Source organism: Candidatus Methanomassiliicoccus intestinalis Issoire-Mx1 (genome assembly GCF_000404225.1).
Taxonomy (GTDB): Archaea; Thermoplasmatota; Thermoplasmata; order Methanomassiliicoccales; family Methanomassiliicoccaceae; genus Methanomassiliicoccus_A; species Methanomassiliicoccus_A intestinalis.
This window is the reverse complement of sequence record NC_021353.1, coordinates 287,533-402,875: the sequence shown is the minus strand read 5'-3', so window position 1 is coordinate 402,875 and position 115,343 is coordinate 287,533. Positions and strand designations below refer to the sequence as shown.

Here is a 115,343-nt window from a genome sequence, read left to right as displayed (position 1 = left end):
AAGGATGTGATTGATTCATCTCCGTTCCTTATGCTGATTTCGTAGATTGGTCTGTCTCCGACTGCTTTGGACTGAGCACTGCTGAGTTTGGAAGCATCGACCTTTTCAATGACAAAAGATACTGATTCTCCCAGATCATTAAGAATGCTGGAAATTGCAGCCGAATCGAGAGTGAATGTTCCCTGTGGTAAGAGAATATTCACTTTGCTGATGCCTGTTGAAGACATCTCATCGAGAGCTGTCTGCAGGGCAGATGTGCTGATACTGACAATCTCGGTACCGGTAAGGCCGGAAGCATCAATCAGAACGAAGGAATTTGCTCCGGATTTATCAGCATCCTGAACTGCCTGTATAATTTCGCTGTTGTCGACGTTGACTACTGTCTCCCCGCCGTTCTGCTCGTATGATCCGATGACAAAGTTAGCGCAGAGAGTTATGTCAGACATAACAGGTGCGTTAAAGTTGTATGGAAGACCGTTGAGAGTCCAGCAGGTGAAGGTATAGCCGTCTTTAACTGGATCGGCAGGTTTAGCGACAGGTGTGCCTTTCACAACTGTAACCTGAGAAGTGTTACCGCCGACATCAAATGTCACGGTACAGGTCTCTCCGGCTGCCACCCATTTAGCGTAAAGGGTGAAGCTGGAGTATACAGGGTTGCAGAAGTTGTAAGGAGATGTAAAAGCTGCATCGCAGTACCAGCCGCCGAAGACGAAACCGTCTTTAACAGGGTTGCTTGGTTCAGTTACTAAGCCGCCGTAGTTGACTGTCTGGGAAGGAACTGCAGATCCGCCGTTAGACTCAAACGTTATTGTATAAGTCTGAGGGACTGGACATGCTACCCATGCTGCCACTAAGGTTATATCTGAGGTTATTGGTGTACCGAACTCGTAAGCCTGGCCGTTGAGTGTCCATCCAGCAAAGTAGTATCCTTCTCTTGATGGTGAAACGTTAGGCTGATCGATGCCGGCTCCGCCTGTGACAAAGTTCCCAGTGGTAAGCAGGCTCCATGAACCTCCGTTAAGATCGAAATCTACGGTGTATTTCTCTATGTTGTCATCTGCATCAGTGTTGTAGATGTCTGTCAGCCTTTCATCGGTTATGCCGGTGATGTTGTCTGGCAGATTCTCTAGGTTCAGCTTGTTGTATTCGAAAACGATCTTAGGTGTTCCGTTGTCCCAGCCTGTTACTGTCAGGATGTTTCCCATCAGATAATTCAGCGGTTCAACGTATGTTTTGTTGAAAGTATTGTAAGAGATTTTAAGATCTGCAGCATAGCCTGCCATGATGAATTCGATTGCTCTTCCGTTTGCGTCATCGGCGCTGTCCCAGTTGGTAATCGTGTTGTCGTTTATGTGTACACGCTCGAACTGTCCGGTGATGAAGATTGCATCTCCTTCAATGTTGGAGATTGTGTTGCTGTAAATCAGAACGAGTGATTTGTCTGTAACTTCACCGTTTGTTGCAATGATTATTCCAGATCCGATGTATGGGCTGATGAATTTAGATGATAAAACATCATCATTTGATGATGGAGCTGGAATGTCTACTGCATTTCTGACGTTGTTGATTACGTTCTGATCAATGCAGATCGTGCTGTCCGTGTTGCCGAAGATGGCAATGGCAGCGACAAGCGGCATGTCTTCGCTGACAGGCTCAGTTATGTTGTTGAATGTGTTGAACCTGACTGTGACGTCGCCTGTCCACTGGTCTGCTACATCAGCTGAACTGATGAGAAGGCCTCTGTTTTCAAAGTGTAAGCATTCTACTCTTACGTTTGCTCCTCCATCTGGTACTTCTATTCTCAGACCGAGGATTGTAGCGTTGTTGCCGTTGACGACAACATTCCTGATATCGTCAGGGACGATTATCTCTGAAAGATCGTAGACTTTGCTTGGGTCGAGGTTAAATGTGATTGTGTCACCTGTTATTACCCCGTCAGGCAGTTCTACGAGAGGTTTTACATTTGGTACTCCTGGTATAGGAGTTGTGCTGGTTACGGTTCCGTTGTTGGTGAAAGTTCCGTCTTTGATCTCAACGGTTCCGCGGTTGATCATTGTTCCGGTAGTAGATACTACCATATTTCCTGCTTCTTTACCGAAGTCTACACCAGGGTAGTTAGGCACATTGGTAGCACTCTTTACAACCTGGAAATCTCCATTGTTGACGAAAGTGCCGTCAACGGTCATATCACCGTACATGTAGAGGGTTTTGCCTTCAGGAACTGTTAAAGTGGCGTTTGGACCGACAGTTAAGGTAGCATCAGGTGTGACTGTGTATCCCTCGTCAGCATTGATGGAAAAGCTTCCGTCAACTAATCCGATGTCTACAGCTGTAGCTTTGGGATCAGCGGGATCAAAATCGTTGCTTGGTCCGAAGCTCATTGTTGCTGACTGACCGTTTAATTTAATCTGGCTGTCATCATTGAAAGATGCGAATGTTGTTTTAGTGCCGTTGAAATCATAGTTGATTTTTCCCTCTGATCTCACCTGCACACTGCCAGATATCTGGTTGAGAGCGTCTGTGTTTAAAGTTCCGTCTAAGATGAGGGAAGCGTTGTCGTTGATGTTGAGTACGCCGCGTGCATCTGCGGAAGATTCGAGTGTGATACTGCCGCCAGAAGGTACTATCAACTTGCCGCTCTCAATGTTCCACTCTTTGCCGGGTGCAACAGTATAATCTTTATCAGAAGAAGATATGGATCCACCTTCTGCAAGAATTGTTCTGTCGCCGACATTGATGTTTACGTTGGCATTGTTTATTCCTGTTCCTAAGTATACTGACTCAACATCGCCGCCGGTGATATTGAGGCTTGCGGATCCTGATATTATACCAGTTGTGTCGTAAGAATCCTGAGATGTTCCCACGTAAGCATTTGCAACTGTTCCGCCTGTGATGTTTATCGTTGCACTGTCTGCAACTGCTCCTCTGTTAACTGAGAAGACATAATCTTTTACTTCTCCGCCCTTGATGTTTATGACGGAGTTGTCTGTTGTACCGTTGGAACCGCTGCCGATTACTTCTGTAGCAGTTCCGTCATTGAAGTTTATTTCCGCATCATTGATTAATGCGTATCCCTGGCCTCCGCCCATTATGTAATCGGCGGTGCCGTTATTCATGTTGATTGTTGTTTTGCCTGTAATGCTTGGGTACGGATTATCTGCTGTACCGGCACTCTGTGTAGGGGAAATGTAGCAGGCTCCTCCGCCCATGATAAACTGAGTGTGGCCGCCTTCCATAGTTACGTCTGCATTCCCTACTGTGGAATACAGCAGACCTCCGCCGTAAATGGCGTTGGTAACGTATCCTCCGTTCATTACGAGCGAAGTTGTTGTGACGTCAGCGGAAGTTGCCGCACTTTCTCCGAATCCTCCGGCATAAACAGCGTTGATGTAACCGCTGTCAATTGTTACACTGGAAGAAGCGACTGCTGCGTTCTTGCTGCCGCCGAAAATGTTTACAAACTTATTGGGCTGACTGCCGTATTCTGCCGGGTTCAAAGTCTGAGTTGTCCCGTCAGAGAATGTGATCAGCAGAACTGAACCTTCAGGATCAGCAGTTGCTGATGCAACTGTTATGGCATCTCCGTCAGCATAAAATCTGATGGTTGTGGTTTGCGTTCCGGCATCGTCTATCCACTCAACGTGGTCTACCGGACCAACTCCAAGCACAACGCCTGAATTATACAATTCAGAATCCCCGGCGCTGTTGTCATCAGCAATGATTGATGCCGCAGGCACCAGAATCATCGCCAAGGCTAGAGCTAGCGCTATCGCTAATGTATTCTTAGTTTTCATCTATACACCTTGCCTGGATAGTTGTGTACTATCCGATTTTCAGGTTTAGGCGCCTAAAGGCGCACACGGATAAAATCAGAAAGGAGCAGCTGTAATCCTCCTAAGCTTACAGTTATCACTAAACTCCAATCGTCTTTTCATCCGTCAAATAAGCTCTTTTGGACTCAGTTGTATATAAAACATGTTTATATTCCGAGCTGTAAAAAAATATTCAATCTCTAGACTAGAATAGATTTATCAATATTGAGCTGAAATTGATATATCTGCAGTATTTAAACCAACCATAATTCAAAAAGATTCCAGAGCAGCGTGATTTTCAGACATTTTGACTGAAAGGGTCAATCAGGGTATGCTGAAGTTTTAATCTGAGGCATATAACCGCTTCTAGAGAAAAAAATGAGATTACCTACAGCCTAAATGCGTAGGTACGCATAATATATAGATACCGAGACTATGCGAGATGTCGTAAAGGTGGTTAACATTAAAAGTGACGTTCAGAACCGCAGAATTGATGGCAGTTACCTTCTGACACGAGTGGGTGTTACCAATGTCAGAAAGCCCATTAAAGTATCCAGAACAGGAAAGGTTACAACTTTATTCTGTAATATCGATGTATTTGTAGATCTACCTCCTACTCAAAAAGGATCACATCTTTCCCGCAATCTGGAAGCCATTAACGAAGTTATCAATTCTACTCTTGAGACCCCTGCTCAAGGAATCGAAGTAGTAGCTGCTGAAATCTGTCACAAATTAAGGCAGAAACATGAGTATGCTACGTACGCTGAAGTTAACATGTCGGCGGAATACTTTACAGAACGTCCCGGACCCAGCGGAAAGAAGACGCTTGAGACTTTTAAGATACTTGCCAAGTCTGTGAGTGAGGGTTCAGAACCACTGAAGAAAACCATCGGCGTTGAAGTTGTCGGTATGACCGCCTGCCCCTGCGCCATGGAGACTGTGAGGGAGCTTCACAAAGGCTCCATCGTATTTGCTGATGATCTGCCAGTCATCACCCATAACCAGAGAAACGTTGCCACTTTGATTGTGGAGACTCCTGAAGAATGCGATGTTGAAGCTGATGAAATGATAGACCTTCTGGAGAGCTCATTCTCCTCCTCTACCCACGAGCTTCTCAAAAGAGACGATGAAGCCGCCGTAGTACTCCGAGCTCACCAGAACCCCAAGTTCGTAGAAGATGTGGTACGCACAATTCTCATGAAGGTTGTTGAAAAGTACACAGATCTTCCCGATTCTGTAAAACTGACAGTGAGAAGCGAGAGCGAAGAATCAATTCACAAACACAACGCCTTCGCCGAGCGCACTGCCACTCTCGGAGATTTAAGACAAAAATAAGCAGCTCAGCTGCCTTATTTTTTCTTATGTTCATAACTCTGCTAAGACTTCCTCGATATCTCTGCGGATCAGCGGCTGCATGCTGTCTTTGTACGCTGACAGATCTGCATTCTGCAGGGCATGAATGATTTTAGTTTTCAATTCGGGTTTATACTTAGCTAATTCCCTGACAGTCTTGATGCAGCATCTTGCAGTGATTGGTTTTGCATCAGTGATGTGCTGCAGATAGTTATCAATGACAGTATCAATCTTCTTGGCGCAGTCCCATTTGGCATTAGAGGCAATCAGCGTCAGACCTCTGCTGCGCAGATAAGAATTTTCACTGTCAAGCATGGAAATGAATTCATCCAGATGCGCATAGACTTTGTCAGACTCGAAACTAATTTTCTGAAGTTCTTTCAGCGCTTCATATGCTTCATTACGGTCTTTTGAATACAGCAGCTTGATTTGTTTCTCTATGCCGGACATCTAATCTTAGAAACATTGAAAGATCATATAGTGTGAGGTTTGATTCGCACCAAAAAATTGAATTTTCTGCAGATATCAGTAGCAGCACAATGTTTTAGGCTGAAATGCTGTTTCAGACTTGAATGATAGACATCCCTGACAAAAACGAGCGTAAGCTGGCGTTGGTAGTAGTCGATGTACAAAAAAAGTTCTCAGTCGATGTGCCGTTTGAAAGGCAGATTGAGAATATCAACAGAGCAGCAAGGATGTTTAGAGAAGCAGACAGACCTGTAATCTTTGTTAAATACCTGGGCAACAGCCACGGCCATCCAGACATGGGGCCGGAAGGAGATGAGTACTTCGAGGGAATTGTGACAGACTCTTCAGACATCACAGTTTACAAGCGGCACATGAACAGCTTCCGCGAGACTGAACTGGCAGATGTGATTAAGAAAAGCGGCTGCGATAACATATTGATTGCAGGCATGATCACACAGTACTGCGTGATGTCCACATACTTTGCAGCTTTCGACAACGGCCTGATTCCTTTCCTGATGGAAGATGCTATCATATCCAATGATGAGAAAATGAATACTGCGGCAGAACAGCTTTGTAAAACTTACAATTTTGAAGAAGTAAAAGAGAACCTGGAGAAAGTGAAGATCTGAGTCTGCAGAAATTCAGCATTCTTCAGATACTATTCTTAATGTTCATCAGTTGAAGTTTCCATCTTCAAACATATAATGTATTCACAACTGCCTACAAAATAATCAATCTTATCAAAATACATGTTTGGTAAAAGTTGCTAATTTCTAAACCAACGGCTTATAAAAAGAGAGAAAATAAATAAAAGGGACTCATTGGTCCCTTTTGCGGTAAGTCTGAGCCAGACTCGGTAGGAGAAGCCTGGTAACCGATCCTGCCGTGTCTGGAGATTTGTCGCAGGAGGTGATTCGAATGAGTCGCTTTCGCGTCTCGATCTGGACGGTTGTGACCGTAGATGATATCAAGGTCGCAATCCTTGACTGGATGTAAATTCAGCCAACGATTGGTTCACGTTACGAACCCGTCCTCGCAAGAGGGCAGTAACTCCTACATCGTTCCTTAGTGCATTCTTACTTTTTATAACTTCTGTGAAATGTTTGGTGAATACGACAGGATACTGACAATAGTTCTTTGAAGTGTTACTTACCAATAACTTACTAATTTCTAGATTATTGGTAAGATTATAATAGCTGAAACACATTTTACATGCATGAGGATGCCCTGCATTCCCCCAGATGTCAAAGACGCTCTTTCATCCAAGAACGGCAAACTTTCCCTGCTGTCTGATGAAGTCATCAGATATGCACAGAAGTTCAATGAAGAGTACCTTCACTGGGATGACATCAGATACCGGGACACGGGCAGGATAGATCCGCAATTGATCTGGGCAGCGATGAAACTGTCAAGAGAGAACACCGTCCGGAAAATTGATCTTGCAGGTTTAAGCATAAAATACAATCTTCCAGAAAGATTTCTCTGCGAGCTTCAAAAGATTGATGTCAGATCATCTTCAAATTTTGCACCGTTAGATCTGGTGGATGAAAAAAGACGTGCGGTTTATTCTGTCAGTTCAGTCATGGAAGAATCCATTGCATCCAGTCAGATTGAAGGTGCTGCTACAACAACAAAAGTCGCTAAAACGATGCTACTTGAAAACAAGCATCCGAAAAATAAGTCAGAGCAGATGATTTTGAACAACTACAATGCAATGAAATTCATCAAGACTCAGACTGACGAGCCTCTTTCATCAGAATTGATTAAGAGCATTCATAGAATCATAACTGCAGAAACCCTTGAAAATGAGTATATCGGGAAATTCAGAAACGATGACAGCATCATAGTGGCGGATGCTCTGACTGGAGAGACTTTTTACGAACCGGTCGAACACAGCAGAATATCGCCTATGATCAAAGCCCTCTGTAAATTTGTAAATGAAGACGAGCCGTTCATCCACCCAATTGTCAAAGGAATCATCATTCATTTTGCCCTTGCATACATACACCCTTTCCAAGACGGAAACGGGCGTGTTTCGCGTGCTCTATTCTATTGGTATACGATGAAAAAGGGATACAGGATTATGGAGTATCTTTCGCTGTCTAAATCAATAAAGGATCACCGCGGAAAGTACGACAGGGCATACCTGCTTTCAGAAACAGACGGCAATGACATCACATATTTCATCAGCTACAATCTGAACATGCTTAGTGAAGCGTTAGAGACGTTCATCGGCTATCTCAATAGAAAGCTGGAAGAGCAGACGGCAGCAGTTGATGGGATTGCCGGGCTGGACCTGAATATACGTCAGAAAGCGATTGTGTCGGACATGATGCGCTCCAACGAGCTGATATCAGTTTATTCGTTATCCAGCAGGTATCAGGTGTCGATGAACACTGCAAGGAACGACATCAGCAAGCTGGTGTCCCTGGGAATTCTTAAGAAAGACTGCTGTGACGTGCACCGCGTGCTGTACCGCTATGCGGGTAAAGATCTAAAATGAAGGCTCGCTGAAAAATCATCTTCAAACAAAAACAATCAAAACTATGAAATCTTCAGCTTAACATACGTCAGTAAATGATTCCAGAGACTGAGATAAAGGCCGTTGTCACCGACATAGACGGAACCATTACCGACAAAGACCAAGCTGATTGATGTTGATGTCATCATGGCGCTGAGAAAAGTGCAGGCTAAGGGAATTCATGTCTGCATAGCCTCTGGAAATGTGGTCCCGGTAGCTTATGCCGTTTCAAACTACATCGGTCTCAGAGGGCCGGTAATTGCAGAAAACGGCGGAGTTGTCAGTTACAAAAAGAAGAATTATCAGCTTTTCAGTTCAGAGCAGCCGAAAAAGGCCTTGGCATGCCTGGAATCGCAGATGTCTGTGACCAGATTATTTTCAGATCAGTGGAGATTGAGCGCAGTCTCATTAGATAACTGCATGAATATTGAAAAAGTAAAGGCGGCGCTGAAAGATTTTGATATCAAAATAGAAGAAACAGGCTTTGCCATTCATCTTCTAAACAAAGGACAGAATAAAGCAGTCGGAGTAAGAAAAGCTGCTGAACTGTTAAACATAAAAATGAGCGAGATTGCAGCATTCGGCGATTCGGACAATGACAAAGAAATGCTGAAAGAATGCGGTTACGGGATAGCCGTTGCCAACGGTTCCGATGAAGCCTGCAACTCTGCAGACTATGTCTGCAGAGAAAGGTACGGGACTGGAGTTATAGAAGGTTTGAGCAGACTTGGTCTGCTGTAAGCTTACTTTCTCTGTAAAAGTTCCAGAGCATCGTTCTCTTCAAGACCGATGGATTTAAGCAAGAACCTGAGGGATTTTTTCATAATCATTTCCTCAGTGGCGTCATCCATTGTGTCTTCCAATACAATCGGAGCTCTCTTGAACATCTCGACTGCATATTCTGAATAATAATAAGGAGCGTTGTCTGGATCAATCTCTGCGGCCTTGGAATAAGCTGCCTCTGCCTCATCGAACATACCGGCGTCGATGCAGAAGGAACCCATGCTGCTCTGGTACACTGGATTCTTCGGATCCAGCTCTGCAGCTTTGTTGTAGGCTTCCAGAATGTCCTCAAGCTTAGCTTTAGGGACCAGGATGGCTGCCTCCGCTTTTCCGAACCATGCTTCAGCATTAGAGGGTTCTGTTTTAGCAGCTTTGTCAAATTTAGACATAGCTTTTGCGAACTCCTCTTTCTCCATCAGCTGATTAGCCTGCTTTATGAGTTTATCAACTTCTTCCGCCATAAGTTATCACGTTAAAGTGCCAATAAATTGACTTGGAAATAAACTTTATGTATAAAAGGAAGAAAAAATGCCGCTGCGGACAGCAACATTTATTTATATGAACATATAAAGAGATTTCATTCTGATTTTTCGGCCTCTTCGTTTTTGAGTTCTTCCAGAATCTGAGTCAGGCCTCTTTTTGCCATTGACCAGGAGGGAACTCCGCCAACGACAACGGCGACATGCATCGCTTCAATGATTTCCTCGCTGGTTGCACCATAGTTGGCAGCAACGCGTGCCTGAGGATAAATGCAGTCCTCACACATGCGGACCGCCACACAGGCTAAAGCAATCAGCCTCTTTGTCTTGCGGTCCAGAGCCCCGTCTTCCATCAGAACTTTATCCATTTCCTTGATAGTCACTGCTAAATCGGGATGATACTGCCTGATATGGTCTAAAGCACAGGGCACATACCCACCCATGCAGTTTTTCATATCTTCGACTGCCTTATCAGCACGTTCTCTGCTTTCGCAGCTTCCATCATTTGTTTTGGGAATGCTGCATTTTCCGTCTGGACTGCTGCATCCTTTTGAATTCTGACCACATGGCATGATTATCGAATGTAGTTTAGTCATAAAGGTGGTTAATACTATGTCGCCAAATTATTGCAGAAAACAAAAGGCGCATCCAACTGCAATCTATGCTATACTGTAACCCTATGTATACCGTATAGCAGCTCATTAGCATTGATTTATTATTGCATTGGTCAGTTGGTTATGACAAGAAAATGTCAGAGAAAAAGCCCGGTTAAGTCGAATGTACCAACAGACATGCTGCCAGAAATAGATGAATTCGTAAGAAGATACCATCTCAGCGGCAGAGGAGACGCACTTTTCCTTTGTTTCAGAATTGTAAGACAGATAATGAGAATTTTGTACATAATGGAAAAGCTGATTCCCCTGATGACAAGAATGATAGAATGTCTAGAAAAGAACCAAAATGAAAAATAATCAGTAAACACAAATAAGAAAAACAAAACACCTTCCGATGTAAACACGATGGCATCTAAATGATGCGCGCAGTACAGATTTTATACAATTAAGACCGCGAAACTGCAGATTTGATGCTACATGTTTACTTTAAGACCCGACAAGGCATAGTACAAATATATTAGGAATCATGTGTTCTCGAAAAAGGCAGCACGTCCAGTGCGAAGTTTCATGAGGTATCATTAATGGCAATAGATCCCAAGACCGTGGAGAGGGTGGCTAAAGTAGCCAGGATAAATCTCACAGAAGAAGAGCTGAAGAGATACTCAGAGGATCTGGAAGAGATTCTGGAGGCGTTTTCAATTCTTGACGAGGCTCCAGAATGTGACAGTTTTGACTTTAATCCTGTCAATGTAGAGAATATCCTCAGAGACGATGAACCTCGCCTGGATATTGATCCTGCAATCCTCAGAGACTTGATGCACACTGTAGATGACAGAGTCAGGGGGCCGAGAGTAATATGAGCCTGGAAAAGTTCATAGAAGCCGCTGACAAACACGAAGTGTTCGCCGACCGTTTGGATAAAGTAGAGTTAGACGGCTGCAAGTTTCATTTTTCAGCTAAAGACAACTTATGCTCTACAGAATTTCAGGCCAGGGCAGGCAGCAGAATTCTTGAGGGGTACAGACCTCCCTTTGATGCCACGCCTGTCAGGAAAATGAGGGAAGCTGGAGGCCTGCTGATCGGCAAAACCAACATGGATGAGTTCGGTTTTGGAACTTTCAGCGTCAATTCTGCATATGGCATTCCCAAGAATCCTTTTGATCCTCAGAGAAGCTGCGGCGGATCTTCAGGAGGAGCTGCGGCTGCGGCCTGCATCATTCCCGGCCATGTAGCATTAGGAGTCAGCACTGGAGGTTCAATCTCCTGTCCCGCCTCATTCTGCGGCGTTGTGGGCTTCACACCTACATACGGTAGAGTTTCAAGATATGGTCTCATCGACTACGGCAACTCCTTGGATAAAGTAGGCATTCTTTCTCGAACAGCTAAAGATGTCAGAAGGTTTCTGCCTGTAATCTCAGGAAAGGATGAGAGGGACCCGACCTCATGCACGCAGCCTTCGTTGGATATGAACGGAAAGGTTGCAGAGGTGGCAGTACCTTCAGAGCTGACGCAGAACATCAGCGCAGAGGTTATGTCCTGCTTTGAGAATGCATTGAAGCAGCTGGAAGATATGGGAATAAAAGTCCGCAGAATCAGCATGCCTTCTCTGAAGTACGCGATCCCTGCATATTACATCCTGGCAACATCCGAAGCATCCACAAATCTAGCAAGATACTGTGGAATGAGATTCGGTGTAATGAATGAAGATTTTGACAAAAGTTTCAACGAGTTCTTTTCCAAACCAAGATCCGAGGAGTTCGGTGATGAGGCCAAGAGAAGGGTGCTTCTGGGAACATTCTCAAGAATGGTTGGATTTAGAAACAAATATTACATGAAGGCTCTGCAGGTCAGGCAGCTGATTATACGAGAATATAACAAAGTGTTCGAGGAATGCGATGCGGTTGTCAGCCCTACGATGCCTTTCATCCCCAAGCGTTTTGACGAGATTGCCTCCATGGCGCCTCTTGAAATATATCAGGCTGACTTCCTGACAGTGCCGCCGAACCTCACGGGAATGCCGCATGTGTCAGTTCCCTGCGGATATCATGACAGTCTACCAGTAGGACTGCAGGCTGTGGCTGCGCAGTGGAATGAAGGAAGCTTAGTTGAATTTGCAGAAAACTGGGAGTCAAATTTTGAATATAAGTTCCCGGAGGCGGTACAATGAAGATCGGACTGGAAGTTCATGTGCAGCTGCCTACCAAAAGCAAGTTGTTCTGCTCTTGTCCTACGGGAAGCGAGAACGGCCCCAACGGTTCAATATGTCCGGTGTGCCTGGGATTCCCCGGCTCCAAGCCTTCTCTCAACCGCAAAGCCTTGGAAATGGGGATATTGATCGCTAAATTCATGGGATGCACCATAACAGACAGGATCTGGTTCTCCAGAAAGACGTATTTCTATCCGGATCTGCCGAAAAACTTCCAGACTACTCAGTATGAATCTCCAGTAGGAACAGACGGCGTGTTTGTTGTAGGCGGCAAGGAAATTCACATCAACAGAGTACATATCGAAGAGGACCCGGGAAGGATAAAACGTGTCGGTAAATCCGGCTCTGAGCTGGCTCTCATCGACTACGATCGTTCCGGCATACCCCTGGTGGAGATTGTGACTGCGCCGGATATGAGCTCACCTGCTGAGGCAAGAGAGTTCCTTACTACTTTGATGAATGAATTGAGACAGCTGATAGGAGTCTCGGGACAGGAACAGACGATGAGAGTCGATGCCAACATTTCTGTTGGTGTTGAAAGAGTGGAAATTAAAAACATCACCGGCGTGAAGAATGTGGAACGCGGCCTCAAGTTCGAGGTCATACGCCAGACCAAGATGCTTGCTGCCAAGAAGAAGATCGTGCGCGAGACCAGACATTTCGATGAAGAACGCGGTGTTACTACTCCTGGCAGAGAGAAAGAATTTGAAGAGGACTACGGCTACATCGGCGAGCCTGATCTTGGAACTTACACGATCACGGAAATGGCCGCTGCGCTGAAGGTGCCTGAGACACCGCTGATCAGAGCCAAGCGCTTTGAGAAAGAATACGGCATGCAGTTCTCTACTGCCAAGCAGTTAGTGGCTACCTCCTGGGATCTAGCAGATATTTTTGAAGAATTAGCTGCTAAGATAGGCGCAGAAAAGGCTGCGAGCTGGTGCTTAGGCGCTCTGTCGTCAAGATGGAAAGGCCTGCAGGAAAAGATGTCTGATGAACTGCATGAAACACTGCTGCAGATTGTCATTGAAGCCGCTGAAGGGAAGATCACTGACAGTGATGCCAAGCTGCGCATTGAAGCTCTATCAAAAGGCAAAGAGATCTCATCTACAGATGATGTGGATGTTGACGTTGACAGCCTGATAACGCAGATTGCCGATGAACATCCTGAAGTAGTTGAAGATTACAGAACCAATCCGAAAGCAGCAAACTTCATCATCGGCAGAGTGATGAAAGAGACCAAGGGAAAATTCTCATCGCAGGAGATTGCTGAAAAAGCCAAGAAGGAGCTGGAAAGCAGACTCTGATAAAACTGCACTTCCTTCTCTGAAGGGAGTGTTGATTTCTTTTTACATATTAATTTGTGATTTTATGAAATTTGTGTTGCCCCTGTTGGCCGTGAAAGATATCGAAGTCTCTAAAAAGTTCTATAAAGAAATATTTGATCAGCGCGTAGTCTGTGATTACGGCAAGAATGTAACATTCAGCGGAGGATTTGCCATACAAGAAGACTTTGCCTGGCTAATTGATATTTCTTCTGAAGAGGTATCTGAAAAATCAAACAACATGGAACTTTATTTTGAAACTGATGATCTTGATTCATTCATTAATAAATTAGAAGAATATCCAATAGAATATGTTCACCGGATGAAGACTCACGACTGGAAACAGAGAGTTGTACGCATCTATGATCCTGATCATCATATCATCGAAATAGGAGAGCCGATGGACGCCGTTGTCAAAAGATGTCTGATGGAGGGTTATTCTCCTGAAGAAACTGCAGAGATCACACAGCAGACTATGAAGTTCGTTGAAAGGTGCATTAAGCAGTTGAATGAAAAGGCATGAATCTATAAGCTGGTAGCTGCCGGATTATAAAAGCAACAAAGGTGCATTCAAATCAGAATTGACTAGTGTTTCCATGTTGGAGTGAAGAAGATTTTTTTTTCAGCTGCAGCAGTATGCCCCGCAATCGCGAGTTAATGCGTGTTTTCAAAGATGTTGATCTTGTAGAACAACTCGGATCTGGCATGAGCCGTATTCTTCACACATATGACCAAAGCATCTTTGACATTTCAGACAATTTTATCAGAGCGATCTTTCCATTTACAGAAAGTCTGGATCATGATGGCACTATAAATGGCATCATAAATGGCATCATAAATGAAATTGAAAAAAAGATCAGATAGTAAGATAAACTTAGTAAGTATTAGTTATCAAGAAGACTATGAAAGAAATACCATTTGATAATTTTATAAATAACATAAGCGAAGCAGAAACACCTTTTGCCGTAAAGATCGATAATATGCTTCTGCAAGGAAACTGCCTGCGTGAAATAAAAGAAGGGGCAAGCGGTTATTCAGTTACTTACAAATCAAGCTCTACAAAGAAAACAGTTGCAGCATTTGTCTGCAGAAAGACTGGATTAAAGATAAGGATTACACCGCCTAAGCCTTTTTCTTGTGATGATCTATGTGCTGATTTACCAGACAATATGAAAAAAGACATGAAACGGGGCAATGATTGCAAAAGATTGTCAGATGCAAGCGTCTGCAATCAGAGGTGCTTGATGGGTTATACATTTACAATTGATGATAAACTGTATCAAAAATGCAGATCCATGGCATTCTTGTTTTCTGTTACAGAAGAGAATATGCCGTACATTACAAAATTTATTCAAAAAGGATTAGGGATTGAGACATCTGTATAAACGGCTTCAATACGAGAAGCTAGTTCATAAAGTGAATTGTGATTATAATACTTATTTTTCATTAATTCCGGCATATCTTTCCTTCCAGATCTTGAAAAATACATCCCGTATATTGAAATTTAAAAAAAATAAGTGCTGCATAGGCTCTAAACCTATGCAGTATGAAGTTTTATTCCTCGAAGTCTGAATCGTCGAAGTCTTCGCCGGCGAGAGACAGAAGCTGCAGTTCTGAGAGCTTTTCTTCTTCTACGCTTGCGGGAGCTCCATCAACAAGAGACTGGAACTTCTTGTTCTTCGGGAATGCAATGACATCTCTGATGGACTCGCATCCGAGCAGCAGAGAAATCAAACGGTCAACTCCGAGAGCAATTCCTCCGTGCGGAGGAGCACCGAAACTGAGAGCCTCGATGAAGAACCCGAACTCGTCCTGAATCTTCTCTTCAGACATGCCGATCATTTCCAGAATTCTGTGCTGGACTTCAGGATCATGACATCTCATCGAACCGGAGCCTATTTCAGATCCATCGAGGACTAAATCATAACTAAGACCCCTGATGTCTGTAATCTCGCCGGAAAGATCCATGTTTTCAGGACATACGAACATGTGGTGGAATGCCTCGATCTGGCCGGTAGCGGAATCTTTCTGGAACAGAGGACAGTCGACAAGCCACACAAACTGATGAGGCTTTCCTTCCAGAAGGCCTAAATCAGCAGCAAGCTTGCGGCGCAGCTCCCCGCCGGCTTTCAAAGCGGCGATCTCAGATCCTGCCAAGTAAAGCAGAAGATCTCCGTCTTTGGCATCCATCTCGGCAACCAAGGCGTCTTTGACGTCATCAGAGAAGTACTTGACAATGTTGCTCTGCAGACCCTCTGGAGTCATTCTCATCCAGGTGAGGCCGCCCATTCCCTGAGACTTGGCCCATTCAATCAGACGGTCGACTTCGTTGCGTCCGACACCGCCCTCCTCAGAGCCGCCTTTTGTATACTCGGCTTTAACGTTGACGCATTCGACCTTTCCATTTTTGGAAAGGATCCTCTTGAAAATTTCATAGTTGGCGTTCCTGACAATTTCAGTAACATCATGGAGTTCCAGACCGTAGCGGATATCAGGAGCATCGGTACCGTACTTGTGCATGGCATCATAGAAGCTCACGCGCGGGAAGGGAGTTTTCAGCTCTTCACCGTAAACATTCTTCCACATCTCGGAAAGCATGAACTCGATTGTCTCCTGAATATCAGACATATCAACAAAGGACATTTCCATATCGATCTGTGTGAACTCAGGCTGCCTGTCTGAACGGGAATCTTCATCCCTGAAGCAGCGGGCCAGCTGGAAATAGCGATCCATGCCGCCGACCATCAGCATCTGCTTGTACATCTGAGGCGACTGCGGAAGGGCATAGAAATCTCCAGGGGAGGTACGAGAAGGCACTATGAAGTCCCTAGCACCTTCTGGAGTGCTGCGTACCAGCATAGGTGTTTCAATTTCAGTAAAACCACGAGAGTTCAATGCTGTTCTTAATGAAGTGACCACACTGTGGCGGAAACGCAGATTCTCAGCCATCACATGCCTTCTGAGATCCAGATAACGATACTTAAGCCTCAGATCTTCTGAGGGAAGCATTGAACCTTTTTGCTCAGCAACTTCAAACGGCAGAGGCTTTGAGGAATTCAGCAGTTCAGCAGTCTTAATCAGAACCTCTACTTCTCCAGTATTGTTCCTACAGTCTTCAGTTCCCGGAACACGGTTTCTAACCGTCCCTACGACTTTAATTACAGACTCTCTGCTGAAAGTCTTGAGGATGTCTCCCAGCTCAGCATAGCCATCTGCTGTTATGGATTCAGGATCGTAAACTGCTTGAGTAATGCCATATGTATCAGCAACGTCGAAGAATAAAACGCCGCCATGATCTCTTGAGAAACGGATCCAGCCCGCAATAGTAACATCTTTTCCGATGTCGCTCGACCTGAGTTCTCCGCAAGTGTGTGTTCTCATCATGATTTTTTCCTCATGGAAATGATGCCCTGTCTATAGTGATTGGTTTCATAAATCATTCGGTCGTCATTCCTCTTCCGTAGGAACAGACTCGATATGCGGAACCCTAGGAATGAATTGATTGGGATCTTTGATAAGATTCAAAATCACGTATGTATTGGTTTTCTTAACACCGTGTATTGCAACTATCCTTTTCACCATGTCTGAAAATTCATCTCTATCTTTGCAGGCAACCCAGATGATAGAATCACATTCTCCTGTGACATCGAAGATCGCCAGTACATTATCCATTGCCTTGATTTTTCCCTGAACATCAAGAACATCGCCTTCGACATAAACATGGACAAGCGCCATGAATTCGTAGCCGAGCTTGAGATAATCAATAGTGGCGCGGTATCCGCAGATTATTCCCGCATCCTCCATGGTCTTTATTCTTTGAATCAGAGTAGTAGGGTGTACCCCGAGACGCTTAGCAATTTGACGGTAAGAACCCTGGCTGGAGATGCAGAGTTCTTCTATTATTCTAGAATCCAATTCATCTAGCATTTTCATCGTCCTTCCTGAATTGACTAGACAATTGTCTATCGGCTATATGAGTTTGCTTAGATCAGGAAGTATATATCTTAGCTAGAAATTAAGACAAATAATGAAAACTGAACTTTATCATCGTGAACCGTACGCCGTGGAATTTTCTGCTAAAGTTACAGAATCCAGAGAGGATGAGATCGTCCTTGACCAGACGCTGTTTTACCCAGGCGGAGGTGGCCAGGAGCATGATAAGGGTTCAATAAACGACCTCAAAGTGAAAGAAGTTGTAAAGGAAAATGGCAAGATAATACACAAAGTGCCAGGACATATGCTCAGAGAGGGGGATGAGGTTAAAGGGAAGATCGCCTGGAAAAGACGCTACGAGCTGATGAAAGGGCATACAGGAGAACATATGTTGTTTTCCTCGCTCAAGCGCCTGAATGAGGAACTGGAGCTTGTCAAAATCTCAATTTCCGAAGATAAAAAATATCTGATTGTCAGAGGCGATGTCGACTGGGATATGGCTCTGAAAGCACAGGAACAGGTCCTCGGATGGATTGAAGATGATCTGGAGATTACAGAGCAGATCGTATCAAAAGAAGACCCTCAGCTGGATGAGATCAGGATAAAGAGAGAAAGAATCACAGATGATGAGGTCAGAGTTGTCAGGATAGGAAATGTGGATGCCTCCGCATGTTCAGGAATCCATGTAAAATCCACTTCCGAAGTGGATTTTCTCATAATTTCAAAGATAAATTCTGCAAAACCAGAAGGAGACTGGGAAATTGAATTTATGATAGGAAATGCAGCTAAGCAGGAAGCAGCTGAAAGATCTGCCCAGTTCATGAAACTTGTAACACTGACAGGAGCACAGAAAGGAAATGTTATCAGCAGTGTGGAGAACTTGAAAATCTCTAAAGAACAGGCAGATGCAGCATTAAAGAGATATATGGACAGCTCCCTTAAGTCAATCCAGCCGATAGACATCGGCGGAATTCCTGTATATGCAGGAGCCTTTCCAGAGATGGATAAGAAAATATGTACTGATTATGTCAACTTGGCCGTCAAAGAAAAATGCATCTGCATAATCGGTTCCGGCATTGAACGATATTCGCTGACAATAGCCTGTGGATCTGACATAGACATCGACTGCGTCAAAATTCTCAATGAAGTGCTGGCTGAAGACGGAGGCAGAGGAGGAGGAAAACCAAACTTTGCATCAGGCGGAGCTTCTGGCGGATGCGGGGCTGACATAGCAGTTGAGAAAGCAACAAAAATCATACAAATGTCGTTGACTTAAAATCATAATTAGATGTTTGTCCAATAATATATGGAAAATTAGCTATTTGATCAGATTCCACCGAAAATAATATAAATAAGATAGTCATACGATGGATTATGCCTAAAGACGAGAGTGAGGCAAGAGAGACCGTCTTAAAGGAAGTCGAAGAAAAAGGCGTCAAATTCATCGAGATGCAATTCTCCGACATCCTTGGAACGGTGAAGTCTGTCGCTATTCCATCTTCAAAATTGGAAAGGGCATTAGCTGAAGGGATTTTCATCGATGGATCCTCAATCCTAGGTTACGCTACGATTGATGAATCTGATATGAGGGCCCAGCCGATACCGTCTTCTTTCCAAATTTATCCTTGGACTCATGGCACCAATATGAAAACAGCACGTCTGCTGTGTCAGATTTATGACCACTGCGGAAACAGGTTCAAAGGCGACCCGAGATGGGTACTCGAAAAAATGGTCGAAAAAGCCAACGCCAAAGGCCTGGAATATTTTGTAGGGCCAGAGTTTGAGTTCTTCTTATTCAACCTGGATGCAAATGGAGAGCCTATCACCAAACCATCTGATGCCGCGGGATACTTCGATCTGTTGGAACTAGACAGAGGTGAAGAAGTCCGTAAAGAAATCACACTGAAACTTGATGAGATAGGCTTCGATACTGAAGCATCTCACCATGAAGTTGCTCCTGGACAGCATGAGATCGGCATGAGATATAACAAAGCTCTGACGGTCGCCGACAGGATTATGACTTTTAAACTAGCAGTGAAAACCATCGCAAAACAGCACGGTTTCTACGCTAGTTTTATGCCTAAGCCCATGTTCGGGTGTAACGGATCTGGAATGCACGTGCATCAAAGCCTTGCGTCCGAGGATAAAAACTTGTTCGACGATCCGAGCGACAAGTTTGGTCTGAGCAAAGAAGCATACTACTATCTCGGTGGTCTTCTGGCTCACGCTCCGGAGATGAGTGCTATCCTAAACTCACAAGTCAACTCCTATAAACGCTTAGTACCGGGATACGAAGCCCCCTGCTACATATCCTGGGCAAACATGAATCGCAGCGCTCTCATCAGAGTTCCTGCGGGCAGAGGAATGAAGACGCGCGTTGAAATACGCAATCCAGATCCAGCCGGGAACCCATACCTGCAATTCGCAGTAATGCTCGCCGCCGGACTAGATGGCATTGAGAATAAGATTGAACCGCCTGGACCGATGGAGAGAGATATTTTTCATATGTCCCCGGAGGAACGTATACAGAACGGAATCACTTCACTGCCGGCAAATCTTGGAGATGCTCTTGAGATCATGTCTAAGAGTGACTTGATGAAAGAGACCCTGGGAAGCCACATATTCTGCCACTATCTCAAGATCAAAAATGATGATTGGGACAGTTACAGGACGTATGTTACTGACTGGGAGATTATGAACTCACTGAAAAGACTTTGATGTGCTTCAATCCGTTCGTAAGCTAATCCAAACTTCTTCTAAAACACTTTCAATAACCCTACCATCTCTAAAATGGCGGGGTTTTGCCTCTTTCATACCCCAGTTAAGTATTAAATGCAAAGCTGTATGCATCAGATTCGCAACTGTTTTGAGATAATTGTCTACAATTTTACCTCAGAGTTAAAAACACTGCATTTTTTCTCGCAAGATTTAACTATTTAAGCAACATCACAAAAAGCATTATGATGAGAGGAGTAAACCCCCGCCAGATCGAACGCGCCATGAGACAAGCGGGAATTAAAACCAAAGACATCACTGATGTGGATGAAGTCATAATCCGTACCAAGACGGAAGAGTATGTAATAACAAATGCATCCGTCACAATGATGGATGTAAAGGGACAAAAAACATATCAGGTGATGGGCGATACAGAGATCAGGGCGAGAGGAGCGTCTCAGTCGGCTGCACCTGCTGAAGAGGTAATTCCCGAAGAAGATATTCAGCTCATCATGGATCAGACTGGTGCTTCCCGAGAAGCAGCCGTTCAAGCATTAAAAGACTGTGACGGACAGCCTGCTGAAGCCATTATCAAGCTTATGTCATGAGGTGTGATCATGTGTTTAGCTGTACCAGGACAGATAGTTTCCATTGAGGGTCCTCAAGCAGATGTTGACTTTGGAGGAGTGCTCAAAAAAGTCAATGTCTCTTTAATTGAAGGGCACGTTGGAGACTGGGTAGTCGTGCATGCCGGATTTGCCATCGAAACGATGGACGAAGAGGAAGCACAGGAAACTCTTCAAACTTGGAAAGAACTTCTAGAGATGGAAGAAGAACTTGAAAAGTCCAATTAAATTAGAACCTCAAGGGAAGCTTAATAGAATAAGCTTCCTTTTTGATTTGACAATTCTTATTTTTACGTGTAATTGGTTAGTTGATGACGGAATTACATCTTACTGAATTCATAGATAAACATTAAATTTGTTTAAAATGACAAAATTTGGCCATTTTAAACCCACATAGTTAGTTTAGTCAAGTTTTGTTGTAATTTTACTACCAATATTTGAATCAAATAACTCATATGAACATATGGTCTAAGAGAATTAAGATTCATATTAGGCTAGAAATGTCATCAGCATAGCAAATTTATCTTTTTGTATGAGAATAAACCAGCAGTTAAATTGCAAAATAAACCGATAAACGACAATATACATGTACCTGTAGGAAAAGTTTATAAGGTACCTGTTTAATAAGGTACCTGTAAGAATATAGGAGTTCGTTTGAACTTACAAACAGAAGTTGGATTGAAGGTAATCAATCTCATAAAAACACTAGTTGCAATGAGGCAAAACAATATGGACAAGATTGTGCAAATTAAACAAAATTTTAGAAGATAATAAAAATATGAAACTATGGAGGCTACAAAATGGAAAATATATATTTAGAAGTTTATGAAAAATTAACTCGTCTGCAATGGAGTTTACATAAGCAGCAGATATTCGCTCATGCTGAGTATGGTCCGTTTGCTGATACAAGCCGGGGGCAAGGACGTGTGCTTGCTATACTTAAGATGAAGCCAGAAATCAGCACTAAAGATTTAGCATACCTGCTAGGAATACGACAACAGTCACTAAATGAACTGTTAAACAAACTAGAGAAAAAAGAGTATATCAAACGCATACCATGCGAAGATGACAAACGGGTTCTTCTTGTACGTCTTACCGAGAAAGGTGAAAATGCCCAACAAACAGATGTTGACTACAGCGATATGTTCAGCTGCCTGAGTGAAGAAGAACTAAGGACTTTTGAAAATTATCTTGACCGAATCATTGAATCAATTGAATCAAAAATTGGCGATGATGATCATGATGAGATGAAAATGTGGATGGAAAACGCACGCGAGAGGATAGGACCTGAAGATTTTGATAGGCTTATAAGAATGCGCCATGGAGGTTCTGGACCATTCGGTTTTAGAGGATCATTCTATGAAGACAGAAGACATAATTTTTATGAAAGAGAGTATCATGATTTAGATTAAGAACTGATGAATCTTCAAGATTAATAAACACTTTTAAAAATCAGGCCGCGTTTGATTTAGACGCGACCAGATCTATCAAAATATCGATCAATCATACGAACTTTTAGCAAAAATCACGATACATGAAGATGCAGTTATCCCAATTTTACGGACTTCAAAAATGCTGACGGATTCATGATCCATTAACTATTTGTATTGGATATACCATTCAATATTATAGAAGAATGCCTAGACACTTCCAAACTAGTATCTCCCATATTGCATCCTTCTAGAGATCGTTCAACTCCATCCCCCTGATGTCTGTTTCGATCTGACAATCATGGAGACGTCTGAATAACAGCGTCTCCATTCTTATCCATATTTTACACAGCCTTTTTTTCTAAAAATTATAACTACATCATCTAAGAAAGCATTCATAAATATTAAATAAGCAAAGTTCCTTGAGTTAGATCAAACTCTAAGTTTGAGGAATTAAACATGAGTAAAAAACTGTTAATAATATCATCAAGCCCCCGCAAGGGAGGGAACTCCGATGTGCTTTGTGACCGTTTTGCTCAAGGAGCAAAGGAAGCTGGTAACGAAGTAGAGAAAGTATTTCTTAAAGATTACAAGATTAACTACTGCACGGGCTGTGGAACCTGCTTTAAAGGCAAACCATGCCCGCAGAAGGATGATGCAGATAAGATCGTACAAAAAATGATAGATGCTGACATAATTGTAATGGCGACTCCTGTTTACTTTTACACGATGTGCGGCCAGATGAAAACATTCATAGATAGATGCTGCGCAAGATACATGGAAATTGAAAATAAGAAATTTTACTTCATCATGACAGCTGCTGATCCTAACATGTCAGCTCTGAAAAGAACTCTGGAAAGTTTACGCGGTTTCACTTCCTGCCTATCAGACATAGAAGAAAAAGGAGTCATTTACGGTACAAGCCTCACCGATGTGGGGGATGTTCTGAAAGACAATGCGGTGCTGGAACAAGCATACAGCATGGGAAACAAAATCTGAGGCATGATTATGAAGAGTCTTGTAGCTTATTTTTCAAGGGCAGACAAGAACTATGTCAATGGAAACATAGTTGATTTACCCGTAGGAAATACTGAAATAATTGCAAATAAAATTAAAGATCTTACCAACAGCGATATTTTTACAATTAAGACGATGAAGCCATATCCAGCAGACTACCGCAAAACTGTCGATATCGCCAGAGAAGAACTGAATAATGATTTGAAACCAGAATTAGCAGGAAATCTGGACAGCATTGATAAGTATGATGTTATTTACATAGGCTATCCCAACTGGTGCGGAACAATGCCGATGGCAGTTTTCCACTTTTTAGAATCTCATGATTTTTCTGGCAAAATCCTAGTTCCTTTCTGCACTCATGAAGGTAGCGGCTTTGGTGGCAGCATCTATGATATCCAGAGATTGTGCCCAAAAGCAAAGGTACTGGAAGGTATCGCAATCCGTGGGAGCGAAGTAAGTTCTCCTGCAGCAGAGAACAATTTAAAAGAATACTTAGAGACTGTTTCATTAATTAACTGAGAGTAATAAAATGTCAGATAAAAAGTTAGGATTTGGATTGATGAGGCTGCCCCTCACTAATCCTGAAGACGAGAAAAGTGTTGACATGCCTGTATTGAAAAGTATGGTGGACACATTTATGGAAAGAGGGTTCACATACTTTGACACAGCATACATATACAATAATTTTGAAAGCGAAGTAGCAGCCAGAGAAGCGTTGGTCAAAAGATATGACCGCAATAGTTTCACATTAGCAACAAAATTGCCCATGATGTTCCTGAATAAAAAAGATGAACAGGAGCGTATTTTCAATGAACAATTAGAAAAATGCGGTGTAGAGTACTTTGATTACTATCTGCTGCATAATCTCAATATCCTCTACTACGAAACTGCAGAGAGGCTGGAGAGCTTTGAATTTCTCAAACAGAAGAAAAAAGAAGGGAAGATCAAAAAAATTGGTTTCTCATATCATGATAACGCAGAGCTTTTAGACCAGATTCTTACAGAACATCCCGAGACAGAATTCGTTCAGCTGCAGTTGAACTATATGGACTGGGACGATAAAAATATTCAATCAAGAAAATGTTACGAAGTAGCAAGAAAACACGGCAAACCGATCATAGTCATGGAACCGGTTAAAGGTGGCACTCTGGCAAATGTTAACGAGGAAGTTCAAAAATTGTTCAGAAATTACCATCCAGATATGTCTGCCGCGTCCTGGGCAATTCGTTATGCTGCATCCCTGGAAGGCGTTGAAACTGTCCTCAGTGGAATGTCTAATTACGAACAGCTTCTTGATAATACAGGATATATGCAGAATTTCCAACCATTAAATGATGATGAGCATAAAATTATCAATGAAGCGGCAGCCATTATTAGAAAGGATATTACCATACCATGTACAGACTGCCATTACTGCATGGAAAAATGTCCACAGAAGATTCCCATCTCCACTTATTTTTCACTATATAATGAAAAAGAGAAGGAGAGCGCTAGATCATATTATGTTCAGCAGGCGTATTATGACAACTGCACAAAGAACAACAGCAAAGCTTCCGACTGCATTGAATGCGGGCAATGTGAAGACAACTGTCCGCAGCATATAGAGATTGTAAAATATCTAAAAGAAGTTGCCAGAAGCTTTGAAAGCAACTAAGGGATTAAAATGGACAGACTACTGTATCTGGAATGTTACTCAGGGATCAGCGGGGACATGGTCGTAGCTGCACTGCTGGATTTAGGAGCAGACAAAGAAGTGCTGATGAAAGCTCTCCACAGTCTATCCATTCAGGGGTTTAGTGTGAATATTTCCACAGTAAAGAAATCAGGATTGAATGTCTGTGATTTTAATGTGTCTTTAACAGATAATGCAGAGAATCATGATCATGACATGGAATATCTGTATGGCACATATGAAGAAGAACCGCATCATCCACACAAGCACCGCAATCTAGCTGAAATTCTGCAGATAATTAAAACGGCAGAAATGACCACGGAAGCTAAAAAGATAGCATGCAAGACTTTTGAGATACTGGCTGAATCAGAAGCTCAGGCTCATGGTCTGCCGGTGGAAGAAGTGCATTTTCATGAAGTGGGCGCTGTTGATTCCATTGTAGACATTATTTCAGCTGCAGTATGTCTTGATAATCTCGATCTTCCTCAAGTTGTTATTTCTGACTTGTATGAAGGCAGAGGTTTTGTAAGATGCCAGCATGGTGTTATACCTGTACCCGTTCCTGCTGTTGCAAACATCGCCGCCAGTAACAATTTATCACTGCACATAATGAAAGCTGAAGGAGAGTACGTCACTCCCACAGGTGCGGCTCTTGCAGCTGCATTCAAGACCAGGGACAAGCTACCAGATGATTTTTCAATTGAGAAGGTAGGCATGGGCGCTGGTAAAAGGAAGACGAGTCTTCCCGGCATCCTGAGAGCAATGATCGTGACCGCAGAAAGCAACGATGACATGATCTGCAAGCTAGAATGCAATATCGATGACTGTAGCGGAGAAACATTGGGTTATACAATGGAAAGACTTTTTGCAGCCGGAGCCAAAGATGTTCACTATCTGCCAGTATACATGAAAAAGAATCGTCCGGCTTATCAGTTGGTAGTAATATGTTCAAAAAGTGACGTTTCTGAGATAGAAGAAGTAATTTTCAGGGAAACAACGACAATCGGCATCAGACAGACTGAAATGAAAATGACAGTTATGCACAGCCAGTTGGTGCAGATAGATACACCATTTGGAGATGTAAATGTAAAAATGTGCGACTATTATGGAATGTACCGCAGGTTCTACCCAGAATACAGCGATGTAGTAGAAATCTGCAGGAAACATAACCAATCATATGATAAAACATACCGCATGATTCAAAAATTGTGCGAAGACACCTTTAAACCATTTCCATGCTGATACAGATGGCAAACGCATGGTTATCAGATCAAAGAAAATATTATGAAAAGATTCACCATCTGGATAAGATACAGGATTACAGAAAGGAAAGGAAGTCTCAATGAAGATCGCTGAAGTAAGTAAAAAGTATGGAGTCTCACAGGACACTCTACGTTACTATGAACGCGTGGGTGTAATCCCGCCGGTCAACCGTGCCAAAGGCGGTTCAAGAGACTATACTGATGAAGACTGCAACTGGGTAGAACTTGCTACCTGTATGAGAGGTGCAGGACTGCCTGTTGAGGTCATTGTCGAATACATAAGACTCTTCAAGCAGGGAGATGAAACAATTCCTGACAGACTGAAACTTTTAACAGAACAACGGGATAAACTTCTGGAGCAAAAGCAGGCTGTGGATGAGATGCTGGAAAGACTTAATTTTAAGATCAGCCGGTATGAACGCGCAGTAAAAACCGGTGTGCTGTCTTGGGAACCAGATGAAGAGCTTCAAGAATAAATGAATAGCAGCAGATTAACAAATATGATGAATAGTACAGAAAAAGGAAGCGCCCAGAATGAGATAGAGAGGCTGCGTATCGTTTTATTATTCACTTCGGCTGATATGTAATTTATTATGAAACCAATAGTAAAAAACATTAAAGTAACCATCAAAGAAAAAAAGAGCAAAGAGGAGAATGCCTCTGGTGTCAATATATGGTTAAGCTCCATAGATGGACTGCTATTTTGAGCGCTTGTCTAAAAACACATCCTGAATCTTTCACAATTATCACAAATAGAGCCCGATATTTTTGCAGTCTCGGATTATATCTTTCAAAGGCAATCATTATATTTTACATATGGCATATGAGAGCGGCTTGCCAATGAAGTGGCGTACCACCGCATCGAATAATTAAGGTGTGAAGGGGGAGTATGTTTGCTGTTGGAACGGATGTTTAAGCTGAAAGAAAACAATACCAGTGTCCGTACAGAAATAATTGCAGGATTCACCACCTTCTTCGCGATGTCTTATATTATTTTTGTCAACCCAGACATGCTGAAGATCACTGGCATGGATTTTGCTTCAGTAATGATCGCTACTTGTGTGGCTTCAGCCATAGGAAGTTTTTTGACGGCATTCATCGCCAACATTCCTTTTGCCCAGGCACCGGGAATGGGATTGAATGCCTTGTTCACATTCACACTTTGTCAGGGAATGGGCTATACTTGGAATCAAGCACTGGCAATAGTGTTCATCTCAGGTGTGATCTTTTTAATAATAACCATCAGCCCTCTAAGAAGCAGAATTATCGAAGCCATACCAAAATCGCTTAAAAGTGCTATCGCTGCCGGAATTGGGTTATTCATTGCATTTATTGGCATGCTGAACTCCGGGCTGGTAGTCGTTAACGGAGCAAGCAACGTTACAGATCTTGGAAGTTTTTCCAATGGAAGTGTACTGCTGGTAGTAATCGGCCTGATTATAACCGGAGTTCTGATGGCCTGGAAAGTAAAAGGATCGATTTTTATAGGCATTATTGCCACAACGATCATTGGAATACCGCTGGGTGTTACGGATATACCTACAACCATTACATACAGCAATTTCAGCCTGGCACCTACATTTTTGCAGCTTGATTTTAACTTATTAAGCGCAGGCATACTGCCATTGCTGACAGCAATAATTACACTCACAATGGTTGACATGTTTGATACTGTGGGAACACTGGTGGGAACTGCTAACGCATCCGGCATGGCAGATGAAAATGGAAATTTCAAAAGAGGAGATAAAGCGCTTGTGGCCGATGCCTTGGCAACATGCGCAGGTGCATTGGTTGGTACGTCTACAGTATCGACATACATGGAATCCTCAACTGGAATCAAAGAAGGAGGTCGTACGGGTCTCACCTCTGTTGTAGTAGGTCTGCTGTTTTTAGCAGCGATTCTGCTTGGTCCAATCGCTCTGATGATTCCCAGTGCGGCAACTGCTCCGGCACTGATCATTGTCGGTGTTTCGATGATGAGCGCCATAAAGAACATAGATTGGCATGATTTTGAGATCGCTTTGCCGTGTTTCCTGACAATAGCGGTTATGCCATTCGCATATTCGATTTCTGATGGTATTGGTTTCGGCTTTATCGCTTACACGATAATCAAAGTCTGCCGTGGAAAAGCCAAAGAAGTCCCACTTCTGATGTATGCAATTTCAATCCTATTCATACTAATGTATGCCATATCCGCATATTCCAGCTATTAATGAATGGAAGAGAAATAACGAGCATACCGCCATGCTAAAAATCAGAGAGGAGAATGCATGGCAGTAATATATTAATACGAAGCTGACTTGAATCGCTTAATACATTAAGGAGTAATTACTCTTCGAATGGATTATAGCAAGAGATGATGCAATGGAGATGAAAACTGAATCAAAAGGACACATTGCAGCACTCATCACTGTTATAATCTGGGGAATAACGTATGTTTCCACAAAAAGTCTCTTGGAGTATTTCACCCCGATTGAGATTCTTTTTATTCGTTTTGTCATCGGATATGCCGCTCTATGGCTGATCTGCCCTCATTTGATGCATGTAAATGATAAAAAGCATCACTGGTACTTTGCAGCTGCAGGTTTGTGTGGAGTGACTCTATACTACCTCTTTGAGAATATCGCACTCACATACACATTAGCATCGAACGTGGGTATCATCCTGTCAGTAGCTCCATTCTTTACCGCCATATTTGGCTACTTGTTTCTAAAAGACGAACGTCCAGGAGCGATATTCTTTGTAGGTTTTGTAATTGCCATGATTGGAATACTGATGATCGGCTATAACAGCGAAGCCAATCTCAAGCTGAATCCACTTGGTGATATTCTAGCGATTATTGCTTCAATTATCTGGGCTGCATATTCCACATTAAGCAAAAAGATCGGCAGTTTCGGATACAATACGGTTCAGGCAACAAAAATCATTTTTACATACGGTTTGGTCTTTATGCTGCCTGCAGTCTGTATGATGGATTTCCATCCAGAGGTGTCAGCATTCCTAAATGTCGGCAACATGGCCAACATTCTGTTCTTAGGACTTGGAGCTTCAGCTCTATGTTTTGTAACCTGGAATTTCGCACTGAAAGTCCTTGGGTCTGTGAAAACCAGTGTATATATTTACATGGTTCCGGTGATTACCACCGTATCTTCAGCAATCATCCTTGGAGAGCAGATAACGGGCATGATTGTGTGTGGAATTGTGCTCACATTAGCCGGCTTATTTATGTCTGAAAAGAAAAAGAATAAAATTCAGACAGAATCAGATGTTGAACAAAATGCATTGTGAATAAGCATATCACTAAGATTAGTCAACGCAGATGCGCTAAAAGATCATTGCTTGATGAGCAGACTTGGCAGTATTTAATTGAGACTGAATGGTGATATTAGTTAAGACAAAACAAACGTTAAAAATTTGAAGCAAAGATGGAATACACAAATATTGTTTAATATTATGTTTCAGATTAAACAATCTCTTGCATATTTTAATTAGCAAAGATGTGCATGTATCTTGGAAAAGGACTGTTAAAGTAATGATAGGACATTTAGGTTTTTCTTATGTAGGCTTTATTTTTCTGTTATGCTTACTGATACCTAACTTGATTTGGGCAAGTAAACAAACTGCATATGACCACGAGCACTATAATGAGCATAAAGTTTTTTTGATTTTTGAACGAGTGGGGCAGATATTGGTTTTTTGTACGGCTTTGATATTTAAAGATCTTAATTTACAAAACTGGTCAATGTGGTCATGGTGGTTAATATTCGCAATTATTTCGATGATAATGTATGAATGTTGGTGGTTGTGCTATTTCAAAAGTGCAAGAAATCTAGCTGACTTATATAGTAGCTTTTTAGGCATTCCCGTAGCAGGTGCAACACTGCCTGTCATTGCATTTTTAATGTTAGGCATATATGGAAAAGTTATTTGGCTGGTGATTGCAAGTGTGATATTTGGTATTGGCCATATAGGACTACATTTAGAACATAGAAACGAAATAAAAATAGTTGATGGCTGATTTACAGCCAAGTTTTGTTTACTTTTTCTCTAGGATTCCCTTAAAGAATGGCGAGTATAACGGACCAACAGGATTGTTAGCAGTCATGCGGTCTTTTACCATCAGTGTAGTTGTATAAGCTTTAGAGTACTTGTTAAACAACATATCATGACCGACACAGAGACCAACAACGATATTGAGATCTGTTTCTGCCTCATTGAGCAATTCTGCCTGGTATACGGGATTGCAGACGGTTTCCAATGGGCTGGATAAACAATTCTTATCTGGAATTCCTAGATCTCCCTTTGTAATTGAAAATGCACGGCAGATAATTGAATGAACCTCAAAATCATTAGCTTCGAGAACTCTGATTAAACGGATTGCTTCATCACGAGTGGCCAAACAAAATGCTACGCCTAATTTGTTCCAGCCCATTGATCGGGCAAAAGCCATAATCTCAGAAATTCTTGGCCTGATTGGAGTCGGAACCCCATCGATCATCTTGATGGTGCCTCTTTCAGTTTCAGCACCGGCCTGCATAATCTTGTTTATGTCCTCATCCTGGTAACGATTTTTAATTTCTTCCAAGGTATGCTCGGAAACATTAGTTGGACAGCGAGGAAACTTGCCTGGGGATCTAAGTTTGCAGCCCACATCTCCACACTGGTCACATTTTGGAAAAATAGTCTTGTCTACCATAATTGCAAATGCACATGTAACAAGATAAATACTCTCCCTAATGATCTAGATTTATATATTGATCAGAGCGGCATACAGGCTATCTGCTTTTTGAAAGTCTGGAACTACTTAGACCTCATCGATAAGTATGTAATTTACAGCATCTGGATGCAGCCGGTTTTTGATCAAATCGTATAATTGCAGATAGTTCTTTGATATCATGATGATCTGGATCTTCCAGAATTGTACATTGCGCATATCCAACAATTGAAAGAGTTGCTATTGACTATAATTTATACGTGTTGATTAAGTAGCCGTTCTTCGATAGTGGGTCGTAACCATCAACAAAAAAAAAGGAATAGCACTGCTCAATGAGGTATTATCGAACAAACAATATCAGGCGATACAATGTCTACGCATAATGAAGGGGTTAGACTCAGAGAAGTATTTCGGAAATACTATGATGGTAGAGAAATAGATGAGTCTGACTTAGAAACACTTAACAAGCTTGTGGCTGGCTCATATATAGATTATAGTATGGATAATGGGGTTCCAATAGCTAAAGCTAGTCAGATTGGGAGAGCAATAAAAAAACCTAAAGCTATTGCTCTAAAATACTGATCAATAAACTTAGACAATATTGTATTTTCATCTAAGTTTAAATGTGTAAAATTATTTTAAAAAAGATAATATCTAAAAATAAAAAGAGGTTTGGTTGAAAAGGTTTTAGAGTTCGGCTAGTTTGACGAGCTCATCCCATTTCTTGTCAACATTTTCCTGGATCTCATCAGCAATGTTTTCCCATTTTGAGCTTTGAAGGTGTTTGAACCTTCCCTGAGATTTTATCCAGTCGTCGATCGGGAGTTTATCTTTCTTACCCTCGGCAATGCGTTTGCTTTCGCCTGTGAGATTCCATTTTCCATGGTCATACTCATAGAGAGGCCAGACGCAGGTTTCTACAGCGAGTCTTGCAATAGCAATTGTCTGAGAGGAATCGTGTCTCCATCCTCTTGGGCAGGGAGAGATTACATTCAAGAATGCAGGGCCTCCGGCTTCGAATCCTTTGCTTGCTTTCTCGTGAAGATCCTTCCAGTTATGTGGAGAGGCCTGAGCAGCATAAGGGAGCTCATGGGCAGCTACAATTTTAGTGATGTCCTTGGGGAACTCTTTCTTTCCAGGAATTAGAGATCCTGCAGGGCTGGTAGTTGTTGAAGCACCTTTTCCAGTAGCACCGCTTCTTTGAATTCCAGTGTTCATGTAAGCCTCGTTATTCATGCATACAAACAAGAACTGATGTCCGCGCTCGATAGCTCCAGACAAAGCCTGGAATCCAATATCATATGTACCACCGTCTCCTGCAAAAGCAGCAAACCTCATCTCATCCTGAATCTTGCCTTTTCTCTTGAGAACTTTGTATGCAGATTCTACACCAGCAATAGTGGCTGCTGCATTTTCAAAGGCGCTGTGTATCCAAGGAACGTTCCATGCAGAATAGGGGAATCCTGAAGTTGAAACTTCAAAGCATCCTGTTGCGTTGGATACCACTACCGGCAGATCTGTAGCCATAAGGACCTGTCTTACAATTGTCGGTTCTCCACAGCCTGCGCAGAGCCTGTGTCCTTCTGTGAGTTTGTCTGGTTTTTCCTGAAGCTCTTCTAAGGTGATCATTTCTTCACCCCCAGATAGTTAACTTTGTGTGCACTTCCATCAATCATTGCGCGGTAGACTTTCTTCAGGTCTTCCACGTTGACATCTCTTCCTCCAAGACCGTAGATGAAGTTCACGATCTTGGGTGATTTTGCGTCAGCGGCACACATTTCTGCAGAGCATACATCAGCAAACAGCGGACCAGCCGCTCCAATGCTTAATGCACGATCCATAACTGCAACGCATTTCTTGCCTTTGACAGCTTTTGAAATTTCCTCGTAAGGGAACGGACGGAATACTCTTACTTTGATACATCCGACTTTCAGGCCTTCTGCTCTGAAGTCGTCTACCACCTGTTTCATTGTACCGGCTGTAGATCCCATGGCAATGGCAACGAAGTCTGCATCTTCTGTCTTGTATTCTTCAATGAATCCATATTTACGGCCTGTGAGTTTCTCGAATTCAGCGGCAACTTCCATGATGACCGTTTTAGCTTCCAGCATAGCCATTGCCTGATCGTATTTATGCTCGAAGTAAACTTCAGGCATATCGAAAGGACCGTATGTGTGAGGGTTTTTATAATCTAGAAGGGGCAGAAGTGCATTATATTCTCCAACGAATTTTTTGACATCCTCAGTCTCAATCGGCTGAAGTGATTCAATAGCATGGGTGACGATGAAACCATCAAGACAATTCATCACTGGAAGTCTTACTCTCAGATCCTCTGCTATGCGGAAAGACATTACTGAATTATCATAAGCTTCCTGCACATTTTCTCCGAAGATCTGAATCCATCCGCTGTCTCTTGCACCCATTGCATCCGAGTGGTCACAATGAATATTGATTGGTCCAGACAGCGCCCTGTTGGCTACAGTCATTACGATTGGAAGTCTCATGGAAGAAGCGATGTAGAGTGTTTCCCACATGAATGCAAGACCGGCAGAAGCTGTTGCTGTAACAGAACGGGCACCTGCAGCCGCTGCACCTATGCACATACTCATTGAACTGTGTTCAGATTCGCTGCAAACATACTCAGTGTCTACTTCTCCATCGGCAACATAATCCGAGAAGGCTTCCACAATGATAGTTTGAGGCGTGATTGGATATGAAGCGCAGAAATCAGGATTTACCTGTTTCCAAGACAGTGCGACTGCTTGATCACCATTAATTGCTAATCGTTTCATTGACGTCCCTCCGGGACCATTGTGATTGCCTTCTTAGGACAGTCTTGCGCACAGATTCCGCAGCCTTTGCAGTGTGTGAGCTTAAATCCTAAAACTTCACCATTTTCAACGACTATGGAGTTGTCAGGGCAAAATACCCAGCAGGTCATACAATTCACGCACTGTTCCTTGTCCAATACTGGACGGTGAGAACGCCATGACCCAGTCTCATATGACTTTGCGGTGCCTGCAGAGATGATTGCAGAAGTGGCCGTTGTTTTGTATTCTGCCATTTACTGTACCTCCTCATATGCACGCTTCACACTGAGCACATTTTTCTCAACAACTGGTGCTGGAAGCTTTCCTCCAAGTTTAATCTGCATTTCAGCAATGATGCTATCTAATCCAACGATTCCTGAAATTTTAACTAAAGCACCCAGCATTGCGGTGTTAGCCAGTGGCTTACCGATAGTCTCAAGAGCGATCTTAGACGCATCAACAACGTGAACATCCATGTCTGTGTCAAGCGTTTTCTTTAATTCGCTTACAGAAGCTGTGTTATTCACAATTAAAGAACCAGTTTCCTTCAGTCCTTCCAGCACGTTGATGTTTCCAATCAAAGTTGGATCCAAAACAGCAACATAGTCTGGGAAATAGACTTGGCTGTGCACTTTTATAGGCTCATCGGATACTCTAGCAAATGCACGGATGGGCGCCCCCATTCTTTCCGGACCAAATTCCGGGAAGGCCTTCATGAACTTACCTTCATAAAGGGCTGCACCCGCTAGAATTTCATTAGCAGTGACGATACCTTGTCCGCCTCTGCCATGCCATCTAACTTCTAATGTACTCAAGACAGTCCCTCGCGTGTTTGACGGTATGATTGAGAATATATAACTCTATCTTAGGTAATAGCAGAATATCGATTGGTATTTTACGATTTTCCCCTCATTTTCTATGAAAAATAATAAAAAAATACGTTTTTCGAAAAAAAGATTGAAAAATAAGGTTAGTTTATTTTAGAATTTATACGATCTGCTAAGCAGGGATACGTCTCCATTCTTCTACCCTCTGGATCGTAAAGATGACCGTCTTTGAGTGAGATTTCTCCATTGACAAGCATTTTGATCGTCTCCATAAGCAGGGGAGCCTCCCTTCGGGATTCTTCCGCACGGACATTCTGTATCTTTTCATCCCTGCTGCCATCTCCCGCTACAGGGGCAACCGGAAAGCTGTCATAGGCAATGGTATCCCCACGGTCAAGTTCCGGGCTGCAGATATGAACCATCGAGCCATAGCTCTCATCGCTGTTGTCGATTACCTGACCCACTATCTCCATCCATGTTCCTTTGTAAGTATCAGGCAAGGCGGGATGCAGGTTGATCAGAGGGTACTTAATGCAGGTAGCGTCATCAAATATCAGCATATATCCAGCTAGAACACCGAAATCCATGTGATAGCAATCGATTTTCTCCCTCAGTTTTTCCCCGTACTTATTTCTCCACTCAGACAGATTGCTCTTTTTTAAGGCAGGTTCAAAATTATCTGAAGGAAGGATTATCACAGGGATGCCGCGTTTTTCAGCTGAGTTTACAATCTCTGCTCTGTATACATTGTCTTTAATGTCCCGATTGATGAATACAAAGGCTAGCTCTGCATTTATGTCTCCAGAGTCCATACGCTCAATCATCGTATTATACAGATTCAAAGAACCGGGACCGCGAGCGGTTGTAAACCATCCGATTTTTTTCATAGATTTCGCACTGGAATAACATTTGTCTATATGTAGTTTTGAGCTTTTGCAGGAAGCAATATTTAAATTCACATCATGAAGACAAGCATAGATAAATGATGCATTATGACGATGTTCCAAGAAGCAAAAAGATATTTCCTAATACTTACAAATGGATGAAGAATCATGGAATCACTCCTAGAAGTTCTAAATAAAGTTCATACCCCAGCAGCAGTGGTTATTAGGCATGGAGCACGATATCCAGGAGTTGATTTAGAGAATGAGATGTCAATAGGTTTGACTGAAACGGGCATGGTTGATTCAAGAATGGTGGGTGAAAACCTCAAAAGATTTTCATCCGTCCGACTGTTTCATAGTCCAGCACTCAGATGTAGACAGACTGCAGAATGCATTGCAGAAGGGCTTAAATCAAACAATATAAACGTAGCAAGCATAGAGCAGAGATCAAGCCTTTGCGCTCCATATGTAAAAGACCAGCGGGTCATGGAAGAAGTCTCCAAGCTCGGACATGACTTCATCAGTGAATGGTTTAACTCCAATCTAAATTCAGAATGGATATACAATGTAAAAGATTCAGTGAAGATGATAGCCGGTCCTGTATTGAAAAGTCTGAGCGAAATTGAAGAAGGATCATTGGATATTCATATCTCACATGACTGGGACATAAGTCTTATGTGGAAAGAACTGGCCGGAGTGGATTACAGGAATGTGGGGTGGCCGGGCTATCTGAGCGGCATTGTATTTACAATCGAAAATGACTGCATAAACTGCATTCCTGTAACAGCACCAGTCTTTCAGTAAAACACTTTCACATTGATTCTTCATTATCCACGGTGGAAGGCTCTGGAGATCTGAACCAGTTCATTATACCGCTTACACCTGCTGCGATTACAGCTGCAAACGCCATTGTCAGAATAAACGACAATACTGTAGTTATCAGTTTCATTAACATAGAAACGGGGTGTGTAACTTTTGGAACTAGTAATTTCTCCGCTCGAAATTTGGACAATAATTAGTTTAGATAAGAACTAAACTCAATTTAATCAGTACATATATTCGTACGTACAAATCCTAACATGGAAAAGTATTTTTTAATGAGACTGTTTGAACCTTCACATGGACGCCATAAGAGCCGCCGCCGAGAAGGCTAGAAAGTCATCGTACAGCCTGTCATCAATTCCGCTTGATGTCAGAAATGCTGCGCTTGAGTCAATAGCTCTGGCATTGGAATCAAATTCTGAAAAGATTACAGAAGCCAATGCTAAAGACATGAAAGCTGCAGAGGAGATGAAACTGCCTCAGGCACTCATAAAGCGTCTGAAATATTCACAGGACAAGATCTCTGAGTCTGTAACATCGATACGATCAATCATGCAGCAGGAAGATGTGATCGGCAAGGTGCTGTCAAAAACAGAGCTGGATGAAGGCCTGATTCTTGACAAGGTCTCCTGTCCGATAGGCGTCATCGGCGTAGTCTTCGAATCCCGTCCAGATGCTCTGGTGCAGATTTCATGCCTGTGTCTGAAATCAGGAAATGCGGTTCTGCTGAAAGGCGGCTCTGAAGCTAAGAATACAAACCTCATTCTGGCAGAGCTGATTCAGAAAGCAATCATTTCTGTAGACGAAAGATTCGACGGCACCGTGCAGCTCCTCTCCACCAGGGAAGAGTTCCAGAGCCTACTGAAGCATGACGACTTGATCGATTTGATCATTCCCCGGGGATCGAACCAGCTGGTAAGGTCAATCATGGAGTCTACCAGGATACCGGTCATGGGGCATGCAGCAGGAATCTGCCACACTTATGTAGATAAGGATGCAGACCTGAAGATGGCTGCAAAGGTCTGCTTCGATGCAAAGGTACAGTACCCGGCGGTCTGCAATGCCACCGAGACGCTTCTGATTCATTCCGACATAGCAGAAAAATTCCTGCCAGTCATAGCAGAAGAATATGGGAAGGCAGGCGTGGAGATGCGCGGAGACGAAAGGGTCAGAAAGATAGTCGAGATGAGCGCTGCCTCTGAAAACGACTGGTCCGAAGAATACAACGATCTTGTAATCTCAATAAAGATCGTTGACTCTCTGAGAGAAGCCATAGATCACATCAACAGATACTCCTCACATCACACTGATGCCATAATAACATCCAGCGAAGCAGCGGCAGAGGAATTCATGGACGATGTTGATTCATCATCAACCATGTGGAATACATCCACAAGGTTTGCAGACGGATACCGCTACGGCCTGGGGGCAGAAGTAGGAATATCAACAAACAAAACACATGCTCGGGGGCCTGTAGGGTTAGAAGGATTGACAATCTACAAGTACAAACTCCGTGGTAAAGGGCAGACTGTAGCAGAGTACTCAGGAAAAGACGGCAGGAAGTACACTCACAGGAAATTACTATGAGAAATCTGGACGTTAAGAGGGTAGTTGTCAAGATAGGCACCAACACGCTGTGCAGAGAAGACGGCGGCATTAATTCTGCATATCTGGAAGATGTGGCCAGGCAGGTTGTGGAGCTGCAGTCTAAAGGCATTCAGTGCATAGTGGTCAGCTCCGGCGCCATCGGGGCCGGCTCGGCTGAACTGGGACTTGATGGCATCCAGAAAGATGTGGCAATGAAGCAGGCCTGCGCTGCTGTCGGACAGAGCCTGCTGATGAGAGCCTGGAGAGAAGCGTTCAGCATATACGGGAAAAAGGTCGGGCAAATCCTCGTGACATACGGAGCATTTTCTGACCGCACCAGGCATCTGAATCTCAAGAAGGCGATTGATGAATTGTTCAGACTCAATGCTGTCCCGATTGTGAACGAGAATGACGTTATCGCCACAGATGAAATTGAAGAGATCTTCGGCGACAACGACAAGCTTTCTGCATTAGTAGCGGGAAGCACCGACTCCGATTTACTACTCCTGCTGACAGATGTAGACGGCCTCTATGACAGGAATCCAGACGCCGATCCGCATGCCCTGCTGATACCAGTGGTAGATGAGATTACAGAAGACATTTTAAGAATCGCCGGATCAAAGAAGAATGAACGTTCCACAGGCGGAATGCGCACAAAGATCAACGCAGCGATGATCGCCATGGAATGCGGCTTCACTATGATCATTGCCAACGGAAAAGAGGAGAATGTCATCCTGAGAGTTGTTTCATCTGAAGAGATCGGAACAATGTTCACGCCTAGCTCCCACTACTCAAACAGAGAGCGCTGGCTGGCTTATGCGTTCCCTCACGGAACCATTTACATCGATAAGGGGGCAGAGGAAGCGATCAGGAACGGAAATTCCCTTCTGCCCTGCGGCATAACATCTGTCGAAGGAGCGTTCAAAAGGGGAGACATCGTCAGGATAGGGGACTTTGCAAAGGGAGTGGCGAACTTCAGCTCAGAAGAGTTGGAAGTCCAGCTGGCGCTGTGCAGAGCCGAGAGGGAAAAAGGCGAGCACTACAAGAATGAAAGTGCATTTGTGAGCAGCAGCAACATAATCCTTACAAAAAATTCTCCTGAACTGAAAGGAAATTGAGCATTCTTTTAGTATCACAGCTTGAAAAGAGCTAAGTCTTGAGCGAGCTGAAGAAAAGCATAGGGCTCTTCGGGGCAACAGCATACGGCATCGGCACGATAGTAGGCGCCGGGGTCTATGCACTCATCGGAGCAGCGGCGGGAGAAGCGGGCAATGCTGTCTGGCTGACGTTCATAATCGCTTCTGCCATAGCAATGTTTACAGCGTTAAGCTATGCAAGGCTGTCGTCTCACTATCCTCACAGCGGTGCTGAGTATGTCTATGTAGAATCAGCATTCGGTAAAGGAATTCTACCATTCATCACCGGCTGGCTGGTAATATTTTCCAGCGTGGTTTCAATTTCTGCCATCGCCCTCGGCTTCGGCGGATATCTGTCTGTTCTCATTCCGGTTCCGAAAGAAATTTCAGCAATTGCTCTGATTATTATTGTTTCATTAATAAATATAAAAGGAATAAGAGAGTCTATCGTAGCGGCTTCGATCATGACCGTTGTAGAGCTTATTGGGATAGCCGCAGTGGTAATCCTTGGAGCTCCAGACATCGGCAGCGTGGATTATTTTCAGTCTCCGCACGGCATTGCAGGAGTATTGAGTGCAGTCGGCATTGTCTTCTTTTCCATGATCGGTTTCGAGGGAATAGTCAGAATAAGCGAGGAAACAAAGAATGCTGAGAAGAATATTCCCAGAGCCCTTGTTTTGGCCTTGGTAATCTCAACAATAGTGTATGTAGCCGTATCAATAACGGCGGTAAGCCTCATTCCTTATTCAGACTTAGCCGGATCTTCTGCGCCCCTGTCTGATGCAGCTTACGCAGCAGGAGGAAGCGGTGCGGCCCTGCTCATGACTATAATCGCTCTAATCTCAACCTCCAATACTGTGCTGATAGTTCTCATCGCCACTTCGAGAATGATCTACGGCATGGCGGAGGAAGGAGCCATTCCCAGAATTTTCAGAAAAGTCAATCATAAGAGAAAGACTCCTACTGCCGCGATAGCAGCAGCAATGATTGTCGCTGCAGCTTTCTGCTTCATCGGCGGAATTGAAGCTGCAGCCTACTTAACAAACTTTACACTTTTCCTGGTGTTCCTGGCGGTAAACCTTTCTGTTCTTGGTTTAGCAAGAAAAGGAGTGAAGATCGGCAGATGGGCGGTGCCTGTGTCAGCAGTAGGCGCGGTATCATCGGCGGTGATGCTGTTTACATTCTCCTTGGAAATTGCAGTCATCTCGGCAGTAATCATTGCAATAGGGGTGGCAGCCTACCTGATCCTGACAAGAACTGAAAAGGATTAACACCGTGATGATGGAACGTAAGTAGCATGCTAGACTACAACCTGTTGGTTTCGTTCAGACCTGGAAAGGAAAAAGAAGCTGAAGATGAAATTGTCAAAAGGTCAATGGATGCCGGAGAAACCATCGAAGACTGGAATGTCTCAATGGATCCCAATCTTTATTTGGTGAGAATCAGCGGAGATCCTAAAAAAGCGGTGCAGAAGATTGCCAGGCTGGCAATGCATTTTCCAGATGTTTTTGCTTACACCCTGCAGTGGATTCCTGTGGATGAATGGATACCGTCAGACATAGATGCGGTGAACTCAGCAGTTGAGAGATACGCAGAACAGGCAGAAGATGATACCAGCATAGATATCAAGATGCTTCACACCTGCAGTTCTGATTCAGGCAGAGTTTCCGAGATGTTTGAAAGTATGTCACGGGAAGGCGGCAATGTAAAAATTGTAGTGAGGGCCATGGGAGATACGGCTTCAATTTCCATGCTCAAAAACGATGAGATGATGGATATAAATGAGATCAGAGAAAGAACCGGCATGAGAGCTGTATGACATCAATGCTGAAAAATATATTAGGGGATAAGCAATAGAGCAATGGCTAGAGTAAGAGAGCTTACCCTTGATATCATGGTGTAGACATGAGTGAAATCAGAATCAGAAAACGTCATAGGCTTAGGGAAAAGGAAGTAAGAGTCTTAGAAGATGAGATAAAACAACGTTTAGGCATTGAACAGCTCTTCGGTCAGAATGTTGCCGTAGACCGTGCAGAAGGGCCTGAATTTGATGTGATCTATGTCAACAATGAGATTCTTGGCCTTGTGTATGAAGATAAAGCCTTTCTGAGCGTTCGTGGCCTGTTGAAATATCCAGCTTCAAAATACGGGATAACCGTGGACATGGGTGCGGTGCCGTTTGTTACAAAAGGAGCCGACATCATGGGGCCTGGAATAACAGACGCTGATCCTGAAATAGTTCCTGGTGACCTTGTTTGGATTAAGGATGTTAAGAACGGAGTGCCGCTGGCAGTGGGGCAAGCCCTGATCAGCGGAGAACAGATGAGCAGCAAATCCCCTGGAAAAGCGATAAAAAATATCCATCATGTCACAGACAAACTATGGAAAGCTGGAGAAGACTGATACTTTTTCCGAATGAGATATATATAGATGATGGCATTGCGAGTTTAGAGGGATGCAAGTTGGCTTTTCCGAGATTTGGTAAAGGAGACAAAAAAGGAAACGGCGAAGGTGAGATCGAGTATCTAGACCTTGGAAGTATGTACTTTGAAGGTGAAGCAAATACAGGAAATTTCATTAAATTAGCTGAAATTTACAGATATGAAGATCTTAACAAAATCATACAAGGTGCGTATGATGGAAATATTATTCTGATTGATTATTCTCCAATTGCAAATGATCATGAGTCGCTAAGAAGGATTACCAGCGAATTGAAAGCGGTGGCCAGAGATATTAACGGAGATGTTGCGGCCATAGATAACAACGTACTGATCCTTGCTCCAAATGGAATAAAGATCGACCGCAGCAAGATCAAAGGGGGATTTAGCTGATCGCTTTAGCGCCGGACAGGCGCTTAGTCTCCAACATTTAATATACAAATTTTACATCTTTATAACGTGTCATCTAAAGTCATTCATGACAGTGTGCACGGCAGTGTAAAGGTAGAGGGTATTTTTTTAGAACTTCTTCAGCGACCAGAGATGCAGCGTCTTCAATCCATTCATCAATTGGGCTTAGCGTATTATGTTTTTCCAGGAGCTAACCACACCAGGCTAGAGCATTCTCTTGGCACATACCATATGGCTAAAAATATGGCTGCAGCTCTCGAACTCACCAAAGAAGATACTAATACTGTCTGTGCAGCCGCAATGCTTCACGACTTAGGACATGCACCATATTCTCATACATTGGAAGAAGTGATCGAAAATATCACTGGAATGGACCATATGAATACGACATGCGATATCATCATGGGAAAGATTCCATTCGTGCCGGAAAGATATACAAAGATAATGGGCGAAATTGCTCCAATTGCTGAGGTATTGGAAAATGAAGGAATATCTGCAGAGGAAGTCTGTAGTCTCATTTCTACATCAAGCAAAGAGTCGCCTAACGGCCAGACACATTTTGATTTAGAAAATGGTCAGGGAAGCTTTGGAGAAAAGAGGTATCTCGAGAATATAATCTCTGGACCGCTGGACGTAGATCAGATGGACTATCTTCAGAGAGATGCTTATTACACAGGAGTAGCACATGGAACTATCGATGTGGATAGACTGATGCAAACTGTAGCAATAGCTCATGGCGGTCTAGCGATACATAAAAGCGGCCTGGTAGCAGTAGAAGGTCTGATGGTGGCTCGTTCTTTAATGTACACCTCAGTTTATTTTCATAAAACTGTGAGAATTGCCGAAATGATGCTTTGCAAAGCAATAGATGCCGTTCCACCATCGATTCTAAATGATGCACATCTGAATACAGACTCGGCGCTTAGTTTAGCACTTGAAAACACTAACGAAGATTCACAGAGGATTATGACTCTGCTTAATTACCGCAGATTATACAAAAAAGCTCTAAGCGAGACAGCATCATCGCTTGATGATGAGCAGAGAAAAAGGCTCATTGAAGTTGCAGACTACAAGAAAAGAAAGCAGAAAGAGATTGAAATTGCCGACAGAGCTGGAGTTTCTCATTCGGATGTTACGTTAGATATTCCGAGCAAGTCAATCCTTTTGGAGGAGCTCACGATCGGCAAGACTGACGTGCCAGTTCTTGATAACGGGCGTGTGAGAACCTTATCAAAATACAGCCCGCTGGCAAGAGCAATTCAGGCAAGAAGTGTCCATGACTGGGCATTCCTGGTTTCCTCCCCGCAGCGCTACGTGGAAGATGTTAGGAAAGCTGCAGCCAAGGTTCTGTTTGATTAACCCTTCATGACGCCTAATGGCACTAGTTTGGCTACCTTCTTGGAGAGTCCGGCTCCGGCAACTACGTCGATGACGTTTTCAATGCTTTTGTAAGCATCTGGAGCTTCCTCGAGGATTCCATCCTTGGTAGCTGATTTCAGGAAAATCCCTCTTCCTTCCATGTTTGTTTTTATGCCCTGCACAGTAAATTTACGTATTGCTTCGGAACGGGACATTATTCTGCCGGCACCGTGGCATGTAGAGCCAAAAGTCTCAGCCATTCCGCATTCTGTACCGACCAGAACATAACTTCCATGACCCATGTCTCCAGGGATAAGCACAGGCTGACCGACTGAAGAATAGCACGACGGAATTTCTGGATGCTCCTTCGGAAAAGCTCTTGTTGCACCTTTGCGGTGTACGTATACCTTTCTGCGCTGTCCATCCACATTGTGCTCTTCTAATTTAGCAATGTTATGAGCCACATCGTATACCTGATGCATACCCATGTTTTCAGCATCACGTTTGAAGCACTCTTCGAATGATTCTCTGATCCAGTGAAGGATCATCTGTCTGTTTGCCCAGGCATAGTTAGCCCCGCAGGCCATGGCTTTGAAATAGTTTTCTCCGTCTTTGCTGTTTACAGGAGCGCATGCGAGTTGCCTGTCCGGCAGCTGCAGTCCAACTTGTTTCACATTTCTTTCCATTACCTGCAGATAATCCGTTGCGATCTGATGACCGCAGCCTCTGGAGCCGCAGTGAACAGTTACAGTTATCTGGCCTTTTCTGAGCCCGAAGGCTTTAGCAGCATCCTCATCAAAAATGTCCTCGACATAATCGACTTCGAGGAAGTGATTTCCAGAGCCCAGTGAACCAAGCTGGGGAATCCCTCTTTTTCTTGATTTGTCGCTTACCTTGGAAGGGTCAGCATTCTTCATTCTGCCTTCTTCTTCGGTAACAAGCAGATCTTCATCCCAGCCATAACCATTTCTAACTGCCCATTCTCCACCTTCTAGCAATACCTCATCAATCTGGCTTTTGGTGAGATTGATGAGACCTTCAGAACCTACTCCGGAAGGAACGTTTTTGAAAAGCGTAGAGATTAACTCTTTGATATGTGGCTGGACATCCGCAATCTCCAGATCTGTGCGTACCAGCCTGACTCCACAATTTATATCGAACCCAATTCCACCTGGAGAGATTACACCCTCGTCAGCATCCATAGCCGCAACTCCTCCGATGGGAAAACCATATCCCCAGTGAATATCTGGCATTGCCAAAGAGTTGCCTACAATACCCGGCAGACATGAAACATTTGCGGCCTGCTCTGGTGCATCGTCTTCTCTCAGTGCCTGGAGCATTTCACCTCCAGAATATATGACTGCATCAGTATTCATTCCGGATTTATAATCGCGCGGAATCTTCCAGCGGAAATCATCTATTTTCTCAAGTGGACCTTCGTAGCTCATTCGGGATAGCAAATAACAACGTGCTATAACCTCTTGCCGGTTGGTATATATCCAACATGTTGCAGAAACTATCCGGGATTCTGCAGATGTCCGATAAAACAATCAATGAAGAGATTTTCGTAAGACCCTATCGTCTTGGGGATGAGGAGAAAATAGTCCCTTTTTTAGAAATGTACATGGGATGGAGAGCTCCGAGGGGAGTTGTACCAACTGAGCATTGGAAATGGAAATATCTGGATAATCCGGTAAGTAAAGCTGCTGTCTGCATAGCAGAATGCAACAATAACTTGATCTCAGCTGCTGCCTCGATACCGTCTGAAATTATTCTGCGGGGAAAGCCTACCCTCTCGGCTCAGGGAACCGACCTCTGCACCAGCCCTGAATTCAGAGGAAAGGGATTAATAAGCAGAGTGTCAGACTGCAGAGACAGCATAAAAGAAGATCTGGGCGTGAAATTGGATTATGGGTTTCCCAATAAAGCATCATCCTATGTAAGCTTAGAAAAAAGAGGGTTTGAAATCGTACCTTTGAAATTCATTCAATTTAGATGTGTGATAGACTTAGACGAATTTTTCCAGGGCAGCGTGGGCAAGGCTAAACGGATAGCTTACTCAGCAATCAAATCAATGAGAAAGGTTTCGTCATCACCAGACATAGAAATTGAAGAGATAACGGAATTTGGAAAGGAATTTCAAGAATTTTTTGAAAAATGTTCCAAGAATTTTGATCTTATTGCGGCTAGACGCCCCGGTAACCTCAATTGGAGATATCTTGATCCAAGAGCTGGGCAGTTCAAAGCATTCTGCGCAAGAAGAAACAAAGAGCTTGTCGGGTATATTATAATTGGAAGAAGGGGAAATGATGCCTCCATAGCCGACCTGCTCATATCTCCTAAGGATACTAAAGCTCTGGATTCTTTGATTGTAAAAGCAATACAATATGCTACAGAAACAGAAGCATGCAGCTTGTTATGTCTTTTACCGAATGAACACCCGTATGGCAGGAGAATGTCTGCAGCAGGATTCCTTGTGGAAGAAAGATACACTGGAGACATAAAAATGAGCATGATCTGGAAAGGACCAGATCTGGATGATAATATTAAAAAAATGCTAAAAAACGAGTACATTAAGTGTCATATAACTCTGGGAGATACAGACTGGATATAATTAAAAATGATGTACCTGCCACTGTTTGAAAATCAGATAAATGAAAAGAAATGCAAAACACAGTACTTAAGAAACTGTAATTAAGGGGCCCGGTCCGAGATTTGAACTCGAGTCTAGGGATCCACAGTCCCACAGGATGCCAGGCTACCCCAACCGGGCCATATATACAGCGTTTCAGTGACTAGCTTAAAAAGTTTAGGTGGTCAATACAAAGATACAACAATTGATGCGTTAAGTGGGGGCACTGGGATTTGAACCCAGATCAGCGGGTTTCCACCACATGGGGAGCGACCCCATGCGAATTAACGAGTCAGCGCTCCAGTTAGTCATCACCGGTCAGCAAACCCGTTCGCAGTCATTCTCGATAACTGGAGCCCGCGAGGATGCCGTGTTACCCCATACCCCCAGGGTTCAGCATTATGCTTTACGCATCCTTTGTTGCCTCTTTCGGCGCCTCATTTTCTTTTTGCGCCATTTCCATCTCTGTTTACCCCGCTTTTTCCAAGCGCGTGAACTTCGTTTCATCGTGAATCTCCTAATTTATTTCCACCGTGAACCGGTAGTTAGATATGAAGCTTTTGTTTGAATGGCGAGCTCGGGGGGATTCGAACCCCCGACCACTGACTTAGAAGGCCAGTGCTATATCCAGGCTAAGCCACGAGCCCACGGATTCAACATACCACATGATTAGAAATCATGCGATACTACTGCCTTCAACGCTTTGTTACTTATATTTCTTTCTATCGGTCAGCCTTAACCAGATCGGACTTTTTCTACACCCGCGCCCTCTAATTTTATAGATTCGTTGATTATACTTCCTGAAGAAACATAAGCTGTATCGCAAAGAGGGATGGTTTCTTCATCATCGTCATCCTCAAGAATGACATGCGGTCGACCATGATCATCAATTATCCTTGATGAAATGTTATAGATTTCACGCAGATTTGATTCAGTAATGACTTCGTGCGGCTTTCCCACGGAATGTATTTTTCCTTTCGACATTAAGATCATGTTATCTGAGTATTTTGCAGCAATGTTGAGATCGTGGCTGATCATGATTATGATCATGTTCTTCAACCTGGACAGTTCTTTCAGCATACGAGTGACTTCTATCTGGTGTTTGATGTCAAGATTTGAAGTTGGTTCATCTAAAAGAAGAATTTTCGGTTCCTGCACAAGGCCTCTGGCAAGCATTACCTTTTGATGCTGTCCTGCAGAGAGTTCATTAAAGGGACGCATCGCGAGATGCTCTATTCCCAACAATACTAACACTTCCTCTACTTTTTTTAAGTCGCTGTTAAGAGATTTCCATGTGCCGTGCGGATGCCTTCCCATTAAAACCGTGTCCGTAACAGAAAGAGGAAAGGTATCGTTAGCAGAATATGGAACATATCCCACCAATTTTGCTAGATCCTTGATTGATATGTTTTCTATGTTTTTATCATCAATTAAGACAGTTCCCGAAGTTGGAGAGAGAATTTTATTCAAACAGTGAATAAACGTAGATTTTCCAACACCATTGGGACCGATTATGGAAACTAACTGCGGGTCATTTATCTCAAGAGATATGTCTTTTAAAACGTCTACACTGGAGTACCCAAAGCTTATCTCATCAACAAATATTTTCACAATATCACCTCACCATGCATTTTTTCTAGTTTTTATTAAAATAAATATGAATAATGGACAACCAACTAATGCACTGATTACACCAACTGGCAATCCCATTTCACCTGCAACTTTAGCAAATGTATTTGCAATGAGCAGAAACAAAGCACCAAACACTGCCGATGCTGGAATCAGATATTTTGTATTTGAACCGACAAAAATTCTGGCTATGTGCGGTCCGATTAAGCCAATAAATCCAATTGTCCCAGTAAAGCTGACAATTGCTGCAGTCATGAGAGAGATTATAGTCATGCTCAGGATCATATGTTTCTGGGAGTTTACACCGAGACTCTGCGAAGTTCGTTCACCAGACGTCATAATGTTAAGTTTACGATGACCGATCCACAGAACCAATATGGCAGCTATGGTAACTCCTGACATTACCGGCAGATCATTCCAGTTGATGAATGCCAGAGTCCCGACCCTCCACGCATAGGCCTCTGACAGATTCTCAGGATCTGCGGTAACCATGAGTAGAGAAGTAATTGCAGAAAAAACATACATTACAGCTATTCCAGATAGGATCATCTTTGTAGGTGTTATGTTCTTTTTTCGGGAAATTGCAACTACTACAAACACTGGAATTAATGAAAAGACAAATGCATTGAGTACAAGTGATGTGTCATAAGAAAGATTTGGGAATATAAAGAGACCATATACAATGCCCAATGATGCGCCGAGAGACGCGCCTGAAGACACACCCATTGTGTAGGGATCAGCAAGAGGATTGCGCAGCATTGTCTGCATGACGCAACCACCGACGGCCAGGCCTGCTCCGGCAATAACTGCAGCTAATGCACTGGGAACACGTGACCATACGATGTCATCTACACGAGGATCGCTGATACTATTTTGTAGATGATCCAGAATAATATTTAGTGCTTCAGAGAAAGTTGTGTGATAAATTCCTACAGATAAAGTAAATATGAACGCTATAAGACACGACAGTACACAGATTATTATAAACAGCAGTTTTAGAGAGTTTGATTTTCGATAGATTTCAATAAGGTGCCCTTGAAGAACGGAGATTAAAACACCTCCTTATCAGATTTCTGTCTCATCACCATGTACAAGAATACAGGAGCTCCTATGAATGACATTACAACTCCCACTGGGATCTCAGTATATGACAGAAGAGAACGAGAAAGTGCATCCGCGAATACAAGTGTAAATGCACCTACCGCCATAGAAAGAGGTACAACGAATTTGTTGTCTCCGCCTATAAGGAACCTTGCCAGATGCGGCGAAATCAAGCCGATGAAACCAATGATTCCAGTATAGCTTATGATCGCTGCAGTAAGAACTGAGAGAAGAATAAGACATATGACTCTAAATTTGCCGACATCAAGCCCCAGACTTTTAGCGCTGTTGTCACCCAGTGCCATGATGTTAAGCTTATTGGAAACAAGCTGTACCAAAATTGAAGCGATTAATACTGTTAAAAACATGACAGGAATATCGCTCCATGTCGACCCAGACACTGAACCGATCTGCCATAAAAATGCTGAATGGAGCGTATCAGAGTCTGTGCTGATCATCAGCAGAGTCACTACTGCATTGAAAAAATAAGAGATTGCCGTACCTACGAGGATCATAGTAGAGGGTGAGCTGTTAACGTATTTTGTTATCAGAATTACAACAATCGCAGGAATCAGCGCACATACAAAGGAGCTCGAGATTATGCCGTATTCCCCGGCTATTGAAGAAAATGAGAAACCAACAATTAAAGCAGATACGGCTCCAAGACAAGCACCTGAGGAGATTCCTGTAGTATATGGATCAGCAAGAGGGTTGCCCATCATACTCTGCATTACAGTTCCGCCCAGAGCAAGCCCTGCACCTGCAATAATGGACATAACCACACACGGCAAAATTCCGTCAAAGATGTAGAAATCGTTCCACCATTCTGGAGATCTTAATGGATATTCTGCACCCAGCAGGTGATCGAGTATGATTTGATATGCGTCAAAGAATGAGGTATGCGTACCAACGGCACATGAGAGTATTGCGACAGTTACTGTCAACAATACGAAAACTATGATCAGCAACGCTCTCTTGGCTGCAACAGCGTGATACTCTTTCAGAATGCTATTTTCCATCATGATTGGATTAATTATCCAACATTCTGCGTCTATTTATAAGTTGTCTTATTAAGCCTATTTTAAAAAGTAATTGGTTAAATAATATGATTTGCATACAATATAGGATAATATATCCAAGTGATACTATGAATAAGAAGATGATAGCTGCAGTGGCTGTTATCCTTGTCGTGATAATAGTTGGTGCCGCATATGCGGTAATCGGCTTAAACAGCGGTGACGATAAGAAAAACAGCGTTGATTATGATGTTGCTTTATCAATAATGGGCAATGCCAATGAAGACAATTATCTGGACTCTGAAGATACAGAGATCATTCAAGGCATAATTGACGGAAAATACAGTCAAGATGCATATAAATTCGCAGATGCGAATGATGATGGCGCGGTAGATGAAAAAGACTTGGAAATTGTTAACAAATTGATCAATGGTAAAGAAACAGAAGCAATTGTAGTTGATCAAGAAAACAACAAAGTAAAGGTTCAAGTTCCCTTGAAAAATATCATATCCATTAATTCAGAAATGCTGCCGATTCTTATATACATAAACGGAGAAAAGAAAGTGGCGGGGTACATATCTTCTGAATATGAAGTTGCCCAGAGTATAATGGATAACGGTTTTTCAAAGAAACTTGACGGCAGCAGAGCCATAACTGCAGCTTCATACTCAAGTATTGTTGAAATAGATTCGAAACTAAGTTCAGAAGGTGGAATAGGTGCGATTCTATGTCTAAATGATTCTGCATTGGGCAATTATGCAGATCAGCTGCACACAGCGCAGATACCAATAATAAAAATCAAATGTTCTAACCCTATCGAATCAATAGACGCTGCCTTGACGCTAGGTTATCTGCTGGGAGGAGAATGCAAAGACAAAGCGTATGATTATGTGGAAGACTCATACAAAGTTCTCAACAAAATAAACGATGCACTTGAATCTGTAAGCAAAAAAACAACATGCATTGCAATGTCCATGGGGACTCATGTAGCAGAGATCAATTCCGGATATTCTGTGACAACGAAGCTTGCGGGCGGAGATGTTATTTGCGGACTTGAAGGAGATGGATCCCAAAAGCTTCAGGAAGCGGAATCAATAACCAAATGGGACGGCGTTGAGCATATTGTCGAATTCCGGTCAATGGATTTCATCAAAGAAGATGAAGTGGCCATGTGGGACAAATATGCAGAACATGTGGAAAAATCATCTTCGTACCAGGATGTGGTTTATATCAATGCTTCCCTGCCGATAATTGTAAAGGTAGCATATGTGGCAGAGATATTCTATCCTGAATTATTCAAAGATTTAGGCAATGACACGTTCAGATACTTTATCGATACGTATTCTTCATATCTGAACGATATGTCTGATGACAACAGGCTGGATCCTGAGGAGATTACAACCATTGTAACGTATGAATCATACAAAGCTCAGGGCGGAAGTAAGTAAATATTTTAAAGCGGGGGGGGGTTCAAATCCCCTCCTGTCCACCAATTTCTAAAACACAGATTCTTAATGCACAGTTGAAAAATAAAAACGAATATGCAGGGTATCGACGCAGAAAAAGCAGTTACATATCATAAAAACTGCCAAAACATCCGCATCATTCAAGTATTGGTTGAACCCTAAAACGCCTGGTGACGGGATGAGGCTCATCATATACACAGGCAAAGGTGGAGTCGGAAAGACTTCTGTAGCGGCTGCAACTGCTCTTAAATGTGCTAGAAAGGGTTACAGGACATTGATAATGTCCACAGATGCTGCACATTCAGTATCGGATTCCATGGAAACCGAGCTCTGCGGACAGCCTACACGAGTTGAAGAAAACTTGGATGCAATCGAAATAGACATGTTATATGAATTAGAAACTCGCTGGAGTGAGATTCAAAAATATATTTCGGACTTCCTCGTATCACAAGGCCTTGATGGCATCACTTCAAAGGAGATGTCGGTGATCCCGGGAATGGAACTAATGTCGGCATTGTTCTATTTAGATGATTTTCATAAAAAAGGAACATACGATGTAATCGTAATGGATACCGCCCCTACTGGAGAGACCATTAAACTACTGTCATTTCCTGAATCATCAGAATGGTATTCGGATAAGCTCTACCGTATAATTCACAACCTCATCAAAGTAGCAAGAATGACCATCGGAAAGGTAATGTCAACCCCGCTGCCGTCAGAAGAACTGCTCAAAGACCTGGAGATGCTGATTGGAAGAATGAAAAATGTACAGAAGATTCTGGAAGATCCTGAAATAACATCGATACGCCTCGTGGTAAACCCTGAGAAGATGGTCATTAATGAGACAAAACGTGCTTACACATATCTCTGTCTTTATGGTCTCACTGTAGAGTGCTTAGTCATCAACAGGCTGCTCCCAGACGGTAATGATGACTACTTTGCACAGAAAAGAATTGAACAGGAAAAGTACATGAAAATAATTCAGGAATCTTTTGATCCCTTAAAAATGCTGAAGGCCCAGCAGCTGCCTGTAGAACTCGTGGGAATGAAGTCGCTGGAATATCTTGGGGATATGCTATTCCAAGATGAAGATCCGACAAGCAGATTTACAACCGAAAGACCAATTGAGATATACAGCGAGAATGGAAAGGACATAATCGCACTGAGGCTGCCATTCATGCCAAAAGAAAAAGTGCAACTCTATAAATCCTCGGACAGCCTTGTAGTAGAAGCAGGCCAGTACCGTAGATCGATGTCTCTACCATTTACATTCATACAGAAAGAGCCAGAAAAAGCAGAATTTACGGACGGCATGTTAAGAATAATGTTCCCGGGAGATGATGTAAGTGGAGAACGAAAACCAGCAGAGTGATGAGACATACACACCACATGATTCGGACCTGAAAAAAGACATTGAAAGGGTAGTCAATGTCTTATTCCCTCCGGAAGCCAGACATCATGTTATGAGGGCTACCACAGAAATGATTCTTGCAGTAGACTCGGTAATACCCAAAGGTCTTGTTCCTCAGGAAGTTAAAAATCAATACGAAGTGGTTAGGAAAGAAACAGTTACATTGGTAAAAACCATAGCTCATGCGGCCACCAATCCATCGCAGGCAGGCGATGAGCCAAAAACAGAAGAAAAAGAAGAGAAGGGTTTGAAAAAAATTGAATTTTCCTAATCAATTGGATCTTTTACAAACAAATCTCTGCATTCGGCACACAACAGGGGACCTCGACCGGAAACCGCCCCTGTCTGCCTCAGATCATACGAATAATTTTCGCAGTTTTCACAATAACCAGCTAATGAGACTGGATCTCTTTCAAAACGAGCATCGGAACAAATGCCGCTCCGTTCAGCAGCATTTTCAATTAGAATAGGCGCCAGTTTTGCCAGATCACCTTCTGAAACTATACCAATCAATTCACCATTTGCAATAACTGGCATACATCGGATTTTCATGCTGGACATTTTCTTGCCCGTGGATGAAAGCAGCTCTTCTGGAGCAGCGGTTATCACAGGAGAAGTCATGATATCGCATACCAGAGTTGATTCGGGATCTCTGCGTTCAGCAGCAATTTTTTCAACAAAATCAGTTTCAGTAAGTATGCCTACAGGATTATTTTTATCAATAATGACGATTCCGCGGCTGTTTGCAGAGTTCATCAATGTTGCAGCTTCCCTCACGGTAGAATCTCTTACACAAGTGACGGGCTCTACCATGATGTCAGAAACACGGATGTTGGATTCGAATACCATGAAGTCAATTTTGCATTCAAGAGGTACAAATATCTTGACCGGTGGGCCCGGCGGCCATCGGCAGATTGTTATCAGAAATATGCATATTGTATCGTCATGGACGAAGACGAAGGAATATTCGCAGTCCAACTAGCCAGAAGCGCGGTGGATGCTGAAATCAGCAATGGTAAAGTAAACGTGGAAAATACTTCTCCCCTGTTTAATGAAAAAAGAGGAGTGTTTGTAACCCTGAAGACTTATCCAGACGGAGAACTGAGGGGATGCATAGGATTCTCGGAGCCTGTGTACCCGCTGGCAGACGCAATAATAATGGCTGCTGAGAGTGCATGCCATGACCCTAGATTCAATGATCTCACTGATGAGGAAACTATTACGGTGGAAGTATCTATATTGACAATTCCAGAACTTCTGTCAGTCGCACCGGAGGACAGACCGGGTGCGGTAGAAATAGGAAAGGACGGCTTGATTGTAGAACAGGGATATTACAAAGGCCTTCTACTTCCGCAGGTGGCAACAGAATGGGGCTGGGATTCTGAAGAATTTCTATCACATGCCTGCGCTAAAGCCGGCCTCAGATCAAAGGCATGGAAAAGCCTTGAAACAAGAGTATTCAAATTTCAAGCAGAGATTTTCTCTGAAACATCACCAAGCGGAGACATCAGGAGGTATGAGGGGCAATGAGTGAACTGGTAATTGAAGGCCGGGCATATGTCAAAGGCAGCATAGCCAATTGGTGCATAGGCATAGACAACGGCAAGATCTCTGAAATAGGAAAAAACCTCAAAGGAGATGACCGCATCAATTTCAAAGACAGTATAATCTTCCCTGGCTCGATTGATCCTCATGTACATTTCAGAGACCCTGGACTGACCGATAAGGAAGATTTTTCAACAGGCTCTCTGGCGGCGGCATTTGCAGGTGTCACTTGTGTTTTGGATATGCCGAATACAGTTCCTCCCGCTGTATCTAAGAATTCACTTCTGGAAAAGAAGGAGCAGATCTCAAAGAAATCATGGGTAGACTATGGTCTTTTTGCAGGCTGCGTTCCTGGATCTGACCTTAAGAGTATGGCTCACTATGCCGTCGGCTTCAAGTTGTTTATGGGATCGTCAACAGGAAAGCTGCTGGTTACAGAAGAATCAGACATTCAGAAGATTCTGGCAGATGCAAAAGAATGCAACAAAGTACTCAGTGTACATGCAGAAGATGAAAATCTGATTAAAAAAGACCCGGAAAAAAACATTTCAGATCATGCAAAAAACAGACCTCCTGAAGCTGAAGCGACGGCAATAAACAGGCTTAAAGAATCAGACTGCAAAGTCAATATTTGTCATGTGTCCTCTTCGGCAGGCCTCGATGCACTGCAAGCCACAAATTTCACTTCTGAAGTTACAGCACATCATTTATTTTTCGATAAGGACAGCATTGAAAATAGTACATACGCCAAAGTCAATCCGCCTTTGAGAAGCAGAAATGACCGTTTTGCACTCATGAAAGCTCTGATAGATGGAAGAATAAGCATGATTGGATCAGATCATGCACCTCATACCATCGAGGATAAGGAACAGGAATTCAGCTATGCACCTTCAGGAATGCCTGGCGTAGAAACATCAGTTCCTGTTCTTCTTGCAATGGTGAAAAAGGGGCAGTTTCCATTAGAGAGATTTGTTAACGCAGTCTCAGAAAAACCAGCAGAAATATTCAACCTAAATAAAGGCTCGATAGAGCTGGGAAAAGACGCAGACTTCATGATTGTCAATCCAGGGCGCGTGGAAGCCATAAAGGTTAAGAACCTGCATAGCAAGTGCGGCTGGAGCTTGTTTGAAGGATTTGATGCTCTATTTCCACAGGCCGTGATGCTTGGAGGAGATCTGCTCATCGAAGAGGGGAGCATCGTCGGAGACAGAGCTGGGAAGGATGTAATTGTCTATTCAAAATCTTGATGTAGATTTATCTGAGCTTGAAGGCAAGATGTTTACCTGTTATGAGGAGTGCGGACTGTGCTGCCTGTGCCAAGCAGAAGTGTTGCCTGAAGAAGTTCCGTTCTTCAAAAAGAACTATCCAAAAAACATAGTTCAGAAGACAGAACCTCATAGATATACAGCTCTGGCCCTTAAGAATAAGGAAGGGCCATGCATATTTCTAGCTCCAAATAGAAGATGCACCATATACAACAATAGACCACATTACTGCAGACAGTTTCCGTTCCACTTGTACTCAGGAGACAGGATACAGGTAGAGTTGGATCTGTCATGCCGTGGAGTCTGGGGAAAGACCGGGGAAGATGCTCTGGTGGTAGGAGCAAATATGGTCTCAGATCACATAGATGAGCTCAGAGAATACCTGGCTCAATCAAAAGAGGTCTATCAGGAATTTGAGGTTAACTGCAAAGACGCAGGTACATACAGGAGCCCGGATTATCTACGTAAAAAAGTCAAAGAAAAGATCCCTCAGATGATAAGTCTGCAGTATCTTGCCAAGATTCTAGACATGTCCTGCGAAGATGAGGAAATGGAACTCCCAGACGACGTTGAAGGCAGAGAATATTCAAAGAAAGATCTGGAAATTTCAACGATGGAAACTGGAATGGAATCACTCATTGCCGAAGACATCTATTCAGCTCCCATATACTGCGACCCTCTCAACAGATGGAACGTATTCATGGCAGAGGATAATGAAATTGAATGGGCGATTATGGGCGACGATGGTGTTTTGACCCCGGCAGGAAAGATTGATCCTCAGAAAGTAGAGCTTCTGTCACCCGAAGGTGACGGCGTACAGATATTCCTTGATTACCTAAACACGCTCAATAACAGAGACAGCTCAATGGGCTATACCTATTATTTAGTAGACGACTATGGCTATGAGGATTATCTCGCAAATGCTTACTATGGCATGATAGCCACTTCAGCACTAGATGTTCTGTGGAGAGCATCTCTGATAGCTCATATCAATGGATGGAAACTTGATGCCAGAGGCATGAGAGAGGGCATAATTGCTTATGATATGGATCGTTTGGATGCACCTACGATCGGCGCATTTCTGTAAGACGGTCGTAGTTAGCTTCAAATAGTCCCTGGATTTATGGGGTTTCCTGGTGGATGTAATGCAGAAACCTCTCACCGTTCTGAATCAGACGATTAATCGTCCCGTAATCGTTGAGCTAAAAGCAGGCAGAGAATACAGGGGAATCCTTGATGGATATGACCCACACATGAATTTAGTGCTTAAAAACGCTGAAGAACTTGTGAATAACGAAGTGGTGAGGAAGCTCGATTTGACAATCGTGCGCGGGGACAATGTGATCTATATTTCACCGTAATCAGATTTACTAAGGAGATGAAGATATGGGAAAAGGTACTCCCTCTATGGGTAAAAGATCAAGCGGCAAGTCTCACATACCTTGTCGCCGTTGCGGAAGGAGCGCATACAACATCGTAAAAGGCACATGCGCCTCCTGCGGATATGGCAAGACTACCAGGATTAGATCCTATTCCTGGGCTAAACAGCACTAATGGAGGATTACATGGTCGACATGCCCGGACATTATTGCGGGGTTGTCGCCATGGCACTGACCTCAGATGCTGTTCCGTCTCTAAAACGAGCGCTAAGGGTTATCCAGCATCGTGGTCAAGAAGGAGCAGGCATAGCTGTATACAAAGATAATAAAATCCAATCATTAGCTAACGTAGGATTGGTACATGAAGTTTTAAGCGGGCAACGTTACAACGAAATTGAAGGGAATTATGGGATCGGACATGTCCGATACTCAACTACCGGTCGTTCAGTAGCCCAAAATAGTCAGCCAATTGTAGTCACTTCTGCCATAGGCGATGTAGCTGTAGGACATAATGGGGATCTTGTAAATTCTGAATCAACAAGAGAAAGACTCCAGAATATTGGATGGGCATTCCTAACAACTACAGATTCTGAGATAATCATCAGACTGCTTGTAAACGAATTAAAGGAAGGCGTAGATCCAGTAAAAGCTATCAGAAATGTGATGCATCAATTGAATGGCGCCTACTCTCTTGTAATAATGATCAAGAATAGAATTTTTGGAGTGCGTGACCCTCTGGGTTTCCACCCGTTAAGCATAGGAAAGCTAGATAAAGGATATGGACTTGCGTCTGAATCCGCTGTTTATGACATATTACAAGGTCAATTCGTAAGGGATGTGGAACCAGGGGAGATTGTTGAGATCTTTCCCGAAGGATATACATCATATCCAACTAACTCAAAAGTGAACAGTGCTCACTGCATGTTTGAGTGGATTTATTTTGCACGCCCAGATTCTGTTCTTGACGGCAGAGAAGTCTATGATGTAAGAAAGAAACTGGGAATGATACTGGCAAGAGAACATCCAGTAAAAGCAGATGTTGTCATCCCGGTTCCAGATTCGGGGAGAGCTCATGCTATAGGATATGCTGCTGAGTCGGGTATTCCATATGAAGAAGGATTCATGAAAAACCGTTACGTAGAACGTACATTCATTCTTCCGGAACAATCACTGAGAGAAGAAGGAGTGGGACTTAAACTGAATCCTATCAAATCAACAGTTGCCGGCAAGAGCATTGTTGTTGTGGATGACTCGATAGTAAGAGGAACGACCCTGAGAAAGATTATAAACCTCTTACGAAAAGCAGGTGCTAAAGAAGTCCATGTACGCATTGGGTGCCCTCCAGTCATAGCTCCATGCTATTATGGTGTGGATATGCGCACAAGAGATCAATTCATAGCTACAAACAGAAGCATTGATGAGATTGCAGAGTATCTTACTGCAGACAGTGTAAAATATACCACTATCCGCGATGTTGAAGAAGCAATTGGCATGCCAGCAAGCAAATTATGCGTAGCATGTCTGAACGGTGAGTATCCTACAAACGTTCCAGGAGAAAAATGCAGAAAACAGCCTACCCTGGATTCATTTGAAGAGGATAGTCAACAGTAAGCTTTAATAAGTAAGATAACTTTGGCGGTCATACTCGGGCAGGTAGATCAGTTGGAAGATCGCTACCTTGGCATGGTAGAGGCCGGGGGTTCAAATCCCCCCCTGTCCACTTTTATTCTATTTGTCGCTTGATTATAATTTCACACTTTATAAAATAAAGTGCTGGCTTGAGAATTTTAAACAAAAAATAAGCGTTCTTTATGATTTGAATTCAAGGGAGGCTTATAATTGAGCCTTCCGAGCCTTTTAAGCCCCATTTTTAAGGCTAATAAATCACTCGATATTGCAGAATTTTACAAATCGCTTGATGAGTTGGAGTTTGCTTTAGCTGCAATAGAAAATGATCAAAAAGAAAGGCAAATGATTGCTTTAAATTGGACACGGAGGCGATCGCAATGACCGATGACCCCTTCATTGGTTCATACCAATAGAATCATATACACAGTTATTAAAATATCATCTGAGGGATTCAGCTTATAAGTTTGTAATTGATCTAAAATGTAAGAGCGCATAGGAGTTTAGATCTCTTTGCAACCATCATATTAATTAAATAATGATTACGTGTGGTTTACCATAGGTTCTATCTATAATTGCTTCAACATCATAAACCTCCTTAATCTGTGAAGCTGTCAAGACTTCATCAGGAGTTCCGAATGCAATCGGTAAACCATCATTCATCAAAATGATTTTGTCACAATAATTCATAGCTAAGTCAAGATCGTGGATTATGGCACAGACGCCCAGCATTCGTTCTCTAGAGAGCGTTTTAATTAAATTCATAACTTCAATTTGATATTTTATGTCTAGATTGGACGTTGGTTCATCCAATAACAGAATCTTAGCCTCCTGGGCAATAGCTCTGGCAATTAATACTCTCTGCGTCTGACCACTTGATAGCTCATCAAAAAAACTAGCCGCCAAATCCTTAATATTCAGGCTCTCGAGAACATTCCATACAATGTCCTCATCAGTATGTGCTGGCTTCCAGGCAATATGCGGACTGCGACCCATCATAACTACTTCAAATACAGTTGGAGAAGCCATATCATTTCTTACATTTTGAGGGACATATCCGATATACTTGGCGATTTCAGAAATTTTCATTTGAGAGACTTTGTTTCCTTCGATGAGAATTTCACCCTGGGATGGAGTTAGAAGTCTGTTTATACACTTTAACATAGTAGTTTTACCAGAACCATTTGGCCCCAGTATTCCCAATACTTCTCCATAGTTCATACAAAAATTCATTCCGTTCAAAACTGGAATCTGGTTATATGAAAATTTAATCCCATTTACATCTAAATCCATTTTCTTACCAACTTGTACGTATAATTAGTTAATCTGCATAGATTATTTGGATAATACATCCATAAGATTTAAAATATTAGGATGATTACTCCAATTGAACACATATGAATAATAAAATTATTGCAGCGTTGGTAGCGCTGATTATTATTGTCGCTGGAGTTGGTGCATATTGCATCATATCAGGAAACGATGAGAGTGAAGACAAACATCTGTTGGCAGATGATTATGCTCTGCAGATATATGGCAATGCAAACGGAGACTGGGCAGTAGATGAAAAAGATATTGAATATCTGAAAAAGATCATCTCTGGAGATGAGGAGAAAACTGAGTTTGCAGATGCAAATAACGATGGCACTATTGATCAAAAAGATATTGATAAAGTGCAGGGAATAATAAATCGGACTACAGACTCTATGTACATGCTGGACGGAAGCGGAAAGAAAATAAAAACAACATTGGATCCCCAGAGAATTGCAGCTGATTATCTTCCAAATGCAGAATTATTAAACATATTAGAGATATCTGACCGGGTTGTTGCGGTTGATAAGGCACCATATGATCTTCGTGAATTTTATTATATGAATCATCCAGACAAGGATAGTATTGTTTGTTTTGGTGCAAATAATGGAGCTAATTTGAATGTAGAGGTAGTAGCAGACGCAAAGGCCGATGTTTGGCTTACGTTTACTACTGCAAATTATGATGATAAAGTAAATGCAATACCAAATGGCAATGTTGTATATCTAGGATTAAATAAAGCAGATATTACAGATCCTTATCGATCTACATCAATTCAGGGATTTTTAAAAGCTGGTTATATCTTCGATAAAGTAGAAAGAGCAGAAGATTACGTAGAGTGGCTGCTGGATATATATGAAAATATCAATGGTGTGACTGAAAATATATCCGATGATCAAAAGCCCTATGCATATTTTCTATGGTATGGTCATTATGTCACTGGTGCGACTAATGATATCAGAGGATTTGCCAAATCAGATCCACTATCTCAAGCATGTATGCTTGCCGGTGGAAGGTGCATAACAGAACTTAATGAGAATATATGGCTGCATTCAAGCGATTATATGCAGATAGACCCAGAGTGGGTTGCTGACCATGCAGATCTGATAGATTATGTATTTGCACATTCTGTAAAAATCTCAGGAAATGGTTCGATGAATGCAGAGGTACCAAACAATGGTTATCTGTGTGATGATCCGAGTGAATTTGAAGATGCCCAGAAACATATGGCTACAGTAGATATATTTTCAGGAATTGATCCCAACAATATGTACTGCATAAGCGGAGACTTTAGAAACAATGGTACTGGAAGTATGCTCCTTGCGGTATATCTTGCTAAATTATTCCATCCTGATCTGTTTCCAGATCTGGATCCGGTAGCCATACATCAAACATACATCTCAGAATGGTTAGGGTTCCAAAATTACGACCTAAGCAAACAAGGTGTATTTTTCTTAATGGAATGAAATAGCGGGAGAAATCCCGCTTTATTATTTTATAATGTGATACCATGTCTTTCTCAAAACATCAGGAATGTGATCCTCAGAAAGAAAAATTAAAAAGGATGATCACTAAGAGAATACTATTCATATCAATATCCATCATAACCGCAATAATACTTATAGGATATTCAATAACTGTTGGTGCATCTCAGCTTACTGCAATCGAAGCATACAAAGTACTAATTAATAAAATAATCCCAGGTTTATTTGAAATACCAGATAATGCAGAATTGATTGTTATGAATATCAGAGCACCGCGGGTTCTGATGGCAGTCTTTGCTGGTATGATATTAGCTATTGGGGGATGCTTAGTACAGACATTACTTACAAACCCGCTGGCTACTCCATACACATTAGGTGTTTCATCAGGTGCAGGATTCGGAGCAGCAATCTCGATAATTTATGGCGTAAGCATTGTATCTACTACACTTGGAACAATAACAAATGCATTTTTATTCTCATTGATTCCAGTGGCGGTTATTTTGATTGGATCCAGACATAGTAAAATGACGCCTCTGACGATAGTATTGTGCGGAGTTGCAATATCATATATATTCAGCGCATGTAATACAATTCTTCAGTATTTTGCAGATGCGAATGCAGTTAAAGAAGTGGTATTTTGGTCAATCGGTGATTTGAGTCACGCACAGATGTGGCAGATTCCATACGTAGCGGCGATGGCGATATTTTTCTTTGTCGTAGCAATGGTTCTTTCAAAGGATATAAATCTGATACGAATGGGTGATGATTCTGCAAAGTCATTAGGTGTCAATGTAAACGGGGTAAGGCTTGTTGCAATTGTTCTTTCATGCCTGGCTACCGCAACTGTTGTCAGTTTTATTGGAGCGATTGGTTTTGTATGTTTATTGGCACCACATATAGCTAGGATATTCGTTGGTGGAGATCTTAGATATCTTATTCCAGCATCAGCAGCATTTGGAGCGTGTTTATTGCTGATAGCAGACATTCTTGCCAAATCACTAATTTCACCAGTACTGCTACCTGTTGGTGCAATAACTGCTCTGCTTGGGGGGCCTGTATTAGTTTACTTACTGCTAAGACCAAAAGGTGCAAATACAGTATAACTTGATCTTAGCATGAATACGTAAGGATCCATAATAGTAATACAAATAAACTGCCAGAGAAGTAAACAGATCATACACAATGTTTAAAAAACATCTAAATTAGATGTACTATCATTACGATATAGTAGGAAGGTGCGGCAATGAAAAACAACGTGAAAAGAACAATAATCAACGCAAAGAAACCCACTGGCTTCTGGGGATCGCGAGTATTATTGTCGATGAATATTCATCATGATACACTTACAGACTGGGGATTGGGACATGTGGATATTGAGCCTAATTATTGCATATTAGATATAGGGTGCGGAGGAGGAAACGCCTTATCAAAAATGTCAAAGATGGCCTCTGAAGGAAAACTCTGCGGAATTGATTATTCTGAGGTCAGCGTAAAGGAATCAAAAAAGAAGAATAAAGATGATATTAAAAGTGGAAAAATCGAGATAACTCAAGGCAGCGTTTCCAGCCTTCCGTATGATGAAAACTCCTTTGATTTGGTTACTGGAATTGAGACATATTATTTTTGGCCGAACCCTATTGAAGACTTAAAAGAAGTGAAAAGAACCCTCAAACCCAACGGGCTGATTCTTCTGATATTCGAAGCAAGAAGTGATGAAAACCCGGAAATCTGGAAAGATTATCGGGACATTGTTGATATGCACATACCCAGCGAAGCTGGAATTAAGGAAGAATTAGAGAAAGCCGGTTTCTCAGACATCATTACTGATACAAAGGGAGACTGGCTTTGTGCAGTTGGTAAAAAGATTGTGTAAAATTACCGCTGTACAAAAACAAACTATTTTAAAACAAATTTACTTGTTGTAATATAATAAATAGTTATGACTATTGAATTTATTACATATGAATATATTTGATTTTGCAAAAACAATTAAAAATAGATGAGTTAGCAGTTTACAAGACTAACTTGTATTCATCAGTAGACACTTCACAGAGTATGCCTGCAAGGAGCATTTTGGATATTGCTTCCTCAAGTTCTATGTCTTCTTTAATCTGCAGTGCTTTCCCGATATCTGCCTTAATCAAAACACCTTTCTTTTCCTGAACCTTCATAAGAGCGTTTTTTATTGATACTTCATCCTCAGGTTTCTGTTTCGGTTTTTTGACCCTGATGCGTTTACGCGGCTTCTCAGGAGGGTTTTCGATATCGTACTTCATCTGCTCACTGATCTGGCGTACAGCCTCGGCTAATTCTTTTGGTGATTCTGTAGAAAAATATACTTTCGCCCGTTTTACCTCGATCCTTGTACCACAACGAGGACAGGTTACGTGGGCGGATTTTAGATCTGCTCCTTGTACTGTAGAGCACTTGGAGCAGACGATTACGCCTAACATCAGTATTCAACAAACACTAAGGCAGCTAAGCAGGCACCATAGTGATCCATGGGAACTGACAATTCTTCTAAACGGTATTCGATCTTTTCCATCTCAATTCCACGAAGTTTTGCCATTTCATCCATTTTCCATTCCATGATCTCTTGAAGTGCTTTTTTGCTGCCATGGATGTGCCCTTCAGCTACATAACCGCCTTTACCATCTTTGCGGAGACCGTAAGCAATACCGGCAGAGATCATTTCACCCTCTCCACCGCGCATCTGCGCAAGAACACAGTGGGTAATAGTTCCCATCGGCAATTCTCTGATACTTACCTGTTCTGCTCCAATTGGTAATATGGAAGATACTGAAACTATGTTGAGTTCTCCAATTCCGGCTTCTAATAACGCCTTATCAAACGCATTAAGGTCTGAAACTTTACTTACTGCGCAGCCAGATGAAACGAAGAACTTCTTCGGAACAAGATGCATGCGCGATGTAACCAGAACAAGTAATTTAAGCATTTGCATCAGCCGCCCCGCAGTTGGTCCAGAGAGACGGCTGTTTGATGCAGATTGCTTAACCATAGATGACAGAGTCTTCGAATGAAGATTTTTGTTGAGGGTTTGTGCTCTCCTGCGCTTTTTTAAGTTGTTTTTCCATCTCTTCAGCTTCACGATACAATGGATCTGGATCAATCTTCAGTTCAGGAAGCATTTTTGCAACTACCTCCAAAAGTTTTGCTGATCCGCGGGCATCTGGATACTCAGCACGCGCTGCACCTAGAAGACACATTACATCTATGCCTCTTCTCTCTCCCTCATAGAGCAGTACACCAGAAATTCCACTGATTATGCCCTCTTTCATCTCCTCTACGCCGTATTTAGAAAGCATATCTCTTGCGGCCTGTGTGCTTCCTACCCCCATAGGACTCAGGTCAGAAGAGCCGGGTTTAGCAACTCCTTCCAGAGTTACAACAGTCTTTATCCCTTTTTCATCACAATAGTCCAAGAGAGATTCGGCAAGAGGCTTGATTGTCTCCGGCTTAGGCATAAATTCCGCCACTACGGTTACAATTTGTTTACACAGTTCAGTATTAGTGCATTTCCTGTCGCCGGCATAAATCCTTACTGGAGGAGACGGAACACCTTCATTTATCAATGTGTACGGGGGAAAATCAGAAGAAAGAATTCCAGCAATTCTGCTTAAACCAGATGTCCTGACTACATAATTAGCTGCGATTGAGCTGACCAATCCGACTGACGGGAAACCGACGATCATCATTCCACTTTCAAAGATATTATCGTGGTACTCATGGATCTTAAGTTCTGAAACCATATCTACTCCTCAGAACATTTTGGGAGCAAATGCTATACTTACTTTTCGAAATTAAGGGAAAAAGAGATATCTGCAATAAGGTGTAAGTGCAGGCATGAGTGACGAAATAAAACTATTACACACTTCTGCAGGCATTCCAGTAATTACTGAATCCATTTCACAATCTCATTCAGCCTCAGCCGCTATATATTTAGGAACAGGTTCTAGAGACGAATCTGACAAAAAAGCAGGCATAGCTCATCTTCTGGAACACATGATGTTTAAAGGAACGCCTAAAAGGAGTTCCAAAGATATTGCTGAAGAGATTGAAGCTGCCGGAGGAGAACATAACGGATACACCACATATGAAGTGACCGGTTATCACATATCCTCACTTGATGAAACATTTCACAGCAGCGCAGATATCCTTTCAGATATGGTTAAAAATCCTCTGCTGAAGCAGAGCGACCTGGATACTGAAAGGAATGTAGTGATACAAGAAATCAGAATGATGGAAAATGACCCGGATGATTATATTCATACTCTGTTCTCACAGACCATCTGGGGCGATCATCCCCTCGGACGATCCGAAGCAGGTTTTGTAGAGACTGTTAAAGCGCTTAATGCTGAAGATCTCAGGGAGTTCTTTGAATCAAATTACAGACCGCCAAGAATGGCAGTGGTCGCAACAGGCAACATAGATGAGGATAAGATTGTCGCGTGGGCCTCAGAAAACTTTGATGATCTTGCAAAAGCCAAAGAGAGGGAAAGAACCGCACCGAAGCCAAATGCCAAATTTATGGTATACCCAAAGAAAGATCCGCAGGCTTACATCTGCATGGGATTCCCTGCGCTAAAGTCTGCCGATCCTGAAAGACATGCGCAGAGACTTATGTCTGCAGTATTCGGAGCCGGAATGTCATCACGCCTGTTTCAGGAAATAAGAGAAAAAACAGGTATGGTCTATGAGATATACTCAAGCGGAACGGCATATACAGACTGCGGAACCCTGGACGTATTGTTTAACACGGATGTAAAAAAAGAAGAAGAGATAATAAGACTTGTAGCGGCAGAAATGAAAAAACTGAAAGAAGAAGGTCTCAGACCAGGAGAACTGGACAGAGCTAAACATATGATGAAGGGTGCATATGTGCGGAGATTCGAATCGAGTGAAGCGCGCATGATAAGACTTGGAGAATCATATATGGCTACAGGAAAAGTTACGAGCATCGAAGATCTTCTTAAAAAGATGGATGCGGTAACAGAAGAAGATGTGTTAAAGATCGCTGGCAGGCTGCTTGACAGAAGCAGACTGAATATAGCGGTCCATGCACCAGAAAAAGAAAGTAAAAAAGCTGTCAAGAATCTAGAAGACCTTGACTTCTGATTTACTCTTTAATTAATCTCAAAACTGTGTTTACAGCTTCCGGCAGAGCAGCTTCCACTTCTGGAGTCATCTTGTCGTTTACTGTAAACACATCATTAACTTCCACTGCTACGAATTTTATATCTTTTGGAAATGTGTCTGGAGCCAGTTTCAGACCAAGCTCGATAGTGGAAGGAATATTTGCTTCGTGAGCGTTGATTCCATGAACACTGTTGCTAAAGGCATCTCGATCCAGGACCATGACCATCCCTGGTTTTTCACCATAGTTCATGATTGCATCAATTATGATGACTCTGTCATAGCCGATCATAACTTCGATAAGATCCAGACCGCTTGTGCAGGCTTCCTGGAGAGTTACACCTTCCAGATTCATCTTTTCCAGTTCCTCAAGAGTTCTGAGACCGATCGCATCATCAGTCATGATGGGACTTCCTATTCCAAGAACGAGAGTATTCATCAGATGGTTTAACACCGGAAGCTACTAAAAATTTTTCACTCATTACCCTTTCTATGGCAGCCTCGAGAATATCTCCATCGATATCTATCGAAATCAATGGTACAGCTCTTACACCCAGACAAATGGAAGTCATTCTAGCTGTCAAAGAAGAAAAAAGCCAGAACAAAGCTGCGTCTAAGCTGGGCATTACTACTCCCGTTCTAAACCGATACATATCTCAGATCGAGAAGAAGACCGGTATAAGTCTGGTACAGACTAGAGAAACCGGCACTGAACTGACTGAAGAAGGTCAGCGCATAGTTGAAGAATATTACAGACTAAAAAACAAGCTTGAAAAAAATGACTTTCTCAATATCAGCGGGACGCCTGTTTCTCAAGAACTTTTGATGAGTGCTTTGAGTGCGGTTGACCCTGAAGGAAGATGCAATCTTATGATATCAGATGATAAGAAAAACTTGTCAGATCTCAAAGCAGGCATTGCAGATATGATTGTTCTTGATGATCCCCTTTATCTTTTTGAGGCTGAAGAATTTGAATGGGAAACTATTGGAGAAGACAGACTGCTGCATGAGGATCATGGGGAAAGATATGCATATTTTAGATACGGTGCCCAGAGAATAGGATTCAGATACCTGGAATTAGAGAATATTCCCTACAAAATCGAGAGGACTTTTTCATCCATGCCTGCACTGGTTGATTCGGGTCTGAGCTTTTTCATAAACGAATCCCTTGCTTTAAGAAGAGGCGTGTCAGTAAAAAGCATCACATCTCCAGAACAGCTCACCCATGAGATTACAGCAGTATACTCTGGAAACAATCCATTTATAGAGAAGATAATTAAAGAACTCAAAAGGCTGCGAAATATGTAACCTATATAGGTTATACTAACCAGATTTTTTGTTTACGTTTAAATATCATGGTTAACTTCTCGGATCCAAAAGGTGTATCTATGGTTACCATCGATCAAGCCAATCAGGATTTTGCCCAAAAGGTACAATCCATGGATGGGGGAGAAACCCTCATGCTCTGCTTCCAATGCGGAACATGCACGGCAAGCTGCCCCTCTGGAAGGTTAACTGCATACAAGACAAGAAAACTCATCCGCAAAGCACAGCTCGGTTTGGAAGATGAAGTTTTGAGCTCACCCGACCTCTGGATGTGCACAACATGCTACTCATGCATGGAGCGCTGCCCCCGCGGTGTTGAGATTGTTGACATAATCACACTTCTCAGAAACTTAGCTGTAGAGAAAGGTGTAATGTCTGCTCCACACAAGAAAGTAGGAGAAATGCTCGTAAAATTCGGTGCCACCGTTCCTCTGAATTCAGAATATGAAGATAAGAGAGAGGCTCTCGGTTTAGCTCGTAAACCAGCAAACACACTTGGCGATGAAAAAGCTCTTGCTGACGTCAAGAAGATCCTGAAAGCTACCGGATTCGAAGACCTTGTCGGAGGTAATTAAAATGGCTAAATACGCTTTATTCTTAGGATGCGTTGCTCCTGCTAGGTACCCCGGTGTTGAACTGGCTACCCGTGAAGTCTGCAAAGCTCTCGGAATTGAACTTGTTGAACTAGAAGGCGCTAACTGCTGCCCTGCACCTGGTGTGATAAAATCATTCGACCAGAACACATGGCTTGCCGTAGCCGCTCGTAACCTCGCTCTCGCTGAAAAGCAGGGTGTAGACATCATCACAATCTGCAATGGTTGCTATGGATCACTCTTTGATGCAGCTCATATCCTCAACAATGACCCAGAAAAGCTTGCAGCAGTAAACAAGATCCTTAGTGAAGTAGGACTCCAGTACAACGGAAAGACCAAAGTACACCACTTCGCAGAAGTATTCTACAAAGATCTTGGAATTGACGCCATCAAAGCAAAGTTCACCAACCCATTGGATGTCAACGTTGCAGTCCACTACGGATGTCACTTCCTAAAGCCAAGCAACCTCAAGAATCTTGATGACCCCGAGCGTCCAAAGATCCTCGATGAGCTTGTAGAGGCTACCGGTGCAAAATCAATTGACTACAAAGACAAACAGATGTGCTGCGGAGCCGGCGGCGGTGTAAGATCTGGTAACCCAGAACTCTCTTCAAAGTTCACAGAAGAGAAAATGAAGAACATGAAAGCTGTAGGCGCTGAATACATCATTGATGTCTGTCCATTCTGTCACCTTCAATTTGACAGGACACAGAAAGACGTCAAAGACTACGGCCTTCAGGTTGTCCACCTTGCTCAGCTTTATGGTCTTGCCCTCGGCATACCAAAAGAAAAGCTCGGAATGTAAGTCTAAGACTGAACAAAACTTCTTCGACCGCTTCGGCGGTCTTTCACTTATTTTTAGATTAAAGAATGAAATTTCTATTGAAATGTATATTCAACAAAAAATCACAGATATTGCGATAATAAAAATGAATGCTGCATCTGTGCATAGGCGAATTTTTATACAAAATATAGTAGAGAAGTAGAATATAAAAAGAATTAGTTGGATATATATGAGTTGAAATGGACGTATTGAAAACAATATGTAAGTGCTTTGTAAAGTTGCAAAACAGGATAAATGTCGTCATGTGTATACGAACATTCAATATTACATGAATCACAGCTTGAATTAAATCAAATTATATTTGATCATATTGTGAGGTAGACATGGTGTGTTTTGAAAAAGATACTTTATATTGTATGGGCTAAACACCATCCCGCATCACTCATTATGTATACGATATTTTTCATCTATTTTTTGATATATCCACAATAATGCAAAAATCCCTAAAATACACATTGTAGTAGTAACTGAAAGTACAGTATCATTTATTTTATCTGGAGCAAATAGATATATACATATTGGTATAAAATACAATAGTCCATACCCGCCCCACATAATTCCATTGGCCCTATTGTATGCTTTAACATCTGTAATATCTGATTCAGATATTTCTGTTCCGGCATAGAAATACATTGGGGTCTTTCTCTTGCACGCATATACACCAATCGAAACGAACACTAAGCCTACCATAAAGAATACTATAGAAACAGTAATGAATATTGTTTCTGTATCTATCTCCATATTAAACACCATATTTAACTGAGAGATATATAGATTTCATTATCAATTTGACAGGGCACAGAAAGACGTCAAAGACTACGGCCTTCAGGTTGTCCACCTTGCTCAGCTTTATGGTCTTGCCCTCGGCATACCAAAAGAAAAGCTCGGAATGTAAGTCTAAGACTGAACAAAACTTCTTCGACCGCTTCGGCGGTCTGATCTTAATTTTTTAATGAATCACCATGTTTTTTATACACAATGTTTTTGTTAAATGAACATGCATATTGAATAATTCATGACAGTAAAAATTTCATTTTTTTAATGACATCGAGCGATTATCAAAAATGTGTTTTTATAGACTACGATGACCATAATTGAACACTAACTTTTATTCCAAGAGATTTTGTTTTGTTTTTTAAAGATGTTGTGAGATTCAGTAAATGTCTTTGACATATGCCTGACCATCTACCATGACTTATATGTCGTACAATCAATATACAATTCAACAATAAATAAGAGTATAATTATGATACAAACGAATTTGGAGATGAGTGCGTGTATATCAAAAGCAGAGTGAAAAATGCTGTAGTTATGGCCATCATTCTAGCGATAATGCCAATAGCAGCAGCAATAGGCATCTCATCAGGAAGAGTTGGTGAAGAATATGTGATCGTAGTTATAGTCTGTGCAACATTTCAAGCTATGGGAATACTGTATTATATTGGGTTTTATGAAATTATGACTGGGTTCACTACAATGTCCAAAGAGGAGATTAAACAGTATAATACTGAGAATATAACATCATTCTTAGGCATTGCACTAACAATTTCAACACAGGTTTCATTTTATCTTGGTATGATTATATCGATCAAGTATGGGACAGGTAGTGGTGTAATCACGATGATAACAATACTTACCATCACTGTAACAATAAGCTTTATGTATACCGCAATTGGAAAGAAATTCCGGCATCAGATAGATGGATGAACCCATGGAAATAAACAATGAAATGGTGCACATCAGCAAACAAAGAAGAAAAATTGCAATAATGTGCACAACCTGGACAATAATCCCGCTGGTGAGTGTGTTAATCATATTCACGAACTATGCCAACGAGATGTCAGTTGCTATCATATTTACTCTATGCGGGATTATAAATTTCACAGGTATTGTTGCACACATCAGAGCTATACAACAAAGCGATAGTCAAAAAATAATCGCGATAGGTAATTGGTTAGTATATGGATCATACATAATATATATTGTAGCTATGACATATTTGCTTATAATTAGTTAAGCAGTAGATTTTATACAGATATTCTTTTTACAGCTGATAGCAGAGCAAGGATACATCGTGTTGGAAGATTTTAAAAAAAGCAAACACACACTATATAAGCTGAAAATAGATTTCCCTACGTCTTCAAACTACGATGCTGCTGAACAACATAGTATCGTGTGTTTCAGATTATTTACAATATCTACAGGTCATATGCATTTTAAAGAGGTGATATGGTGGAAAAAGAAGGAAGGTGGGCAACGGTAGCTGCATTCATTGTCGCTATCGTAATATTTTTAGCCAGCGTCTTCGTTTGTATTTCGAATGATACGAGTGAAGCCAAGGAATTGCCGGTCGCTCCAGAAAAACAAGAGCTGATTGATTTATCAGAACACTACATGGAGGAATTGAGAGCAGGCAACATTGATGCTGTTTATGAAGACACGTTGGATGAATTTAAAGCAGAGATAACATTCGACGAGTTTACGCAACTTGTAGCTGGAATTTTTCAAAAAGTTGGACATTACATTCAAACAAATGATTCAATAGTTGAAATAGGGTCGGAATATGATACAGTAGTACTTGATGAAGAATACTCAAGGTTTTTAACAAAAACAATATTTGTGTATGATGATGCATCCAAAATTGCAGGATTTGCAGTACAATCCAATGGATACAACGCAGAGTCATCAGATAAGTGGCATGAAGTTGCACTCAGCGCAGGACAATCAAAATATCCACTTGAAGCAGCATTAACATTGCCAGATAATGTTGAAAAAGCTCCGGTAGTAATTCTTGTAGCTGGATCGGGACCTACTGATCTGAATGGAACGATTGGTGCGGCAGAAAACGCCCCGCTTAAGGACATTGCTCATGGTTTAGCAGATCAGGGAATTGCTTCACTCAGGTTCGATAAGCACGCATACGATTATGGAGCAGTTGGATTCCCCGAGAACTTCACAGTCTATGATGAATATCTGTATGATGTGAATGCAATTATAGATCAAGTATCTCAACGCAATGACATTGATGCAAACAGAATCTATGTGCTGGGACACAGCCAAGGCGGAATGCTGGTCCCGATGATTGCCAATGAAAACCCTGAAGTGAAAGGTATAATTTCAATGGCTGGCACTCTTCGTAACTTTGAAGATATATCATATGATCAAAGCGTATTGATAATTAAACAATCTGGACTCAGTGAAGCCGAAGAAGAGCTTACAATTGCTATACTCACTCAGCAGTTAGAAGAAATAAAGAATATTCAAGAAGGCGACACTGGAGCATATTGGGGAATGCCTGCATCATATTTGTACAGCATGAATTCGGTAGATAGAGTTGCAATGGCCAAGGCTCTTGAGATTCCAATGCTGATCCTTCAGGGAGCAGATGATTTCCAAGTGTATGCTGATGTAGATTATGTTCTCTGGCAGGAAACATTAGCTGACAAAGATAACGTAACATATCATCTCTACGATGGTCTGAACCATTTATTCATGGAGTCTGACTCTCAGAAAGATGTCATTGATACAACTGTATATGATGCTCCAGCAAATGTTGATCAGAGAGTAATCGATGATATTGCCAGCTGGATAAACAGTTTAAACTGATGACTTCTAAGTCATCTTTTTATTTTTATATCTGGTAAAATAAAATATGAACAGATGATCGTATCAAAAATTGGGTTTTCAATATCAATGAAATTTCAAAATGGACTCTAAAGGAAATAAAATAACCTAGTCCATAATGATACTGCTTGCAATAAAAAGTGCATATCAGCAAACAAAAAAAGAAAATCTATGATGTGTCACCGTCTAGGTAAGTTCTTCGTAACGAGTGCGCTACTACATAGTCTAAGATATCATAAATAAAAGAAATATCGAAATCAATGAGTCATAATTACTACAAAGAATATGCCCATAAATTAATACAAAACTAGTTAGTGCCGAGGGTGGGCTTTGAACCCACGACCTATGGATTATGAGTCCATCGCTCTACCAGGCTGAGCCACCTCGGCACGGTTTAGTGTTATGTTTAGTTTTCTTCTGCTGGAGTTTCTTCTGCAGATTCTTCAACAATTTCTTCAGATTCAGACTCTTCGGAAACCGCTTCTTCAGCTGGTGCTTCTTCAGATGCTTCATCTTCAGATTCTGGTTCTTCAGGTTCGGCTACAGCAGTTTCCTGCCCTATTCTTTCCTGAATACTTAACTCATTCTCATCAGGAGTTCCGGCTTTGATGACCTCGGATTTTCTGATTTCAATCCTTTTGATGGGAATGATTACTTTAACTGCATTGGAAAGATCTCTTGACAGATCTCCAGAGATTATAGACTTTACGAGATCGGAGATAGACATATCTGCAGCCATGGTTGTGAGTGTTTCTGTAAGAATGTTTCTTACAGCAGTCTCCTGAGCTGCCTGAATACGCTGCTCTGTGATGCTCATGGGTTTGATACGAACGACAAAGTTGTCCTTTGTACGAACATCAACAACATGATCAGTCTTTGTTCTCTTTCTTCTTGTTAATCTGCGAACGTAATCACTGGTGAGTTCATGTCCAATGAATGCAGTGTGTGCTTCAAATCCATTGACATCCTCTACACTGAAACGCATTTTGATGTGCATTTTAGAGAAATCACCGGTTAATTCGTGTACTGTAACTTCAATATTTCTTCCAATAAGCGAGGCTGGATCAGCGCTAGGTGTCTCTCCGAGTTCAACCTGATTGAACATACGAGGAGCGTAGAGTTTGTACCACTCTTTTGCCTTCCACTTGTCCTTCACCTTACGCGCTGCGGCCTTGCCTTTTTTAACTGCCATTGTTTTGCCTCCACATTGGCGGCAGACCCCGCAGCAATTTAAAGGAACTACTGCACTTCTGCCAGATTAAATGAGATAAATTAGGCATGTACCGCTTATACTTAAATCTTGTTGTAACATAGATATGATAGTGTGTTAACTCTATCATGAATATGATAAAAATCAACAATGATAAAGAGAGGATGGTATGTAGTAAAATCAAAAAAATATTGCATATTGCAATATCGTCATCATCCAATTAATGAAGGTATAATATGAAGATTATGCCAGAAAAAATAATTGCTAACATACATATTCTCACTGCAAGAACACTATTTTTTATTCCATACCTTTCAATCGTCCAGGATGTAGAAAAAGGAAATAAAAATCCCGCAATTCCCGCAATGGTAAGCAATAGTCCAAGTGATGTTGCTAAACTAACCCCAAATATGGGAAAGGACATAGGCACTATAGAGAGTATCATGCCCACGTATAAAAACTTAGAATGTTTTGCTTCCCTATCAAAGTAGATCTTGGCATTATGTTCACATGCCTTGCTACAGAATCGTTTATCAGAGATATTATGACAGTATTCACAATACACTTTGATCGCCCCAAAATATGATCATTTTAAGATATAAATATTACTCCTAGATAATATCTTAAGATGTGTAGCATAATTCATACAGTCAAATTTTACAATTCGCAATATGTCATAAAGGTATGTGTGTTTGCTCCATATATCATAGAGAGCTATAAACTGTAATCTTTCCCAAAAATATACTGATGAAAAAAAGGTAAAAGGAAGGGGTTTGATTTCAAGAATTTGAACTTGTTTAGAGTTCGTAGTTCTTGGGGTTGAATGCAGGCACATCTTTGTACTCTTTGAGAGCCCAGTCGACGAATTTGCCTTCCTCGTCTGGCAGAGAGTTCAGATCGGTGATGATCTTGTTGAGTGTGTCTTTTTCCTGCTTGTTGAGTTTCAGTTTTCCCTTGTTGTTAGAATCTCTGATTAACTCAGCAGCTTTGAGACCAGCAGCTTTTGCCCTCAGGTAATAGCTGTCGCCTGCTTCGATGATAGCCTGTCCGATCTTGTATGCGTTGTCGTATGCAAGGATGAATGGTTCTGCACCTCTGAACCTGTCAGAAGCTGTGTATATGTCCCTGAGGACTTTGTCCTGCTTCATCTGTTTTGAAGCGTTCATTAATGCAGCTTCATATCCGATTACACCGAGCCAGCACTGAACGGATGATCCACCAAATTCTGGGTGGTATTCGACAGACTCGTTGGACCACATGTCGCAGGTAGCTGCGATTAAGTTACCCATAAGATCAGCGTGAGCATCCTGAGCGCCTTTTCCTTCCTGACAAATTGGGTTACCAGAGATTGCTTTGAGGATAGGTCCTTCGTAACCGCAGTCTTTGTCTGGTCCGGTTGCACCGCATTCGAAAGCCACTAAAGATCTTGCAGAAGCAATAGCACGTGTAACTGCAGAGAAGGTCTTTGGAACATCTTTGTCCAAGTAACCGCCGGCCATGAACATAGCAGTGTTAGCACCAGCGCAGTTTGTATCTCCACCAGCTACAACTTTCTTTCTCTTTGCAAGGTCAACAATCTGTGTCCAGAGCCATTCCATATCAATTGATCCGAGGTAACCGATACCGAAAAGCCATCCTCTGATATCCTGACGGACAACAGCGAAGTCTGAGATTTCTTTTCCACCGACTGATTCAATGGAGATTACATCTGCTCCAGCTTCAGCAGCTACTTCGAATGATTCGATCATTTTTTCTGGATAGTTGTGGGTCTTGTCCTGTCCGAATCTCATTCCCTCTTCATGTAAACGTGAGTCAGCGCATGTGTGCCTTACAGCGCAAGCAATTCCGTACTTGTCGTGGTAGTTTTCAATGACCGCCTTCTGACCAGCGACTACGGGCTTTGCGAATTTCTCAGGCTCGTTGCTCATCTGGAAAATCCATTCGTTTTCTAACTGAACAGATGGGAAACCAAGTGTAACTGCTCTGTTCATGACGTCTGTTGCGATGTAGTCAACATACTCTTTTGTAAGGGACTCTACGCTCTTTTCGCTTCCTGGTCTTGGTGCAAAGTTGATTTCAGGAATAACTAAGCCCTGACCTACTTTAATTCCTAATCCGTATGAAATTGGCTTCTTTGCTTCTCCGAAGACCATTTCGTCTGCAGAGGCATATGCCATTTTAGTATATTTTGTAGTAGCCATCTTAAATCACCTCATTTATGCTTTTCCATTAATTATATCGTCCCAGTTGGCTCTGATCTTCTTCCAGTCCCATCCATCGAGTGCCTTGTTTGCAAGACCTGGGCCTTCTGCAGCTTTTGCACTGTAGATACCCATATCGTAGGATTCTACGTACTCTCTGTTAACTGCACCACCGGCGCATATGAATGGAAGTTCTACTCCAACCTCTTTAAGTCTGCTGGAGATCCTAGAGAATGCAGACATGGTTGTGGTCATGAGTGCAGTTCCAGTAAGTACATCTGGTTTCTGTTTCTGCACTTCAGCGACTACTGTGTCAACGAGGATATCTTTTCCAAGATCTACTACATTAAATCCATTTGATTTCAGAAGAACTGCTGCGATATTCTTTCCAATATCGTGTGGGTCTCCCTCAGCTGCGTGCATCATTACTACGCCTTTGTATTTTCTCTCTCCGCTCAAGGCTGCCTCTGCAACTCTTGTTCCACGGGTCATTGCATCGGATGCAACCATCACATGTGGCAGATAGTAAATACCGCGTCCATATAATTCAGCTACAATATCCATTCCAGCAAGGAGACCTTTTTCAATGATGTCCTCTGCACTTAATGTTTCAAGAGCTTCGCTAACATGCTTCTCGATGTCCTTTGACTTTAAATTCATGACATCTTGTGCGATCTGCCTTAAGAATTGATTCTCAGGTAGATACTGTTTTGCGATGTCTTCCGGCTTCTCACTTGATTCGACAACGATATCGTATCTAATCAAGATTTTATCTGCATTTACTGCATCAAAATCTAAACTCATTTACTCACTCCTCGATGCGAGTTTATCAAAGTTCCCTGCTTAAACCCGCACATAATTAACAGTCATATCAATGCATCCAATATACTTTACGGTGCGTTTTTTAGAAAAATATTTAAACACTGGCATCAAAGCGGTTGGTACATCCATCCAGTAAAATAAAATTTAAACATATATAAAATAAACATAATTGATTTATAATACAACATTAGAAAAAACAGATAATAATACAATAGATGAGCCGATAATTTCATATACAGTAATTAATAAAAAATAAAGAAGAGTGTTAGGTAAATGCAGTGAATTGTTTCCTCTGTAGACTTGTACAATCTACAGAAAAGATAGTGGGAAAATCAAATCCCTGATGAGGCCGAGAGATTGTAAGAAAATTCTTAGAATCAATTACATCATGTGTTTTATAGCTATCAGAAGTTGTGATTTTAGAATCTTGGAGTTTGTAAGTATAATGATACATGTTGTAATACATGTTCAAAAAATCCCCGTCACCAATATCTGTAGCTAGATGAAATAGTCTTGAGGTATGTACTAAAAAGTTATTGTTTACAACATCGATTGTGACTTTAGAGCCGCCTTCGGTTGTAGGAATGTATGCCTGTGTCCATACGTGGTTTATCCAAGTACCTTTAGATGTATTATACAAGGCACCCATCTCCAGCCATGCTGGAACTCCAGCTGCTCTGGCTAACGAACAAAACAATACAGATTGGTCGTCACAATCTCCGCGCTTGCTGTGAAGGAGCTGCAAGGCGGTCTGCGGGATCCCTCCATATTCCTTGTATGAAATATTGTCGTCAATCCATAGATAAATGAGTTTAAGTATGGAATACACGTTTGTTTCACTTCCCACAATCTCATCAGCTAATTCTCTTATCTCCCCTCCAGTGTAAATCACATATCCATTATTCCAGCCAGTTATCGTTGGTATCCATTCACTTCCATCTCCACTTTCAGAAATGAGGTATGATTTCATACTGCTGAGTGAACCATTGAGATTCTGCTGAATGTAATCGACATTCAGAGAGTTCGATTCGTCTATATCCCAGACATGTGAATAACAATCTACATCATAGGAAATGTTTGAAGTAAATGTCTCCTTGGCACTGACATTGGCACCGTTCCAACGAATCCAATCTATGCCATAATCTGAAAATTCTTCGTAACTGTTTAGACTAGACTGGCTGTTTATTTTCTGCAGAGTGATTCCATCTACAACATAATCTGTAGCTTTTGGAATTGTGACTGAGTATGTCATTTTTTCATTATGCAGAGTAACCGAGACGTTTCTATCCATCTCGTAATGAGAATCTTCAGGATACCTTGCAGATCCTTCAAAAACATAATCTAGAAAACTATGACCAACGGGAGTGAAAAGCAAGGATGCCACGATAATAATCGCGGCAATCCCCGCAACTGCTTTTCCTGCACCCATGCAGATTCAAAGTTGAGGTAAAGGAGTATTAATGTTTCTGCTGCTGGCGTTCTCTCCGTTCTTTTCTTGCAGTCTGCTTGGCAAGATGCCTTAGAGCTTCTTTAACATAGGCTGGCAGGATCTTATCAAACAGATACCAGTAATAGACGAATATGAATACTATTGAAAGCCCGTAAAGAGCATAGCCTAGTACATCAAAGCCGCCTGTAGTCAGTTTGTATCCAAGAAGGAATACGGCTAAGTGTATAACCACTGCTTGAGCAAAGTATGACCACATGCGTCCGCGGGCTGCACCGATACCTACAGTAACTGATGTAGAGATCGTTAGAAGTGCTGTCTGAATGGAAATCATGATCATTATAGCAAGAGAAGCTATCTCTATGCCTGTTTCAGACATCCCGGATATTGCGGCATTCATGGTACCAAATGCAAGTGCAGCTGCCATACCTGCCCCTAATCCAAAGGCATAGAACGGCGTATCAGCTTTAAGCTGGAAGCGGCGCAGGTTTAGAATAATTAATTTCACTAATTCTTCTAAGACAAATGCCAAGAAGAAATACCCAGGGATGATGATCGACACTGCGTACAGCACCACACCTATGAATATACCTACAGCAAACATTCCAAAAAATGTCGGGTCGCTAAAATATGGTTTCTCTACCTTAGGATATGTGTAATTACGCAGAGAAATAAACATTAGCGCCACAGGAGGTGCAAAACCTATCAAGGCCGCGAGCATTGATATGAAATTCATCTAAGGCTCGCCACGATGTTTCGATATATAGTTTTTTGTAGACCATATCTATTGCATAACCAACTATCTGCAATTTTGCATTATGCCTGATGTGTAACCTGATTTATTAATATCCGTATTTAAAGCCAAGATAAACATACCAGATATCCACAGCTGATAAGACTGTCAGACCTATTATTGAACATATCAGTGTTGCTTTTTCTCCAGTTTTTACCTTTTCATCTTCCTCTAATAGCCTGACAAGCCTGCATATTCCAAAAAGAAATAGCCATAAGACTAAGCCGATTGCAGAGATAGTTAGAATGGAATATTTACCAGCATAGTCTGTGATGTTTCCATTAAAGTCTGTATGAATTGGTACATGATCAGGCAGGAAGGGAATGGAAGGTATAGCGACAATCCACGGCAAAATGACTATTATTCCCATTAAAACGTAGTATCCTCTATACATTCCATTCTTCTTATTCTGAGTCATTTGAATCGACATGCCGTACTTCCAATCAGAAGGGTGAATTGCTTCAGGATACCAATTTGTCATAGTAGTGGGCTACAACACAGGCATCGGCACACTTCATGCAGTGTGTGCAACGTTTTTCATTAACGTTCACGACACCTTTTGTTAAGTTAATGGCGTGTGATTTGCAATTTCTTACACAGATGCCGCAGTCTGTGCACATCTGAGCCCTCAATATTGCTTTTGCACCGTCCTCAAAGAGTCTTTCAGCGTCCTCCTGCGTCTGTGCAGTGGAAACTATCTGCCCCCCGCCGAATACTTTGAGTGTTCCCCCATTCTTGGTTTTTACAAGTGCGATATCAAACTCAGGAGAATATTTGACTGAGCCGATAGTCTTCAGCATTTCTGCAGTCATCTGAAAACCATGTTCACCTGGAACAGAAAGGATTCCCTCAGCCGAGTAACCGCCCACTAGGCACGGTGAGACTCCTTTGACCCATTTGAGGTCCAGATTGTCTGAGCGTGTCTTAGGAATGTTTACATTCAGCTCCTCTGCAACCTTGATCATTTTTTTAGGAAGCGCCTTCCATCTCCAGAATCCATATTTTATGAAGTCTTCGCCGTCTTTGCCGGCCCAGCTGACTAAATATGAATTCCACTGATCGTGCAGTTCAGGATGAATGATGCCCGTATTCTTCCACTCAGATTCTAAGCAGGAAGGACAGAGATAGCATCCTATTCTTTCAAAGTCCTCATCATAAAGCGGGTTGTATTCAAGATTCTTCCACCAGATGTATCCCCAGACATCAATAGCTCTCCAATGCCGTATGGGATTGAGAATTGTCTGATTAGGAACAAATGGATTTCTTGAAACGAATGCCAGATTTGAACGTGCAAATGACTCAAAGCTCCTGTTTCCTTCCACTGTGATCGTTCCTCTGGGAAAATTCCTTTCAATCAACGAAGTCAGCGGAGCCAGTTTACAGACTTTACAGCACCACCTGAAGTCTTTAGCAGGAGGCCCGAAGTTATCAATCTGCTCTTTAAAGGCATCTCTCGCATCAGCAATGAGCAGCCTCTCTTCATGGTTTCTGGCAAACCTGTCTACAAAACTCACAGTCTCAGGAAATTCTAAACCGGTGTTCACAAACATCAAAGAAAATTTCTTTCCGGTTTTGGACAGCAGGCCGTACGCAGCCAGCGAGTCTTTTCCTCCCGAGAATGATAAAGTCACAGGAAGCTCACTGTTGTTGATAAAAGACTTCAGATCTGAGACGCCGTTGGACTCCAGCGAACTGAAGTACGATTTGTTTACATTAATAAATCCAGTCCAGGAAGACTTGCGGCTGGAAACTTCCAGTTCTCCTTTTCCTACATCCCTTATGCCGATAGCCTTGTCGGAAGTCCACACTTCGCCACTATCAGCTTTGGCGACAGCGCTGCAGATCATGCTTCCGGAGAGAACGATCAAAGGATCTCCGGCTTTGAAGTTGCCTTTGATTTCTTTGATGAAGCTTCCTGGAATGGTCTTTCCTTTCAAATGGCCGCTGTCTTTAGCGAGTATGACTACTCCTTTCGAAGCCTCCTTGGAGATCATTCTTGCTCCGTCAAGTTTCAGATCAAGAGTGAAATTTCTTCTTCTGAGGTCATAACGCAGAGTGGCAACTACCCTTCCCTGCACGACTACTTCATCGGTACGGTCTTCGCCGGCAGTCTTGTTGAGAAAAATCGTCTTTCCCTTGAGGAATTTATCAGTGCCGAAATACCTGCGGAAAAGAGAAGCGATTAAATCATTCGTTTTTCCCATTGACGGCCTGAGATCGCCGGGATTTGAAACTGAGAATTCTCTGCCTGCAGAAGAGCACACGCTGCATTCTCTTCCTAAAACCAGAGTACCGCATTGGTCGCACCATCTGAATGCAGTCTTACCATGCTCGAATTGAGGCATGCGTATTGATTAATGTATCCTACTTCAAAGTTGCTATGCGATCAATAACGTTTATACACTCATTAGAAGATGAGTGAAAAGATGTACAGACCGGCACCGATGAATATTCCACCGGATTATGGTAAAATCAAATTCAGCAAGGAGGAAATGAGGCATATCTTGTTTTCCGTTGTAGTGCTGACTATTGCTTTTACGCTAGCATTTTCAGGAATAATATTAGGAGAACGGCATATAATCGGAATCAGTACTGCAGAGTACCTAGGATTCTACCTGCTCGTCTCGTTTGTTGCAGTATTGAGCGGATTCCTCTTACATGAGCTGGCACATAAATTTGTGGCACAGAAAAACGGAGCCTGGGCAGAGTTCAGGTCATTTCCAATGGGCCTGGCTGTAGCACTCTTTTTCTCAGTATTGGGAGTTCTGTTTGCAGCTCCGGGTGCTGTGTATATCCAGGGAATGATCAGTAAGAAACAGAACGGACACATCAGCATCGCCGGCCCGGTGACAAACTTAGTCTTAGGTACAGGCTTCATTCTGATTGCCCGGGTGTTCGGCGTAAATGACCTGGTCGGCTACGGTTTATACCTGGTAGGCTCCATCAATCTGCTGCTTGCAGTCTTCAACTTACTGCCGGTACCGCCGCTCGACGGTTACAAGGTATTAAGATGGAACCTCCCGGCATATATTGTAGTAATGGCAGCCGCCATTGTCATGGCAGCTGGTGTTTACACCGGATGGTGGTTTTAAAGATCTTCACATGGGTAACGAAGGTGCTTGATAATGCATCCTTCTTCCCATTCCTGCTGTTTTCCAGGATTCATGATGTTGTTGGGATCCAATGCCCTTTTTATTGTCTTCATGACTCCCAAGGCAGAAGCCCTTTCTTTTTGGAAGTAAGGAGCTTTAGAGATACCGACGCCGTGTTCTCCTGTTACGGTTCCGCCTAATTTTACACAGGTATCAAAGATTTCACGCACGGCATTCTCTCCATTCTTCCAGGCCTCTTTTGACTCTGGATTCAAAAGCATCTTTGTGTGGAGGTTTCCGTCTGCAGCATGACCGTATGTTCCTACGATCACATGATTGCGCTCTGCGATCTCTGCAAATGCCATAACAGCGTCTGGAATTTTAGAGATAGGCACAGCCATATCATCTGCCAGTGAAACTGATACCAATCCCTGGCCGTATCTGGAAAGGGCAGACATTACACTCTTTCTTGAGTTTGTCCACTGAGCCATCTGCTTTGGGTCATCAGACTGATCAAGTCCTACTGCACCCAGATCATTTGCCACCTGGGCAACTTCCACGAGCTCTTTTGCTACAACATCTGGATCTCCGTCTACTTCAATCATACAGAGGGCTGGAACATCTGGCAGTCCAGCATTGATCGCTTTGTTGACTGCACGGATACATGTGGAATCCATCAACTCCATTGCAGAAGGCAGGAGAGGTTTAGCGATAAGATTTGATACACACTGTCCGGCTTTCTGTAAAGAATCAAAACCGGCAAGCACCATTGCCATTTTCTTTGGCTTGGGTACTACTTTCAAGGTTACCTCAGTGATCACTCCCAGAGTTCCTTCACTTCCAACAAAGAATTTTTCCAGCTGATATCCTGAAGCATCCTTCAGAGTCCTTGTTCCTACCCGGATAATCTCTCCGCTTGGAAGTACCACTTCGAGTCCCAACACATAATCGCGAGTTCCGCCGTATTTTACAGCACGCATTCCAGAAGCATTTGTAGCAACCATTCCTCCGATTGTACAGGCTTCAGCGCTTCCCGGAGTCGGCGGGAATGTAAACTTGTAAGGTGCCAGTGCTTTCTGGAGATTGTCATAAACTACGCCGGCCTCACATACGCAGTATAGATCAGGAACTCTGACTTCTTTGATCTTATTCATGCGGGTAAGGTCCATGACAATGCCGCCTTTCAGGGGCACGGCTCCGCCACACAAACCGGTTCCAGCTCCACGGGGGACTACTGGTACCTTATACTTGTTGGCCATTTTTAGTATGGCTGATACTTCTTCTGTCGAGGATGGACGCACCACAACAGATGGTGTCACGTGATGAATAGAAGCGTCAAAGCCGTAGGTGTACAAATCTGCGATATTTGTAGAGAAATTACCTTCTCCTACGATTGTTTGAATTTCAGAAACTACAGTTTGATCCATATGGTCTCACTGATTGCGCATTGCGTATGAATATTAAAAAAACTATCCCAAAAATAAGGGTTGAAAAAGGAGGGAGCTTTCTAAAAATACGAAAGCCGTTAAATTTAGGGCATAAAACTGCCTTTATTCAACATCAATAATTACACCGTTTGCCTTTAAAACTTCAACAGCACGCTCTAAGTATTCTTCTTTCATGAAGATGTGATCTGTTGAGAAAGCAGACAGCGCGAATATGCTGATGTCTTGATCGGCAAGAAGTTTAGTGATATACGCCAGGAAACCGATCAGATCAAAAGGAAGTTTTGTGTCAAAGGATATGATCTTAAGCTGTTTTTCCTGCGAAACCCAGTCCAGGTCAAGATCTGACTCTGCTACAACACTTATCTCCATTCCATCTGTAATCACGGCAAAGATCTTGTCATCCTGTTTAGGAAACTCTTTTACTTTAGAAATTGCATAACTTTTATGACGAACGGATGCCCGGATCTGTGTGTCCTTATTAATTTCCTCAAAACGCATGATTATACCACATATCTGATTGATGAGTGGGTATTAAGCGTTGGTGTTAGAATTAGACGAATCGATCATCGGTCATCTTTTTCTTCATGAATTCTAAGGCTACCAATACCAGCCCTCCAAGTATGAAGAATAGTATGTGGAATGTACTGAGAGACATAGCTGGCTGCGGAACTTCCAGTGTTGTAGCTCCCATGATGATTGAATAAATAGAACCGATCATCAAACCTAAAATCAGATAGATGGTCTGAGAACGATAAGCATCCAGACAGTGCTTCACAATTTTGATTACTGAGAATATACCAACTATCAGACCTAAGGCAAATATACACAGCATGAGAAGATATGAAGAATCTAAATGGATCACTTCTTTTACAGCATTCAGCAGAGGCAGATAGAGCCCCATTGCCAGAAGAAGCGTGGATCCGGATATTCCTGGCAGCACCATTGCAGATATTGTTATAATTGCAGCAACGAAAACATACAATGCCAATTCAATTGAAGGCTGTGTGAGATTTATGCTACTGCCTTCACCAGATACTGGATTATAGTATGTAATCAGGCATACGATGACTATCCCGATAATTGTGAAGATGAGATTCGCATATTTTCCCTTAAGACATTCTTTTTCAGCCATGATTATGACGGGGATCGCAAAGATAATTAGTCCTAAAAACAAAGAACTGATCTGATAGATATTCGACTGAAAAATACTAGACAAAATCAGAACACAGACTATGAAGCCTATTATCCATCCTGCTCCGAGTTTCAGCAGGAATTTAGCAGCATTAATGCGCTGTTCTTTATTTCCAGAGAGAATATTATTGAATGCACCTATAAATTTGTCATAGAAACCGAGCAGAAATGCTATGGTTCCTCCAGAAACTCCCGGCACGCTGTCTGCGATTGCCATGCAGAATCCCCTGACAAAATTGATAATCATTGAGATCTCCGTAATCCTTTGTACGGGTTTTATCAGAGATGTATTTATAGTTACTTATAAGCAGGCAGATATGTACCAGGACTTCAGATGAGCAAAACGATATAACAGCGATGCAATTAAGCGCAAGAGATGCAGAACATTTTGATTGTTGTAGATATGCAGAATGATTTTATTGACGGTCCTCTCGGCAGTAAAGAAGCTGCAGCCATTGTCCCCAATGTAGTAAAGAAGATTGAAGAGTTTGAAGGCCGAGTCATATTTACAAGAGATACTCACTATGAAAACTATCTTGAGACGCAGGAAGGAAAAAATCTTCCAATCGTGCATTGCATAAAAGGAACAGAAGGGTGGATGTTGCACCCGCAGATTGAGAGGCTGAGAAAAGACGAACCTATTGACAAATCTGCCTTTGGATCAATCGAGCTTGGACAGATCCTCAAATCACTTGATGAAGAGAATAAAGTTAACAGGGTTGTTCTAATCGGTGTCTGCACAGATATTTGTGTAATTTCAAATGCGATGATTATAAAATCATTTCTCCCTGACACAGAAGTAGCTGTGGATGCTTCCTGCTGTGCAGGCTCGAACAAAGAGAATAATATAATCGCCCTCAGAGCTATGGAACTATGCCAGATTAAAATTGAGCATAAATCTTGATATCAACGTTTAAACATAGTTCTTGAGGATCGTTTCCATCTTCTCAAAGTATTTCTCATTCGAATTCTCTTTGTTCCTCGCCTCACTTTTCTAACAGCTTTCCGCCTGAATCTAAATATTTCAGCTTGGAGGTCTTCAAGTTTCATGCTTTGATTGCTTCTCATGATGACTTGTTAGATCGTTTACTATTTGTTTATTTCATTCAAAAAAATTAAAGACAGACAGAAATATAATTTTTAAAATTAACATACGTGTTTATATTAAATTACTTATGAACAATTATTGCTAAGATCAACATCGATAATCTGAACTGCACATTCTTATGCAATGCAGTGATAGAGCGCATGATTGTTGATGACCATGAAAGTAGTTCAGTAAGTAAAAAAAATAGTAATGCGCTTGATCTAAAAATGGAGAAGTTGATTAATTTAAGAATGCAAAGTATAATAAAAAATATATGATAAAATGACTGCGAACGGACATGTAAGGAATCTAACAGAAGGGCGTCCGCTCAAATTAATTTTGATATTTGCACTTCCGATGATAATCGGAGGAGTTGTTCAACAGCTGTACAGTGTTGTTGATACCCTCATTGTAGGAAACACGCTTGGATCTCACGCTCTAGCTGCTGTGGGAGCAACGGGCTCTACGATCTTTTTCATGATTTCATTCATGTTAGGGTTGACAAATGCATTCTCTATTGTGACTGCTCATCATTTTGGGGCAGACAATCATGCAATGGTCAAAAAAACCGTGGTGAATGCCATATTCCTGTCCGCAATATGCGCTGTTATCCTCTCACTAGTTGGAATATATGGTGCAAGACCGCTGATGGAACTGCTTCAGACACCACCTGATATCATAAATGAATCTGTAATATACATTCAGATCTGCATTGGATTCAGCGTTGCACAGCTAGCATATGACGTTGCAGCGGCAATACTGCGTGCAATAGGGGACAGCAAGACTCCCTTGTATTTTCTGATGATATCTGCGGTTTCCAATATCATCCTGGACTTGGTGTTCATACTGGGAATGGACATGGGCGTTGCTGGTGCAGCGATAGCGACTGTGATCTCCCAGGCAATTTCTGCAGTTTTATGCATTGCATATATCATAAAAAAGTATCCCATATTTCACATATCCCGGCACGAATTCAGACCAGACTTCAGACAGCTTAAGCTTGTAACCAAAATGGGAATCACCATGGGTTTGCAGAGCTGTTTCATAGCGGTAGGAGAAATGGCAGCTACAGGAGTGATTAATGGTTTCGGCACAACTGTGGTTGCAGCATATACAACGGGAGTGAGAGTGGAAGAATTTGCCACATTAGCATTCATAAATCTGTCTCAGGCATTCTCAATATATGCTGGACAAAACATAGGAGCTCACAAGACGGAACGCATACAAGAAGGATTTAAGAAAATAGCCATGCTGGTAATATTCCTGAGCTTCGTATCAACGGCATTAATCTTCATTTTCGGAGATGATGTCGCACGCTGGTTCATATCGGATGCAGATTCACAAATTGAGAGTGTAGTCAGCATAGCATATCAGTATCTATGTACCTCAGCCTGCTTCTACTCATTCTTAGGAATGATCCTGCTGTACAATAATACCTTGAGGGGCATGGGAGAACTTGGAATCCCATTGATGTCCGGGATAATAGAACTTCTATCAAAAGTAGGTCTTTCAATAATCCTGGCAAGCATCTTTGGTTACTCTGGCATCTGGTATGCAGCCCCGATCGGATGGATGCTGGGAATGCTGCCATCAATGATCCGATATCATCAGGGCAACTGGAAAAAACGACCTGATAAGATTGCAGACGCATATCCAGAATGATGAATTCTGGACATAAATCTGTATAAACTATGAACTTATAGCATGTTGATGTTCTTAGAAGATTGCAAGATTGGGCAGAAATATGAAGTTCCCAGCATATTAATTACAAAAGAGGATATTATTGATTTTGCTAAAAGGTATGACAATATTCCACTTCATACAGATGAGGAATATGCTCAAACCACTAGATTCAAGAAGATAATTGCATCTGGAATGATGAGCCTATTAGTCATCTGGGGAAAATTTCAGGAGCAGGATATCCTCGGAGATTGTCTTATCGCCGGAAAATGTTTCAGCACCGAATGGTTTGTACCAGTCTTTGCAGGGGACATTCTCAGAGGAGAAGTGGAAATTATAGAAACATACCCCCGGAATAGATATAACGGCATTTTAAAAACTAAAATGACTGTTTATAATCATAAAAATGAGATTGTATTGATAAATTTCACAGAAGCTGTGGTAAAGAGAAAAAATACAGGTGATACATGTCCAGATTCTACAAAATAAAACTCCGATGAATCGAAGTATTTGTAGATAAAACATAAAGTTATGAGATTAATAGAGTTGTTTGACATACTGATTGTACTGAAATTGTATGAACACCTGTTATATCAGAGTACAGCAAGCATAGATGTTTAAAGAGGAAAATATTAGGAAATTCTAGAAAAAGTTGTTTAAGAGCCCTACCAACACCCTCACCATTCTGACCAGGACATATGCATCAACATTATATCTGGAGAATAGATACCACTGCGTGTCTAGTGTCCCGAGGGAGTATGGAAGTCGTTCACAGGCTCTCTCATGAACCAGTTCCAGAATGGATCATGCAGACACTTTAAAAGATGCTGGGACACAGTCATCGCCCTGACATTCATGTTGCAGTGGTGGAGTGTCTTTAGTTCCACATAGTATTGAAGGAGTGTTGACCTGAAAAGAAGCTCCTTGCAGTCATACCAATGCCTCGGAGTAGGAAAAGGAGGAGAATAGCATGCCAGATATTGAAGAGCTCATGAAACGAGCGGAAGCCGCTAGAGATGCGGCCTCTCAGCAGCTCAAAGAGTCCATGGAAAAAAGCCAGAAGATTGCTGAAGATATAGAATCAGACGCCGAAAAAGCAGCTGAACAACAAGAGGTGGAAGAACAGTCATCCGCCAATATTGACGCTGCCAACCAGCAACGCCAGGTGGAGATATTGGGTCAGTTATTCAGCCCAGAAACAATGGCGCAGATGGCAGCCAACCAGGAGCTGATACAAGCAGAGGTGGCCCGTCAGGTATCTAACTACGCTGCATTGGGCGTGGAAGGTATGATGGATCAACTCTTTGGTGAGGACATGGGAATCATCTCTGCAGCCCTGGAAACTCTGGCAATGGAAGAAGAAGACGATGAGGATGAGATGCAGGAGCTCGACCAGGCACGGGAAGAAGAGCTATATCAGGTTCTGGAGAACAAGCTGGCCTGGCTGGACACCTTGCCTGAATCCGAACCAATCCATTATACAAAGGAAGATCCCCGATGGGGCCGCTTCGGTATCCTGCTCTCTGGCATTATCTCTACAGTTAATGACCATGAACTCTCAGGTATGGATGTGGAAGAGCATATTCCAGTCCTAGAACAAAAAATCGTCTCTCTGGTACGCCGATCTTGGGGCATCAACGGACGAAGCGAACTGCTAGACACCATCCATTATCTGAGCCAAGAGGGGTATATTCTGCGATACCAAGCATACTGCGAGGCAGAAACACCCGAGGAACTTGCGGAAGAGGGCATGGATGAAGAAGAGCTTGCATCGATCTCCCGTGGTTGGCGTTTCGTCCAGCATTTCAAAGACCGTTACGGCCCAAACTTCCTCATTGGCTGGGATGTGGGAAGAGCGGCTATGCTGGCCCGCTGGGGCTACTATCTGGGATGGATCACCGAAGGTGAGGCTGTGGGTATCCTATGGGAACTGTCCCAAAAAGCAGCTAAAGGACTTCATAGCTGGAGGGAGTTTGCCCAGTCATACTTATTCGGCGGCATGATGTGGAAGCTGTTGTGCGGAGATGGTGCATCGGCGGAAAGCTACCTTGGCTACCTGGCAGACGCTGCAACTGATCTTCTGACAGGAAACTCAGATATGGATGAAGGACAATGGCGGGATTGCCCATGGCCAGAAACTCATAAAACCGAGTTTAATGTCTGATCCGTTCAACGGATAAGACACACTCGATAAATCCTTCAATACACATTCATTTGTGTCAATTGGTACAATAGCTTGGCTTGAGCTGTCTGTAATCACACAAATCCAAATTTGTCCAGTGGGATTTATCAGCTCCTCATGAACAAAAAGCAGTCCAGATAGGAAAATGCATCGAAGAGAGCTTTATCTTTGATGCTATTTAATTTTTACAGACTTGGAATCAGATGAACAAATTGTATTCTATGTATTAGTTTATTGAACCGGTTAAACGTATCACAAAAAAATAAAAAAAGTGGTTTGAGAAGTTCTCTCTTAGAAACTTCTCTTTTTGAACAGGAAGTAAGCTATTAAAGTAGTAACCAGCCCCCATGCAACAAATACACCGGATGTCCTAGCTAAATCCACAGTAGCAGCAGGAATTCCTGCAAAGGTGAATCCAAACACATCGTATATTGCACCGGATGCTACATCGGGTAACCACCAGTTCTCAACATCATATGCACCAAGCAGAGTTGATACTATTGAAAAAATCAGCAGTGACATGACGAATGTTATGATTGTTGCCGTGCTTCCCTTTTTCATCACAGAGCTGATCAGTAAAGCTATTCCAACCATGCAAAACAGGTAGAGAACTGCGAGTCCGAATGAAGTAAGCATGGTCGAATCTACAGACCCAGCGACTGCTAAAGACACTACAGACGTGAATGCATAATAGAATGCAAGGAATGCGATTCCAATCACCATTGATGCAGCTAATTTCCCAAGCAGAATAGATGATTTCTTTACTGGCCTTGTGAATAGGATCAATGCGGTTCTTTCTTCAAATTCAGATACTAGTGACGTTGATGCAAAGAGAGTGGCGAACAGCAGTATAATCAGAGCAACAAATGATGAATAGCTAGCAGCGAGCTCAGTAGCATTATCGGTGAGTCCGTCACCTAATAAGTATGGTACTGCAGTAAGCAAGATAAGCACCAAAAAGATAAGCGCTGTGAATAGCAGCATCTTTTTTCCTCTGGTGAACTTAACTATCTCATTTTTCATTACCACATATGACTGTTTTAGATATGTGGATACGCCACCGCGCATTCTAATGTAATTATTAGCATTTTGAGTTTCTGACATTAAATCACCGCGAGTCCTTAATTAAGCTGAGATATTTGTTCTCTAACGCATTTGAATCTTCAGACATGCTGTAGACTGTAATATGCAGGTCTGCAAGAGCGTTGAAAAGATCCATTTGTTCAGCTTTGCCACCTTTGAATCGTATTTCAATTCCATTATCATACAGCCTAGCGTTTACAACATTGGAGAGCTCGCTGATTTTCTCAATTATGGAATTATCTGCTTTTTCTACAGTCTTTACAATTACAGTTCTGGATTCTGAGTCACCAAGAATTTTATCTATTTCATCATGGACAAGAAGTTTCCCGTGATCTACCATTGCCACGTGGTCACATAAGTCACTAACCTCGTGCAGCATGTGTGAACTCATCAAAACGGTAAGCTCTTTGCTGCCGCTTCTGAGAGTCTTGAGTATTTCTCTCATCTCAGCCATACCCCTTGGATCTAATCCAGAAGTGGGTTCATCCAAGATGATTATGTCTGGGTTGTTTAACAATGCTTGGCCAAGAGCAATTCTTTGTCTCATTCCCTTGGAAAATGTTCCCAGTTTTTTATCAGCCCACTGAGTCATTTTAACTTTTTCCAAGATTGTATCGGTTTCGTACTTAATGGACTCAGAACTCATACCCAGCAGTTGTCCTAGATATCTGAAGGTCTCTTTCGGTGTAAGGTACAGATAAAATTCTGGTGTCTCGACCACGGTCCCTACAGTAAGTAACGCCTCCCAGGGATTTTTGTTAACATTGATCCCATTCAACTCAACTGTACCAGAAGTAGGAGTAATAAGATTCGTTAAGATTTTTAATGAAGTGCTTTTACCTGCTCCGTTCGGTCCCAGTAGTCCGGTAAAACTATTTTTTTTAATTTTCAGACTGAGATCGTCTACAGCAACAAAAGCACCATATTCTTTTCTCAAGTTTATCAGTTCGATTGGATATTCAGAAGTCATAGTCTCTTCCCATCTCTTTTAGTGTATAATTCCTTCATTTGGTCACCGTAATTGGCAATTTTTTGCACAATTGAATCTCACATTAAACATTAAGTATTTAATGATAATCATTAAATCTTTGTTGAAATACATTAAAGATAATGTTATATATACTTAACAGATTAAGCTCAATAAAAAGGTATGCGTATGAACGAAAATTTCAATCTCAAGAGACTTCAAACTATCTGCAGATACGGTTCATATTGCATCATTATAATCATGGCGTTATTATTGCTATTGGCAGTCGTAGTAGCGATTCTGCTTTTTTCCCCTGAATCCTGGCAAGAGATCATTGATTCAGGTATTCCTGAGCCAGAAATTATTCCAATAATGATCATACTGATTACAACATCAATAATCATGCTGTTGGTTCTAGCAATTGTATATAAGCTAATGAAAGCCATAAGCAAAGAAAGAACTCCGTTTACGATTAAAAATGTGAAGTATATAAAAAGCATATCAATACTCATTTTAATAGCGGGTCTGGCAGTCCCTGTTTTAGAAAACCTTGTGATGAAGATAGCTTATCCTGAAGCCGAGTCCAGCATCAGCATAAATTTTTTCATGGTGCTTGCGGCCATAGCGATGTACTGTTTATCTCTCGTGTTCCAGTACGGTGTGTATCTCCAGAACGAATCAGATCAAACTCTGTGATGTGATATGACGATAATACTCAGATTAGACAGAGTCATGGCGGACAGAAAGATATCATTAAATGAGCTGGCAGAAAAAGTAGGAATATCAAACGTAAATTTGTCAAATATAAAAACAGGCAAAATCTCTGCTATCAGGTTTTCAACACTCAACTCAATCTGCAGAGTTCTAAAATGTCAGCCAGGAGATATTCTTGAGTATGTTGATGGTCCTGAAGATCGTTGATAAATTTTTCTCAGAAATATACAATACAGCATCTGATCCAGTCATTAGAATATGTATGATAAATGATTAAAAATGCTAATATCACTTATCTTATAAGTTACAAGCAATTATTGATAGAAATGGTAGCCCCGAGCAGATTCGAACTGCTGTCACAAGATCCAGAGTCTCATATGATTGACCGCTACACTACGGGGCTATTGTAAAGGCTTCAACAACTCTTTTATTTTAAATCTTTTGCTTGGAGAATACAGATTATGAAAGATAATGAAGGTCTGTAAGGCTACAGACCTCAAAAATGCTTACTTTCTGAAGTTTTTCACGGCATCGACTATGCGGGAGTAAACCTCGTCAATTTCTCCCCTGCCGTTGACTTCTACCAAAATTCCACGGTCATTGTAGAACTTAGTTAATGGAAGGGTACTCTCTTTGTAGACCTTCAGACGATTTCTCACAACTTCTTCAGTATCGTCGGTCCTCTGGTAGAGCTCTCCTCCACATTTAGAGCACTTTCCGTCTGCACGCGGAGGCTTGGCATCCAAATGGTAGACTTCGTTGCATTCTTTACAGCTGCGTCTTTTTACAATCCTGTCAACAATTATGTCTTCATCGACATTAAGATCTACAGCAATAGTAACTTTGGTAATTTTATCCAGCATTTTAGCCTGCTCAAGGTTCCTTGGGAATCCATCAAGAAGAACTCCACCAGTTAAACCCTTTAATTTTTCCTCAATGAGCCCGACTACAAGCTCATCTGGAACAAGCTTCCCGGCGTTCATGAATTCTTTAGCCTGCAGTCCCAGAGGTGTGCCATCTCTGACAGCACTCCTAAGAAGGTCTCCAGTAGATATCAATGTAAGACCCAACTCTTCACAAAGTCTCTTAGCTTGGGTACCTTTCCCTGATCCCGGTGCCCCCAGAAGAACAATCTTCTCATCCATGATTAATTGGTATCCGCTCGTTATTTAAACTAATTTCTGTGAAAATAGGGGATATTCCAAAAAGACTCCGCTGATACAACGATGGTAGCCACAAGCAGATTAGAACTGTCTTGTGTGTTCTGGAGTACAAATAAAACCCCCCACAGTTCAGAATAGTATGATGCTAACAGTTAATATAGTTCGTCAAGTTTTCACATAATTAAATTTGGAGGATGGTATGTCATTCTTTGATAGCTTCAGCGAGGAACGAGAAGAAGAAAATCTGACAGTTCGTGAATTGCTGACAGAGATGAAAGATATCTCAGAAGTAATTGTAGACCTAGCTTATGCTTCACTTCTGTTTGATAGTAATGAGATAGGCGATGAGGTTAAACATCTGGAGTCAAAAATGGACGTTCTGAACTATGAGATTAGAAGCAGAACCATGTTGGCTTCAAGAACCAGAGAAGATGCTATTCAGCTTTCCGGTCTATTACAAATAGCAGAAAGCGCAGCAGCCATATCCAAAGCTGCAGGCGACATAGTAGGAATAAGAGAAATTAACCCTCGCAACAGTCCGTTTTTATCTTTTGTATTGAGAGATGCAGAGGAAAAGATTTTGCCTCTCACGATCAGAAAATCCGACATGAGCGGAAAGTCAATAGATGAGCTGAGTGTTGAAGCCGAGACTGGAATGCGTATTATTGCAATCAAGCGTGATATTAGATGGATATACGACCCAGAAGGCGATACCAGGTTGAAAGAGAATGATATGATTATCGTTCGTGGAACAGAAGATGGATTCCGTAGATTGCGCAAATTTGCAAATGGGGAAGAGAAATGGCCGACATATCCGATGGAATAGAGAATGAAAGTTTAGAAGAAATGATCCTTGAGATAAAGGATACTTCAGAACTCATGGTAGATCTTGCATATTCTTCCCTGCTGTACAATAATAGAGAGATTGCAGAAGAGGTATTCATTCTCCAAGAAAGAATGGAAGAGATAGGAGATGAAATTCAGAGATCTGCAATCCAGGAAGTACTGAATGACAGGGATGCATACAAAGCACTTCAAATCATTAAAATGGTACATTCTGTTCAAGAGATTTCTTATGCTGCAACAAAAATTGCCGGAGTGGTGAGATTTGAACTTCCCACACATCCAGTGGTGCAGTTGTCTCTACGGGAATCTGAAGTAATAATCACATCAGCAGTAGTTGATGAAAATTCAGATCTAGCAGATACTACTCTTGGAGCCATTAAGCTCGCTACTAATACCGGAATGAGAATTATTGCCATAAAACGCGGAAGAAAATATTTCTACGGTCCAGATATGCATTCTTCGATAAAAGCCGGAGATTTATTATTTGCCAGCGGACCGGAAGACGGCGAAGAGTATTTTAAAGATTTAGCAGAAGGAAAAGAACATTTGACCCCCAAGGACTTGCAGTGATTGGTCTAATATGAGGTGAGCATGTGTCAGAGGTACGATCATTTTTCTCCAGAAATAGGACCGTATTCTCTCTAGGACTTGTTTCAATTCTCATCTCATCAATGGTGGGGTTAGTATCTGGAGTCACTCTCGGATACATGACCGATCTTTTAGAGATCGTTCCGGCATTGATGCTGCTAATAACTCCCGCCATCGGTGTGCGCGGAAGTATCTTTGGAGCAGTAGGAAGCAGACTGGGTACTGCGGTCCACATGGGTACATTTGAACTGTCATTCAAACGTGGAAGCGTTCTCAGGCAGAACGTTGAGACGTCCATCATATTGACAGTTGTAATGGCTGTGATTATGGGTTTGTTTGCTAAACTGGCTGCAATTATAATGGGCATAGAAAGCATTTCCCTTCATGAATTTATATTCATTTCAGTAATGGGAGGGACCTTATCCAGTCTTGTGTTGATATTTATCAACATCGTTGTTGCAGTCACAGGTTTCAAACACGACTGGGATCTGGATAACATCTCCGCACCGATAATTACTGCAACCGGAGACATCGTGACAATGCCGATGCTGTTCGGTACAACGCTGCTCGTACTGAATCCTCATTTCACAGACAGCCTTTTGCTGTTCTTTTCTATAGTATTCATTGCAGTTGCTGTAATTTTAGTAGCATATGTAATTCTAAAAAAGAAAGATGAAGTCAGAAGAATATTCATTCAGAGCATTCCAACTCTTTTGATATTCATAATTATTGAAATTATTGCCGGATCCCTTATCAACAACGAACTGGAGAGCTTCATAGCCCTGCCTGCATTATTGATTATGGTATCCCCGTTCCTTGGAAGCTCCAATTCACTAGGCGGAATACTGACGTCTAGGTTTTCATCCTATCTTCACATGGGTCTTCTGAGACCCAAAGCACTTCCTGGAAAACTAGCATTGGAGAATTTTGGTATAACTTACATATTTGGAGTATTCGCATTCACTCTGATAGGGGTTGCCACATTTATATTGGGAGGAGTCTTGGGAATGGAGTCTCCCCCGCTCAGTACAATGATAATTCTGTCACTGATTGCAGGCATGGTTTCAACCACGATACTTTGCATCCTTGCATATTATCTCTCAATTGCAACTTTCAGAATGTCTCTGGATCCTGATGATCACACCATTCCGCTGATAACATCCATGATAGATGTGTTTGGAGTGGTGGCATTTGTAGCGACCATTCTGCTTTTAGGATTGGCATAAGGCATCAAAAAACAGTTATGTTGGGCCCCTTGAAAGGCTTAACTTTATTTCATATACTGCATTTGAGTAGCAGGTTCAGTTATGATAGACAGAAAAATTATTCACTCTATAGTGGATGGTTATGATCTTACCAAAGCAAAAATTGGTGTGGTAGGATCGCATTCCGCTCTTGATACTTGCGATGGCGCAGTAGAAGAAGGATTTAGAACTCTGGCGGTTTGCCAGCCCGGAAGAGACTCTGCATACTCCAGATATTTCAAAGCATTCCGCGACAAAGATGGAAAAGTCTACCGCGGAATGGTTGACGAAGTTATGATGCTGGATAAATACAGTGAGATCCTCAAAAAAGAGAATATGGATGCACTCAAAAAAGACAATATACTGTTTGTTCCCAACAGGTCTTTCACATCATACTGCTCCATAGATGCTGTTGAAGATGATTTTGCAGTACCTCTGGTAGGCTCAAGGAATATGCTTCGCAGCGAAGACCGTGGGGGAGAACATGACTACTATTGGTTGTTAGAAAAAGCAGGCATGCCATTCCCTAGAAAAATTACCGATCCGCAGGATATTGACTCACTGAGCATCATAAAACTGCATCACGCAAAGAAGAAGCTTGAAAGGGGATTTTTCACCGCATCATCGTACGAAGAATATGTTGAAAAATCAGAGCAGCTTATAAAACAGGGCGTTATTGACAGAGAGACTCTTCAGACTGCTAGAATGGAAGAATACATAATTGGTCCAGTATTTAATTTGGATTTCTTTTACTCACCTCTGGAAACTCTGGGAGAAAAGGTAGAACTCATCGGTGTTGACTGGAGATTTGAAAGTTCACTTGACGGACATGTGCGGCTTCCGGCACCTCAGCAGATGACATTGAATGAATCTCAGAAAGTTCCAGAATATACAGTCTGCGGACATAACTCCGCAACACTCCGCGAATCGCTGCTGGAAAACGCATTCAAGCTGGCAGAGAAGTATGTAGCCGCAGCTAACGAATACTACTCACCAGGCATAATCGGACCTTTCTGCCTGCAGACTTGCGTTGATAAGGATTTGAACTTTTACATTTATGATGTTGCCCCGAGAATTGGCGGCGGCACCAATGTACACATGAATGTAGGTCATGCATATGGCAACGCACTGTGGAGAACAAATATGTCTACTGGCCGAAGACTTGCCATGGAAATCAGGCGTGCAATTGAGGATGACAGAGTAAAGGAGATCGTAACCTGATTAGAAAAATTGATTCGGGGTTTCTCAGCCCTGCATACTCTGCAGCGGCTGATGAAATTCTTTTATCAAAACCTAATTCGTTTCACATATTCTGCAGAAATAAAACAACTGTATCATTAGGATACTTTCAGAAGTACTGCGAATCAATAAATTTAGAACTGATTGATTCTAATGAAGTCAGCATCATCAGAAGAATGTCTGGTGGAGGAACTATTATAACTGATCCAAATCAAATAATATTTTGCACAGTGTTTAAAATAGATAACGATTGGCACGACTTAATCAAAGATGTGTGTGAGTGCATCATAAGATCTTTGAAGGATTTTGAAATGGATGCATCATATAAACCACCGAATGATGTTGAAATAAACGGTAAAAAGATTTCTGGAAGCGGACAGATCATTAGAAACGGCAATCTGGCAGTTCAAAGTACATTGCTTTTAAAACAGCCTGAATTAAAGATCTTAAAGAACGATAAACGTAATGGAAACTTGACTTCCATCTATGATTCCATAGGTCATATTCCAGAGATAAATACAATTAAAAAATCAATTTCAGAGTCAATATCAAACCAATTTGAAGAAGAAATGTATGAGTCTAAATTCTCAAAAGAAGAGAAATTAGAAATAGAGAAATTAGTAAAAATGAAGTACAGCTTAGACTCACATACGTTTAAATTTTAAATGTAGATAAATCCAAAGTTGCAATCTTCCTGTCTTCTCCAAGGAAGTTTAATTTTCTGTGCAGAAGCAGTGATGGCATATTTTTCAGTCCAATAGAAGACTGAACAATCTGTGCACCTTGATTTTTAGCTTCCTGTGCGAGTCTGCGCATGAGCAGATAGCCTATACCCATCCTGCGAAACTCTTCATCAACACAGATGTTTTCAACCCATGCCACATTTTCAACGCTGTCGATCCAGTGCAGCATCTGACTGAAAATGACGCCTACGATCTGTCCCCGTTCTTTAGCTACAAAACATAGGCCGGTGTCTTTGTAATATCCAAATGATTTTGGAGCAGAAGCACCTATTGAATCTCTGACCTCTTTTGGAATGTCAATATTCCAGTCCAATTCTAATGTCACTTCTGCGTATTCTCTGATACATGCTAATTCCAGCAATCTGACGGAAACACGGTCATCATCACTTAATGGGACTATTTCCATTTACATCTCCTCTGGTGCATTCAAACCCATGAGATAAAGGGCATTTGACAAGACTACACGCGTACAGTCAACGAGAGCAAGACGCACATCTTTATTATCTCCCTTCAAGACTGGAACATAGGTATAGAATAAATTGAATGACGCAGCCAGCTCGTGTGCATACAGCGGGATTAAGTGAATTCTGGATTTCTCACCAGCTTCTTTGATTACAGATGGAAACTTAGCAAGCGTTTTAATCAGCTTGATTTCATATGTATCATTAAGCTCTGAAAAGTCTATGCCTTTATTGTAGCCGTTGGCTTTTTTAAGAATGCTGCATGCCCTTGCATGCGCATACTGAACAAAAGGTGCACTGTTTCCTTCAAAGTTAAGAGCATCTTCCCAGCGGAAAACCAGAGGTTTTTCAGGCTGGACACGAAGCATATTGTATCTTACTGCACCTCTGCCGATGGCCTTTGCAATTTCTTTCATCTTATCTTCTGAAAGATCTGTTCTGCGCTTCTTAACTTCATCAAGGGCTCTGGATTCTGCTTCTTCAATAAGATCATCCAGATTGACAACCTGACCCCTACGAGTAGACATTTTACCCTCAGGAAGCGATACAAAAGAGTAGAAAACACATTCAGGGCTTCTATCCACACCTAACAGATGAAGAGCTATTGCAAGCTGAGCCTGACCGAGCTTTTGATCCTCACCCAGGATATTGACGACCCTGTCCGCTCTTGAAAATTTGTTAAGATGATATGTTACATCACGCGTAGTGTAAAGAGTGGTGCCGTCTCCCCTGGTAAAAAAGAATCTGGTTTCTCTGCCATGAATTCCAAAAGATTCCAGTTCAAGATATGAAGCTCCGTCCTCCTCTTTGCAGTATTCAGAAGCTTTTAACCGCTCTACAACTTTTGCAGCAGCACCATTTTCGATGAAAGTGGATTCCCACATAAAACTGTCAAGCGACACGTTGATCAGGTCCAAACTCTCCAAAATTCCATCTAACATCATTTTGGCAGTTTTACGAACTTTTTCAATTGTTTCCTGATCTCCATCTTCAAATTTACGGAGCATCTGCCCGATCTCCGCAGCAACATCTGGGTTTTCTTCCATCATTTGATTGGCTTTGCGGTAATATCCTACAAGACGATGGTCTACCTTATCCATACCATCATCGTCAGAGCCTTTATCCAAATGCTCTAAACCCCATGTTAGAATAATCACCTGTTTGCCGACATCATTAACATAGTATTCAGTAAGAACGTCATAACCACATGCCCTTAGGCATCTAGCCAGCGTATCTCCGATAATCGGGTTCCTTGCCCTTCCGATATGAATTGGCCCAGTTGGATTCACAGAGGTGTGTTCCAAAAGAAGCTTTCCTGGTTTCTTTTCTCCTTTTCCATAATCGCTGCCGGAGGAGAAAATCTCTTGAAGTGTAGCTTCAGCCAATTTTCCAGAATCTATTTGAAAATTAAGGTATCCATTTTCAGCCCATACTTTTGAAATTAATTCAGAAGCAGGAATCTTATCTGCAGCTTCAGATGCAATGTTTACTGGAGATTTCTTGAGAATTTTCGCGAATGGAAAACACGGAACAGCAAAATCAGCGATTTCCATGGAGGGGACTTCAACATCGAAAGATGGTTCTGAGACTCCTAGTTCTGATAATGCATTGGATGAAAGATGGACCACTTCATCTCTGTATACCTGTAATGGATCCAACCTTACATTCCCCCTATGTTGTAACGCAGCATAGCTACAATACCGCCAAATGCTCTCAGAAGAATATCCCCTTCTTCCGAATCTACCGTAAGAAGCTCTACCTTGGTTCCCACTTGATCAGCCTCATCGTAGAATGCATCGATGAAATCCTTTGATTCCAAGATCTCTGGAGGTGTAGGAGATTTGCAATTCGGGCACTGTATGTGATCTTCATCAGGAACTGTCAGTTCCATTTCACCGCAGTTTTGACAGTTTATTTTTACCCGTTTTAATCGTATACCTTCAGAAATCAGCAGCGTATCTATAGCTCCCAGAGCTAATGCATGGCGAACTTCGTCTTCACCGTAGCACGATAAGCCCCCATCTGGTTTCCTCAGTTCTCTGAAAAAACGCTGCATCAATTCTTTCTCACGGTTAAGGCTCAGATCGGTCAGAATAGTCTTTGCATTTTCTACAAGCTCTTTCAGACCATATTCATCTGTGTAACTTGTATCTACAGGATCGAGGACTTTTTTCCTCAACTCATGGTTGAGATATTCTTCAGTAATGAAGAACTTCTTAGTGTCCCCCGGCCCTCCAATGAGAATTCCAAGCAGGGATTCTTGATTTAGAAATGCATCATCTGCAATCTCTGCGACTTTCTTAAAGAATTCATGAGCCGCTATTTCAATCAAACGTTCAAAACGAAGCGCGGACTGTCCTCCTCGCCCATGCTTGGATGGCACGAATGACTGGACATTTTTCAGTACAATTATACTTGTACCTTTCAGAAGACCTACTGTAGCTTCAGATCGGTCTATAACGAGAAGACCAAATGTTTCTTTATCATCAAGCATGTCCCAAAGCTTTTCAGTATAGAACTCTGAATCACATCGGTACATAAAAGAGGTAATCGGTTCTGGAGGTTCCAGTACAAACTGTACCTGTTTTGTTTGATCTCCAGATGTCGGAGCTTCTCCAATGAAAAATATAACCCCGTTTGGCGGTGGGGTTTTAAAGTACTTTAATCTGGCCAATATTGACTCAATAGCACCTGACACGGCTTTTTGAGTACGTTTGCTTTTGATGTTCTGTGATTGTGATAATTCTCCCCTGAGGTAGTTTGCCACATCTGATATTTGTTTGTCAGGAGGCACATAAACAGAGACGAGTTCTGTTCCGCGACCATGGATATCCCTAATCTCTTCTAACGCGCGTTTAAAATCATACCTGCGCTTTTCCATCTGTCTTTCATAATCGCCCTCGTCAGCAACCATCTGATACCACTCTTTTTTTAATGCAAGAAGTGATTCGGTATAAAACTTTGGTGATTTCATTGGATAAAGTTGTCATATCGCTAGGGGGATCCATTTTAATCCCGGGGGAAAATGATGGAAAATTTCTTTTTGATATTGCAGAACTTCTCAAAGAAATGTCAAAATCATATCAGATTTATGTTGTCTGCGGTGGAGGAAAGGTTGCAAGGTACTACATCAACACAGCTAGAGATATGGGAGCAGTAGAATACGACCTAGACACACTTGGCATAATGGCTACAAGGATTAATGCTAAAATGCTGCAGCTTGCGTTAAAAGATGTTTCTAACAGTGAAATTCCTGAGACTGTAGAAGATGCTTCAAAATTAGGATCTGAAGGAAAAATTGTGATAATGGGAGGAACAATCCCGGGACATACTACAGATGGTGTCAGTGCTTCCCTAGCAGAGGCTGTGGGTGCCATAAGAATTGTGAATGCCACATCTGTAGACGGTGTATATACAGCAGATCCTAAAAAAGATCCCCAGGCAAAGAAAATATCAAAAATGAGCTTCTCAGAACTCAATGAAATGTTAAAGGACGGGCATGACGCAGGCAAATCTGGAGTCTTTGACGCTATGGGCGCAGACATCGTAATGCGTAATCATCTACCACTCCTGATAGTCTCCGGAAGGGACCTTGAAGAGATGAAAAAGGCCATCTCTGGAAGTTCTGACATAAAAGGAACAATCATCTCTGATTAGTCAATAAGCTCAAGTGAAGATGAGTCGATGAGTGATGCTCCGGCATTATCTATTGCTCTCTTCACAACATCAGCCTGCTCTTTCTTCATAGATTTTCTATGTACAAAAACAAGGTCCGTATTGCTGTTCTCCATAGCTTTATTCACCATTGATGAAAGTTTTTCTGCATCGTTGAAATCTATTGCATAATTTGGAATCATGTGCCCGAAGTCCAATTTCTTAGAGATGGCAGTCTCCGTAAATCTGGGAGCATAATGTCCGCCTCCGATGCCAACAGCAATCGGATATGATTTATTTTCAGTAGCCGAGAACAAAGCCGAGGCTAGCGCTGCAGAAGCATCTGTGTTCGACCATTCTGACTCCGTGCTGCCTATTTCCATAAACAACGTGGGAGTTTCAAGCAAAGGGCCATGATGAGTGACTTCAAAAACAACATCATAATCTGGAAGATGGGCCGCAGATTTCTTTATAGATCTTAATAGAGCACTCATAAGATGCGGTGAAGAGGGAGTTAGTTCGTTGTCTTTGCCACCAAGTTTAGCATCTGCCCAGTTGCCAATTGGATGCACTGTAAGGGCTTTCTTTTCCGATGCAGATTTATGTTTAGATAAGAATATTATATTATCTGCAATAACTCCTAACTCTTTAACAATCTCTTTGTCGAGATCGTCATAAAAAACATGATGTTCCTTGATAGTCAGTAAAAGCAGATTATCCTTGAGGAATGCAGAACTGCCGTGAAAATCTGCATAATCAATCCAGTCATCTGAAAGAATTGCATTTTTTAGATTGACACTTGCAGAATCAGGAGTACTACAAACTAGGACATTCATGTCATGAGGAATTTACAAGATAGTATTTTTTATAATCGGCGTTAACGAACCGTTTTTTAATGAAGACCGCAATCAGGAAACAGGGAGATACTTGCCGAATAGACTAACAGTTGCAGATAGGATCATAATCCATCTATCCAACTATACAAAATACCTTGAATCATACGATGTTTCTATAGACATCAGTCAGGATGGAATAGCCGCAGGGCTCAGAATTTCCAGAGCCCATGCAACGATTGAACTGAAGAAGCTAAAAGAAAATGGATATGTGACAGAAAAACAGTCCCATATTAAAAAGGGTAAGACTCGACGAAAAGTATACTTCCTTACACCAAAAGGCGAAGAACGCGTTGCCGAAATACTCAAGTATGTAAAAGAAAACGAAATTGACCTCAGCAGATATCAAGACATCAGAAAATGCAAAGGACCGGATCTGTGGGACAGCCTCGATGAAAAATTCAAGCCAATTATTGCTATGGCATCAGTGTTCAGAAAACCATTTAGCAGAGACGTCCTTCCAGACATCAGCGTTTCTCTTTTACCTGTTGATGAGAAAGGAATGGTGGATCTACCGCAGGAAATTAAAGAGTATGTTCTCTCTGTAACTGAAACAAATCGAATTGAAGACTACCATAATTTTGCCGCGGATTACTGGTTGCATTGTGATGACATTAAAGAAGTGCTGTACCACCTTGTCATGGCTAAACGATTCAATGATGCTGAAATCCTCCTTTACAATCATGCTGCGGAACTGATGCTCTCTCCAGATGATGAATTATTTGAGACTGTTTCCAACATTAGAGATATGACTCCGGGATACAGTGACGTTGTTCATTATGTGCAGGCAGAAATGGCAAGAAGAATCGGTCGTGCTGAATATTGCCTAATCCTAACTAAAATGATGGAAGCTTCAAGCATACCTTCTGAAAGGTTCAAAGGCTACCTGATTGAAGGAAAGCTTCACATGGATCATGAAGAGTATCATTTAGCATATAGATCGTTCATTCGAGCACGTGGTGTATTTGACGATCATATGGACACCAACATTGAGTGCTGCGTTGCAGAATCCCTTCTTAAGAATGAAGATATTCATGAAGCTCAAGAAATTTTAATGAGGCTTGTATCACAAGGATTCAAAGACTATGATGATGAAGCCAGAGCGTACTATCTGCTGGGCACGATAGCTATCAAAACAGGAGATGACGATGAAGCTTTGAGAATGTTTACAATTTCACGAAGGGCGATGATAAAACGTCAGTCTGAGATTTTAACTACATTATCAAACGAGAACTTCTCTGCTGGTATGAGAAGCAAAGCAATAGAATATGCATTAATGGCAGACGAATGCACGCTGAACCTGCCGGCAGTAGAGCCTTCAAAGACCAGAAAATAACTAACAGGATTAAGACCTGCCGTGTGATGTTTGGTTTTAGAGAGAGCCTAAGAATTGGGCATTTGCCCAAATATTATGTTTTATTGTCGATTAGATGAAAGCTATCAATCCAATCAGATTATTGTCAACCGGTTCGTCTGTGATACAGATCCTGGAAAGCATATCCACATAGGATCTGCTATAAAGACAATACATTTTCACCTGGCAGTCATTATATTTGCTGTCTTTTCTAGTCATCGGAGGAGTTTTACCGCCTCGATCTTTCCACTCCCAGTACTGCTCATATGATGTTATCAGTTCTAATGGTTTAGCGTACTTCTTCCATACTTCATTCTCTCTTGCTGACAGTATTCCACCGAGTTCAGAGAGTATAGACATCGCTTCATCATAATCATAGACTGTTGTATACATCGAACAGTTTCCAGAAATTTCCATGAGCTCTTTGAGTGTTATATGATCGTTTGGTATTCTGCCGATTAAAAAATTCTCATCAAAATATTCATCTTTACTCATCCGTTCCAAAATAGCAGTATCATGAAGGTGTGCACTGCCGCTGGGATCTAAGAAATGATATAGCACATCTGGGACATTACGATGATACTCTTCCTTAGGTGTCATGCCTGAACCTTTTGGTGCAATGTCTATGGTTGAAACCATAGTCTCTGGTCCAAATCCCGGTATATTCTCTATGCGGTATAGTACGATATGCTTACCTTTTGTAAGATACCAATACACAAATAGAAACGTACTAACATCAATTGATAGTCCGGTATCCTCTTCCAGAGTATATACGTACCAATGATTTACATCAGTATGCAGAAGATTATTGACCTGCTGATCAAAACCGCAGTTGAAGTATTTGAGATAGCTGAGTCGTATATCATCACGCCTGATGATCCTCACACAGCCATGAATCAGCAGTTCATCTTCTAGGTAGTCCTCTCCTCTTGAAGGTGCATGCTCCATTATCTCTTCAAGGGGTCTATCAGTGAGTATTGCGGTCATATTGGTTCTCCATCGATCATGTGCTGTGTATTTTTTAGTATTCTCATTATGTTAGTGAAATGAGACATATGAAACCAATTACAAAAACAGTAAGCGTGCAAAACTGTTAAAACGATGTAAAGGAAAATAATAGATCAAAATAGTGATTGCTAGATGTTTACATAGGCAGTTAATGTTTATTGTAAAATACTAAAAATTAATCAACAATGCTATTTTTCAAAAGACTGTCTTAAAAAAAGGTAAAAGGAAGGGGTTTGATTTCAAGAATTTGAACTTGTTTAGAGTTCGTAGTTCTTGGGGTTGAATGCAGGCACATCTTTGTACTCTTTGAGAGCCCAGTCGACGAATTTGCCTTCCTCGTCTGGCAGAGAGTTCAGATCGGTGATGATCTTGTTGAGTGTGTCTTTTTCCTGCTTGTTGAGTTTCAGTTTTCCTTTCTCGTTGGATTCCTTGATTAACTCAGCAGCTTTGAGACCAGCGGCTTTTGCTCTTAGGTAGTAGTTGTCTCCAACTTCTACGATTGCCTGTCCGATCTTGTATGCGTTGTCGTATGCAAGGATGAATCCTTCTGGAGATCTGAACCTGTCTGAAGCGACATATATGTCCCTGAGGACTTTGTCCTGCTTCATCTGTTTTGAAGCGTTCATTAATGCAGCTTCGTATCCGATTACACCGAGCCAGCACTGAACGGATGATCCACCGAATTCTGGGTGGTATTCGACAGACTCGTTGGACCATAGGTCGCAGGTCTGAGCGATTAAGTTACCCATAAGATCAGCGTGGGCATCCTGAGCGCCTTTTCCTTCCTGAGCGGATGGGCATCCAGATATTGCTTTGAGGATAGGTCCTTCGTAACCGCAGTCTTTGTCTGGTCCGGTTGCACCGCATTCAATGGCGACAAGTGTTCTTGCGGAAGCAATAGCACGTGTAACTGCAGAGAATGTTCTTGGAACATCTTTGTCTAAGTAACCGCCGGCCATGAACATGGAGGTGTTGGCACCAGCGCAGTTTGTATCTCCACCAGCAATGACTTTCTTTCTCTTTGCAAGGTCAACAATCTGTGTCCAGAGCCATTCCATATCGATTGATCCGAGGTAACCGATACCGAAAAGCCATCCTCTGATATCTTGACGGACAACAGCGAAGTCTGAGATTTCTTTTCCACCGACTGATTCGATAGAAACGATATCTGCACCTGCATCTGCTGCTACCTCAAAGGATTCTATCATTTTTTCTGGATAGTTGTGAGTCTTGTCCTGTCCGAATCTCATTCCCTGTTCGTGTAAACGTGAGTCAGCGCAGGTATGCCTTACGGCGCAAGCAATTCCGTACTTGTCGTGGTAGTTTTCAATGACCGCCTTCTGACCAGCGACTACGGGCTTTGCAAACTTTTCAGGCTCGTTGCTCATCTGGAAAATCCATTCGTTTTCTAACTGAACAGATGGGAAACCAAGTGTAACTGCTCTGTTCATGACATCTGTTGCGATGTAGTCAACGTACTCTTTTGTAAGAGATTCGGGACTCTTTTCGCTTCCTGGCCTGGGAGCAAAGTTGATTTCAGGAATAACTAATCCCTGACCTACTTTCAATCCAAGACCATAGGAAATAGGTTTCTTTGCTTCTCCGAAGATTAAGTCATCTGCGGCATCATATGCCATTTTTGTGAATTTTGTAGTAGCCATCTTAAATCACCTCATTCATGCCTTTCCGTTAATAATCTCATCCCAGTTGGATCTGATCTTCTTCCAGTCCCATCCATCGAGTGCCTTGTTTGCAAGACCTGGGCCTTCTGCAGCTTTTGCACTGTAGATACCCATATCGTAGGATTCTACGTACTCTCTGTTAACTGCACCACCGGCGCATATGAATGGAACTTCAACTCCGTGCTCCTTGAGCCTGTTAGCGATCCTTGGGAAAGCTGACATGGTTGTGGTCATGAGTGCGGTTCCTGTCAGGACGTTTGGTTTCTGTTTTACTACTTCATCAACTACGGTGTCAACAAGTACATCTTTTCCGAGATCGATGATTCCAAATCCGTTGGATTTCAGAAGAACTGCTGCGATATTCTTTCCAATATCGTGTGGGTCTCCCTCGGCTGCGTGCATCATTACTACGCCTTTGTACTTCCTTTCTCCACCAAGAGCTGCTTCTGCAACTTTTGTTCCACGGGTCATTGCATCGGATGCAACCATCACATGTGGCAGGTAGTAAATACCGCGTCCATATAATTCAGCTACAATATCCATTCCAGCTAGAAGACCATTCTCGATGATTTCCTCAGGTGTTAAGGTCTTGAGTGCTTCCTGTACGTGCTGCTCAATTACCTTAAACTTCAAGTTCATAACATCTTCTGCAATTTGTCTGAGTAATGGATTCTCGGGCATATATTGCTCAGCAATGTCTTCCGGCTTCTCGCTAGATTCTACGACAATGTCGTATCTCGTCAGAATCTTATCAGCGCTTATGCTATCGAAGTCTGCCATTTGTTCAACTCCTATTTTTGATAAAGACTCAAAACTCCCCCTGAATTCTGAATCTTTGATAGAAAAAGTTGCTTTGCGCATATATTAAATTATCGTGAAGATGTAGTCAATTTACCCATAATATATACAATAAAATATATTATTATAAAACACAGCCTGGACATTGATCATTTCGCAGATTTGATAATTATAAAAAAAGAGGAGAGCCAGAGAAGAATTATTAAGTGAATATCACAAAATAATTATTCTCGGTTCTTAGGTTCCTGCTGCGTAATGCAGTGAAATCCTCCGTAACCGTAGACTACATCCTTAGCCGGAATTGAAATTACCTCACGGTTAGGAAAATACTTTCCGATTATTTCTGCAGCCGCAGAATCGGCAGGATCGTCAAACGAAGGAACTAGCACGGCCTTGTTTCCTATGTAGAAATTAGCATAACTTGCCGGCAGGTTTCTGTCTTCCTCATCAAGCGGAATGGGAGTAGGCATAGGCAGTGCAATAACCTCGAAAATCCCTTGTGACTTTAGAATTTCAAAGTTGGTTTTTAAGACCTGCGAATCTAATGAGTCTCCCTCTGCATATGAGCATAATATTGTATGATCATTAACAAAACGAGCAAAGTCGTCCACATGGCCGTCGGTGTCGTCTCCATCAATCCCAGATTTAAGCCAGACGACTTTATCCACGCCGAGGTACCTGCAGAGATACTGCTCAATATCCTCTTTTTTCAAGTGCGGATTCCTGTTGGGGTTTAACAGACACTGCTCGGTGGTTAAAACTACGCCTTTGCCATTGACGTCAATAGATCCGCCTTCCAGTACAATGCCTGGTCTGAATATCTTTACATTAGTTGTCTGGACTACATTCTCTCCGGTAATGTTGTCATACATGAGATCGTCGTATTTTGCGCCCCATGCATTAAAGTCCCATTTTATTGCAGCTTTTTTTCCTTTGTCATTTATAATAAATGTTGGACCATAATCTCTTATCCAGACATCAGAACTCTGAATCTGAAAAAACTGAACATTATCTAAATTCGCACTGGTTTTTTCAATAATGCTGCGGGCGCGTTCTTCCATTTCAGCATTGTCAACCAGAATCTTTACAACTTCTCCCGGGCTCAGAGCCTCTACCATTAAACTGTATGTTTTCTCTACAGATTCAATTATCTCTTCCGGAAAAGTCAAGGGGTTCTTCGGCCAAGAGAGCCATGTAGCTTCATGTTCTTCCCACTCAGCCGGCATATGATAATTACAGGATTTTGGATCTTCTGTCATTTAATTACTCCTTACAAATTAAATTATAACATTCGGGACGCCGGTTGTAAAAAAACCTCCATCCTTCTCTGACATTATACCCGTGGTTTAAGTCCACAGATGCAGAGACTATCTCTTCCTCAGATGATGCTCTGACTAATGTTTTGCCAAAAGCATCTATGATAAAACTGCCACCCCAGAAAGTCATTGAATCCTCAGTGCCGACACGGTTGCATGCAGCAACAATGATGCCATTGGCGATGGCATGGCCCCTCATCACATTTTCCCAAGCGGCCTGCCAGTCTCCTTCAGCCTGCTCTATTCCATCAGCAGTGCCTATAGCAGTCGGATAGAATATCATATCAGCACCCAAGAGTGCATTACACCTTGCAGCCTCTGGAAACCATTGATCATAGCAGATCAATGTGCCAATGTTTCCTTTGCTGGTTTTCATGACATTAAACCCTGTGTCGCCTTTTTCAAAATAGCTTTGTTCATAGAATTTTTCGTCATGGGGGATGTGGGTTTTGCGGTACTTTCCTAATAATTTCCCATCAGAATTAAATGTAACAGAGGTATTGAAAAAATGATCATTGCATTTCTCAAAAAGAGAACCTCCGATAAGGATAATGTTATTATCTAATGCTGCGGAAGATAAAACACTGCATATCTCTCCCGGAACCGCATCATGAGGAATGTTACATCTCAGAGCGTTGTCTGATAAGTCATATTGAGGAAAATATTGTGTAGAAAACAGTTCTGGCAGGCATACTATTTCAGCGCCGCCGTTTGCAGCCTCATGTATCATAGATACAGCTTTCTTGAGATTAGATGAGACATCTTTCACCATTTTCATTTGGATTAAGGATATCTTAACTTCATTCTGAGACATGTTGTATTCCATGAGGTCATCGAACATCATATAATTAACTCTGATGTGGATGCTGAAAATGTGTATATTATAACGAATGATGAATTATTTACAAAATAATTAAAAGTATGGACTAAACAGGCATTCTGCGTAAGTTCGCATTTTTGATAAGAATAACGGATGAGCGTTCCTTACAGTATGTATGAAAAAATAATAGCCCAGATCGGACCCACCAGCATACAGAAGATTATGAACCATTGTGTATCGCTCAATTGATCACATCCGATACTTGTTGTATCAGCACCAGCATTCTGATTGACTGCCTGACAGATAAACAGTGCGGTATTTATGTTTTTTCAGATTAGTTGACGGATAAGAACAGCGCTTACGCTCAGACCATGAATATTCTGCCGTAAAAACCACGACGGATGTATAAAAGAGTGGGCTCAGCCAGATTTGAACTGGCGATCTTCTCCATGTCAAGGAGACGTCATAACCGCTAGACCATGAGCCCTGATCTAAACCGCCAATATACTCTTCTTATCTATATCTTTTTCGATTGCAATCGATTCATAACTGGTTTCCAGAGGCTGTTTCTGAGATAAAGACACAAAGTTTATTCATTCGTCTGGTGATGCGGTGAAGATGTCTGATTTGATCCTGTTCACAAAACCCGACTGCCAAAAATGTGATTATATCAAAAAAAGGATTCCGGAAGATGTGAAAATTAGAATTATAGATATGACTACAACTGATGGACTGGCAGAAGCTGCATATTATGAGATTTTAGAGAAGAACCTTCCAATTCTGGTAGCAGACGAAGAAGTGGTGGAAGGTGCGATCAATATCCTGTCCTGCATTAATTCTAGAAAGGATTGAGAACTGATGATCTGTCTTGGAATAGAAGGAACAGCCCATACATGCGGCGTAGGAATTGTAGATGAGAACGCAAATGTACTGGCCAATGAAGTGGATATGTACCGCGCGGCTCAGGGAGGAATACATCCGAGAGAAGCTGCAAATCATCATGCCACAGTAGTTCCAGGACTCATAACAAAAGCTGTTGAAACTGCAGGCATCTCCTTCAAAGACATAGATGTTGTATGTTTTTCTCAGGGACCAGGACTGGGACCATGTCTGAGAACGGCTGCTACGGCTGCCAGAGCGCTTTCTGTAACTCTCAATAAACCGATAATCGGCGTCAATCACTGCATCTCTCATCTTGAGATCGGTGTTGCAAAGACAGAAGCCCGTGATCCAGTTTTGCTGTACGCTTCCGGAGGAAATACACAGGTCATATCATTCACCAACGGCAAATACAGGATTTTCGGAGAAACATTAGATATCGGAATAGGAAACATGTTTGACAAACTGGGAAGAGAATTGGGCCTTGGATACTATGCCGGCCCTAAGGTGGAACAGCTGGCACTGGATGGTGACAAGCTGCTTGATCTGCCGTATTCAGTAAAAGGCATGGACATGTCTTTTTCCGGGATAATGACTGCTGCCTTAGCACATCGCAGCAAAGGCGAACGTCTTGAGGACATTTGTTTTTCAGTACAGGAAACATGTTTTGCAATGCTCAGCGAAGTCACAGAGCGCGCAATGGCACATATAGAAAAAGACGAGGTTCTCCTCGGCGGCGGAGTTGTGAGAAACAAACGCATCAGAGAAATGGTTGAGAAGATGGCTTCAGAAAGAGGAGCAAAGATGTTTGTGCCTGAACCGAAACTCTGCACTGACAACGGGGCGATGATCGCATGGACAGGCATGCTTATGTATCAGTCCGGTGTCGAAATGAGCATCGCGGATACGATAGTCAACCAGCGTTTCAGAACTGATGAGGTTACAGTTACTTGGAGGTAGTCTCTTCACTTTTAGCTTTTTTCTGCTCTCCGATTTTTACATCCAAGAGTTCTAAGAATTTCTTATCTTCCCCGATGGGAATTGTTGCACCTGCAGCAATACGGTGGCCTCCGCCGAAACCGTTTACCTGAGCAGAAGTTTCACGCAGGGCTTCTGCCAGATCTACTCCGAGATCCAGCAGAGGAAAGGTACCTCTGGAAGAGATTTTCATCTTAGTCTTATCATCTGATTCGGACAGAGCAAGCGTAGCTTTGTCTGCATCTCCGAAGTACTGCATTGTTATGCCGCATAAGATCCCAGACAATCCAGACTTAGTATTGTAGAAATACTGAATATTGTTGAGTTTCGTTATTCCATTCTGAGACAGATCATTTAATGATGAAAGTAACTCAGAACCATATTCGTTTCTGAGTTCCATGGCAGAAGCCATTGCAGACTTGTCTCCCAATGCCAACGATACGCCCATCCCTTCTTGACCGGTTCTGCCGCAGGCGTTCAGCAGTGAAGACATCATCTCCGCTTCCATGTCCACAGACTTGAAGTAGTATCTGTCCCGGACAACCTCTTCCATAGTCTCCAAGGGAGTTCCCTGTGAGATAAGCTTCAATGCAATCAGAGAAGAGAGTTTCATTTTCATTTCATCATTCAGAGATGCATAGTCAGAGTTTATTGGAAGTCCTGCATCGATCAGGAACGTCCTAACCGCATCTTTGTCACCGCTGAGTCCAATAAGATAAGGTTCTGTGGATGAGGTGATGGCATCTACCAGATTTCCTGAGGGCACCAATGACCCGGGAACAGCCTCGATTATGCCGCGCTTCAGCCCTTCTTCGAATAACCAGATGTTGACTCCGCTCAGACCTTTGATGGTCTGCCGATCTCCTGCGATGCCTCCAAAAGCAATCGGTAAAAGATCCCAGTTCTTTTCATCAGTATTGACGGCAAGCAGCATGCATATAGAAGCTCCGCAGGCTGAAGTCATCCCGTCAATGTCTGAAAGATGTGGATTCACATGAACCACTTTCTCAGAATCTCTCAGGGGTTTATGATGATCCAACACGACTACTCTGCAGTTCAGTTTTTCCAAGGCATCTAGATTGGATGATCCCATATCAGATAATATCAAAAGGTCTGAATCGTCAGAGTCGGCTACAATTTCATCGGTAAGACCTTTAATCATAGAGATCTGGAATGTTTTCCCAGCCCGATTCAATAAAGCACAAAGTATAGCTGCAGAGGATATGCCATCGGCATCATAGTGTGAAATGACACGGATGTTTGAAGCCTTGTCAATCTCCTCTTTAGCAAGAAAAATAGATGAAAGGAGTTTGGGGGGTATTTGGACACCCTGGTCCATTTCCCTCACTCAATGAGTAATTCAGCATCGGCGATAGAATACTGCCATTCTGCTGGAAGTACGCCAGTGTGCTTGTAATATTTGACTAAGCGTCTGATCTTTGACTCAGTAATCTGCATACCCCTTTTGTTTGCAACATCTTTCTTGTTTGCATTCAGGTGAACCTGCAGGTTGATCGCTGTACGCATTAGTGCCACCAAATCATCTGGGAGATTAGGTGCAAGATCATTTTCTTTGAGAATTTGTGTAACAGTCTTGCCTGTTGCTAATTTTACATCAGGTACTGCGTACTGATCTCTCATGATGAGTCCGATACGTGCGGAAAGTACACCATCTTTTCCCAATTTTACAATTGTCTCTTCAACTTCACTTTTACTGAGGGGAACCCATTCTGGATTCTCGCTGATCATTGGACGGCTTGATCCTGATTTTCCCCTTCTTCTGGCGTGCATACGTGCCATATTAATCCTCCGAATTATGAATCATTAAAGTTTGGTGGCGATAGAGATGATCCATTATAGATCAGATATTTAAGAGATTCGAACGCAGATCTAGTATTTTGAGAGTTAAATGGTGAAACTATCCTTATTCGTCACCCAGCGCGGCTGCGGCCCATGCAATCTGTTCTTCATATTCACATTTTGGAAAGGCCAAGTCTGGAGGCAGAGAGGAGAATTCTTTCCAAATCATTTCACCTTTGCCTTCATACTGCTCAACTCTTCCGGCAAACATCACGCATTCAGCATCTACCTGCCGTGAAACTACCGGGATGAAAGTTAGTCCTGATTCTTCTTTGAACTCGCGGATTACTCCTTCTTCAAAACTCTCTCCGGTCTCAACTTTGCCGCCTGGCATCTCCCAGCCGCTGCGCTTTGGATTGTAAACCATGAGAAACTTTCCATCTCTGACAGCGATGCCAAATGTTGTCTTCAAAGTAATTCCACACCAATCATTGCGTGATCCTTTTCAAATGGATCCAGGGTCTGTAATTCAACTACCTTTAAACCGGCGGCAGTCAGCTCATCGCATGCAGCCGCGTAGATTTTCCTAGGGTCTTTTGAAACATCCTCCGACCGGGATTTAATAACCAGCATTCCAGACTTTGCAGAAAACGCTTTGAAATTCTTAATGAATATTGCCGCCTGCCCTTTCTGGGCTATGTCCTGATAAACAATGTCTGGGGATGATACAACAAAAGAATATTCCTCAGGCCTTGTAGCGTCTGCTAGAATCGGGATCATATTGGTTCTGGATTCGCAGACTGAGACTAAGTCCCTGAATGATCTTGGCGAGAATTCTACGCAGGATACCGTCCCTTTCACAACAATATCTGCAATGTGGCTGGAAGTCGTCCCGGAAGCCGCGCCTAAGTAGAGAACTTTGGAATCATCATGAAATGGGAAAAAAGATCCTCCCTTCATGAAATATGCCGCGAGTTTACTGCGATTCGGCACCCACTCTCTATACTCCACACCGCCGCAGTCGATCAGTTTTTCACCGTAGACTTTCCTGCCAGGCGTAGAATTAACCGTATATATCTTGTCCCCGTCTTCAAAGACTCCGCCGAAGCTGCTCTCGCGCATCATTGGAGAGAAGATGCCGATTGAGGATAAATAAACTCATACACAGCTGTGCTTGCCTTCACCCATATCCAGACAGCCGCTTGATATGTTTAGACGCTTGCCGTGGATGGGAAACTTGATCGGCATCTCAAGATACAGTGTCTCCCCGTCAAATGCTGCCCTTGAATTGTCTACATCCACTGAATGAGAAAGTATGAAACACTGGGAATTGTCTCCGATTGATATGCAGAA

The 115,343-nt window shown here is 42.1% G+C and carries 121 protein-coding genes and 7 tRNA genes (2 of these 128 only partly in view); 71 read left to right on the top strand and 57 right to left on the bottom strand.

Features of this window, described 5'->3' with window-relative positions; all coding sequences use genetic code 11:
- A protein-coding gene (locus tag H729_RS01920) for an InlB B-repeat-containing protein (RefSeq protein ID WP_020448314.1) crosses the window boundary here: on the bottom strand, positions 1–3,794 show its 5' portion. It extends 295 nt beyond the left edge of the window; 3,794 of the gene's 4,089 nt are visible here — the first part of the coding sequence; it begins with the start codon at positions 3,792–3,794; its stop codon lies off the left edge, out of view.
- A gap of 453 nt (positions 3,795–4,247) precedes the next feature.
- Here H729_RS01920 and mptA point away from each other — a divergent pair, with 453 nt between their 5' ends.
- Positions 4,248–5,147, top strand: coding sequence for a GTP cyclohydrolase MptA (gene mptA / locus H729_RS01915; protein WP_048133808.1), 900 nt, complete (start codon positions 4,248–4,250; stop codon positions 5,145–5,147).
- Positions 5,148–5,177: 30 nt separating this feature from the next.
- Here the strand turns inward: mptA and H729_RS01910 are convergent, their stop codons facing one another.
- The gene (locus H729_RS01910) at positions 5,178–5,615 is read right to left on the bottom strand and encodes a hypothetical protein (RefSeq protein WP_020448312.1); all 438 of its coding nucleotides are present in this window, start codon (positions 5,613–5,615) and stop codon (positions 5,178–5,180) included.
- A 122-nt stretch (positions 5,616–5,737) separates the two neighbouring features.
- Here H729_RS01910 and H729_RS09380 point away from each other — a divergent pair, with 122 nt between their 5' ends.
- The 3 genes from H729_RS09380 to H729_RS01895 all read left to right on the top strand — a co-directional run bounded on the left by H729_RS09380 (position 5,738) and on the right by H729_RS01895 (position 8,895).
- A complete protein-coding gene (locus tag H729_RS09380) occupies positions 5,738–6,262 on the top strand; it encodes a cysteine hydrolase family protein (RefSeq protein WP_020448311.1) in 525 nt (174 codons plus the stop codon).
- 593 nt (positions 6,263–6,855) lie between these two features.
- On the top strand, positions 6,856–8,136 hold the full coding sequence (locus H729_RS01900) for a Fic family protein (RefSeq protein WP_172618645.1): 1,281 nt from the start codon (positions 6,856–6,858) through the stop codon (positions 8,134–8,136).
- Positions 8,137–8,280: 144 nt separating this feature from the next.
- Positions 8,281–8,895 carry a phosphoglycolate phosphatase gene (locus tag H729_RS01895; protein ID WP_335324215.1) on the top strand — a complete coding sequence of 205 codons (615 nt, stop codon included), beginning with the start codon at positions 8,281–8,283 and terminating at the stop codon, positions 8,893–8,895.
- A gap of 2 nt (positions 8,896–8,897) precedes the next feature.
- On the opposite strand, the gene H729_RS01890 is transcribed toward H729_RS01895, so the two are convergent.
- Complete coding sequence (locus tag H729_RS01890; protein ID WP_020448308.1) at positions 8,898–9,398, bottom strand: tetratricopeptide repeat protein; 501 nt, start codon at positions 9,396–9,398, stop codon at positions 8,898–8,900.
- A gap of 116 nt (positions 9,399–9,514) precedes the next feature.
- Positions 9,515–10,012: a carboxymuconolactone decarboxylase family protein gene (locus tag H729_RS01885; RefSeq protein ID WP_236608646.1), complete on the bottom strand. Its 498-nt coding sequence runs from the start codon at positions 10,010–10,012 to the stop codon at positions 9,515–9,517.
- A 141-nt stretch (positions 10,013–10,153) separates the two neighbouring features.
- On the opposite strand from H729_RS01885, the gene H729_RS01880 reads away from it, so the two are divergent.
- From H729_RS01880 to H729_RS01850, 7 genes are all read left to right on the top strand, one after another.
- Positions 10,154–10,387, top strand: a complete 234-nt coding sequence (locus H729_RS01880; RefSeq protein WP_020448306.1) for a hypothetical protein — start codon at positions 10,154–10,156, stop codon at positions 10,385–10,387.
- Positions 10,388–10,611: 224 nt separating this feature from the next.
- Positions 10,612–10,890, top strand: a complete 279-nt coding sequence (locus tag H729_RS01875; protein WP_020448305.1) for an Asp-tRNA(Asn)/Glu-tRNA(Gln) amidotransferase subunit GatC — start codon at positions 10,612–10,614, stop codon at positions 10,888–10,890.
- Complete coding sequence (locus tag H729_RS01870; protein ID WP_020448304.1) at positions 10,887–12,197, top strand: amidase family protein; 1,311 nt, start codon at positions 10,887–10,889, stop codon at positions 12,195–12,197. Before H729_RS01875 ends, H729_RS01870 begins: the two co-directional genes overlap by 4 nt.
- Positions 12,194–13,540 carry an Asp-tRNA(Asn)/Glu-tRNA(Gln) amidotransferase subunit GatB gene (gatB, locus tag H729_RS01865; protein WP_020448303.1) on the top strand — a complete coding sequence of 449 codons (1,347 nt, stop codon included), beginning with the start codon at positions 12,194–12,196 and terminating at the stop codon, positions 13,538–13,540. Before H729_RS01870 ends, gatB begins: the two co-directional genes overlap by 4 nt.
- 64 nt (positions 13,541–13,604) lie before the next feature.
- On the top strand, positions 13,605–14,081 hold the full coding sequence (locus tag H729_RS01860; protein WP_048134228.1) for a glyoxalase/bleomycin resistance/dioxygenase family protein: 477 nt from the start codon (positions 13,605–13,607) through the stop codon (positions 14,079–14,081).
- Between the two features lie 113 nt (positions 14,082–14,194).
- On the top strand, positions 14,195–14,422 hold the full coding sequence (locus tag H729_RS09620; RefSeq protein ID WP_197736781.1) for a putative DNA binding domain-containing protein: 228 nt from the start codon (positions 14,195–14,197) through the stop codon (positions 14,420–14,422).
- Positions 14,423–14,460: 38 nt separating this feature from the next.
- Positions 14,461–14,943, top strand: coding sequence for a hypothetical protein (locus H729_RS01850; protein WP_020448300.1), 483 nt, complete (start codon positions 14,461–14,463; stop codon positions 14,941–14,943).
- Between the two features lie 169 nt (positions 14,944–15,112).
- On the opposite strand, the gene aspS is transcribed toward H729_RS01850, so the two are convergent.
- Positions 15,113–16,942 (bottom strand): aspartate--tRNA ligase, encoded by a 1,830-nt coding sequence (aspS, locus tag H729_RS01845; protein ID WP_020448299.1) that lies wholly within the window; start codon positions 16,940–16,942, stop codon positions 15,113–15,115.
- A gap of 63 nt (positions 16,943–17,005) precedes the next feature.
- Complete coding sequence (locus tag H729_RS01840; protein WP_020448298.1) at positions 17,006–17,491, bottom strand: Lrp/AsnC family transcriptional regulator; 486 nt, start codon at positions 17,489–17,491, stop codon at positions 17,006–17,008.
- 94 nt (positions 17,492–17,585) lie between these two features.
- On the opposite strand from H729_RS01840, the gene H729_RS01835 reads away from it, so the two are divergent.
- The 13 genes from H729_RS01835 (at position 17,586) to H729_RS01775 (ending at position 30,231) form a co-directional block, all read left to right on the top strand.
- Positions 17,586–18,767 carry a serine-tRNA(Ala) deacylase AlaX gene (locus tag H729_RS01835; protein ID WP_020448297.1) on the top strand — a complete coding sequence of 394 codons (1,182 nt, stop codon included), beginning with the start codon at positions 17,586–17,588 and terminating at the stop codon, positions 18,765–18,767.
- A gap of 98 nt (positions 18,768–18,865) precedes the next feature.
- Positions 18,866–20,209 (top strand): glutamine synthetase family protein, encoded by a 1,344-nt coding sequence (locus H729_RS01830; RefSeq protein ID WP_020448296.1) that lies wholly within the window; start codon positions 18,866–18,868, stop codon positions 20,207–20,209.
- A gap of 242 nt (positions 20,210–20,451) precedes the next feature.
- A complete protein-coding gene (locus tag H729_RS01825; RefSeq protein ID WP_048133807.1) occupies positions 20,452–20,814 on the top strand; it encodes a nascent polypeptide-associated complex protein in 363 nt (120 codons plus the stop codon).
- A gap of 9 nt (positions 20,815–20,823) precedes the next feature.
- Positions 20,824–21,060, top strand: a complete 237-nt coding sequence (locus tag H729_RS01820) for a HypC/HybG/HupF family hydrogenase formation chaperone (protein ID WP_020448294.1) — start codon at positions 20,824–20,826, stop codon at positions 21,058–21,060.
- Between the two features lie 572 nt (positions 21,061–21,632).
- Positions 21,633–22,244, top strand: a complete 612-nt coding sequence (locus H729_RS01815) for a MarR family winged helix-turn-helix transcriptional regulator (protein WP_020448293.1) — start codon at positions 21,633–21,635, stop codon at positions 22,242–22,244.
- A gap of 477 nt (positions 22,245–22,721) precedes the next feature.
- The gene (locus H729_RS01810; RefSeq protein ID WP_020448292.1) at positions 22,722–23,261 is read left to right on the top strand and encodes a flavodoxin family protein; all 540 of its coding nucleotides are present in this window, start codon (positions 22,722–22,724) and stop codon (positions 23,259–23,261) included.
- Between the two features lie 9 nt (positions 23,262–23,270).
- Positions 23,271–23,798 carry a flavodoxin gene (locus H729_RS01805; RefSeq protein ID WP_020448291.1) on the top strand — a complete coding sequence of 176 codons (528 nt, stop codon included), beginning with the start codon at positions 23,271–23,273 and terminating at the stop codon, positions 23,796–23,798.
- A 10-nt stretch (positions 23,799–23,808) separates the two neighbouring features.
- The gene (locus tag H729_RS01800) at positions 23,809–24,933 is read left to right on the top strand and encodes an aldo/keto reductase (RefSeq protein WP_020448290.1); all 1,125 of its coding nucleotides are present in this window, start codon (positions 23,809–23,811) and stop codon (positions 24,931–24,933) included.
- A gap of 9 nt (positions 24,934–24,942) precedes the next feature.
- Positions 24,943–26,193 (top strand): nickel pincer cofactor biosynthesis protein LarC, encoded by a 1,251-nt coding sequence (larC, locus tag H729_RS01795; RefSeq protein ID WP_020448289.1) that lies wholly within the window; start codon positions 24,943–24,945, stop codon positions 26,191–26,193.
- A gap of 100 nt (positions 26,194–26,293) precedes the next feature.
- Positions 26,294–26,689 carry a MerR family transcriptional regulator gene (locus tag H729_RS01790; protein ID WP_020448288.1) on the top strand — a complete coding sequence of 132 codons (396 nt, stop codon included), beginning with the start codon at positions 26,294–26,296 and terminating at the stop codon, positions 26,687–26,689.
- Positions 26,690–27,121: 432 nt separating this feature from the next.
- Positions 27,122–28,426, top strand: coding sequence for an NCS2 family permease (locus H729_RS01785; protein WP_020448287.1), 1,305 nt, complete (start codon positions 27,122–27,124; stop codon positions 28,424–28,426).
- Positions 28,427–28,577: 151 nt separating this feature from the next.
- Entirely contained in the window at positions 28,578–29,501 is a 924-nt protein-coding gene (locus H729_RS01780; protein WP_020448286.1) for a DMT family transporter, read from the top strand.
- Between the two features lie 247 nt (positions 29,502–29,748).
- A complete protein-coding gene (locus H729_RS01775) occupies positions 29,749–30,231 on the top strand; it encodes a hypothetical protein (protein ID WP_048134222.1) in 483 nt (160 codons plus the stop codon).
- Positions 30,232–30,249: 18 nt separating this feature from the next.
- Here the strand turns inward: H729_RS01775 and H729_RS01770 are convergent, their stop codons facing one another.
- Positions 30,250–30,909 carry a DUF1847 domain-containing protein gene (locus H729_RS01770; RefSeq protein WP_020448284.1) on the bottom strand — a complete coding sequence of 220 codons (660 nt, stop codon included), beginning with the start codon at positions 30,907–30,909 and terminating at the stop codon, positions 30,250–30,252.
- Positions 30,910–31,296: 387 nt separating this feature from the next.
- Between H729_RS01770 and H729_RS01765 the strand changes: the two genes are divergently transcribed.
- Positions 31,297–31,509: a hypothetical protein gene (locus H729_RS01765; RefSeq protein WP_020448283.1), complete on the top strand. Its 213-nt coding sequence runs from the start codon at positions 31,297–31,299 to the stop codon at positions 31,507–31,509.
- Positions 31,510–31,614: 105 nt separating this feature from the next.
- Here H729_RS01765 and H729_RS01760 read toward each other — a convergent pair whose 3' ends face one another.
- The 5 genes from H729_RS01760 to purN all read right to left on the bottom strand — a co-directional run bounded on the left by H729_RS01760 (position 31,615) and on the right by purN (position 35,451).
- Positions 31,615–32,556: a thiamine pyrophosphate-dependent enzyme gene (locus H729_RS01760; RefSeq protein WP_020448282.1), complete on the bottom strand. Its 942-nt coding sequence runs from the start codon at positions 32,554–32,556 to the stop codon at positions 31,615–31,617.
- Positions 32,553–33,719: a transketolase C-terminal domain-containing protein gene (locus tag H729_RS01755; protein WP_020448281.1), complete on the bottom strand. Its 1,167-nt coding sequence runs from the start codon at positions 33,717–33,719 to the stop codon at positions 32,553–32,555. The genes H729_RS01760 and H729_RS01755 overlap by 4 nt, the downstream gene beginning before the upstream one ends.
- Positions 33,716–33,991, bottom strand: coding sequence for a 4Fe-4S binding protein (locus tag H729_RS01750; RefSeq protein WP_020448280.1), 276 nt, complete (start codon positions 33,989–33,991; stop codon positions 33,716–33,718). Before H729_RS01750 ends, H729_RS01755 begins: the two co-directional genes overlap by 4 nt.
- Positions 33,992–34,552 (bottom strand): 2-oxoacid:acceptor oxidoreductase family protein, encoded by a 561-nt coding sequence (locus H729_RS01745; RefSeq protein WP_020448279.1) that lies wholly within the window; start codon positions 34,550–34,552, stop codon positions 33,992–33,994.
- A gap of 155 nt (positions 34,553–34,707) precedes the next feature.
- A complete protein-coding gene (gene purN, locus H729_RS01740) occupies positions 34,708–35,451 on the bottom strand; it encodes a phosphoribosylglycinamide formyltransferase (RefSeq protein ID WP_020448278.1) in 744 nt (247 codons plus the stop codon).
- 165 nt (positions 35,452–35,616) lie between these two features.
- Between purN and H729_RS01735 the strand changes: the two genes are divergently transcribed.
- Positions 35,617–36,252: a histidine phosphatase family protein gene (locus tag H729_RS01735; protein ID WP_020448277.1), complete on the top strand. Its 636-nt coding sequence runs from the start codon at positions 35,617–35,619 to the stop codon at positions 36,250–36,252.
- A gap of 7 nt (positions 36,253–36,259) precedes the next feature.
- Here H729_RS01735 and H729_RS09935 read toward each other — a convergent pair whose 3' ends face one another.
- Positions 36,260–36,397: a hypothetical protein gene (locus H729_RS09935; protein WP_172618644.1), complete on the bottom strand. Its 138-nt coding sequence runs from the start codon at positions 36,395–36,397 to the stop codon at positions 36,260–36,262.
- 170 nt (positions 36,398–36,567) lie between these two features.
- Here H729_RS09935 and H729_RS01730 point away from each other — a divergent pair, with 170 nt between their 5' ends.
- The 7 genes from H729_RS01730 (at position 36,568) to H729_RS01700 (ending at position 43,201) form a co-directional block, all read left to right on the top strand.
- On the top strand, positions 36,568–37,857 hold the full coding sequence (locus tag H729_RS01730) for a glutamate-5-semialdehyde dehydrogenase (protein ID WP_020448276.1): 1,290 nt from the start codon (positions 36,568–36,570) through the stop codon (positions 37,855–37,857).
- Positions 37,854–38,975 carry a glutamate 5-kinase gene (gene proB, locus H729_RS01725; RefSeq protein ID WP_020448275.1) on the top strand — a complete coding sequence of 374 codons (1,122 nt, stop codon included), beginning with the start codon at positions 37,854–37,856 and terminating at the stop codon, positions 38,973–38,975. Before H729_RS01730 ends, proB begins: the two co-directional genes overlap by 4 nt.
- Positions 38,976–39,013: 38 nt before the next feature.
- Positions 39,014–40,264: an APC family permease gene (locus H729_RS01720; RefSeq protein ID WP_020448274.1), complete on the top strand. Its 1,251-nt coding sequence runs from the start codon at positions 39,014–39,016 to the stop codon at positions 40,262–40,264.
- A 26-nt stretch (positions 40,265–40,290) separates the two neighbouring features.
- On the top strand, positions 40,291–40,812 hold the full coding sequence (locus H729_RS01715) for a hypothetical protein (protein ID WP_020448273.1): 522 nt from the start codon (positions 40,291–40,293) through the stop codon (positions 40,810–40,812).
- Between the two features lie 86 nt (positions 40,813–40,898).
- The gene (locus tag H729_RS01710) at positions 40,899–41,396 is read left to right on the top strand and encodes a PUA domain-containing protein (protein WP_020448272.1); all 498 of its coding nucleotides are present in this window, start codon (positions 40,899–40,901) and stop codon (positions 41,394–41,396) included.
- On the top strand, positions 41,375–41,824 hold the full coding sequence (locus tag H729_RS01705) for a cell division protein SepF (RefSeq protein WP_020448271.1): 450 nt from the start codon (positions 41,375–41,377) through the stop codon (positions 41,822–41,824). The genes H729_RS01710 and H729_RS01705 overlap by 22 nt, the downstream gene beginning before the upstream one ends.
- 66 nt (positions 41,825–41,890) lie before the next feature.
- The gene (locus H729_RS01700; RefSeq protein WP_048133804.1) at positions 41,891–43,201 is read left to right on the top strand and encodes an HD domain-containing protein; all 1,311 of its coding nucleotides are present in this window, start codon (positions 41,891–41,893) and stop codon (positions 43,199–43,201) included.
- Here H729_RS01700 and H729_RS01695 read toward each other — a convergent pair.
- Positions 43,198–44,649, bottom strand: coding sequence for an RtcB family protein (locus H729_RS01695; RefSeq protein WP_020448269.1), 1,452 nt, complete (start codon positions 44,647–44,649; stop codon positions 43,198–43,200). The two genes, H729_RS01700 and H729_RS01695, sit on opposite strands and share 4 nt — an antisense overlap.
- Before the next feature lie 56 nt (positions 44,650–44,705).
- Between H729_RS01695 and H729_RS01690 the strand changes: the two genes are divergently transcribed.
- The gene (locus H729_RS01690) at positions 44,706–45,815 is read left to right on the top strand and encodes a GNAT family N-acetyltransferase (protein WP_081633083.1); all 1,110 of its coding nucleotides are present in this window, start codon (positions 44,706–44,708) and stop codon (positions 45,813–45,815) included.
- A gap of 86 nt (positions 45,816–45,901) precedes the next feature.
- On the opposite strand, the gene H729_RS01685 is transcribed toward H729_RS01690, so the two are convergent.
- From H729_RS01685 to H729_RS01665, 6 genes are all read right to left on the bottom strand, one after another.
- A tRNA-His gene (locus tag H729_RS01685) sits at positions 45,902–45,974 on the bottom strand.
- A 77-nt stretch (positions 45,975–46,051) separates the two neighbouring features.
- Positions 46,052–46,221, bottom strand: a tRNA-Trp gene (locus H729_RS09865).
- A gap of 181 nt (positions 46,222–46,402) precedes the next feature.
- A tRNA-Arg gene (locus H729_RS01680) sits at positions 46,403–46,480 on the bottom strand.
- A gap of 88 nt (positions 46,481–46,568) precedes the next feature.
- Positions 46,569–47,444, bottom strand: coding sequence for an ABC transporter ATP-binding protein (locus H729_RS01675; RefSeq protein WP_020448267.1), 876 nt, complete (start codon positions 47,442–47,444; stop codon positions 46,569–46,571).
- Positions 47,445–47,453: 9 nt separating this feature from the next.
- Positions 47,454–48,419: a FecCD family ABC transporter permease gene (locus H729_RS01670; RefSeq protein ID WP_256365375.1), complete on the bottom strand. Its 966-nt coding sequence runs from the start codon at positions 48,417–48,419 to the stop codon at positions 47,454–47,456.
- 92 nt (positions 48,420–48,511) lie between these two features.
- Positions 48,512–49,585 carry a FecCD family ABC transporter permease gene (locus H729_RS01665; protein ID WP_020448265.1) on the bottom strand — a complete coding sequence of 358 codons (1,074 nt, stop codon included), beginning with the start codon at positions 49,583–49,585 and terminating at the stop codon, positions 48,512–48,514.
- 125 nt (positions 49,586–49,710) lie between these two features.
- Here H729_RS01665 and H729_RS01660 point away from each other — a divergent pair, with 125 nt between their 5' ends.
- The 3 genes from H729_RS01660 to H729_RS01650 all read left to right on the top strand — a co-directional run bounded on the left by H729_RS01660 (position 49,711) and on the right by H729_RS01650 (position 52,727).
- Positions 49,711–51,027, top strand: coding sequence for a hypothetical protein (locus tag H729_RS01660; protein ID WP_020448264.1), 1,317 nt, complete (start codon positions 49,711–49,713; stop codon positions 51,025–51,027).
- A 196-nt stretch (positions 51,028–51,223) separates the two neighbouring features.
- On the top strand, positions 51,224–52,417 hold the full coding sequence (locus tag H729_RS01655) for an ArsA family ATPase (RefSeq protein WP_020448263.1): 1,194 nt from the start codon (positions 51,224–51,226) through the stop codon (positions 52,415–52,417).
- Positions 52,392–52,727, top strand: coding sequence for a hypothetical protein (locus H729_RS01650; protein WP_020448262.1), 336 nt, complete (start codon positions 52,392–52,394; stop codon positions 52,725–52,727). Before H729_RS01655 ends, H729_RS01650 begins: the two co-directional genes overlap by 26 nt.
- Here the strand turns inward: H729_RS01650 and H729_RS01645 are convergent.
- Entirely contained in the window at positions 52,724–53,305 is a 582-nt protein-coding gene (locus H729_RS01645; RefSeq protein ID WP_020448261.1) for a CBS domain-containing protein, read from the bottom strand. The two genes, H729_RS01650 and H729_RS01645, sit on opposite strands and share 4 nt — an antisense overlap.
- Positions 53,306–53,401: 96 nt before the next feature.
- On the opposite strand from H729_RS01645, the gene H729_RS01640 reads away from it, so the two are divergent.
- The 8 genes from H729_RS01640 to H729_RS09930 all read left to right on the top strand — a co-directional run bounded on the left by H729_RS01640 (position 53,402) and on the right by H729_RS09930 (position 58,655).
- The gene (locus H729_RS01640) at positions 53,402–53,986 is read left to right on the top strand and encodes a TIGR00296 family protein (RefSeq protein ID WP_020448260.1); all 585 of its coding nucleotides are present in this window, start codon (positions 53,402–53,404) and stop codon (positions 53,984–53,986) included.
- Entirely contained in the window at positions 53,983–55,248 is a 1,266-nt protein-coding gene (locus H729_RS01635) for a dihydroorotase (RefSeq protein ID WP_020448259.1), read from the top strand. Before H729_RS01640 ends, H729_RS01635 begins: the two co-directional genes overlap by 4 nt.
- Positions 55,229–56,353: a YkgJ family cysteine cluster protein gene (locus H729_RS01630; RefSeq protein ID WP_020448258.1), complete on the top strand. Its 1,125-nt coding sequence runs from the start codon at positions 55,229–55,231 to the stop codon at positions 56,351–56,353. The genes H729_RS01635 and H729_RS01630 overlap by 20 nt, the downstream gene beginning before the upstream one ends.
- Positions 56,354–56,411: 58 nt before the next feature.
- Positions 56,412–56,627: an LSM domain-containing protein gene (locus H729_RS01625; protein WP_020448257.1), complete on the top strand. Its 216-nt coding sequence runs from the start codon at positions 56,412–56,414 to the stop codon at positions 56,625–56,627.
- Between the two features lie 25 nt (positions 56,628–56,652).
- Entirely contained in the window at positions 56,653–56,820 is a 168-nt protein-coding gene (locus tag H729_RS09375; protein ID WP_020448256.1) for a 50S ribosomal protein L37e, read from the top strand.
- 11 nt (positions 56,821–56,831) lie between these two features.
- Entirely contained in the window at positions 56,832–58,256 is a 1,425-nt protein-coding gene (gene purF, locus H729_RS01620; protein ID WP_020448255.1) for an amidophosphoribosyltransferase, read from the top strand.
- A gap of 36 nt (positions 58,257–58,292) precedes the next feature.
- Positions 58,293–58,365, top strand: a tRNA-Ala gene (locus H729_RS01615).
- A gap of 119 nt (positions 58,366–58,484) precedes the next feature.
- Positions 58,485–58,655: a hypothetical protein gene (locus H729_RS09930; protein ID WP_172618643.1), complete on the top strand. Its 171-nt coding sequence runs from the start codon at positions 58,485–58,487 to the stop codon at positions 58,653–58,655.
- Between the two features lie 147 nt (positions 58,656–58,802).
- Here the strand turns inward: H729_RS09930 and H729_RS01610 are convergent, their stop codons facing one another.
- Positions 58,803–59,564, bottom strand: coding sequence for an ABC transporter ATP-binding protein (locus tag H729_RS01610; protein WP_020448254.1), 762 nt, complete (start codon positions 59,562–59,564; stop codon positions 58,803–58,805).
- Positions 59,565–59,668: 104 nt separating this feature from the next.
- Here H729_RS01610 and H729_RS01605 point away from each other — a divergent pair, with 104 nt between their 5' ends.
- From H729_RS01605 to H729_RS01595, 3 genes are all read left to right on the top strand, one after another.
- Positions 59,669–61,048 carry a dockerin type I domain-containing protein gene (locus H729_RS01605; RefSeq protein ID WP_020448253.1) on the top strand — a complete coding sequence of 460 codons (1,380 nt, stop codon included), beginning with the start codon at positions 59,669–59,671 and terminating at the stop codon, positions 61,046–61,048.
- A gap of 44 nt (positions 61,049–61,092) precedes the next feature.
- Positions 61,093–62,169 (top strand): FecCD family ABC transporter permease, encoded by a 1,077-nt coding sequence (locus H729_RS01600; protein WP_020448252.1) that lies wholly within the window; start codon positions 61,093–61,095, stop codon positions 62,167–62,169.
- 140 nt (positions 62,170–62,309) lie between these two features.
- Positions 62,310–62,939 (top strand): class I SAM-dependent methyltransferase, encoded by a 630-nt coding sequence (locus tag H729_RS01595; protein ID WP_020448251.1) that lies wholly within the window; start codon positions 62,310–62,312, stop codon positions 62,937–62,939.
- Between the two features lie 139 nt (positions 62,940–63,078).
- On the opposite strand, the gene H729_RS01590 is transcribed toward H729_RS01595, so the two are convergent.
- Genes H729_RS01590 through H729_RS01580 form a run of 3 tightly spaced genes read right to left on the bottom strand, consistent with a single transcriptional unit; the run spans position 63,079 to position 64,836 of the window.
- On the bottom strand, positions 63,079–63,519 hold the full coding sequence (locus H729_RS01590; protein ID WP_020448250.1) for a DUF5817 domain-containing protein: 441 nt from the start codon (positions 63,517–63,519) through the stop codon (positions 63,079–63,081).
- Positions 63,519–64,022, bottom strand: a complete 504-nt coding sequence (locus tag H729_RS01585; protein ID WP_236608645.1) for a pyruvoyl-dependent arginine decarboxylase — start codon at positions 64,020–64,022, stop codon at positions 63,519–63,521. The genes H729_RS01590 and H729_RS01585 overlap by 1 nt, the downstream gene beginning before the upstream one ends.
- 55 nt (positions 64,023–64,077) lie before the next feature.
- Positions 64,078–64,836 (bottom strand): proteasome assembly chaperone family protein, encoded by a 759-nt coding sequence (locus H729_RS01580; protein WP_020448248.1) that lies wholly within the window; start codon positions 64,834–64,836, stop codon positions 64,078–64,080.
- Positions 64,837–64,930: 94 nt separating this feature from the next.
- On the opposite strand from H729_RS01580, the gene H729_RS01575 reads away from it, so the two are divergent.
- Positions 64,931–66,202, top strand: a complete 1,272-nt coding sequence (locus tag H729_RS01575; protein WP_020448247.1) for a M16 family metallopeptidase — start codon at positions 64,931–64,933, stop codon at positions 66,200–66,202.
- Between the two features lies 1 nt (position 66,203).
- Here H729_RS01575 and H729_RS01570 read toward each other — a convergent pair whose 3' ends face one another.
- Entirely contained in the window at positions 66,204–66,659 is a 456-nt protein-coding gene (locus H729_RS01570; protein WP_020448246.1) for a hydrogenase maturation protease, read from the bottom strand.
- Positions 66,660–66,712: 53 nt separating this feature from the next.
- Here H729_RS01570 and H729_RS01565 point away from each other — a divergent pair, with 53 nt between their 5' ends.
- From H729_RS01565 to hdrB, 3 genes are all read left to right on the top strand, one after another.
- The gene (locus tag H729_RS01565) at positions 66,713–67,528 is read left to right on the top strand and encodes a LysR family transcriptional regulator (RefSeq protein ID WP_020448245.1); all 816 of its coding nucleotides are present in this window, start codon (positions 66,713–66,715) and stop codon (positions 67,526–67,528) included.
- Between the two features lie 80 nt (positions 67,529–67,608).
- Positions 67,609–68,121: a CoB--CoM heterodisulfide reductase subunit C gene (hdrC, locus tag H729_RS01560; RefSeq protein ID WP_020448244.1), complete on the top strand. Its 513-nt coding sequence runs from the start codon at positions 67,609–67,611 to the stop codon at positions 68,119–68,121.
- A 1-nt stretch (position 68,122) separates the two neighbouring features.
- Positions 68,123–68,944: a CoB--CoM heterodisulfide reductase subunit B gene (gene hdrB, locus H729_RS01555; protein WP_020448243.1), complete on the top strand. Its 822-nt coding sequence runs from the start codon at positions 68,123–68,125 to the stop codon at positions 68,942–68,944.
- Between the two features lie 417 nt (positions 68,945–69,361).
- On the opposite strand, the gene H729_RS01550 is transcribed toward hdrB, so the two are convergent.
- Positions 69,362–69,724, bottom strand: a complete 363-nt coding sequence (locus tag H729_RS01550; RefSeq protein WP_020448242.1) for a hypothetical protein — start codon at positions 69,722–69,724, stop codon at positions 69,362–69,364.
- 534 nt (positions 69,725–70,258) lie between these two features.
- Here H729_RS01550 and H729_RS01545 point away from each other — a divergent pair.
- Together H729_RS01545 and H729_RS01535 are read left to right on the top strand one after the other, a co-directional pair.
- Positions 70,259–70,690, top strand: coding sequence for a DUF3784 domain-containing protein (locus tag H729_RS01545; protein WP_020448241.1), 432 nt, complete (start codon positions 70,259–70,261; stop codon positions 70,688–70,690).
- A gap of 522 nt (positions 70,691–71,212) precedes the next feature.
- On the top strand, positions 71,213–72,589 hold the full coding sequence (locus tag H729_RS01535; protein WP_020448239.1) for an alpha/beta hydrolase: 1,377 nt from the start codon (positions 71,213–71,215) through the stop codon (positions 72,587–72,589).
- Between the two features lie 333 nt (positions 72,590–72,922).
- Here the strand turns inward: H729_RS01535 and H729_RS01530 are convergent.
- Together H729_RS01530 and H729_RS01525 are read right to left on the bottom strand one after the other, a co-directional pair.
- Positions 72,923–72,996 (bottom strand) — tRNA-Met (locus H729_RS01530).
- A gap of 17 nt (positions 72,997–73,013) precedes the next feature.
- Positions 73,014–73,799, bottom strand: a complete 786-nt coding sequence (locus tag H729_RS01525) for a 30S ribosomal protein S3ae (protein ID WP_020448238.1) — start codon at positions 73,797–73,799, stop codon at positions 73,014–73,016.
- Positions 73,800–74,053: 254 nt separating this feature from the next.
- On the opposite strand from H729_RS01525, the gene H729_RS01520 reads away from it, so the two are divergent.
- Positions 74,054–74,308 (top strand): hypothetical protein, encoded by a 255-nt coding sequence (locus H729_RS01520; RefSeq protein ID WP_020448237.1) that lies wholly within the window; start codon positions 74,054–74,056, stop codon positions 74,306–74,308.
- A 306-nt stretch (positions 74,309–74,614) separates the two neighbouring features.
- Here H729_RS01520 and mtaB (H729_RS01515) read toward each other — a convergent pair whose 3' ends face one another.
- From mtaB (H729_RS01515) to H729_RS01490, 6 genes are all read right to left on the bottom strand, one after another.
- Complete coding sequence (gene mtaB / locus H729_RS01515; RefSeq protein ID WP_020448236.1) at positions 74,615–76,018, bottom strand: methanol--corrinoid protein co-methyltransferase MtaB; 1,404 nt, start codon at positions 76,016–76,018, stop codon at positions 74,615–74,617.
- Positions 76,019–76,033: 15 nt separating this feature from the next.
- A complete protein-coding gene (locus tag H729_RS01510) occupies positions 76,034–76,822 on the bottom strand; it encodes a B12-binding domain-containing protein (protein WP_020448235.1) in 789 nt (262 codons plus the stop codon).
- A 283-nt stretch (positions 76,823–77,105) separates the two neighbouring features.
- A complete protein-coding gene (locus tag H729_RS01505; RefSeq protein WP_020448234.1) occupies positions 77,106–78,269 on the bottom strand; it encodes a transglutaminase-like domain-containing protein in 1,164 nt (387 codons plus the stop codon).
- 28 nt (positions 78,270–78,297) lie between these two features.
- Positions 78,298–79,023 (bottom strand): hypothetical protein, encoded by a 726-nt coding sequence (locus H729_RS09370; RefSeq protein ID WP_020448233.1) that lies wholly within the window; start codon positions 79,021–79,023, stop codon positions 78,298–78,300.
- A gap of 106 nt (positions 79,024–79,129) precedes the next feature.
- Entirely contained in the window at positions 79,130–79,510 is a 381-nt protein-coding gene (locus H729_RS01495) for a DUF1648 domain-containing protein (protein ID WP_172618642.1), read from the bottom strand.
- A 31-nt stretch (positions 79,511–79,541) separates the two neighbouring features.
- Positions 79,542–81,425, bottom strand: a complete 1,884-nt coding sequence (locus tag H729_RS01490) for a phosphoadenosine phosphosulfate reductase domain-containing protein (protein WP_020448231.1) — start codon at positions 81,423–81,425, stop codon at positions 79,542–79,544.
- A gap of 69 nt (positions 81,426–81,494) precedes the next feature.
- On the opposite strand from H729_RS01490, the gene H729_RS01485 reads away from it, so the two are divergent.
- Positions 81,495–82,172 (top strand): site-2 protease family protein, encoded by a 678-nt coding sequence (locus H729_RS01485; RefSeq protein WP_197736779.1) that lies wholly within the window; start codon positions 81,495–81,497, stop codon positions 82,170–82,172.
- On the opposite strand, the gene H729_RS01480 is transcribed toward H729_RS01485, so the two are convergent.
- The 3 genes from H729_RS01480 to H729_RS01470 form a co-directional block, all read right to left on the bottom strand.
- Positions 82,169–83,599 carry an FAD-binding oxidoreductase gene (locus H729_RS01480; RefSeq protein ID WP_020448229.1) on the bottom strand — a complete coding sequence of 477 codons (1,431 nt, stop codon included), beginning with the start codon at positions 83,597–83,599 and terminating at the stop codon, positions 82,169–82,171. The two genes, H729_RS01485 and H729_RS01480, sit on opposite strands and share 4 nt — an antisense overlap.
- A gap of 123 nt (positions 83,600–83,722) precedes the next feature.
- Positions 83,723–84,118 carry an ACT domain-containing protein gene (locus H729_RS01475; RefSeq protein ID WP_020448228.1) on the bottom strand — a complete coding sequence of 132 codons (396 nt, stop codon included), beginning with the start codon at positions 84,116–84,118 and terminating at the stop codon, positions 83,723–83,725.
- 52 nt (positions 84,119–84,170) lie between these two features.
- Positions 84,171–85,058: a DUF368 domain-containing protein gene (locus tag H729_RS01470; RefSeq protein ID WP_020448227.1), complete on the bottom strand. Its 888-nt coding sequence runs from the start codon at positions 85,056–85,058 to the stop codon at positions 84,171–84,173.
- Positions 85,059–85,187: 129 nt separating this feature from the next.
- Here H729_RS01470 and H729_RS01465 point away from each other — a divergent pair, with 129 nt between their 5' ends.
- From H729_RS01465 to H729_RS01450, 4 genes are all read left to right on the top strand, one after another.
- Positions 85,188–85,715, top strand: a complete 528-nt coding sequence (locus tag H729_RS01465; protein WP_048133797.1) for a cysteine hydrolase family protein — start codon at positions 85,188–85,190, stop codon at positions 85,713–85,715.
- A gap of 465 nt (positions 85,716–86,180) precedes the next feature.
- A complete protein-coding gene (locus H729_RS01460) occupies positions 86,181–87,560 on the top strand; it encodes an MATE family efflux transporter (protein WP_020448225.1) in 1,380 nt (459 codons plus the stop codon).
- Between the two features lie 48 nt (positions 87,561–87,608).
- Complete coding sequence (locus H729_RS01455) at positions 87,609–88,067, top strand: MaoC family dehydratase (RefSeq protein ID WP_020448224.1); 459 nt, start codon at positions 87,609–87,611, stop codon at positions 88,065–88,067.
- 481 nt (positions 88,068–88,548) lie between these two features.
- A complete protein-coding gene (locus H729_RS01450) occupies positions 88,549–89,742 on the top strand; it encodes a DUF1266 domain-containing protein (protein ID WP_020448223.1) in 1,194 nt (397 codons plus the stop codon).
- Between the two features lie 309 nt (positions 89,743–90,051).
- Here H729_RS01450 and H729_RS01445 read toward each other — a convergent pair whose 3' ends face one another.
- Together H729_RS01445 and H729_RS01440 are read right to left on the bottom strand one after the other, a co-directional pair.
- Positions 90,052–90,864 (bottom strand): ABC transporter permease, encoded by an 813-nt coding sequence (locus H729_RS01445; protein ID WP_020448222.1) that lies wholly within the window; start codon positions 90,862–90,864, stop codon positions 90,052–90,054.
- Positions 90,865–90,868: 4 nt separating this feature from the next.
- The gene (locus H729_RS01440; RefSeq protein ID WP_020448221.1) at positions 90,869–91,813 is read right to left on the bottom strand and encodes an ABC transporter ATP-binding protein; all 945 of its coding nucleotides are present in this window, start codon (positions 91,811–91,813) and stop codon (positions 90,869–90,871) included.
- Between the two features lie 186 nt (positions 91,814–91,999).
- Between H729_RS01440 and H729_RS01435 the strand changes: the two genes are divergently transcribed.
- Both H729_RS01435 and H729_RS01430 read left to right on the top strand, forming a co-directional pair.
- Entirely contained in the window at positions 92,000–92,506 is a 507-nt protein-coding gene (locus H729_RS01435) for a DUF2975 domain-containing protein (RefSeq protein ID WP_020448220.1), read from the top strand.
- 6 nt (positions 92,507–92,512) lie between these two features.
- The gene (locus tag H729_RS01430) at positions 92,513–92,731 is read left to right on the top strand and encodes a helix-turn-helix domain-containing protein (protein WP_020448219.1); all 219 of its coding nucleotides are present in this window, start codon (positions 92,513–92,515) and stop codon (positions 92,729–92,731) included.
- A 120-nt stretch (positions 92,732–92,851) separates the two neighbouring features.
- Here the strand turns inward: H729_RS01430 and H729_RS01425 are convergent.
- Positions 92,852–92,927: transfer RNA gene (locus tag H729_RS01425), tRNA-Gln, on the bottom strand.
- A 103-nt stretch (positions 92,928–93,030) separates the two neighbouring features.
- On the bottom strand, positions 93,031–93,669 hold the full coding sequence (locus tag H729_RS01420) for an adenylate kinase (RefSeq protein ID WP_020448218.1): 639 nt from the start codon (positions 93,667–93,669) through the stop codon (positions 93,031–93,033).
- Between the two features lie 217 nt (positions 93,670–93,886).
- Between H729_RS01420 and H729_RS01415 the strand changes: the two genes are divergently transcribed.
- The 5 genes from H729_RS01415 to H729_RS01395 all read left to right on the top strand — a co-directional run bounded on the left by H729_RS01415 (position 93,887) and on the right by H729_RS01395 (position 98,269).
- A complete protein-coding gene (locus tag H729_RS01415) occupies positions 93,887–94,513 on the top strand; it encodes a potassium channel family protein (protein WP_020448217.1) in 627 nt (208 codons plus the stop codon).
- Positions 94,489–95,103 carry a potassium channel family protein gene (locus tag H729_RS01410; RefSeq protein WP_020448216.1) on the top strand — a complete coding sequence of 205 codons (615 nt, stop codon included), beginning with the start codon at positions 94,489–94,491 and terminating at the stop codon, positions 95,101–95,103. Before H729_RS01415 ends, H729_RS01410 begins: the two co-directional genes overlap by 25 nt.
- Positions 95,104–95,126: 23 nt before the next feature.
- The gene (locus tag H729_RS01405) at positions 95,127–96,347 is read left to right on the top strand and encodes a magnesium transporter (RefSeq protein WP_020448215.1); all 1,221 of its coding nucleotides are present in this window, start codon (positions 95,127–95,129) and stop codon (positions 96,345–96,347) included.
- A gap of 81 nt (positions 96,348–96,428) precedes the next feature.
- Positions 96,429–97,586, top strand: a complete 1,158-nt coding sequence (locus H729_RS01400) for a formate--phosphoribosylaminoimidazolecarboxamide ligase family protein (protein ID WP_020448214.1) — start codon at positions 96,429–96,431, stop codon at positions 97,584–97,586.
- A complete protein-coding gene (locus H729_RS01395; RefSeq protein ID WP_335324214.1) occupies positions 97,583–98,269 on the top strand; it encodes a lipoate--protein ligase family protein in 687 nt (228 codons plus the stop codon). Before H729_RS01400 ends, H729_RS01395 begins: the two co-directional genes overlap by 4 nt.
- Here the strand turns inward: H729_RS01395 and H729_RS01390 are convergent.
- The 3 genes from H729_RS01390 to prf1 are packed head-to-tail and all read right to left on the bottom strand — an operon-like array spanning position 98,259 to position 101,722.
- Complete coding sequence (locus H729_RS01390; protein ID WP_020448212.1) at positions 98,259–98,753, bottom strand: GNAT family N-acetyltransferase; 495 nt, start codon at positions 98,751–98,753, stop codon at positions 98,259–98,261. The genes H729_RS01395 and H729_RS01390 overlap by 11 nt on opposite strands.
- The gene (gene argS, locus H729_RS01385) at positions 98,754–100,466 is read right to left on the bottom strand and encodes an arginine--tRNA ligase (protein WP_020448211.1); all 1,713 of its coding nucleotides are present in this window, start codon (positions 100,464–100,466) and stop codon (positions 98,754–98,756) included.
- Positions 100,467–100,468: 2 nt separating this feature from the next.
- Positions 100,469–101,722, bottom strand: coding sequence for a peptide chain release factor aRF-1 (gene prf1 / locus H729_RS01380; RefSeq protein WP_048133792.1), 1,254 nt, complete (start codon positions 101,720–101,722; stop codon positions 100,469–100,471).
- Positions 101,723–101,772: 50 nt separating this feature from the next.
- Here prf1 and pyrH point away from each other — a divergent pair, with 50 nt between their 5' ends.
- On the top strand, positions 101,773–102,465 hold the full coding sequence (gene pyrH / locus H729_RS01375; RefSeq protein ID WP_394295669.1) for a UMP kinase: 693 nt from the start codon (positions 101,773–101,775) through the stop codon (positions 102,463–102,465).
- On the opposite strand, the gene H729_RS01370 is transcribed toward pyrH, so the two are convergent.
- Positions 102,462–103,298: a D-aminoacyl-tRNA deacylase gene (locus tag H729_RS01370; protein ID WP_020448208.1), complete on the bottom strand. Its 837-nt coding sequence runs from the start codon at positions 103,296–103,298 to the stop codon at positions 102,462–102,464. The two genes, pyrH and H729_RS01370, sit on opposite strands and share 4 nt — an antisense overlap.
- A gap of 91 nt (positions 103,299–103,389) precedes the next feature.
- Between H729_RS01370 and H729_RS01365 the strand changes: the two genes are divergently transcribed.
- Complete coding sequence (locus tag H729_RS01365) at positions 103,390–104,691, top strand: helix-turn-helix transcriptional regulator (RefSeq protein WP_020448207.1); 1,302 nt, start codon at positions 103,390–103,392, stop codon at positions 104,689–104,691.
- 90 nt (positions 104,692–104,781) lie between these two features.
- Here H729_RS01365 and H729_RS01360 read toward each other — a convergent pair whose 3' ends face one another.
- The 6 genes from H729_RS01360 to H729_RS01335 form a co-directional block, all read right to left on the bottom strand.
- Positions 104,782–105,696, bottom strand: a complete 915-nt coding sequence (locus H729_RS01360) for a hypothetical protein (protein WP_048133788.1) — start codon at positions 105,694–105,696, stop codon at positions 104,782–104,784.
- A 278-nt stretch (positions 105,697–105,974) separates the two neighbouring features.
- The gene (gene mtaB, locus H729_RS01355; protein WP_020448206.1) at positions 105,975–107,378 is read right to left on the bottom strand and encodes a methanol--corrinoid protein co-methyltransferase MtaB; all 1,404 of its coding nucleotides are present in this window, start codon (positions 107,376–107,378) and stop codon (positions 105,975–105,977) included.
- 15 nt (positions 107,379–107,393) lie between these two features.
- On the bottom strand, positions 107,394–108,179 hold the full coding sequence (locus tag H729_RS01350; protein WP_048134198.1) for a methanol--corrinoid methyltransferase: 786 nt from the start codon (positions 108,177–108,179) through the stop codon (positions 107,394–107,396).
- A 242-nt stretch (positions 108,180–108,421) separates the two neighbouring features.
- Positions 108,422–109,456, bottom strand: a complete 1,035-nt coding sequence (locus H729_RS09850) for an agmatine deiminase family protein (RefSeq protein WP_048133787.1) — start codon at positions 109,454–109,456, stop codon at positions 108,422–108,424.
- A gap of 4 nt (positions 109,457–109,460) precedes the next feature.
- Positions 109,461–110,357, bottom strand: a complete 897-nt coding sequence (locus H729_RS09845; RefSeq protein ID WP_102030397.1) for a nitrilase-related carbon-nitrogen hydrolase — start codon at positions 110,355–110,357, stop codon at positions 109,461–109,463.
- A gap of 390 nt (positions 110,358–110,747) precedes the next feature.
- A tRNA-Val gene (locus tag H729_RS01335) sits at positions 110,748–110,820 on the bottom strand.
- Positions 110,821–110,951: 131 nt separating this feature from the next.
- Between H729_RS01335 and H729_RS01330 the strand changes: the two genes are divergently transcribed.
- Positions 110,952–111,185 carry a DEAD/DEAH box helicase family protein gene (locus tag H729_RS01330; protein WP_020448204.1) on the top strand — a complete coding sequence of 78 codons (234 nt, stop codon included), beginning with the start codon at positions 110,952–110,954 and terminating at the stop codon, positions 111,183–111,185.
- A gap of 6 nt (positions 111,186–111,191) precedes the next feature.
- Positions 111,192–112,172, top strand: coding sequence for a bifunctional N(6)-L-threonylcarbamoyladenine synthase/serine/threonine protein kinase (locus tag H729_RS01325; RefSeq protein ID WP_020448203.1), 981 nt, complete (start codon positions 111,192–111,194; stop codon positions 112,170–112,172).
- On the opposite strand, the gene H729_RS01320 is transcribed toward H729_RS01325, so the two are convergent.
- The 5 genes from H729_RS01320 to H729_RS01300 all read right to left on the bottom strand — a co-directional run.
- Positions 112,159–113,529, bottom strand: coding sequence for a single-stranded-DNA-specific exonuclease RecJ (locus H729_RS01320; protein WP_048134194.1), 1,371 nt, complete (start codon positions 113,527–113,529; stop codon positions 112,159–112,161). The two genes, H729_RS01325 and H729_RS01320, sit on opposite strands and share 14 nt — an antisense overlap.
- A gap of 5 nt (positions 113,530–113,534) precedes the next feature.
- Positions 113,535–113,990 carry a 30S ribosomal protein S15 gene (locus H729_RS01315; protein WP_020448201.1) on the bottom strand — a complete coding sequence of 152 codons (456 nt, stop codon included), beginning with the start codon at positions 113,988–113,990 and terminating at the stop codon, positions 113,535–113,537.
- 124 nt (positions 113,991–114,114) lie between these two features.
- A complete protein-coding gene (locus H729_RS01310; protein ID WP_020448200.1) occupies positions 114,115–114,462 on the bottom strand; it encodes an NUDIX domain-containing protein in 348 nt (115 codons plus the stop codon).
- Positions 114,459–115,115, bottom strand: a complete 657-nt coding sequence (locus H729_RS01305; protein ID WP_020448199.1) for a fibrillarin-like rRNA/tRNA 2'-O-methyltransferase — start codon at positions 115,113–115,115, stop codon at positions 114,459–114,461. Before H729_RS01305 ends, H729_RS01310 begins: the two co-directional genes overlap by 4 nt.
- A gap of 33 nt (positions 115,116–115,148) precedes the next feature.
- Positions 115,149–115,343, bottom strand: partial view of an Hsp20/alpha crystallin family protein gene (locus H729_RS01300; protein ID WP_020448198.1) — the 3' portion only. The gene runs 114 nt beyond the window's last position; the window shows 195 of its 309 coding nt (coding positions 115–309); its start codon lies off the right edge, out of view; the stop codon is at positions 115,149–115,151.

Bases quoted from the DNA above. Each gene is read 5' to 3' on its own strand.
- mptA (WP_048133808.1), top strand. From the start codon at position 4,248: ATGCGAGATGTCGTAAAGGTGGTTAACATTAAAAGTGACGTTCAGAAC.
- H729_RS01910 (WP_020448312.1), bottom strand. From the start codon at position 5,615: ATGTCCGGCATAGAGAAACAAATCAAGCTGCTGTATTCAAAAGACCGT.
- H729_RS09380 (WP_020448311.1), top strand. From the start codon at position 5,738: ATGATAGACATCCCTGACAAAAACGAGCGTAAGCTGGCGTTGGTAGTA.
- H729_RS01900 (WP_172618645.1), top strand. From the start codon at position 6,856: ATGCCCTGCATTCCCCCAGATGTCAAAGACGCTCTTTCATCCAAGAAC.
- H729_RS01890 (WP_020448308.1), bottom strand. From the start codon at position 9,398: ATGGCGGAAGAAGTTGATAAACTCATAAAGCAGGCTAATCAGCTGATG.
- H729_RS01885 (WP_236608646.1), bottom strand. From the start codon at position 10,012: ATGACTAAACTACATTCGATAATCATGCCATGTGGTCAGAATTCAAAA.
- H729_RS01880 (WP_020448306.1), top strand. From the start codon at position 10,154: ATGACAAGAAAATGTCAGAGAAAAAGCCCGGTTAAGTCGAATGTACCA.
- H729_RS01875 (WP_020448305.1), top strand. From the start codon at position 10,612: ATGGCAATAGATCCCAAGACCGTGGAGAGGGTGGCTAAAGTAGCCAGG.
- H729_RS01870 (WP_020448304.1), top strand. From the start codon at position 10,887: ATGAGCCTGGAAAAGTTCATAGAAGCCGCTGACAAACACGAAGTGTTC.
- gatB (WP_020448303.1), top strand. From the start codon at position 12,194: ATGAAGATCGGACTGGAAGTTCATGTGCAGCTGCCTACCAAAAGCAAG.
- H729_RS01860 (WP_048134228.1), top strand. From the start codon at position 13,605: ATGAAATTTGTGTTGCCCCTGTTGGCCGTGAAAGATATCGAAGTCTCT.
- H729_RS09620 (WP_197736781.1), top strand. From the start codon at position 14,195: ATGCCCCGCAATCGCGAGTTAATGCGTGTTTTCAAAGATGTTGATCTT.
- H729_RS01850 (WP_020448300.1), top strand. From the start codon at position 14,461: ATGAAAGAAATACCATTTGATAATTTTATAAATAACATAAGCGAAGCA.
- aspS (WP_020448299.1), bottom strand. From the start codon at position 16,942: ATGATGAGAACACACACTTGCGGAGAACTCAGGTCGAGCGACATCGGA.
- H729_RS01840 (WP_020448298.1), bottom strand. From the start codon at position 17,491: ATGAAAATGCTAGATGAATTGGATTCTAGAATAATAGAAGAACTCTGC.
- H729_RS01835 (WP_020448297.1), top strand. From the start codon at position 17,586: ATGAAAACTGAACTTTATCATCGTGAACCGTACGCCGTGGAATTTTCT.
- H729_RS01830 (WP_020448296.1), top strand. From the start codon at position 18,866: ATGCCTAAAGACGAGAGTGAGGCAAGAGAGACCGTCTTAAAGGAAGTC.
- H729_RS01825 (WP_048133807.1), top strand. From the start codon at position 20,452: ATGATGAGAGGAGTAAACCCCCGCCAGATCGAACGCGCCATGAGACAA.
- H729_RS01820 (WP_020448294.1), top strand. From the start codon at position 20,824: ATGTGTTTAGCTGTACCAGGACAGATAGTTTCCATTGAGGGTCCTCAA.
- H729_RS01815 (WP_020448293.1), top strand. From the start codon at position 21,633: ATGGAAAATATATATTTAGAAGTTTATGAAAAATTAACTCGTCTGCAA.
- H729_RS01810 (WP_020448292.1), top strand. From the start codon at position 22,722: ATGAGTAAAAAACTGTTAATAATATCATCAAGCCCCCGCAAGGGAGGG.
- H729_RS01805 (WP_020448291.1), top strand. From the start codon at position 23,271: ATGAAGAGTCTTGTAGCTTATTTTTCAAGGGCAGACAAGAACTATGTC.
- H729_RS01800 (WP_020448290.1), top strand. From the start codon at position 23,809: ATGTCAGATAAAAAGTTAGGATTTGGATTGATGAGGCTGCCCCTCACT.
- larC (WP_020448289.1), top strand. From the start codon at position 24,943: ATGGACAGACTACTGTATCTGGAATGTTACTCAGGGATCAGCGGGGAC.
- H729_RS01790 (WP_020448288.1), top strand. From the start codon at position 26,294: ATGAAGATCGCTGAAGTAAGTAAAAAGTATGGAGTCTCACAGGACACT.
- H729_RS01785 (WP_020448287.1), top strand. From the start codon at position 27,122: ATGTTTAAGCTGAAAGAAAACAATACCAGTGTCCGTACAGAAATAATT.
- H729_RS01780 (WP_020448286.1), top strand. From the start codon at position 28,578: ATGGAGATGAAAACTGAATCAAAAGGACACATTGCAGCACTCATCACT.
- H729_RS01770 (WP_020448284.1), bottom strand. From the start codon at position 30,909: ATGGTAGACAAGACTATTTTTCCAAAATGTGACCAGTGTGGAGATGTG.
- H729_RS01765 (WP_020448283.1), top strand. From the start codon at position 31,297: ATGTCTACGCATAATGAAGGGGTTAGACTCAGAGAAGTATTTCGGAAA.
- H729_RS01760 (WP_020448282.1), bottom strand. From the start codon at position 32,556: ATGATCACCTTAGAAGAGCTTCAGGAAAAACCAGACAAACTCACAGAA.
- H729_RS01755 (WP_020448281.1), bottom strand. From the start codon at position 33,719: ATGAAACGATTAGCAATTAATGGTGATCAAGCAGTCGCACTGTCTTGG.
- H729_RS01750 (WP_020448280.1), bottom strand. From the start codon at position 33,991: ATGGCAGAATACAAAACAACGGCCACTTCTGCAATCATCTCTGCAGGC.
- purN (WP_020448278.1), bottom strand. From the start codon at position 35,451: ATGAAAAAAATCGGATGGTTTACAACCGCTCGCGGTCCCGGTTCTTTG.
- H729_RS01735 (WP_020448277.1), top strand. From the start codon at position 35,617: ATGGAATCACTCCTAGAAGTTCTAAATAAAGTTCATACCCCAGCAGCA.
- H729_RS09935 (WP_172618644.1), bottom strand. From the start codon at position 36,397: ATGAAACTGATAACTACAGTATTGTCGTTTATTCTGACAATGGCGTTT.
- H729_RS01730 (WP_020448276.1), top strand. From the start codon at position 36,568: ATGGACGCCATAAGAGCCGCCGCCGAGAAGGCTAGAAAGTCATCGTAC.
- proB (WP_020448275.1), top strand. From the start codon at position 37,854: ATGAGAAATCTGGACGTTAAGAGGGTAGTTGTCAAGATAGGCACCAAC.
- H729_RS01715 (WP_020448273.1), top strand. From the start codon at position 40,291: ATGCTAGACTACAACCTGTTGGTTTCGTTCAGACCTGGAAAGGAAAAA.
- H729_RS01710 (WP_020448272.1), top strand. From the start codon at position 40,899: ATGAGTGAAATCAGAATCAGAAAACGTCATAGGCTTAGGGAAAAGGAA.
- H729_RS01705 (WP_020448271.1), top strand. From the start codon at position 41,375: ATGGAAAGCTGGAGAAGACTGATACTTTTTCCGAATGAGATATATATA.
- H729_RS01695 (WP_020448269.1), bottom strand. From the start codon at position 44,649: ATGAGCTACGAAGGTCCACTTGAGAAAATAGATGATTTCCGCTGGAAG.
- H729_RS01690 (WP_081633083.1), top strand. From the start codon at position 44,706: ATGTTGCAGAAACTATCCGGGATTCTGCAGATGTCCGATAAAACAATC.
- H729_RS01665 (WP_020448265.1), bottom strand. From the start codon at position 49,585: ATGATGGAAAATAGCATTCTGAAAGAGTATCACGCTGTTGCAGCCAAG.
- H729_RS01660 (WP_020448264.1), top strand. From the start codon at position 49,711: ATGAATAAGAAGATGATAGCTGCAGTGGCTGTTATCCTTGTCGTGATA.
- H729_RS01655 (WP_020448263.1), top strand. From the start codon at position 51,224: ATGAGGCTCATCATATACACAGGCAAAGGTGGAGTCGGAAAGACTTCT.
- H729_RS01645 (WP_020448261.1), bottom strand. From the start codon at position 53,305: ATGGTATTCGAATCCAACATCCGTGTTTCTGACATCATGGTAGAGCCC.
- H729_RS01640 (WP_020448260.1), top strand. From the start codon at position 53,402: ATGGACGAAGACGAAGGAATATTCGCAGTCCAACTAGCCAGAAGCGCG.
- H729_RS01635 (WP_020448259.1), top strand. From the start codon at position 53,983: ATGAGTGAACTGGTAATTGAAGGCCGGGCATATGTCAAAGGCAGCATA.
- H729_RS01625 (WP_020448257.1), top strand. From the start codon at position 56,412: ATGCAGAAACCTCTCACCGTTCTGAATCAGACGATTAATCGTCCCGTA.
- H729_RS09375 (WP_020448256.1), top strand. From the start codon at position 56,653: ATGGGAAAAGGTACTCCCTCTATGGGTAAAAGATCAAGCGGCAAGTCT.
- purF (WP_020448255.1), top strand. From the start codon at position 56,832: ATGGTCGACATGCCCGGACATTATTGCGGGGTTGTCGCCATGGCACTG.
- H729_RS01610 (WP_020448254.1), bottom strand. From the start codon at position 59,564: ATGGATTTAGATGTAAATGGGATTAAATTTTCATATAACCAGATTCCA.
- H729_RS01605 (WP_020448253.1), top strand. From the start codon at position 59,669: ATGAATAATAAAATTATTGCAGCGTTGGTAGCGCTGATTATTATTGTC.
- H729_RS01600 (WP_020448252.1), top strand. From the start codon at position 61,093: ATGTCTTTCTCAAAACATCAGGAATGTGATCCTCAGAAAGAAAAATTA.
- H729_RS01595 (WP_020448251.1), top strand. From the start codon at position 62,310: ATGAAAAACAACGTGAAAAGAACAATAATCAACGCAAAGAAACCCACT.
- H729_RS01590 (WP_020448250.1), bottom strand. From the start codon at position 63,519: ATGTTAGGCGTAATCGTCTGCTCCAAGTGCTCTACAGTACAAGGAGCA.
- H729_RS01585 (WP_236608645.1), bottom strand. From the start codon at position 64,022: ATGCTTAAATTACTTGTTCTGGTTACATCGCGCATGCATCTTGTTCCG.
- H729_RS01580 (WP_020448248.1), bottom strand. From the start codon at position 64,836: ATGGTTTCAGAACTTAAGATCCATGAGTACCACGATAATATCTTTGAA.
- H729_RS01575 (WP_020448247.1), top strand. From the start codon at position 64,931: ATGAGTGACGAAATAAAACTATTACACACTTCTGCAGGCATTCCAGTA.
- H729_RS01570 (WP_020448246.1), bottom strand. From the start codon at position 66,659: ATGAATACTCTCGTTCTTGGAATAGGAAGTCCCATCATGACTGATGAT.
- H729_RS01565 (WP_020448245.1), top strand. From the start codon at position 66,713: ATGGCAGCCTCGAGAATATCTCCATCGATATCTATCGAAATCAATGGT.
- hdrC (WP_020448244.1), top strand. From the start codon at position 67,609: ATGGTTACCATCGATCAAGCCAATCAGGATTTTGCCCAAAAGGTACAA.
- hdrB (WP_020448243.1), top strand. From the start codon at position 68,123: ATGGCTAAATACGCTTTATTCTTAGGATGCGTTGCTCCTGCTAGGTAC.
- H729_RS01550 (WP_020448242.1), bottom strand. From the start codon at position 69,724: ATGGAGATAGATACAGAAACAATATTCATTACTGTTTCTATAGTATTC.
- H729_RS01535 (WP_020448239.1), top strand. From the start codon at position 71,213: ATGGTGGAAAAAGAAGGAAGGTGGGCAACGGTAGCTGCATTCATTGTC.
- H729_RS01525 (WP_020448238.1), bottom strand. From the start codon at position 73,799: ATGGCAGTTAAAAAAGGCAAGGCCGCAGCGCGTAAGGTGAAGGACAAG.
- H729_RS01520 (WP_020448237.1), top strand. From the start codon at position 74,054: ATGAAGATTATGCCAGAAAAAATAATTGCTAACATACATATTCTCACT.
- mtaB (WP_020448236.1), bottom strand. From the start codon at position 76,018: ATGGCTACTACAAAATATACTAAAATGGCATATGCCTCTGCAGACGAA.
- H729_RS01510 (WP_020448235.1), bottom strand. From the start codon at position 76,822: ATGAGTTTAGATTTTGATGCAGTAAATGCAGATAAAATCTTGATTAGA.
- H729_RS01505 (WP_020448234.1), bottom strand. From the start codon at position 78,269: ATGGGTGCAGGAAAAGCAGTTGCGGGGATTGCCGCGATTATTATCGTG.
- H729_RS09370 (WP_020448233.1), bottom strand. From the start codon at position 79,023: ATGAATTTCATATCAATGCTCGCGGCCTTGATAGGTTTTGCACCTCCT.
- H729_RS01495 (WP_172618642.1), bottom strand. From the start codon at position 79,510: ATGTCGATTCAAATGACTCAGAATAAGAAGAATGGAATGTATAGAGGA.
- H729_RS01490 (WP_020448231.1), bottom strand. From the start codon at position 81,425: ATGCCTCAATTCGAGCATGGTAAGACTGCATTCAGATGGTGCGACCAA.
- H729_RS01485 (WP_197736779.1), top strand. From the start codon at position 81,495: ATGAGTGAAAAGATGTACAGACCGGCACCGATGAATATTCCACCGGAT.
- H729_RS01480 (WP_020448229.1), bottom strand. From the start codon at position 83,599: ATGGATCAAACTGTAGTTTCTGAAATTCAAACAATCGTAGGAGAAGGT.
- H729_RS01475 (WP_020448228.1), bottom strand. From the start codon at position 84,118: ATGCGTTTTGAGGAAATTAATAAGGACACACAGATCCGGGCATCCGTT.
- H729_RS01470 (WP_020448227.1), bottom strand. From the start codon at position 85,058: ATGATTATCAATTTTGTCAGGGGATTCTGCATGGCAATCGCAGACAGC.
- H729_RS01465 (WP_048133797.1), top strand. From the start codon at position 85,188: ATGCAGAACATTTTGATTGTTGTAGATATGCAGAATGATTTTATTGAC.
- H729_RS01460 (WP_020448225.1), top strand. From the start codon at position 86,181: ATGACTGCGAACGGACATGTAAGGAATCTAACAGAAGGGCGTCCGCTC.
- H729_RS01455 (WP_020448224.1), top strand. From the start codon at position 87,609: ATGTTCTTAGAAGATTGCAAGATTGGGCAGAAATATGAAGTTCCCAGC.
- H729_RS01450 (WP_020448223.1), top strand. From the start codon at position 88,549: ATGCCAGATATTGAAGAGCTCATGAAACGAGCGGAAGCCGCTAGAGAT.
- H729_RS01445 (WP_020448222.1), bottom strand. From the start codon at position 90,864: ATGTCAGAAACTCAAAATGCTAATAATTACATTAGAATGCGCGGTGGC.
- H729_RS01440 (WP_020448221.1), bottom strand. From the start codon at position 91,813: ATGACTTCTGAATATCCAATCGAACTGATAAACTTGAGAAAAGAATAT.
- H729_RS01435 (WP_020448220.1), top strand. From the start codon at position 92,000: ATGAACGAAAATTTCAATCTCAAGAGACTTCAAACTATCTGCAGATAC.
- H729_RS01430 (WP_020448219.1), top strand. From the start codon at position 92,513: ATGACGATAATACTCAGATTAGACAGAGTCATGGCGGACAGAAAGATA.
- H729_RS01420 (WP_020448218.1), bottom strand. From the start codon at position 93,669: ATGGATGAGAAGATTGTTCTTCTGGGGGCACCGGGATCAGGGAAAGGT.
- H729_RS01415 (WP_020448217.1), top strand. From the start codon at position 93,887: ATGTCATTCTTTGATAGCTTCAGCGAGGAACGAGAAGAAGAAAATCTG.
- H729_RS01410 (WP_020448216.1), top strand. From the start codon at position 94,489: ATGGCCGACATATCCGATGGAATAGAGAATGAAAGTTTAGAAGAAATG.
- H729_RS01400 (WP_020448214.1), top strand. From the start codon at position 96,429: ATGATAGACAGAAAAATTATTCACTCTATAGTGGATGGTTATGATCTT.
- H729_RS01390 (WP_020448212.1), bottom strand. From the start codon at position 98,753: ATGGAAATAGTCCCATTAAGTGATGATGACCGTGTTTCCGTCAGATTG.
- prf1 (WP_048133792.1), bottom strand. From the start codon at position 101,722: ATGGTTGCTGACGAGGGCGATTATGAAAGACAGATGGAAAAGCGCAGG.
- H729_RS01370 (WP_020448208.1), bottom strand. From the start codon at position 103,298: ATGAATGTCCTAGTTTGTAGTACTCCTGATTCTGCAAGTGTCAATCTA.
- H729_RS01360 (WP_048133788.1), bottom strand. From the start codon at position 105,696: ATGACCGCAATACTCACTGATAGACCCCTTGAAGAGATAATGGAGCAT.
- mtaB (WP_020448206.1), bottom strand. From the start codon at position 107,378: ATGGCTACTACAAAATTCACAAAAATGGCATATGATGCCGCAGATGAC.
- H729_RS01350 (WP_048134198.1), bottom strand. From the start codon at position 108,179: ATGGCAGACTTCGATAGCATAAGCGCTGATAAGATTCTGACGAGATAC.
- H729_RS09850 (WP_048133787.1), bottom strand. From the start codon at position 109,456: ATGACAGAAGATCCAAAATCCTGTAATTATCATATGCCGGCTGAGTGG.
- H729_RS09845 (WP_102030397.1), bottom strand. From the start codon at position 110,357: ATGATGTTCGATGACCTCATGGAATACAACATGTCTCAGAATGAAGTT.
- H729_RS01330 (WP_020448204.1), top strand. From the start codon at position 110,952: ATGTCTGATTTGATCCTGTTCACAAAACCCGACTGCCAAAAATGTGAT.
- H729_RS01325 (WP_020448203.1), top strand. From the start codon at position 111,192: ATGATCTGTCTTGGAATAGAAGGAACAGCCCATACATGCGGCGTAGGA.
- H729_RS01320 (WP_048134194.1), bottom strand. From the start codon at position 113,529: ATGGACCAGGGTGTCCAAATACCCCCCAAACTCCTTTCATCTATTTTT.
- H729_RS01315 (WP_020448201.1), bottom strand. From the start codon at position 113,990: ATGGCACGTATGCACGCCAGAAGAAGGGGAAAATCAGGATCAAGCCGT.
- H729_RS01305 (WP_020448199.1), bottom strand. From the start codon at position 115,115: ATGATGCGCGAGAGCAGCTTCGGCGGAGTCTTTGAAGACGGGGACAAG.